Source organism: Comamonas serinivorans (genome assembly GCF_002158865.1).
Lineage (GTDB): Bacteria > Pseudomonadota > Gammaproteobacteria > Burkholderiales > Burkholderiaceae_C > Comamonas_E > Comamonas_E serinivorans.
Genome location: NZ_CP021455.1, coordinates 171785 through 283398 on the forward strand (window position 1 = coordinate 171785; position 111614 = coordinate 283398).

At 67.9% G+C, this 111614-nt stretch carries 106 protein-coding genes (2 of these 106 running past the window's edge); 59 read left to right on the forward strand and 47 right to left on the reverse strand.

Features of this window, described 5'->3' with window-relative positions:
- Positions 1-937 carry the 3' end of a TonB-dependent receptor gene (locus CCO03_RS00695; RefSeq protein ID WP_205690341.1) on the forward strand. It extends 1343 nt beyond the left edge of the window, so the window shows 937 of its 2280 coding nt (coding positions 1344-2280); its start codon lies off the left edge, out of view; it ends in the stop codon at positions 935-937.
- A 219-nt stretch (positions 938-1156) separates the two neighbouring features.
- Here CCO03_RS00695 and CCO03_RS00700 read toward each other — a convergent pair whose 3' ends face one another.
- Genes CCO03_RS00700 through CCO03_RS00720 form a run of 5 tightly spaced genes read right to left on the reverse strand, consistent with a single transcriptional unit; the run spans position 1157 to position 6485 of the window.
- Positions 1157-2137, reverse strand: a complete 981-nt coding sequence (locus tag CCO03_RS00700) for a Bug family tripartite tricarboxylate transporter substrate binding protein (protein WP_087275881.1) — start codon at positions 2135-2137, stop codon at positions 1157-1159.
- A complete protein-coding gene (locus tag CCO03_RS00705; protein ID WP_236903972.1) occupies positions 2116-3279 on the reverse strand; it encodes an acyl-CoA dehydrogenase family protein in 1164 nt (387 codons plus the stop codon). The genes CCO03_RS00700 and CCO03_RS00705 overlap by 22 nt, the downstream gene beginning before the upstream one ends.
- A 13-nt stretch (positions 3280-3292) precedes the next feature.
- The gene (locus CCO03_RS00710) at positions 3293-4519 is read right to left on the reverse strand and encodes an acyl-CoA dehydrogenase family protein (RefSeq protein WP_236903974.1); all 1227 of its coding nucleotides are present in this window, start codon (positions 4517-4519) and stop codon (positions 3293-3295) included.
- Positions 4516-5250, reverse strand: a complete 735-nt coding sequence (locus CCO03_RS00715; protein ID WP_087275887.1) for an enoyl-CoA hydratase/isomerase family protein — start codon at positions 5248-5250, stop codon at positions 4516-4518. Before CCO03_RS00715 ends, CCO03_RS00710 begins: the two co-directional genes overlap by 4 nt.
- Positions 5247-6485: a CaiB/BaiF CoA transferase family protein gene (locus CCO03_RS00720; protein WP_087275890.1), complete on the reverse strand. Its 1239-nt coding sequence runs from the start codon at positions 6483-6485 to the stop codon at positions 5247-5249. The genes CCO03_RS00715 and CCO03_RS00720 overlap by 4 nt, the downstream gene beginning before the upstream one ends.
- A gap of 114 nt (positions 6486-6599) precedes the next feature.
- Between CCO03_RS00720 and CCO03_RS00725 the strand changes: the two genes are divergently transcribed.
- The 5 genes from CCO03_RS00725 (at position 6600) to CCO03_RS00745 (ending at position 11330) form a co-directional block, all read left to right on the forward strand.
- On the forward strand, positions 6600-7523 hold the full coding sequence (locus CCO03_RS00725; RefSeq protein ID WP_087275893.1) for a LysR substrate-binding domain-containing protein: 924 nt from the start codon (positions 6600-6602) through the stop codon (positions 7521-7523).
- Positions 7524-7594: 71 nt separating this feature from the next.
- Entirely contained in the window at positions 7595-8446 is an 852-nt protein-coding gene (gene pyrF / locus CCO03_RS00730; protein ID WP_087275896.1) for an orotidine-5'-phosphate decarboxylase, read from the forward strand.
- Positions 8447-8987: 541 nt separating this feature from the next.
- Complete coding sequence (locus tag CCO03_RS00735) at positions 8988-9890, forward strand: phosphoribosylaminoimidazolesuccinocarboxamide synthase (protein WP_087275899.1); 903 nt, start codon at positions 8988-8990, stop codon at positions 9888-9890.
- A gap of 97 nt (positions 9891-9987) precedes the next feature.
- Positions 9988-10548 (forward strand): NUDIX domain-containing protein, encoded by a 561-nt coding sequence (locus CCO03_RS00740; protein WP_157667426.1) that lies wholly within the window; start codon positions 9988-9990, stop codon positions 10546-10548.
- 203 nt (positions 10549-10751) lie between these two features.
- Positions 10752-11330: a cob(I)yrinic acid a,c-diamide adenosyltransferase gene (locus CCO03_RS00745; protein WP_087275905.1), complete on the forward strand. Its 579-nt coding sequence runs from the start codon at positions 10752-10754 to the stop codon at positions 11328-11330.
- A 411-nt stretch (positions 11331-11741) separates the two neighbouring features.
- Here CCO03_RS00745 and CCO03_RS00750 read toward each other — a convergent pair whose 3' ends face one another.
- Entirely contained in the window at positions 11742-15038 is a 3297-nt protein-coding gene (locus tag CCO03_RS00750; protein WP_087275908.1) for a type I restriction endonuclease subunit R, read from the reverse strand.
- Positions 15039-15104: 66 nt separating this feature from the next.
- On the opposite strand from CCO03_RS00750, the gene CCO03_RS00755 reads away from it, so the two are divergent.
- Positions 15105-15917 carry an IS5 family transposase gene (locus CCO03_RS00755; RefSeq protein ID WP_087275916.1) on the forward strand — a complete coding sequence of 271 codons (813 nt, stop codon included), beginning with the start codon at positions 15105-15107 and terminating at the stop codon, positions 15915-15917.
- 25 nt (positions 15918-15942) lie between these two features.
- On the opposite strand, the gene CCO03_RS00760 is transcribed toward CCO03_RS00755, so the two are convergent.
- From CCO03_RS00760 to CCO03_RS00770, 3 genes are all read right to left on the reverse strand, one after another.
- The gene (locus CCO03_RS00760) at positions 15943-16260 is read right to left on the reverse strand and encodes a restriction endonuclease subunit S (protein WP_157667427.1); all 318 of its coding nucleotides are present in this window, start codon (positions 16258-16260) and stop codon (positions 15943-15945) included.
- A gap of 697 nt (positions 16261-16957) precedes the next feature.
- Positions 16958-17584, reverse strand: coding sequence for an isochorismate family cysteine hydrolase YcaC (gene ycaC / locus CCO03_RS00765; protein WP_087275922.1), 627 nt, complete (start codon positions 17582-17584; stop codon positions 16958-16960).
- A gap of 123 nt (positions 17585-17707) precedes the next feature.
- Positions 17708-18601, reverse strand: a complete 894-nt coding sequence (locus CCO03_RS00770; RefSeq protein ID WP_205690385.1) for a pirin family protein — start codon at positions 18599-18601, stop codon at positions 17708-17710.
- 374 nt (positions 18602-18975) lie between these two features.
- Here CCO03_RS00770 and CCO03_RS00775 point away from each other — a divergent pair, with 374 nt between their 5' ends.
- From CCO03_RS00775 to CCO03_RS00795, 5 genes are all read left to right on the forward strand, one after another.
- Positions 18976-19764: a YoaK family protein gene (locus CCO03_RS00775; RefSeq protein ID WP_087283887.1), complete on the forward strand. Its 789-nt coding sequence runs from the start codon at positions 18976-18978 to the stop codon at positions 19762-19764.
- Positions 19765-19820: 56 nt separating this feature from the next.
- Entirely contained in the window at positions 19821-20738 is a 918-nt protein-coding gene (locus CCO03_RS00780; RefSeq protein ID WP_418236067.1) for a LysR family transcriptional regulator, read from the forward strand.
- A gap of 219 nt (positions 20739-20957) precedes the next feature.
- Entirely contained in the window at positions 20958-21737 is a 780-nt protein-coding gene (locus CCO03_RS00785; RefSeq protein ID WP_087275925.1) for a M48 family metallopeptidase, read from the forward strand.
- 386 nt (positions 21738-22123) lie between these two features.
- Positions 22124-23248, forward strand: coding sequence for a thiolase family protein (locus tag CCO03_RS00790; RefSeq protein ID WP_236903976.1), 1125 nt, complete (start codon positions 22124-22126; stop codon positions 23246-23248).
- 32 nt (positions 23249-23280) lie between these two features.
- A complete protein-coding gene (locus CCO03_RS00795) occupies positions 23281-23706 on the forward strand; it encodes a Zn-ribbon domain-containing OB-fold protein (protein ID WP_157667428.1) in 426 nt (141 codons plus the stop codon).
- Positions 23707-23763: 57 nt separating this feature from the next.
- Here the strand turns inward: CCO03_RS00795 and ureG are convergent, their stop codons facing one another.
- The 4 genes from ureG to ureE are packed head-to-tail and all read right to left on the reverse strand — an operon-like array spanning position 23764 to position 26123.
- The gene (ureG, locus tag CCO03_RS00800) at positions 23764-24429 is read right to left on the reverse strand and encodes an urease accessory protein UreG (protein ID WP_087275935.1); all 666 of its coding nucleotides are present in this window, start codon (positions 24427-24429) and stop codon (positions 23764-23766) included.
- 47 nt (positions 24430-24476) lie between these two features.
- Entirely contained in the window at positions 24477-24809 is a 333-nt protein-coding gene (locus CCO03_RS00805) for an antibiotic biosynthesis monooxygenase family protein (RefSeq protein WP_087275938.1), read from the reverse strand.
- A 10-nt stretch (positions 24810-24819) separates the two neighbouring features.
- The gene (locus tag CCO03_RS00810) at positions 24820-25530 is read right to left on the reverse strand and encodes an urease accessory protein UreF (protein WP_087283894.1); all 711 of its coding nucleotides are present in this window, start codon (positions 25528-25530) and stop codon (positions 24820-24822) included.
- A gap of 8 nt (positions 25531-25538) precedes the next feature.
- On the reverse strand, positions 25539-26123 hold the full coding sequence (ureE, locus tag CCO03_RS00815) for an urease accessory protein UreE (protein ID WP_087275941.1): 585 nt from the start codon (positions 26121-26123) through the stop codon (positions 25539-25541).
- A 117-nt stretch (positions 26124-26240) separates the two neighbouring features.
- Here ureE and CCO03_RS00820 point away from each other — a divergent pair, with 117 nt between their 5' ends.
- A complete protein-coding gene (locus CCO03_RS00820) occupies positions 26241-26783 on the forward strand; it encodes a gamma-glutamylcyclotransferase family protein (RefSeq protein WP_087275944.1) in 543 nt (180 codons plus the stop codon).
- Here the strand turns inward: CCO03_RS00820 and ureC are convergent.
- The 4 genes from ureC to CCO03_RS00840 form a co-directional block, all read right to left on the reverse strand.
- Entirely contained in the window at positions 26768-28540 is a 1773-nt protein-coding gene (ureC, locus tag CCO03_RS00825) for an urease subunit alpha (protein ID WP_087275946.1), read from the reverse strand. The two genes, CCO03_RS00820 and ureC, sit on opposite strands and share 16 nt — an antisense overlap.
- A 1-nt stretch (position 28541) precedes the next feature.
- Positions 28542-28847, reverse strand: a complete 306-nt coding sequence (locus tag CCO03_RS00830) for an urease subunit beta (protein WP_087275949.1) — start codon at positions 28845-28847, stop codon at positions 28542-28544.
- Between the two features lie 22 nt (positions 28848-28869).
- A complete protein-coding gene (locus CCO03_RS00835) occupies positions 28870-29484 on the reverse strand; it encodes a HupE/UreJ family protein (RefSeq protein WP_087275953.1) in 615 nt (204 codons plus the stop codon).
- A gap of 183 nt (positions 29485-29667) precedes the next feature.
- The gene (locus tag CCO03_RS00840; RefSeq protein WP_087275956.1) at positions 29668-29970 is read right to left on the reverse strand and encodes an urease subunit gamma; all 303 of its coding nucleotides are present in this window, start codon (positions 29968-29970) and stop codon (positions 29668-29670) included.
- Positions 29971-30161: 191 nt separating this feature from the next.
- On the opposite strand from CCO03_RS00840, the gene CCO03_RS00845 reads away from it, so the two are divergent.
- From CCO03_RS00845 to CCO03_RS00855, 3 genes are all read left to right on the forward strand, one after another.
- Positions 30162-32192: a TonB-dependent receptor gene (locus CCO03_RS00845; RefSeq protein WP_087275959.1), complete on the forward strand. Its 2031-nt coding sequence runs from the start codon at positions 30162-30164 to the stop codon at positions 32190-32192.
- A 20-nt stretch (positions 32193-32212) separates the two neighbouring features.
- A complete protein-coding gene (locus CCO03_RS00850) occupies positions 32213-32956 on the forward strand; it encodes a DUF4198 domain-containing protein (protein ID WP_087275963.1) in 744 nt (247 codons plus the stop codon).
- A gap of 129 nt (positions 32957-33085) precedes the next feature.
- Entirely contained in the window at positions 33086-33934 is an 849-nt protein-coding gene (locus CCO03_RS00855) for an urease accessory protein UreD (RefSeq protein ID WP_087275966.1), read from the forward strand.
- A gap of 69 nt (positions 33935-34003) precedes the next feature.
- Here the strand turns inward: CCO03_RS00855 and CCO03_RS00860 are convergent, their stop codons facing one another.
- The 4 genes from CCO03_RS00860 to CCO03_RS00875 form a co-directional block, all read right to left on the reverse strand.
- On the reverse strand, positions 34004-34681 hold the full coding sequence (locus tag CCO03_RS00860) for a nitroreductase (RefSeq protein ID WP_087275969.1): 678 nt from the start codon (positions 34679-34681) through the stop codon (positions 34004-34006).
- Between the two features lie 307 nt (positions 34682-34988).
- Positions 34989-35399 carry a YgiW/YdeI family stress tolerance OB fold protein gene (locus CCO03_RS00865; protein ID WP_087275972.1) on the reverse strand — a complete coding sequence of 137 codons (411 nt, stop codon included), beginning with the start codon at positions 35397-35399 and terminating at the stop codon, positions 34989-34991.
- 657 nt (positions 35400-36056) lie between these two features.
- Positions 36057-37520 carry an ATP-binding protein gene (locus tag CCO03_RS00870; protein ID WP_169717437.1) on the reverse strand — a complete coding sequence of 488 codons (1464 nt, stop codon included), beginning with the start codon at positions 37518-37520 and terminating at the stop codon, positions 36057-36059.
- Positions 37517-38185, reverse strand: a complete 669-nt coding sequence (locus CCO03_RS00875) for a response regulator transcription factor (protein ID WP_087275975.1) — start codon at positions 38183-38185, stop codon at positions 37517-37519. Before CCO03_RS00875 ends, CCO03_RS00870 begins: the two co-directional genes overlap by 4 nt.
- 318 nt (positions 38186-38503) lie before the next feature.
- Here CCO03_RS00875 and CCO03_RS00885 point away from each other — a divergent pair, with 318 nt between their 5' ends.
- Positions 38504-39355: an SPFH domain-containing protein gene (locus tag CCO03_RS00885; protein ID WP_087275982.1), complete on the forward strand. Its 852-nt coding sequence runs from the start codon at positions 38504-38506 to the stop codon at positions 39353-39355.
- 85 nt (positions 39356-39440) lie between these two features.
- Complete coding sequence (locus CCO03_RS00890) at positions 39441-40409, forward strand: glycosyltransferase family 2 protein (protein ID WP_087275985.1); 969 nt, start codon at positions 39441-39443, stop codon at positions 40407-40409.
- 233 nt (positions 40410-40642) lie between these two features.
- Here CCO03_RS00890 and CCO03_RS00895 read toward each other — a convergent pair whose 3' ends face one another.
- Together CCO03_RS00895 and CCO03_RS00900 are read right to left on the reverse strand one after the other, a co-directional pair.
- Positions 40643-41224 (reverse strand): superoxide dismutase family protein, encoded by a 582-nt coding sequence (locus CCO03_RS00895; RefSeq protein WP_157667429.1) that lies wholly within the window; start codon positions 41222-41224, stop codon positions 40643-40645.
- A gap of 250 nt (positions 41225-41474) precedes the next feature.
- A complete protein-coding gene (locus tag CCO03_RS00900) occupies positions 41475-42761 on the reverse strand; it encodes a solute carrier family 23 protein (RefSeq protein WP_087275991.1) in 1287 nt (428 codons plus the stop codon).
- A 634-nt stretch (positions 42762-43395) separates the two neighbouring features.
- Between CCO03_RS00900 and CCO03_RS00905 the strand changes: the two genes are divergently transcribed.
- The gene (locus CCO03_RS00905; protein ID WP_087275994.1) at positions 43396-43596 is read left to right on the forward strand and encodes a hypothetical protein; all 201 of its coding nucleotides are present in this window, start codon (positions 43396-43398) and stop codon (positions 43594-43596) included.
- A 58-nt stretch (positions 43597-43654) separates the two neighbouring features.
- On the opposite strand, the gene CCO03_RS00910 is transcribed toward CCO03_RS00905, so the two are convergent.
- The 4 genes from CCO03_RS00910 to CCO03_RS00930 all read right to left on the reverse strand — a co-directional run bounded on the left by CCO03_RS00910 (position 43655) and on the right by CCO03_RS00930 (position 47219).
- Complete coding sequence (locus CCO03_RS00910; RefSeq protein WP_205690343.1) at positions 43655-44152, reverse strand: flavin reductase family protein; 498 nt, start codon at positions 44150-44152, stop codon at positions 43655-43657.
- Positions 44153-44798: 646 nt separating this feature from the next.
- Positions 44799-45764, reverse strand: a complete 966-nt coding sequence (locus CCO03_RS00920; RefSeq protein ID WP_087283899.1) for a LysR family transcriptional regulator — start codon at positions 45762-45764, stop codon at positions 44799-44801.
- 286 nt (positions 45765-46050) lie between these two features.
- The gene (locus CCO03_RS00925; protein WP_087276004.1) at positions 46051-46413 is read right to left on the reverse strand and encodes a hypothetical protein; all 363 of its coding nucleotides are present in this window, start codon (positions 46411-46413) and stop codon (positions 46051-46053) included.
- Positions 46414-46490: 77 nt separating this feature from the next.
- A complete protein-coding gene (locus CCO03_RS00930) occupies positions 46491-47219 on the reverse strand; it encodes a hypothetical protein (protein ID WP_087276007.1) in 729 nt (242 codons plus the stop codon).
- Between the two features lie 163 nt (positions 47220-47382).
- Here CCO03_RS00930 and CCO03_RS00935 point away from each other — a divergent pair, with 163 nt between their 5' ends.
- Together CCO03_RS00935 and CCO03_RS00940 are read left to right on the forward strand one after the other, a co-directional pair.
- Complete coding sequence (locus CCO03_RS00935) at positions 47383-47799, forward strand: hypothetical protein (RefSeq protein ID WP_087276010.1); 417 nt, start codon at positions 47383-47385, stop codon at positions 47797-47799.
- A gap of 285 nt (positions 47800-48084) precedes the next feature.
- On the forward strand, positions 48085-49620 hold the full coding sequence (locus tag CCO03_RS00940) for a CoA-acylating methylmalonate-semialdehyde dehydrogenase (RefSeq protein WP_087283902.1): 1536 nt from the start codon (positions 48085-48087) through the stop codon (positions 49618-49620).
- 562 nt (positions 49621-50182) lie between these two features.
- On the opposite strand, the gene CCO03_RS00945 is transcribed toward CCO03_RS00940, so the two are convergent.
- The 4 genes from CCO03_RS00945 to fabA form a co-directional block, all read right to left on the reverse strand.
- A complete protein-coding gene (locus CCO03_RS00945) occupies positions 50183-50578 on the reverse strand; it encodes a hypothetical protein (RefSeq protein ID WP_157667431.1) in 396 nt (131 codons plus the stop codon).
- A gap of 463 nt (positions 50579-51041) precedes the next feature.
- Positions 51042-52070 carry an AraC family transcriptional regulator gene (locus CCO03_RS00955; protein WP_087276017.1) on the reverse strand — a complete coding sequence of 343 codons (1029 nt, stop codon included), beginning with the start codon at positions 52068-52070 and terminating at the stop codon, positions 51042-51044.
- Positions 52071-52149: 79 nt separating this feature from the next.
- Entirely contained in the window at positions 52150-53364 is a 1215-nt protein-coding gene (gene fabB / locus CCO03_RS00960; protein ID WP_087283905.1) for a beta-ketoacyl-ACP synthase I, read from the reverse strand.
- A gap of 4 nt (positions 53365-53368) precedes the next feature.
- A complete protein-coding gene (gene fabA, locus CCO03_RS00965) occupies positions 53369-53887 on the reverse strand; it encodes a 3-hydroxyacyl-[acyl-carrier-protein] dehydratase FabA (RefSeq protein ID WP_087276020.1) in 519 nt (172 codons plus the stop codon).
- Between the two features lie 221 nt (positions 53888-54108).
- On the opposite strand from fabA, the gene pyk reads away from it, so the two are divergent.
- Entirely contained in the window at positions 54109-55548 is a 1440-nt protein-coding gene (gene pyk, locus CCO03_RS00970; RefSeq protein ID WP_087276025.1) for a pyruvate kinase, read from the forward strand.
- A 195-nt stretch (positions 55549-55743) separates the two neighbouring features.
- Positions 55744-56634: a fructose bisphosphate aldolase gene (locus tag CCO03_RS00975; protein ID WP_087276028.1), complete on the forward strand. Its 891-nt coding sequence runs from the start codon at positions 55744-55746 to the stop codon at positions 56632-56634.
- Positions 56635-56984: 350 nt separating this feature from the next.
- Here the strand turns inward: CCO03_RS00975 and CCO03_RS00980 are convergent, their stop codons facing one another.
- From CCO03_RS00980 to CCO03_RS00990, 3 genes are all read right to left on the reverse strand, one after another.
- Entirely contained in the window at positions 56985-58301 is a 1317-nt protein-coding gene (locus CCO03_RS00980; RefSeq protein WP_087276031.1) for an ATP dependent DNA ligase, read from the reverse strand.
- A 99-nt stretch (positions 58302-58400) separates the two neighbouring features.
- Positions 58401-59108, reverse strand: a complete 708-nt coding sequence (locus CCO03_RS00985; RefSeq protein WP_087276034.1) for a hypothetical protein — start codon at positions 59106-59108, stop codon at positions 58401-58403.
- A gap of 14 nt (positions 59109-59122) precedes the next feature.
- The gene (locus CCO03_RS00990; RefSeq protein ID WP_087276037.1) at positions 59123-59734 is read right to left on the reverse strand and encodes a hypothetical protein; all 612 of its coding nucleotides are present in this window, start codon (positions 59732-59734) and stop codon (positions 59123-59125) included.
- Positions 59735-60029: 295 nt separating this feature from the next.
- On the opposite strand from CCO03_RS00990, the gene rpsL reads away from it, so the two are divergent.
- The 16 genes from rpsL (at position 60030) to CCO03_RS01070 (ending at position 70973) form a co-directional block, all read left to right on the forward strand.
- Positions 60030-60407, forward strand: a complete 378-nt coding sequence (gene rpsL / locus CCO03_RS00995; protein WP_087276041.1) for a 30S ribosomal protein S12 — start codon at positions 60030-60032, stop codon at positions 60405-60407.
- Between the two features lie 157 nt (positions 60408-60564).
- Complete coding sequence (rpsG, locus tag CCO03_RS01000; protein ID WP_087276045.1) at positions 60565-61035, forward strand: 30S ribosomal protein S7; 471 nt, start codon at positions 60565-60567, stop codon at positions 61033-61035.
- A gap of 171 nt (positions 61036-61206) precedes the next feature.
- Positions 61207-63315: an elongation factor G gene (fusA, locus tag CCO03_RS01005; RefSeq protein ID WP_087276049.1), complete on the forward strand. Its 2109-nt coding sequence runs from the start codon at positions 61207-61209 to the stop codon at positions 63313-63315.
- A gap of 285 nt (positions 63316-63600) precedes the next feature.
- Positions 63601-64791: an elongation factor Tu gene (gene tuf / locus CCO03_RS01010; protein WP_087276052.1), complete on the forward strand. Its 1191-nt coding sequence runs from the start codon at positions 63601-63603 to the stop codon at positions 64789-64791.
- A gap of 20 nt (positions 64792-64811) precedes the next feature.
- Entirely contained in the window at positions 64812-65123 is a 312-nt protein-coding gene (rpsJ, locus tag CCO03_RS01015) for a 30S ribosomal protein S10 (protein ID WP_054257904.1), read from the forward strand.
- A gap of 267 nt (positions 65124-65390) precedes the next feature.
- Positions 65391-66065 carry a 50S ribosomal protein L3 gene (gene rplC, locus CCO03_RS01020; protein ID WP_087276055.1) on the forward strand — a complete coding sequence of 225 codons (675 nt, stop codon included), beginning with the start codon at positions 65391-65393 and terminating at the stop codon, positions 66063-66065.
- Positions 66065-66685, forward strand: coding sequence for a 50S ribosomal protein L4 (gene rplD / locus CCO03_RS01025; RefSeq protein WP_087276058.1), 621 nt, complete (start codon positions 66065-66067; stop codon positions 66683-66685). The genes rplC and rplD overlap by 1 nt, the downstream gene beginning before the upstream one ends.
- On the forward strand, positions 66682-67017 hold the full coding sequence (rplW, locus tag CCO03_RS01030; RefSeq protein WP_087276061.1) for a 50S ribosomal protein L23: 336 nt from the start codon (positions 66682-66684) through the stop codon (positions 67015-67017). Before rplD ends, rplW begins: the two co-directional genes overlap by 4 nt.
- A gap of 3 nt (positions 67018-67020) precedes the next feature.
- Positions 67021-67845, forward strand: coding sequence for a 50S ribosomal protein L2 (gene rplB, locus CCO03_RS01035; protein ID WP_087276064.1), 825 nt, complete (start codon positions 67021-67023; stop codon positions 67843-67845).
- Positions 67846-67855: 10 nt separating this feature from the next.
- Positions 67856-68131, forward strand: a complete 276-nt coding sequence (gene rpsS / locus CCO03_RS01040) for a 30S ribosomal protein S19 (protein ID WP_087276067.1) — start codon at positions 67856-67858, stop codon at positions 68129-68131.
- A 9-nt stretch (positions 68132-68140) separates the two neighbouring features.
- Positions 68141-68470: a 50S ribosomal protein L22 gene (rplV, locus tag CCO03_RS01045; RefSeq protein ID WP_087276070.1), complete on the forward strand. Its 330-nt coding sequence runs from the start codon at positions 68141-68143 to the stop codon at positions 68468-68470.
- Positions 68471-68487: 17 nt separating this feature from the next.
- A complete protein-coding gene (gene rpsC, locus CCO03_RS01050; RefSeq protein WP_087276073.1) occupies positions 68488-69354 on the forward strand; it encodes a 30S ribosomal protein S3 in 867 nt (288 codons plus the stop codon).
- Between the two features lie 2 nt (positions 69355-69356).
- Complete coding sequence (rplP, locus tag CCO03_RS01055; RefSeq protein ID WP_087276077.1) at positions 69357-69773, forward strand: 50S ribosomal protein L16; 417 nt, start codon at positions 69357-69359, stop codon at positions 69771-69773.
- Positions 69774-69785: 12 nt separating this feature from the next.
- Positions 69786-69983, forward strand: a complete 198-nt coding sequence (gene rpmC / locus CCO03_RS01060; protein ID WP_087276080.1) for a 50S ribosomal protein L29 — start codon at positions 69786-69788, stop codon at positions 69981-69983.
- 9 nt (positions 69984-69992) lie between these two features.
- Positions 69993-70262, forward strand: coding sequence for a 30S ribosomal protein S17 (gene rpsQ, locus CCO03_RS01065; RefSeq protein ID WP_087283908.1), 270 nt, complete (start codon positions 69993-69995; stop codon positions 70260-70262).
- Between the two features lie 210 nt (positions 70263-70472).
- The gene (locus CCO03_RS01070) at positions 70473-70973 is read left to right on the forward strand and encodes a peroxiredoxin (RefSeq protein ID WP_087276083.1); all 501 of its coding nucleotides are present in this window, start codon (positions 70473-70475) and stop codon (positions 70971-70973) included.
- A gap of 103 nt (positions 70974-71076) precedes the next feature.
- On the opposite strand, the gene CCO03_RS01075 is transcribed toward CCO03_RS01070, so the two are convergent.
- Positions 71077-71571, reverse strand: a complete 495-nt coding sequence (locus CCO03_RS01075) for a GNAT family N-acetyltransferase (RefSeq protein ID WP_087276086.1) — start codon at positions 71569-71571, stop codon at positions 71077-71079.
- A gap of 5 nt (positions 71572-71576) precedes the next feature.
- A complete protein-coding gene (locus tag CCO03_RS01080; protein ID WP_087276087.1) occupies positions 71577-72068 on the reverse strand; it encodes a TlpA family protein disulfide reductase in 492 nt (163 codons plus the stop codon).
- A gap of 131 nt (positions 72069-72199) precedes the next feature.
- Between CCO03_RS01080 and CCO03_RS01085 the strand changes: the two genes are divergently transcribed.
- From CCO03_RS01085 to CCO03_RS01095, 3 genes are all read left to right on the forward strand, one after another.
- A complete protein-coding gene (locus CCO03_RS01085) occupies positions 72200-72646 on the forward strand; it encodes a PTS sugar transporter subunit IIA (RefSeq protein WP_087276089.1) in 447 nt (148 codons plus the stop codon).
- Positions 72615-72884 carry an HPr family phosphocarrier protein gene (locus CCO03_RS01090; protein ID WP_087276091.1) on the forward strand — a complete coding sequence of 90 codons (270 nt, stop codon included), beginning with the start codon at positions 72615-72617 and terminating at the stop codon, positions 72882-72884. Before CCO03_RS01085 ends, CCO03_RS01090 begins: the two co-directional genes overlap by 32 nt.
- 576 nt (positions 72885-73460) lie before the next feature.
- A complete protein-coding gene (locus tag CCO03_RS01095; RefSeq protein ID WP_087276094.1) occupies positions 73461-74852 on the forward strand; it encodes an aminopeptidase P N-terminal domain-containing protein in 1392 nt (463 codons plus the stop codon).
- Positions 74853-75066: 214 nt separating this feature from the next.
- On the opposite strand, the gene purE is transcribed toward CCO03_RS01095, so the two are convergent.
- Positions 75067-75579, reverse strand: a complete 513-nt coding sequence (gene purE / locus CCO03_RS01100; RefSeq protein ID WP_418236035.1) for a 5-(carboxyamino)imidazole ribonucleotide mutase — start codon at positions 75577-75579, stop codon at positions 75067-75069.
- Positions 75580-75637: 58 nt separating this feature from the next.
- Between purE and trxA the strand changes: the two genes are divergently transcribed.
- From trxA to CCO03_RS19365, 7 genes are all read left to right on the forward strand, one after another.
- Complete coding sequence (gene trxA, locus CCO03_RS01105; RefSeq protein ID WP_087276099.1) at positions 75638-76591, forward strand: thioredoxin; 954 nt, start codon at positions 75638-75640, stop codon at positions 76589-76591.
- Positions 76592-76702: 111 nt separating this feature from the next.
- Positions 76703-77515, forward strand: coding sequence for an META domain-containing protein (locus CCO03_RS01110; protein ID WP_169717438.1), 813 nt, complete (start codon positions 76703-76705; stop codon positions 77513-77515).
- A 335-nt stretch (positions 77516-77850) separates the two neighbouring features.
- Positions 77851-78588 (forward strand): tRNA (adenosine(37)-N6)-threonylcarbamoyltransferase complex dimerization subunit type 1 TsaB, encoded by a 738-nt coding sequence (tsaB, locus tag CCO03_RS01115; protein ID WP_087276105.1) that lies wholly within the window; start codon positions 77851-77853, stop codon positions 78586-78588.
- A gap of 218 nt (positions 78589-78806) precedes the next feature.
- Complete coding sequence (gene rimI / locus CCO03_RS01120) at positions 78807-79256, forward strand: ribosomal protein S18-alanine N-acetyltransferase (protein WP_087283913.1); 450 nt, start codon at positions 78807-78809, stop codon at positions 79254-79256.
- A complete protein-coding gene (locus CCO03_RS01125; RefSeq protein ID WP_087276109.1) occupies positions 79253-80269 on the forward strand; it encodes a uracil-DNA glycosylase in 1017 nt (338 codons plus the stop codon). The genes rimI and CCO03_RS01125 overlap by 4 nt, the downstream gene beginning before the upstream one ends.
- A 50-nt stretch (positions 80270-80319) precedes the next feature.
- Positions 80320-81210, forward strand: coding sequence for a DMT family transporter (locus CCO03_RS01130; protein ID WP_087276112.1), 891 nt, complete (start codon positions 80320-80322; stop codon positions 81208-81210).
- 525 nt (positions 81211-81735) lie between these two features.
- Positions 81736-81906, forward strand: a complete 171-nt coding sequence (locus tag CCO03_RS19365) for a hypothetical protein (protein ID WP_157667432.1) — start codon at positions 81736-81738, stop codon at positions 81904-81906.
- 828 nt (positions 81907-82734) lie between these two features.
- On the opposite strand, the gene CCO03_RS01135 is transcribed toward CCO03_RS19365, so the two are convergent.
- The 3 genes from CCO03_RS01135 to CCO03_RS01145 form a co-directional block, all read right to left on the reverse strand.
- Positions 82735-83166 (reverse strand): barstar family protein, encoded by a 432-nt coding sequence (locus tag CCO03_RS01135; protein WP_157667812.1) that lies wholly within the window; start codon positions 83164-83166, stop codon positions 82735-82737.
- 37 nt (positions 83167-83203) lie between these two features.
- Positions 83204-83629, reverse strand: coding sequence for a guanyl-specific ribonuclease (locus tag CCO03_RS01140; RefSeq protein WP_087276115.1), 426 nt, complete (start codon positions 83627-83629; stop codon positions 83204-83206).
- A gap of 554 nt (positions 83630-84183) precedes the next feature.
- Positions 84184-86490 (reverse strand): NADP-dependent malic enzyme, encoded by a 2307-nt coding sequence (locus CCO03_RS01145; RefSeq protein ID WP_087276118.1) that lies wholly within the window; start codon positions 86488-86490, stop codon positions 84184-84186.
- 314 nt (positions 86491-86804) lie between these two features.
- Here CCO03_RS01145 and CCO03_RS01150 point away from each other — a divergent pair, with 314 nt between their 5' ends.
- Both CCO03_RS01150 and CCO03_RS01155 read left to right on the forward strand, forming a co-directional pair.
- Positions 86805-87194, forward strand: a complete 390-nt coding sequence (locus tag CCO03_RS01150; protein ID WP_087276121.1) for a hypothetical protein — start codon at positions 86805-86807, stop codon at positions 87192-87194.
- A gap of 67 nt (positions 87195-87261) precedes the next feature.
- Positions 87262-87708 (forward strand): acyl-CoA thioesterase, encoded by a 447-nt coding sequence (locus CCO03_RS01155; RefSeq protein ID WP_087276123.1) that lies wholly within the window; start codon positions 87262-87264, stop codon positions 87706-87708.
- A 275-nt stretch (positions 87709-87983) separates the two neighbouring features.
- On the opposite strand, the gene CCO03_RS01160 is transcribed toward CCO03_RS01155, so the two are convergent.
- Positions 87984-90131, reverse strand: a complete 2148-nt coding sequence (locus tag CCO03_RS01160) for a TonB-dependent receptor family protein (protein ID WP_169717439.1) — start codon at positions 90129-90131, stop codon at positions 87984-87986.
- 738 nt (positions 90132-90869) lie between these two features.
- Between CCO03_RS01160 and CCO03_RS01165 the strand changes: the two genes are divergently transcribed.
- Positions 90870-91817, forward strand: coding sequence for a ParB/RepB/Spo0J family partition protein (locus CCO03_RS01165; protein ID WP_087276129.1), 948 nt, complete (start codon positions 90870-90872; stop codon positions 91815-91817).
- A gap of 81 nt (positions 91818-91898) precedes the next feature.
- On the forward strand, positions 91899-92096 hold the full coding sequence (locus CCO03_RS01170; RefSeq protein WP_087283917.1) for a CopG family transcriptional regulator: 198 nt from the start codon (positions 91899-91901) through the stop codon (positions 92094-92096).
- Between the two features lie 93 nt (positions 92097-92189).
- Here CCO03_RS01170 and CCO03_RS01175 read toward each other — a convergent pair whose 3' ends face one another.
- Positions 92190-92549: a hypothetical protein gene (locus CCO03_RS01175; protein ID WP_087276132.1), complete on the reverse strand. Its 360-nt coding sequence runs from the start codon at positions 92547-92549 to the stop codon at positions 92190-92192.
- Positions 92550-92769: 220 nt separating this feature from the next.
- Between CCO03_RS01175 and CCO03_RS01180 the strand changes: the two genes are divergently transcribed.
- Complete coding sequence (locus tag CCO03_RS01180) at positions 92770-93702, forward strand: MBL fold metallo-hydrolase (protein WP_087276135.1); 933 nt, start codon at positions 92770-92772, stop codon at positions 93700-93702.
- 305 nt (positions 93703-94007) lie between these two features.
- Here the strand turns inward: CCO03_RS01180 and CCO03_RS01185 are convergent, their stop codons facing one another.
- A complete protein-coding gene (locus tag CCO03_RS01185) occupies positions 94008-94805 on the reverse strand; it encodes an SDR family NAD(P)-dependent oxidoreductase (RefSeq protein WP_087276138.1) in 798 nt (265 codons plus the stop codon).
- A gap of 781 nt (positions 94806-95586) precedes the next feature.
- On the opposite strand from CCO03_RS01185, the gene CCO03_RS01190 reads away from it, so the two are divergent.
- Positions 95587-97803, forward strand: coding sequence for a malate synthase G (locus tag CCO03_RS01190; RefSeq protein ID WP_087276141.1), 2217 nt, complete (start codon positions 95587-95589; stop codon positions 97801-97803).
- Positions 97804-98316: 513 nt separating this feature from the next.
- Here the strand turns inward: CCO03_RS01190 and CCO03_RS01195 are convergent.
- Positions 98317-99780, reverse strand: coding sequence for an Ig-like domain-containing protein (locus CCO03_RS01195; protein WP_087276143.1), 1464 nt, complete (start codon positions 99778-99780; stop codon positions 98317-98319).
- Between the two features lie 434 nt (positions 99781-100214).
- Between CCO03_RS01195 and radA the strand changes: the two genes are divergently transcribed.
- Both radA and CCO03_RS01205 read left to right on the forward strand, forming a co-directional pair.
- Entirely contained in the window at positions 100215-101657 is a 1443-nt protein-coding gene (gene radA, locus CCO03_RS01200) for a DNA repair protein RadA (protein WP_087276146.1), read from the forward strand.
- A 167-nt stretch (positions 101658-101824) separates the two neighbouring features.
- Positions 101825-103921: a transketolase family protein gene (locus CCO03_RS01205; RefSeq protein ID WP_087276150.1), complete on the forward strand. Its 2097-nt coding sequence runs from the start codon at positions 101825-101827 to the stop codon at positions 103919-103921.
- Positions 103922-104351: 430 nt separating this feature from the next.
- Here the strand turns inward: CCO03_RS01205 and CCO03_RS01210 are convergent, their stop codons facing one another.
- Both CCO03_RS01210 and CCO03_RS01220 read right to left on the reverse strand, forming a co-directional pair.
- Positions 104352-105302 (reverse strand): DUF2145 domain-containing protein, encoded by a 951-nt coding sequence (locus tag CCO03_RS01210; protein ID WP_087283919.1) that lies wholly within the window; start codon positions 105300-105302, stop codon positions 104352-104354.
- Positions 105303-105731: 429 nt separating this feature from the next.
- Entirely contained in the window at positions 105732-106205 is a 474-nt protein-coding gene (locus CCO03_RS01220; protein ID WP_087276156.1) for a hypothetical protein, read from the reverse strand.
- A 375-nt stretch (positions 106206-106580) separates the two neighbouring features.
- On the opposite strand from CCO03_RS01220, the gene CCO03_RS01225 reads away from it, so the two are divergent.
- Positions 106581-107492 (forward strand): MBL fold metallo-hydrolase, encoded by a 912-nt coding sequence (locus CCO03_RS01225; RefSeq protein WP_087276160.1) that lies wholly within the window; start codon positions 106581-106583, stop codon positions 107490-107492.
- Between the two features lie 177 nt (positions 107493-107669).
- Here the strand turns inward: CCO03_RS01225 and CCO03_RS01230 are convergent, their stop codons facing one another.
- The gene (locus CCO03_RS01230; protein WP_087276163.1) at positions 107670-109538 is read right to left on the reverse strand and encodes a phosphoenolpyruvate carboxykinase (GTP); all 1869 of its coding nucleotides are present in this window, start codon (positions 109536-109538) and stop codon (positions 107670-107672) included.
- 486 nt (positions 109539-110024) lie between these two features.
- On the opposite strand from CCO03_RS01230, the gene CCO03_RS01235 reads away from it, so the two are divergent.
- A protein-coding gene (locus tag CCO03_RS01235; protein ID WP_087276166.1) for an MFS transporter crosses the window boundary here: on the forward strand, positions 110025-111614 show its 5' portion. 45 nt of this gene lie beyond the right edge of the window; only the first 1590 of its 1635 coding nucleotides appear in the window; it begins with the start codon at positions 110025-110027; the stop codon falls past the right edge of the window.

Here is a 111614-nt window from a genome sequence, read left to right on the forward strand (position 1 = left end):
CGTCACCCGGACCGACCCGGCCAACGACGTGCGCGTGAAGACCAAGACCCAGTCGCTCTATGCGATGGACACGCTGACCATCACGCCGCAGTGGCTGATCAACGGCGGCCTGCGCTACGACCACTACGACACCCAGCTGCACAACCCCACGGCCGCCGGCACCCCGGCCGCGCCCAAGGACCTGCAGAACAAGAACGGCTTCTGGAACTACCAGGCCGGGGTGATCTACAAGCCCGTGCCCGAAGGCAGCATCTACCTGAGCTACGGCACCTCGTCCACGCCGCCCGGCATGGATGCCGGCGACGGCGCCGATGGCCTGAGCGTGGCCGTGCAGAACCTCAAGCCGCAGACCGCGCGCAACGTCGAGCTGGGCACCAAGTGGGAGTTGCTCGATCGCCAGCTGGCCGTCACCGCGGCCATCTTCAAGACCGACATGAACAACGCCCGCGTGACCGCCGAAGACGGCACCACGCAAAACATCGGCAAGAAGTCGGTCAAGGGGTTTGAGGTGGGCGTGGCCGGCAACGTGACGCGCCAGGTGCAGCTGTTTGGCGGCTACACCTACCTCGACGCCAAGCTCAAGAACCAGGGCTTTTCGAGTGGCGTGCCCTCGGCCGACAACGGCAACGTGTTCCCCAACACGGCCAAGCACAGCGCCAACCTCTGGGCCAACTACCAGCCCATCGCGGGCCTGAGCCTGGGCCTGGGCGCCACCTACGTGGGCAAGCAGTACGGCAACACCGCCAACACCAAGTGGATCCCGTCGTACGTGCGCTGGGACGCCATGGTCAGCTACGCGCTCAACAAGAACGTGACGCTGCAGCTCAACGTGCAGAACCTGACCGACAAGCTCTACTTCACCAAGGCGTACGCCTCGCACTACGCCGCCATTGCCCCGGCGCGCACCGCCACGCTGACGGCGAACTTCAAGTTCTGATGCCAGGCATGCCGCGCTCTGCGGCATGCAGTGATCAGCAGTATGGCCTGCTTCCCGTTTCAACATGAACGGGAGACAGGCCATACTGCTTTGACGGCTTGAAGCCTCTTCTCTGATTGCTCTTCCTCTCCGTGACAGCAGCGCGTCGCCTGACGGGCCGCGGGCTGGGGTGCCGCCGGTTTCACGCCGCGCTTGGCTGCTGCCCTGGCGCTCAGGCCCTCACTCCGCCACGACACCCGCCGTCTTGGCGATCTCGCCCCAGGCGGCCAGGTCGCGCTTGACCAGCTCGCCCAGGTCGTCCGGCGTGGACGGCGTGCCCAGGCGCACGTTCAGCGACTCGAACCGCTGCCGGTCCGCAGGCGAGGCCAGGATGGCGTTCACCTCGGCATTCAGGCGCGTCACCACCGGTGCGGGCAGGCCTTTGGGGCCGAACAAGGCCGTCCAGCTCGATTGCTCGAACGCCACGCCTTGCTCCACCAGCGTGGGCGCGTCGGCCGGCGGCAAGGGGCGCTGCTTTCCCACGGAGGCAATCGCGCGGATGCGGCCCGAGCGGATGTGCGGCAGCACCGACACCGAATCGGAAAACGCGATCGTCGTGTGTCCGGCAGCCACGTCGTTGGTGCACTGCACCGCCGTCTTGTAGGGGATGTGCCGCAGCTTCATGCCGGTCTTGGCGTTCAGGTAGGCCATGCTCAGGTGCCCGCCGGAGCCGATGCCCCACGAGCAGTACGACAGTTCGTCCTGGCTGGCGGCCACGTAGGCCTGCAGCTCTTTGACGTTGCGTGCCGGCACCGAGCTGGACACGATCAGCACGTTGCCGCTTTGCGCGCTGGGCCGCGCGATGGGCGTGAAATCCTGCAGGGGGTCGAACGGCAGCTTGGTGTGGGTCCAGGGGTTGATGGTGAACACCGCCGAGTAGGCGTACAGCAGGGTGTAGCCGTCCGGCGCGGCGCGTGCCACGGCCTCCGCGGCGATGATGCCGTTGGCGCCAGGCCGGTTGTCCACCACCACGGATTGCTTGAGGGATGCGCTCAGGCGCTCGGCGATGAGGCGCGCCATCTGGTCGGTCACGCTGCCCGCGCCGGAGGGCACCACCAGGCGGATGGCGCGGTTGGGGTAGGGCGTTTGCGCCCCGGCGCTGCCCATGCAAGCCAGGGCAAGGCACAGGCCGGTCAGGCTCACGGTGTGGTGGCGTCGCATGCGGGCGTCTCCGGTTGGTGGGTGGAATCCAGCGGGTCGAGTTGCTCCAGACGCGCCAGGTGCCAGGCGGCGTCGCCCAGCAGGTTGGCCTGCGCGGCCAGGGCCTTGTAGGCATGGCCGACTTCGGTCTCGTCCGTCATGCCGATGGCGCCGTGCATCTGCACGGCCTCTTCGCCCAGCTTGCGGCCGGCCTGTGCCACAAAGGCCTTGGCCAGCGAGGCGGCGCGCATGCGCCGGGGCGCGTCGTGGGTCAGTGCCGCGGCAGCGGCCTCGGTCAGGGCACGCGCCTGCGCCACGCTGACGAACAGGTCCACCAGGCGATGGCGGATCACCTGGTGCGCGCTCAACGGCCGGCCGAACTGCGTGCGCGTCACGGCGTAGGCCTGGGTCAGCTCGAAGGCTTTGTCCATGGTGCCCACGCTCATGGCGCACTGCATCACGGTCGCGGTGTCGAGGGCCGCTTCGACCTGGGGCCAGGCGCCGTGGAGCGGGCCCAGCAGCGCGCCTGGGTCGGCGGTGACCGCGTTCAGGCGCACGCTCGCCGTGCGCTGGCCGTCGTAGGTGGGCAGCGCGGCGATGTGCACGCCAGGCGCATCGGCCGCGATGCGGAACAGGCTCAGGCCCTCGGTGTCGCGCTGCCGGCCCCGGGTGCGGGCCAGCACCAGCAGCGTGTGGGCCGTGTCGGCGCCCAGCACCAGGGTCTTGCGGCCCGTCAGCACCCAGTGCCCGTCCTGCAGGCCGGCCTGGGTCTGCACGTCGAAGGCATCGTGGCGGCCTTGGATTTCCCAGGCGGCCAGGGCAAAGCGCGTTTGTCCGCTGGCCAGCTCGGCGGCCAGGTCGGGCGCCCAGGCGTTCAGCACGGGCGCACACAAGGCCGTGTTGGCCAGCCAGGGCTCGGGGACCAGGGCGCGGCCCAGCTCCTGCGCCAGCGCGGCCTGGTCCCCGTGCGAGCCCAGGCCACCCACCGCTTCGGGCAGGCCCAGCGCCAGCCAGCCCATCTCGGCGAAGGCGGGCCAGAGCGAGTCCGGGGCCGAGGCGCCGGGGGCGGCATTCAGGCTGGCCTGGCGCTGCTCAAAGCTGCAGCTGCGGTCCAGGTAGCGGCGCGCGCTGTCGAGCAGCATGCTGCGTTCATCGTTCGTCATGCGGCATACCTCCTCAAAGGCCCAGGACCTGTTTGGCCAGCATCTCGTGCTGGATCTCGCTCGACCCGCCGGCGATGGTGTAGCCGCGGGTGACGAAGCGGCGCGCCGACGCGGCGGGCGCGTAGGGCGAGCGGCCGGGCGCCAGCTCGGGCAGCTCGACGTGGGCGGCGCGGTCGCAGGCCAGGCTGTCGGGGCCGATGGCATCCACCGCCAGGTTCTCGATGTCCTGGATCAGCGTGCTGCCGATCAACTTGAGCATGCCGGTCTCGGGCCCCAGGCTGGCGCCGTCCTGCGCCTGCTGGCGAAAGCGCAGCACGGTGGCAGCCAGCGCTTCGAGCCGCACCTCCAGCTCGCGGTAGCGCTGCTGGAACCAGGGCCGCCGCGCCAGGGGCACGCCGGCCTCGTGCAGCTGCAGGCCGATCTGCCGCACCTTGGCCAGGCGCCGGCGGTTTTCGGCCACGCGGGCCAGGTTCAGGCGTTCGTGCTCGAGCAGCGACTTGGCGATGGTCCAGCCGGCGTTCTCTTCGCCCACGCGGTGTGCCACCGGCACCTCGACCTCGTCGAAGAACACCTGGTTGAACAGGCTCCAGCCGTGGATGCCGCGGATGGGCCGCACGCTGACGCCCGGCGTCTGCATGTCGATCAGCAGGCAGCTGATGCCCTCCTGCGGGCGCCCGCCGGTGTCGGTGCGCACCAGGCAGAAGATCCAGTTGGCGTGGTGCGCGCCCGAGGTCCAGATCTTGCTGCCGTTGACCACGTACACCTCCTCGCCGTTGGCATTGACGCGGCGCTCGGCCCGGGTCTTGAGCGAGGCCAGGTCCGAGCCCGCGTTGGGCTCGGAGTAGCCCTGGCACCACCAGTGCTCCTGGTTCACGATGCGCGGCAGAAAGTGCTGCTGTTGCGCCGGCGTGCCGTAGCGGATCAGGATGGGGCCCACCATGGCGATGGAGATGCCGCCGGATTCGGGCGCGTCGGCCAGCACCAGCTCGTCGTGAAAGACGGCGCGCTGCTCCTCGCTCCAGCCCGGCCCGCCCCAGGCCGTGGGCCAGTTCGGCACCAGCCAGCCCTGCTGGGCCAGGCGGGCCTGCCAGGCCTGCACCTCGGCCTTGCCGGGCTCCAGGCCCAGCCGCACCTTGTCGCGCACGGCCTGGGGCAGGGCGGCGGCGACGAAGGCGCGCACCTCGGCGCGAAATGCATGCAGATCGGTGTCGTTTGCGGTGTCGCGTGCGGTCATGCTCATGGTTGGGCCTCCATTGGCGTGCAGGCGTCGAACCACTCGCCCGGCGCGCGGCGGGTGTGGGCCGCGCGCAGGCCGCGCTTGACGGCGGCGATGCCTGGCGCCGGGTAGGCGGACACGGTCTGCGCCAGCTCGCGCGCCCGCGCCACCACGGCGTCGTCGGGCCGCACCTCGGTGGCGATGCCCAGGCGCAGCAGCTCGGCCGCGCCCACGCGGTCGCCCAGCAGGCACAGGCGCGCGGCCACGGCTTCCGAATGGCGCAGGGCCAGCCAGGCCACGTTGCGCGGCGCCGCCATGCCCAGCTTGATCTCGGCGATTTGCAAGAAGGCCGACTCGCCGCACACCAGCCAGTCGCCCGCTATCGCCAGCGCGGCGGCGCCGTTGATGGCGTGGCGCTCCAGGGCCACGATCCAGACCTTGCCGCTGGTCATCAGGCCCTGGTGCACGCGCAGCCACAGCTCGGCAAAGCTGACGCCGGCCGGGTCGGGGTGGGCCTGAATCGCCTTCAGGTCCAGGCCCGACGAGAACGCCCCTGCGGCGCCGCGCAGCACCACGACTTGCACGCCGTCATCGGCTTCGAGGCTGGCGATGGCATCGCCCAGTGCGCGCGCCATCGCCAGGTCGATGGCGTTGCGCTGCGCGGGCCGGTTCAGCGTCAGCTCGGCCCAGCCGGTGTGGCGGTCGATCTGCACGGGGGCGTCAAGGGTCGGGGTGAAGGTCGGTTCGGGGTTCATGCCAGAGCCTCTGTGCGAAGGGGTGAGGGGTGGATGCCGATGGCGCCGTCCTGGTGCATCTGCGCGATGTCGGCCGCGGCATAGCCCAGCTCGGCCAGCACGGCGGTCGTGTGTTCACCCAGCTGGGGTATGCGGCCAGGAGTTTTATGGGGCAAACGGGATTGCGTGATGCTGTCCATCGCGAAGGGCAGGTCGGGCACGCGGATCGTGCGCTCGCCCACGTCCACGGGCGCGAAGATGCCGCTGGCCTGCACGTCCGGGCTGTCCAGCACCTGCTGGTAGTTGCGCACCACGCCCACCACCACGTTGTGGCGCTCGAGCTGCTCGCGCGCGTCTTCGGCGCGCAGGGGACCCAGCGCGGCGCCCAGCGCGGCCAGCAGGGCAGGGCGGTTGGCCACGCGGCTGGCGTTGCAGGCAAAGCGTGGGTCGTCGGCCAGCTGGGGCTGGCCGATGGCGGTGCACAGCCGCAGCCAGTGGGCGTCGGTGGTGGCCGAGATCACCAGGTGGCCATCGGCCACGGCGACCACGTCGGCCGCGGGCGCAACCTTGGGCTGGCAGTTGCCCACGCGCTGCGGCAGCTGCCCGGAGCACTGGTACTCGGCCCACAGCTGCGCCTGCACCTGCACGGCCACGGCCAGCAGCGAAACCTCGATGGTGTCGCCCTCGCCCTGCATGGCGCGGCGGAACAAGGCCGCCAGGATGGCATTGGCCGTGGCCGACGCCGTGGCCACGTCGACCACGGTGAAGCCCGCCTTCAGCGGGCCGCCTTCGCGCTCGCCGGTGATGGACATCATCCCGCTCTCGGCCTGGGCCGCGATGTCCAGCCCCGGCCGGCTGCGCGAGGGCCCGCTGCGCCCGAAGCCCGTGATCGACGCGTGGATGAGGCCGGGCTTGCGGGCGCGCAGGCTGGGCGCGTCCAGCTGCACGCGCTCCATCACGCCCACGCGCGTGTTGTGCAACACCACGTCGGCGCTCAGGGCCAGGCGCCGGGCGGCCTCGGCGCCGGCCGTGCTGCGCAGGTCCAGCGCCACGCTGCGCTTGTGGCGGTTGTAGGCCACAAACATGGGCGCGTGGCCGGCGGCGTCGGGATTGCGCGCGCTGTCGCCGCTCAGCCCCTCCACCTTGATCACTTCAGCCCCCAGGTCGGCCAGCAGCATCGCGGCGCCCGGCGCCGCGATGTACTGCCCGAACTCCACCACGCGCACGCCGGCCAGCGGCAGCCTCGACGATGTCATCGCTTGCTCCTCGTTGTTCAGATGCCGCGATGGTGGTGACAAACCCCGGGGCGCAACAGCCGTCAAACTCGGGCCTGCGTTAACCACCAGTTTTCGGGTGAAACCCTCGTTGTCATGCGACTCAGCCAGATCCAGGACTTCATCGCCGTTGCCGAGCACGGCAGCGTGCGCGCCGGCGCCAAAGCCCGGCAGCTGTCGCCACCGGCCCTGACCAAAAGCCTGCGCGCGCTGGAGGAGGAGCTGCACGTGCCGCTGTTCACGCGCACGGGCCGCGGCGTCGTCATCACCCGCTTTGGCGAGGCTTTTCTGCACCGCGCCCAGCTCATCGCCAACGAGGCGCGCAAGGCCAGCGAGGAAATGGCCCAGATGCTGGGCGGCCGTGGCAGCAGCCTGCACATCGGCGCTTCGGTGGGGCCGGCCTACACGCTGCTGCCCGGGGTGCTGCGGCGCTTTCGGGCGCAGCACCCCGGGGTGCAGGTCAACCTCGAGAGCGGCATCTACGGCTCGCGCGCGTCCCAGCTGCGCTCGGGCAGCATGGACATGGCCATCTCGCCCGTGCCCGACGAGGGCGTGGGCCCCGGCCTGACGAGCGAGCCGCTCTACCGCAACGACTCGGTGGTGATGGCCCATCCCCTGCACCCGCTGCGCGCGGCACGCCACCTGGACGAGCTGGCCGATGCCGACTGGCTGCTCACCGGCCCCGGCATGAAAGGCCCGGGCTCGGCGATCCTCGAAGCCTTCGAGGCCGAGGGCCTGGCCCCGCCACGCGTGGCCCTGCGCTGCGACAACATCGGCATGGCGCAGATGCTGCTGCTGGCCAACCCCAACCTGCTGTGCCTGCTGCCGCGCAAGCTGCTCAGCGTGCCGCCGCTGGACCGCTTCCTCATCGCGCTGCCCATCGCGCAGCGCCTGCCCAGCCACTGGGTCAGCCTGATCTACCCCAGCGACCTGCCCATGACGCCCGTGGCCGCGGACTTCGCCACGCTGCTGCGCCGCGAGGCCCATTACCTGATCCGCGAGGCCGGCCGGGCGCCCTGAACGGCGCCGGCGGCAGCGGGCGCCCCGGTTGGCTCAGCAGCGGGCGCGGCGCCTTTCTAAAATCTCGCCCCATGACATTCCTCGACAAGCTGCGCGCCGCCGAGCGCGCCAATGCCTCGCTGCTGTGCGTGGGCCTGGACCCCGACCCCGCGCGCTTTCCGGCCGGCGTGACGCGCGACGCCCAGGGCATTTACGACTTTTGTGCCCGCATCGTCGAAGCCACCGCCGACCTCGCGATCGCCTTCAAGCCGCAGATCGCCTATTTCGCCGCCCACGGCGCCGAGCCGCAGCTGGAGCGCCTGATGGAGCACATGCGGGCCGTGGCGCCCAAGGTCCCCGTCATCCTGGACGCCAAGCGCGGCGACATCGGCTCGACCGCCGAGCAGTACGCCAAGGAAGCCTTTGTGCGCTACCGCGCCGACGCCGTCACCCTGTCGCCCTTCATGGGCTTCGATTCGGTGCAGCCCTACCTCAAGTACGAGGGCAAGGGCGCCTTCCTGCTCTGCCGCACGTCCAACGCCGGCGGCAGCGACCTGCAGGCCCGCCACCTGGCCGACGTGCCCGGCCAGCCCCTGGTGTACGAGCACATCGCGCACCTGGCGCAGACGACCTGGAACAGCAACGGCCAGCTCGGCCTGGTGGTGGGCGCCACCTACCCGAACGAGATCGAGCGGGTGCGCGCGCTGGCGCCCGATGTGCCGCTGCTGATCCCCGGCGTCGGCGCCCAGGGTGGCGATGCGGTGGCCACGGTGAAGGCCGGCTGGCGCGGCGATGCCAGCCACACGCGTGCGCCCATCATCGTCAACTCCTCGCGCGCCATCCTCTACGCCAGCGCGGGCGCCGACTACGCCGAAGCCGCGCGCCAGGAAGCCCTGCGCACGCGCGAGCTGCTGGCCCAAGCCCAGCGCCAGGCCCTGGCCTGAGCCGCCGCGCAGCCAGGCCGCTCGGGCAGTCCCGAGGCTGTGGTGAGGTGATCTGAGGCAGTATGCATGGCCTTTCGTTTTCTGAATATCGAGAGTGGCTGCATACACCTTCAGGCTTGGCATCCACTGGGTGTCCGTAAGGCACGAAGCCCAAGCCTGCCAAGCCGGCGCACCCCGGTCACGGCCGCCGTGGCCCACGCTGACCGGTGCACCCGCGCGGCGCTCACCCATCCAGATGCTTCGCCTGGCGCGGTGTTCGTCCCCTGCAGCGGCCAGATGATTCAGGCCCGTGCCGTCTGCCCGATGTCCGGGCGGGTTCGCGTCACACCGCCCGGCCACGACCAGCCGGTCGTCTGGGCCGGTGACGGCTGGGGTCACGCCTGCCACGCTGCGGGCGCCGCCCCGGGGCCGGCTCGAAAAGCGGGACAATCGGGGCTTGCTTCAGCCGGGTCGCCAACCGGATGCGCCTGCGCCTCGCAGCGCCAGGCCCCTGCCCATGGCGACCGGCTGCGCCGATTCCTTTGCCCCTTCGCGTTTCCCCATGACCACTCCAGCAGCGCTGCACACCTCCCGCATCACGTCCCTGCCCTTGCTCGCGCGCGGCAAGGTGCGCGACAACTACGCCGTGGGCGATGACCGCATCCTCATGGTGGCCAGCGACCGCATCTCCGCCTTCGACGTGATCATGACCGAGCCGATTCCCGGCAAGGGCGCACTGCTCACGCGCATGGCGCTGTACTGGTTCGACCAGCTCGGCGCCATCTGCCCCAACCACCTGACGGGCGACGCCCCCGAATCGGTGGTGACCGAGGCCGAAAAGCCCCAGGTCACGGGCCGTGCCATGCTCGTCAAACGCCTCACGCCCGTGCCCATCGAGGCCGTGGTGCGCGGCTACCTGGCCGGCAGCGGCTGGGCCGAATACCAGCAGGGCCAGGCGGTTTGCGGCGTGCCGCTGCCGGCCGGCCTGCAGAACGCCAGCAAGCTGCCCCAGCCCATCTACACGCCGGCCGCCAAGGCCGAGGTGGGCGAGCACGACGAGAACATCACCTACGAGAAGACCGTGGAGATGGTGGGCCCCGAGCTGGCCGCGCAGATCCGCGACACCGCCATCGCGCTGTACAGCGCCGCCGCGGACATCGCCCTGACCAAGGGCATCATCATTGCCGACACCAAGTTCGAGTTCGGCCTGGATGCGAATGGCACGCTGGTGCTGATGGACGAGGTGCTGACGCCCGACTCCTCGCGCTACTGGCCGGCTGACCAGTACGTGGAAGGCAGCAACCCGCCCAGCTTCGACAAGCAGTTCCTGCGCGACTGGCTGGAGTCCACGCTGGTCGACGGCAAGGCCTGGCGCAAGGCGCCGCCGCCGCCCACGCTGCCCCAGGCAGTGATCGACCAGACCGCCGCCAAATACCGCGAGGCCATGGACCGCCTGCTGGGCTGAACACGCCCCGTCCCGCTTGGGGATTGGTGAAACACGGGGTATGCCCCGGTTCTCGTCAAAACACCAACGACCAGGCGGTGATACTGCCTCACACACCATGCTTCAACACCGCATCGGCGCCGGCGCCATCGTCGAACACCAGGGGCGCGTGCTCCTGGTGAACTACCAGCCACCGGGCGGCACCGACTTCTGGGTGGCCCCCGGCGGCGGCGTGAACGCCGACGAAACCCTGGAAGCCGCCGCCGCGCGCGAGGTGTGGGAAGAAACCGGCCTGCGCGTGCGCATCGGGCCGCTGCTGTGCATCGAAGACCTGTTCGACGACCGCCTGCGCATCGTCAAGTTCTGGTTCCACGCCCAGCCCCTGGATGCCGAGGCCGCGCTGGCCGGCGGCGCCCTCAGCGTCGCGCACCCCGAGGCCCAGGCCGAGCGCATCGTGCAGGCGGCCTGGCTGAGCGCCGAGGAGCGCACCGGCCGCACCGTGTTCCCGCCCCCGCTGGCCCACGCCGACTGGCGCGCCGCGCTGGCCGGGGCTGGTGCACCGTCGAGCGAACCGCCGGGTGTGGCCCAGGCCAGCGGTGCGCCGCCGCGTGTCGGTGACGCCCCCGATCAACCGCCCCGCGCCGTGCCCCGCCTGCCGCTGCGGCGCATGAACGGCTAGCCGAACGGCTGAGCCGGACGGCCGGGCCTCCGGATGGCTAAGCTGAGCGGCCGTGCGCGAATGACCGTGCCGAGCGAGGGGCGCGAACGGCGCGACGCCCTGCTGGCCGTCCAGCCCGCCCCGGCGGTGGCCCGACCACCGACCACCGACACCCGATTCACCCGGCGGCCTTCGCAAGGCTGCGCTCACCCCAAAGGATCACCATGGGAAACCGACTCACGCAAATTGCCACCCGCACGGGCGACGACGGCACCACCGGCCTGGGCAACAACACGCGCGTGCCCAAGAACCATGCGCGCATGCAGGCCATGGGCGACGTGGACGAGCTCAACAGCCACATCGGCCTGCTGCTGTGCGAAGACATGCCCGATGCCGTGCGCCAGCTGCTGGTCGACATCCAGCACCAGCTGTTCAACCTCGGCGGCGAGCTGTCGATCCCGGGCTTTGAGCTGCTCAAGGACGATGGCCTGCTGCAGCTGGACCAGGCGCTGGCCACGCACAACGCCACGCTGCCACGCCTGCAGGAGTTCATCCTGCCCGCCGGCACGCGTGCCGCAGCCCAGGCCCACGTGTGCCGGACCGTGGCGCGCCGCGCCGAGCGCGCCGTGGTCGCACTGGGCCAGCAAGAAGCCCTGCGCCCCGCGCCCCGCCAGTACCTGAACCGCCTGTCCGACCTGATGTTCGTGCTGGCGCGCGTGCTCAACCGCCATGGCCGCAGCGGCGCCGCGGCCGACGACGTGTACTGGAAGAGCGAGCGCCTGCAGCAAAGCCAGGCCGATTGAGGCGCCGAAGCCAGGCGCCGGGCCGCGGCGTGCGCAGTTCACCTGGGATGAGCACCCATTCCGGGGTTTCAGTGTCCAAGTGCTCAGTTGTCGATAACACGCACTTGTCGCTAGTTTGGTACTTTGCTGCAGGTAGTAAAGCCGGACTGAGTGTGGCTTTTGTAAGCACCAGCCTGCTTGAGATCAAGCGGATTTACCAACGTGTGCAGTACGAATGCCCGATGCGCGACTCCTGGAACTGCTGGGCACCCGCTTGGCGCTACTGCAAGGTATGGCTGATGGCAGCGTGACCAATGTCGTTGCCATGCAGCGGGCGTGCTAGATCAATGTGAAAACACATCATGATTGCCCCAACATAACCTTGGGCGGCACTACCCAAAATCAGCGATTGGACCTGCACGCGTAACCGCTCTACTTCTCGTAACGGTGGAAATTTTGGGGATTACCCTGCACCAGCAGATCAAACACAATCCGCGCAAAATTTGCGGCCTTGCTCGGGTCGGCCAGTAACTGCATCATCTGATTCTGATGGGCTTCACTGCTATCCATGATGGCATCGTCTATCGCCTTGGAGAAGTCGCCTAGCATGGCCTGTTCGGGCGAGTTGTTCTCGATCTGCTTCATCACCTTGATGTTCTCGCCCACCTTGTCGCGGATGGTGTAGGCGTAGTTCACCATGTCCTTGTCGGTGAGCTGGTCGGTCACAAACACCTCGTTCAGGCGGTGAATGATCTGAGACAGAAACTCTTCCTTCTTGTCCTGCGGCTTGGCCGTGCCCAGGCCTTCGCCGGGCACCAGCTTGTAGTCCGCGCTGTTCTCTTTCAGCACCAGATTCTGCTGCCGAATCTTGGCCACGCGGTAGTGGCTGAGCACCACGTTGCCCAGGTCAATATCGTCTTCGTCGAGCAAGGTTTCGCGCAGCATGGGCCGCAGGCTGCGCGCGTACAGGCTCAGCTTTTCCAAGTCGGTGTCGTCGTAATCCACGATCTGCGACATGAACTCGTAAAAGCGCACAAACGTGCCCAAATCCTTCTTGAAAATTTCGAGCGCGTCTTTTTCCTTCTGGCATTCCTTCAGGCTTTTCTCGGCGTTGGCAATCAGCACGGCATCGCCCGTCTTCTGGGTGCGCTCAAACATGTCCTTGGCAATCTTGAACGCCTCCACCGCTGATTTGTAGCGCAGCTGCCAGCGTTGCACCGCCGGCTTGCAAATGTTGGCAATGGCCGCGTTGCTCTTGTTCTTCACATAAAACGCCGCGCAGAACTGCTCCACCTCCTGCCACGTAAAAATGCCCCCTGCCCGCAGCTTGTCCTGCAGCGCAAAGATCAGGTTCGGGTCCGACACATCCAGCAGCTCCGCCGTTTGGTAGTAGGGCTGAAACGCCGCAAGGATTTCATCCGGCTCGTTGAAGAAGTCGAGCACATAGGTGCCCGTCTCGGCCTTGTTGGGGTAGGTGCGGTTCAGGCGCGACAGCGTCTGCACGCACTCCACCCCGACCAGCTTCTTGTCCACATACATGGCGCACAGCTTGGGCTGGTCAAAGCCGGTCTGGAACTTGTTGGCGACGATCATCACCTGGTAGTCGTCCGAATCGAAAGCCTTGCGCATGTCGCGGCCCTTGAGGTTCGGGTTCATATTCGTCTCGGTGAACTTCTCGCCGATCTGGCCCGCAGCAGCCGGGTCTTTGTCGGTGAACTCCACCTCACCCGAAAACGCCACCATGGCGTGAATCTTCTGGTAGCCAGGCTTTTCACGGTTGTCCGATATGTACTTATCGAAACACTGCATGTAGCGCACCGCCTCCTTGCGCGAGCTGGTCACCACCATGGCCTTGGCCTGCCCGCCCAGCAAGCCCATCACGTTGTCCTTGAAGTGCTCCACGATCACCATCACCTTCTGCGCAATGTTGTGATCATGCAGGCGCACCCATTGGTTCAGCTTGACCTTGGCGCGCTTGCTTTCCACCTCTGCATCGGCGTCCTGCACCTTCAGGGCCAGCTTGTAAGCCACCTTGTAGTTGGTGTAGTTCTTCAGCACGTCGAGGATGAAGCCCTCCTCAATCGCTTGGCGCATGCTGTACACGTGGAACGCTGCGGGCTTGTTGGTGGCGGAAGGCACCTCGTTCGGGCGCGGCACGCGGCCAAACAGCTCCAGCGTCTTGGCCTTGGGCGTGGCGGTAAAAGCAAAGTAGCTCAGGTTGCCCGATGCGCGGCGCGACGCCACCGTGGCGGCAATGATGTCGTCGCTGTCCAGTTCGGCAGCCTCATCTCCCGCTTCACCGGCTTCCTTCATCAGCACCTCTTTGAGCTGCCGCGCCGTGGAGCCGCTTTGCGACGAATGCGCCTCGTCCGCAATGATGGCGTAGCAGCGCTGTTTCAGGCTCACGCTGTTTTCAATCGCCTTCAACACAAACGGAAAGGTCTGGATGGTGACGATGATGATGGGCTGGGCCGACTCCAAAGCCGCGGCTAGCTTTTCAGACTTGGAACCATCGCCCTCTTTGTTGTTGATGCGCCCCACCACACCATCGGTGTGCTCAAACTGGTAGATCGTGTCTTGCAGCTGCGCATCCAGTACCGTGCGGTCGGTCACCACAATCACCGAGTCAAACTGCTTTTTGCCGTCAGCCTTGTACAGCGCCGAAAGCTGGTGCGCCACCCAGGCAATGGAGTTGGACTTGCCCGAACCCGCGCTGTGCTGAATCAGGTATTTCTGCCCCGGCCCCTCGGTGCGCGCCGCTGCGAGCAGCTTCCCCACCACGTCCCACTGGTGGTAGCGCGGGAAGATCAGGCTTTCCTTCTTGTACTTGCGGCCTTCCCAGTCTTCCTTGTCCTCAATCTGCAGGTGCACAAAGCGGGCCAGGATGTTGAGCAGGTTGTGCGGCAGCAGCACCTCGTTCCACAGGTAATCGGTGGCGTAGCGGTTGATGTCGTCAGGCACATCGTTGCCCGCACCGCCGTCCGCCGTGCCTTTGTTGAAGGGCAGAAAGTACGTGCCCTCCCCCTCCAGCTTGGTGGCCATGTGCACCTCGTACTGGCTCACCGCAAAATGCACCAGCGCCCCGCGCTTGAAGGTCAGCAGCGGCTCCGGCTTCTTGGCCACCGGGTCCACCGGCAGGCGCGTGGTTTTGTACTGCCGCACTGCCCGGTCCACCGCCTGCTTGAACTCGCTTTTCAGCTCCAGCGTGGCCACCGGCACGCCGTTGACGAACAGCACCAGGTCAATGCGCCACGCCTTGGCCTTGGCTCCTGTCTCCGCTAAACAGGCATCGGTACACCATGGGCTGTACACCAGCTCCGGCACCACACGCAGGCGGTTTTTGGCGTAGCGGGCCAGCGTGTCCGGGTTCAGGTTGTGCTCGGGCTTGAACTGGCACAGCGACAAGCGCGCATTGCGGTCGCGCAGTTCGTGGCGCAGCACCCCCAACGTGCCAAAGGTGCGGCTGTCTTTGTGCGTGGCGTTCGGGTCGGCCTTGCCCAGTTGCGCCGCAATCAGTTGCAAAAACTTCTGCTCCGCATCCTTGGGGTGGTTGGCGCAAAACCTTTGCCACTGCGCGTCTTGCGTCTCTTGCACAAAGCCCAGCGCATCCTCCGGGTACAGGGCCAGTTCACGGTGGTAATTGTCTGGCGAGCCCAGCAACCAGCCATTAGCGAGCAGCTGGCGAATGATGTCGTCTTGAAAGATGCGTTCGGTGGCTGGGTCGCTCATGGCTGGGGGCTAGAGCGTGTTATGAACTTTGATCGATGAAGAAATTGCCGCAGGTAGAGTGCGGCGATGCCCCGCAAGCCCTACCCGACGGACATCAGCGATGAAGAATGGAGCTTCGCTGCACCGTATCTGACGTTGATGGACCAACACGCCCCACAGCGTGAACACGACCTGCGCGAAGTCTTCAACGCGCTACGCTGGCTGGTCCGGGCAGGTGCTCCGTGGCGCATGCTGCCCAATGACCTGCCGCCGTGGGAGGCTGTGTATCAACAAAGCCGCCGGTGGCTGGACGCCGGCTGTTTCGAGGCGATGGTGTCGGACCTGCGGTCCATCATTCGAGTAGCCCAAGGCCGCCAGGGCCAGCCGAGCGCAGCGGTGATGGACGGACGCACCTTGCAGTCGAGCTGCGAGAGCGGCCCGCGCGCAGGCTACGACGGCTACAAGCGCAAGCGAGGCAGCAAAGTCCACATGGCAGTGGACACCCTGGGCCATCTCCTGGCAGTCCATGTCACCCCGGCCGATGAGCAGGAGCGAGTGCAGGTGAACAGGCTGTGTGAAGCGGTGCAGCAAGCAACTGGCCATACGGTGGAGACTGCGTGGGCAGACCAGGGTTACACAGGAGCAAATGCACGTCAGGCAGCCAAGGACAACGGCATCGACTTGCAGATCGTGAAGTTGTCCGAGGCGAAGAAAGGCTTCGTGCTGCTGCCCCGGCGCTGGGTGGTCGAGCGCAGCTTCGGCTGGCTGGCGAGATTCCGCCGGCTTTCGCGGGACTACGAGCGGCTATCCGAAGTCCTCAGCGGTCTGCATTTCCTGGTCTTCGCGGTGCTCATGCTCCCTGCTGCTGCTCGGGTGCTGGCTGCTACTGGAAGTTCATAACACGCTCTATGTGGGTTAAGAGGTGTCAGGCGGCGGCTTGCCAATCGCGCACGTCGATCTTGCCGGTGACAGCGGCGGAGATTAGGGCGGTGCGGCGTTCTTGCATTAACTCAATTGCAGAGACGGCTTTACCTATCAGTCCGTCAAATTTGCACTTTCGCTCAGCAACGTAGTTAACGATCTGGGCTTGCTCTTCGAGCGGAGGAAGGATCACCGGAAACGCACTAATCTCTGAACAGGTTATTGCCCCTTTTGTAGAGCCAGCACCTTCAGATTCATAGCGAATTCGCTCGTAATTTCCCTCAAGCCACAAATACAAAAATTTATGCTGCAGCAAAAACAAAGCCCGAACTGTTGCCAGATACCGGGCTCAAAAATCTGTGGGAGGAAATCTGCATTGCCATCCGAACCGACCACCCAATGCGGGATCTGTATGAATCGCACCTGGCTGTGCGCAGCGGCAGATAGTTCACCGCTGCCGTTCCGCTACGAATCATCGTCAGCCTGGCAGATTGGCGCCGATGACATGCAACAGCGGCAGGAATACCATGGCGGCGGCTTTAAATGCCGCAATGGGCAGGTTGGACAAGCCGCCCACTGCAGACTTCCGATACGTCAATCTTGATGCTTTAAATTGGACGGCAATTCAACCCGATCTCGGGTTCCTGCGTCAGAGCAAACAAAACTGTAGCGAAAATTCCAGCTGCGGAGCCTCGGCTTTGACTACCGGCTTTGTGGTGCAAAGGTGACGCTCATTACAACGCTGCGACTGGCTGTAATCGCTGCTCAGCAGACATTGCCGATGACAGCTCGAACGACTGCAATAGGCACGATGTGCTGACATCGGTGCTGAGCAGCCGCTCATTCAATTTCAGAGGGGCTGTCCATGTAGCCCGGAATGAGGTGCTCAAGCCGTACCGGAATCTGCACAGCGTGGCCTGCGGAGGTCGTGAGGCAGATTTCACGCCAGTTTCAAAGCAGTATGACTACATGGCCGTTGATGATGTGAGGGGCATGGGGTCATACTCATTGAAGTCGAATCACTGGGCCGTCAGGGCGGCGTGGCTGGTCATCAGGTTGCGGTAGTCGGGGATGTGGTTGGCGAACAGCGTGCCCAGGCCCTCGACGTCGTTGCGCCAGTCGCGGTGCAGCTCGCAGGCCACGCCGAACCAGGTCATGAGCTGTGCGCCCGCCGCTTCCATGCGGCGCCAGGCCGAGTCACGGGTCAGTTCGTTGAAGGTGCCCGAGGCATCGGTCACGACGAAGACCTCGAAGCCTTCGGCGATTGCCGACAGGGCCGGGAAGGCGACGCAGACCTCGGTCACCACGCCGGCGATGATGAGCTGCTTGCGGCCCGTGGCCTTGACGGCCTGCACGAAGTCGTCGTTGTCCCAGGCGTTGATCTGGCCCGGCCGGGCGATGTAGGGCGCGTTGGGATGGGCGGCCTTGAGTTCGGGCACCAGCGGGCCGTTGGGGCCGCTCTCGAAGCTGGTGGTGAGCAGCGTGGGCAGTTTGAAGTAGGTGGCCAGGTCGGACAGCGCCAGCACGTTGTTCTTGAACTTGTCGGGTTCGATGTCGCGCACCAGGGACAGCAGGCCGGTCTGGTGGTCGACCAGCAGCACGGCGGCGTTGTCCTTGTCGAGGCGGGTGTAGGGCGTGTGGCTCATGGCGATCTCCTTCAGGGGTGGGGAAAGCGGGGCACCTCAGGCGGGCAGCGGTTCAGCCGCATGCCCGTCTGCGGGGCGTGGACAGGCGTTGGCCGGCCCGGTTGCCCAGGCCGGCGGGACGGGTTACAGGTCCGCCGTGGCGGGCGCACGGGATGGCGCCAGCTGACCGAACCGGCCGCTGTGGAAGTCGGCCATGGCCTGCTCGATTTCGGCCTCGGTGTTCATGACGAACGGGCCGTGGCCGACCACGGGCTCGGCGATGGGCTCGCCCGACAGCCACAGCAGGCTGGCGTCGTTGTTGGCTTCGAGCTGCACCTCGCCGGACTCGCGGTCGAACTGCAGCCATTGGCCGTCGCGCACCACCTCGCTGCCGTTGACCAGCACCGTGCCGCTCACCACCACCAGCACCAGCGTGTGGCCGGCGTGGGCGGGCAGCGTGACCTCGCGTCCGGCGCGCAGGCGCACGTCCCACACGTCCATGGGCGTGGCGGTGCGGGCCGGGCCGGCAGTGGCGCCGAAGCGGCCGGCGATCACGCGCAGCTGGCCGGCGTCATCGGGCAGGGCCACGCGCGGGATGTCGGCGTTCAGCAGCGTCTGGTAGCCGGGCGCGCCCATCTTGTCGGCGGCGGGCAGGTTCACCCACAGCTGCACCATGTGCAGCTCACCGCCACGCGCGCTGAAATCGGGCGAATGGAACTCCTCGTGCAGGATGCCCGAGGCCGCCGTCATCCACTGCACATCGCCGGGGCCGATGAGGCCGCCCGCGCCGGTGGAGTCGCGGTGGGCAACTTCGCCGTCGTAGACGATGGTCACGGTCTCGAAACCGCGGTGGGGGTGCACGCCGACGCCGCGTGGCTGGCTGCTGGGCGCGAAGCGGGCCGGGCCGGCGTGGTCCAGCAGCAGGAAGGGGCTGAGTGCTTCGCCATGGCCGTGGTAGCTGAAGAGCGAACGCACGGGAAAGCCATCGCCCACCCAGTGCGGGCGCGGGGCGCTGTACACGCCGAGGATCTGCTTCAACATGGTGTCTTCTCCGGGTGAGAACCGCCGAGGTGATTCGAGGAACATGAGGAGCAGTATGCGGATGAAACGATGAAGGTGATAGATGGCAAAAATGCGCTTCATCGTTTCATTGGTGAAACAGATGGGTGGATTCAAGGCCCCGGGTAGGCGGTGGCCCGTGTGAGCGGGGCGGATCGGCGGGAGCGGGTCCGCCTCGGCCCCGCGCCGGGCAGGGTGCGCGCGACGGTTTCCGCAGGTGGGCCCATCGCTGGGCGTGGCGCCCGTGCTGGCATGGCCGCCGGTCAATGGCGCCGACCCCTTGGGGCGTCGGTGCGGGAGGCGCGCCTGGACCGGCCGGCTACCATGCCGGCTCCTCGTGCGGAGTGGTGTGCATGTCCTTGTCCTCCCGGTTGCGGGTCCTCTCGTCGCCCTGGCTGGCCTTGACCAGCCGGCACCGCAGCGCCAGCGCCGACCTGGCGCTGGGCCTGTGGCTGGCGTTCGTGGCCGGGGCCATCAACGCGGGCGGGTTTCGGGTGCTGCACGTCTACACCTCGCACATGAGCGGCTTCGCCTCGCAGCTGCCCTATGCCTGGGTGGTGCAGGACGTGCGGCTGATGCTGTCGGCCGTCGGGGCGCTGGGCGCCTTCGTGCTGGGGGCCATGACGGCCACGGTCCAGATCCAGTGGGCGCGTCGCCTGCACCTGCAGCACATCTATGCGCTGCCGCTGTTCCTGGAAGCCTGGGTGCTGCTGGCCTTTGGCCTGGTGGGTGCGCTCACGCTGCGCCTGCAGACGCCGTTCGGCGTGCCGCTGACCGTGCTGCTGCTGGCCTTTTTGATGGGGCTGCAAAACGCCCTCACCACCAAGGCCTCGCGCAAGCACGTGCGGTCGACCCACATGACCGGCCACCTGACCGACATCGGCATCGAATGGGGCCGGCTGCTGCGCCGCCGCACGCGGGGCCTGCAGGCCGAGCACCGGCGGCTGTTCGCCGAACGCATGAAGCTCTACGGCGGCCTGGTGCTGGCTTTCATCGGCGGTGGCTACGTGGGCGTGCTGGGCTTTGGCCGGCTGGGCTTCGTCAGCGTGCTGCCGCTGGCCTCGGTGCTGGGCTTGATGTCGGTGCCGGCGCTGGCGTTCGACGTGTGGCGTCGGCGCGGCATGGACCCGTGGCATGGGTGACGGCGACCGTCGCTGCGCCCCGCCCCCTTTCCTGTGATCACCTCTGCTGCATGCCCATGTTGCCCACCGTGCCCGACCTCAATGACCTGTATTACTTCGCCCAGGTGGTGGAGCACGGCGGCTTTGCCGCCGCGAGCCGCGCGCTCGGGGTGCCCAAGTCCAAGCTCAGCCGGCGCGTGGCGGCGCTGGAGGCGCGGCTTCACACCCAGCTGCTGCTGCGGTCCACGCGCCACTTTGCGGTGACCGACGCGGGGCGCACCTATGTCGCCCATTGCCGCGCCATGCTGACCGAGGCCGAGGCCGCCGAGGAGTCGATCGCGCTGTCGCATGCCGAGCCGCGCGGGCTGGTGCGCCTGTCCTGCCCGGTGGCGCTGCTGGCCACGCGCGTGGGGCCCATGCTGGCGGGCTTTCTGCAGGCCCACCCGCGCGTCAGCCTGCAGGTGGACGAAACCAACCGACGCGTGGACGTGGTGGCCGAAGGCCTGGACCTGGCCTTGCGCGTGCGGCCACCGCCGCTGGCGGACAGCGAGCTGATCCTGCGGGTGCTGGCCGATCGCGGCCAGTGCCTGCTGGCCAGCCCGGCGCTGCTGGCGCGCCAGGGCATGCCCCAGGGGCCGGCCGACTTGGCGCAGTGGCCCAGCCTGGCCCTGGGCCAGCCGCAGGACGAGCATCGCTGGCATCTGCTGGGGCCCGAGGGTGCACAGGCCCAGGTGCGGCACCACCCGCGCTACGTCACGCTGGGCATGCTGGCGCTCAAGGCGGCGGCGCTGGCGGGCGTGGGTGTGGTGCAGTTGCCGCGCATGTTCGTGCAGGCCGAGTTCGCGCGCGGCGAGCTGGTCAACGTGCTGCCGGGCTGGGAGCCCCGGCGCGAGTTGATCCACGCCGTCTACGCCTCGCGCCGCGGCCAGCTGCCGGCGGTGCGCGCCTTGCTCGATCACCTGGCGGCCGAATTTGCCGCCCTGCACGAAGACTGAGCCGCCGCGCAGCGAGCCGTACGGCGAGCCGTGCGTATTCGGCGCAAATGCAACGGCTGGCGCGCGCGGTCACGCGGTTTGGAGGCGGGCCTCACTACACTGTTCACGTTCCGAGGCACAACACACAAACACCGGGAGGAGAGGTATGGAACGTTGCATGCGCCACAAGCCTGACCCGGAGCTCGGAACGGTCACACCCTGGAACGAAAGGTAAACCGCATGACACGCTTTCCCCTCACCGCGCTGGGCCTTAGCCTGGCCCTGGCCCTGACGGGCTGCAAAACCGCCGAGACCCTGAACACGGACAGCCTGGGCAAGACGGCCGAGACCGTCAGCACCGCGTCCAAGGCCCTGACCCTGTCCGACAGCGACGTGGTCGCCCTGTCGAACGAGTCGTGTGCAGCCATGGACGCGCAGAACAAGGTGGCGCCGGCCAAGAACAAGTACACCCAGCGCCTGAACCGCGTGGTCAAGGCCTTCCCCAAGGCCATCGATGGCAAGCAGACCAACTACAAGGTCTACCTGACCAGCGACGTCAACGCCTGGGCCATGGCCAACGGCTGCATCCGGGTCTACAGCGGGCTGATGGACCTGATGAACGACGACGAGCTGCGCGGCGTCATCGGCCATGAGATCGGCCACGTCGCCCTGGGGCATTCCAAGTCGCGCCTGCAGGCGGCCTACGCCACGTCGGCGGCCCGCCAGATCGCGGCGCAAAGCGGCAACGCGGCGCTCAGCACGCTGTCGCGCACGCAGGCTGGCGAGCTGGCCGAGAAATTCCTCAACGCGCAGTTCTCGCAGTCGCAGGAATCGGCCTCGGACGACTACTCGTTCGACCTGCTGACCCAGCTCAAGCTGCCGCGCAAGGGGCTGGTGACCAGCTTCCAGAAGCTCGCCAAGCTCAGCGAAGGCAGCAAGGACAGCGCGCTGCTCAGCTCGCACCCGCCATCCGACAAGCGCGCCGCCCACATGCAGCAGCGCCTGGGCAACGGCAAGTGAGGGCGGGCGCCTGACGGCGCGTCCCTTGGCGACACAGGCTCCTGGGGGGCCTGTTTTGTTGTGGAGGGTGCGCAGGTGCAGGCGGCCAGGGGCACCGCTGAGCCGGTGCATGCGTGCGCCGTGTCTCGACGTCATGCGGAGAGCGGGAAGGCAGTACGGCGCATTTCCCGTTTTCAATTCAACGGCAATCGGGCCATACCCCGTGAGCACGCAAGCGACCTCGCATGCGCCCCTGGGGGCGGCATCGCGCGCCAGCGCCTTCGTCGCCTGCGCGGCAGACCGCCCCGCGACCGGTCGCCCGCCGGTCCCCCAGGCGCCGCCGGCGCGCCAAAGCCCGCGTGACAATGCCGCCGATGACGCACACCGCATACCTCCGAGGCGTTGGCATGACGCCCTACGGCCGGCTGGACGGCCAGGACACGCTGGACCTGATGGGCCAGGCCGCCACGCTGGCCCTGGCCGATGCCGGCCTGGCGCGCGGCGAGGTGGACGGCCTGCTCGTGGCCTACTCCACCACCCTGCCACACCTGATGCTGGGCACCCTGTTTGCCGAGCACTTCGGCCTGCAGCCCACCTGGTCGCACGGTGTGCAGGTGGGGGGTGCCACCGGCCTCACGCTGGTCGCCCTGGCCAGCCACCTGGTGCGCTCGGGCGCGGTGCGCCGCGTGCTGTGCGTGGCGGGTGAAAACCGGCTCACCGGCCAGTCGCGCGACGACTCGATCAAAACGCTGGCCCAGGTGGGCCATGCGGACTATGAGGTGCCGCTGGGCGCGAGCATTCCGGCCTATTACGCGCTGCTGGCCGCGCGCTACCTGCACGAGACCGGCACCACGCCCGCCGACCTGGCCGAGCTGGCCGTGTTGATGCGCGCCCACGCCGCCACGCACCCGGGCGCCCAGCTGCGCCAGCCCATCGCCGTGGCCGACGTGCTGGCCTCCAAGCTGGTGTCGGCGCCGCTGCGGCTGCTCGACTGCTGCCCCATTTCGGACGGCGCCGCGGCCGTCATCGTCGACGCCGAACCCGGCGCGCGGGCCGACGGCGCGGTGATCCGCATCGCGGGCACCGGCAGCGCCCACACCCACCAGCACGTGTCGGCCGCGCCGGACGATGCGGCCCTGGGCGCACGCCAGGCCGCCGCGGCTGCCTTCGCCCAGGCCGGCCGCGGCGTGGGCGACATGCGCTACGTTGGCATGTACGACAGCTTCACCGTCACGCTGGCCATGCTGCTCGAGGCGACGGGGTTTTGCGCGCCCGGCCAGGCCGGCGCGACGGCGCGCGATGGCCTGTTCGGTCCTGCGGGCCGGCTGCCGCTGAACACGCACGGGGGCTTGCTGTCGTACGGCCACTGCGGTGCCGCCGGGGCGCTGGCGCACGTGGCCGAGGCGGTGGCGCAGATGCGCGGCGGCTGCGGCGCGCGCCAGGTCGCGCACGAGGCGCCGCTGGCCTTTCTGCACTCGGACGGCGGGGTACTGTCCTCGCACACCAGCATGGTTTTGGAGAGAGACGCATGAGCCCCCGCAGTGCCCAGCACGGAGGACCTTCCATGAGCAGCCCGATGGCATCCGCCGCCAGCCCGCAGCCCGCCGGCACGCCTCACATCACCGCGCCCCACGCCGCCCCTGGCGCCAGCGACTGGACGCAGGGCACGCCTGTCCTGCGGGTCGACACCTGCGTGGCCTGCGGCTTTCGCACCGCCTTGCGCCAGCGTCAGTGCGCGCGCTGTGGGGGCGCTGTCGATTCGGCGCCCATCGCGGGCCCGGGCCGGGTCTGGTCGCACACCGTGGTGCACCGGGGCCCCACCAAGGACGAAACGCGCGATGGCCCGTATGCGATCGCGCTCGTCGACCTGGCCGAGGGCGTGCGCGTGATGACGCGCGCCGAGACCGACCTGGCGATTGGCGACCCCGTGCAGGTGACGCTGCGCGAGGTGCAGGGCCGCCTGCTGCCCTACGCAGTTCACGCTTCCTAGGCAGTATGGTCCTGTTACCGTTCTTTGAAAAACGGCAAGGGCCGCATACTGCGGATTTCAGCGCGTTGGCTGCAGCAGCCCCTGCTGCTCGATGAAGGCCACGACCTCGTCCAGGCCGCTCAGCGTTTTCAGGTTGGTCATCACGAACGGCTTGAGCCCCTTGGGCGTGGTGCGCATGCGCACGGTGTCGCTGCGCATGACGTCCAGGTTCGCGCCCACGTGCGGGGCCAGGTCGGTCTTGTTGATGACGAACAGGTCGCTCTTGGTGATGCCGGGGCCGCCCTTGCGCGGGATCTTCTCGCCTGCCGCCACGTCGATCACGTAGATCGTCAGGTCCGACAGCTCGGGGCTGAAGGTGGCGGCCAGGTTGTCGCCGCCCGATTCGATGAAGACGATGTCGGCATCGGGGAACTGGCCCAGCATGCGGTCGATGGCCTCGAGGTTGATCGAGGCGTCCTCGCGGATCGCCGTGTGCGGGCAGCCGCCGGTCTCCACGCCCAGGATGCGCTCGGGCGGCAGCGCGCCGCTCACGGTCAGCAGGCGCTGGTCCTCCTTGGTGTAGATGTCGTTGGTGATGGCGATCAGGTCCCATTGGTCGCGCATCGCCTTGCACAGCATCTCCAGGAGGGTGGTCTTGCCCGAGCCCACGGGCCCGCCAATGCCCACGCGCAGGGGCGGCAAGGTCTTGGTGCGGTGGGGGATGTGGTGCAGTGGTGGGGTCATGGCCGGTCGTGTCGTGAAGTCATCGGGAAATGAGCGGGAAAAGCGGATCAGGCGGGCTTGCGATAGGCGCGCTCGACCTTGGCGATGCGCACCTCAAAGTGCTCGTACCAGGTGGTGTGGCCGGTGGCCTGCGCGATCTGGTGCTCGGCGTGCTGCTTCCAGTGGTGGATGGCGGCTTCGCTCACCCAGTAGGACACGGTGATGCCAAAGCCCTGGGCGTCGCGCGTGCTCTCGGCCCCCAGGTAGCCGGGCTGCTGGCTCGCCAGCTCGGCCATGCGGTCGGCCATGGCGGCATAGCCCTGGTCGCCCGCGTGGCGCTGCGAGGTGAAGATGGCCGCGTAGTAGGGCGGCTCGGGGGTGGTGGCAAACAAGGCGTTCATGGCGGCAAGGTCAGCTGCGGAACAGGCGGGAGTATTGGTGCTCGTGCTGGGCCGAGAGGATGGCCAGCATGGGCGAGAAGGCCTGGCGCTGCGCGTCGGACAGGCCCTGGGCATGCGCCACGGCGGCGGGGATGTCGTGCGCCAGCCGGGCCAGGATGCGCTGGCCCGCGCTCTGGCCCAGCGGCACGGCCTTGATGGCGGCCTGCACCATGTTCTCGGCCCAGCCGAAGGCGTAGGCCAGCAAGGCCTCGCGAGCGGGCGCCTGCGTGAAGGCGGCGGCCAGCGCGAAGGCGAGGGGGTAACTCGGCCGTCGCTCGGAAAGCGCGGCCAGCTGCTCGACCTGGGCGCCGCGGGCCGCATCGTCGCGGTGCTGGTTGCGCAGCCAGTCGGTCATGGATTTGCCCATCTGCTCGGCCTGCAGGCGCAGCTCGCTGGTTTCGCGCGTGGCCAGCACCCAGTCGTTGAGCTGCTGCACGCGGGCGGTGTCGCCGCCCTGCCAGGCCGGCAGGGCCTGGGCGATGGCGGCCATGTCGCCGCGCGACTGGGTGAGGTGCAGCTGCGCCAGCAGCCAATCGCCGGCGTCGTGCTCATCGGTCACCTGCGCGGCGTGGATGGCGGCTTCCAGCCCCTCGGAATACGAGAAGCCCCCAATGGGCAGGGCCGGCGAGGCCAGCCACATCAGCTGCAGAAAACCAGCGGGGTCGAGCGCGGCCGAGGGCATGAGGGGCTTCATCCGCCGTGGTGGCCGTGGTTGCAGTGCGGCCCGTGGACATGGCCGTGTTCGTGGGAATGGTCGTGCTTGTGATCGTGATCGTGGGAATGCCCGTGCCCATGGTGGCTGTGCCCGTCGTGCGTGACGTGGCCGCCATAGGCGCCGCCTTCGGGCTCGAAGGGCAGGTCGGCGGCCACCACCGTCATGTGCATGCTGCGCAGCAGGTCGGCCAGCACGTGGTCGGGCTCGATCTTGAGGTGGTCCGGTTGCAGCTCCAGCGGCACGTGGCGGTTGCCCAGGTGGTAGGCCGCGCGCATCAGGTCGAACGGCGAACCGTGTTCGGCACAGGCCGTGATGCGCAGCACGGCCTGCGGGGCCGCGACGACGCGGATCAGGCTGCCGTCCTCGGCCACCAGCACATCGCCGCCCCGCACGGCCTGGCCGCGCGGCAGGAAGACGGCCAGCGCGCGACCCTGGCTGTCGGTGGCGGCAAAGCGGGACTTCTGGCGCACGTCCCAGTCGAGCTCGACCTGGGCGGCGCGCTTGAGGATCACGGGGGCCAGGCCTTGGCCGCGGGGCAAGAGTTTGTGGATGGTCAGCATGGGTGAAACAGGGCAGTGGCAGGCGGGTGGGCGCACCGGCATGGCGGCATCGCGAAAATTGGCGCGATTCGTGCAAACCCGGGCTGGGTTATCGGTGACCTCAACAGCCTGCCACACATGTCAAGCGTTTTCGACTCCGGCGTCTGCAACAACACGCCTTCTCCTGTGGATGATTCTTCGGCTGGCGCCCGCTGGCAACCCTGCGGGGCGCGCCACGTGGCCGTCTACGGCACGCTGCGGGCCGGCGGCATCAACGACATGGCGCGCCTGCGCACCGGCCTGCGCGGCGTGGGCCGCACCCAGCTGACGGGCAGCCTGTACGACCTGGGCTGGTACCCCGGCTTGCGGCTGGAGGGCACACAGTCCGTGCTGGCCGAGGTGTACGAACTCGACGATGCGCTCGAGCAGCAGCTCGACGGCATCGAAGGCCTGTGGCCCGTCGACCTGGGCGAGTACACCAAGCGCATCCTCACCGTGCCCGTGGCGCTGACCGGCGGCGGCATGCGGGAGATGGCGGTGCTGGTGTACGAGGCCCTGCCGGCCACCGTGGGCCAGGCCCCGCAGATCGAGGCCTGCGATTGGCTGGCCTGGTTCGAGCGCAAGGGCATGCAGCATCCGGACACCGCGTTTCAGCTCAACACCCTTCAGAACAGGAAGTAGCGCTGCGCCATGGGCAGGCTGCTGGCCGGCTCGCAGGTCAGCAGCTCGCCGTTGGCGCGCACCACGTAAGTCTGGGCGTCCACCTCCATGTGGGGGGTGAGGCTGTTGTGCACCATGTGCTGCTTGCGCACGCCGCGAATGCCCTTCACCGCCGAGAGCTGCTTGCGCAGGCCAAAGCGCTCGCCGATGCCCGCGGCCATGCCCGCCTGCGAGACGAAGGTCAGCGAGGTCTTGGCCACTGCGCCGCCCAATGCGCCAAACATGGGCCGGTAGTGCACGGGCTGCGGCGTGGGGATGGAGGCATTGGGATCGCCCATGGCCGCCATGGCGATGAGGCCCCCTTTGAGGATGCAGGTGGGCTTCACGCCGAAGAAGGCGGGTTTCCAGAGCACGATGTCGGCCCATTTGCCCACTTCCAGGCTGCCCACCTCGTGGCTGATGCCGTGCGCGATCGCCGGGTTGATCGTGTACTTGGCCACGTAACGCTTGGCGCGGAAGTTGTCGTTGCGCGCGCTGTGATCCCAAGCGTCCGCACCCGTTCCGGGCTCGGGTGGCAGCCAGCCGCGCTGCAGCTTCATCTTGTGCGCGGTCTGCCAGGTGCGCAGGATGACCTCGCCGACCCGGCCCATGGCCTGGCTGTCCGAGCTCATCATGCTGATCGCGCCCAGGTCGTGCAGCACGTCCTCGGCCGCGATGGTTTCCTTGCGGATGCGCGACTCGGCGAAGGCCAGGTCTTCGGCGATGCCGGCGTCCAGGTGGTGGCAGACCATCAGCATGTCCACGTGCTCGTCCAGCGTGTTCACGGTGTACGGCATGGTGGGGTTGGTCGAGGAGGGCAGGAAGTTGTCCTCGCCGACCACGCGCAGGATGTCGGGTGCGTGGCCTCCCCCCGCACCCTCGGTGTGGAAGGCGCACAAGCCGCGGCCCTGGGTCGCCGCGATGGTGTTCTCGACGAAGCCCGATTCGTTGAGCGTGTCCGAGTGGATGGCCACCTGCGTGTCGGTGGCGTCGGCCACGTCCAGGCAGTTGCTGATCGCCGCCGGCGTCGTGCCCCAGTCCTCGTGCAGCTTCAGGCCGATCACGCCGGCGTCGATCTGCTCGTGCAGCGCGGCGGGCAGGCTGGCGTTGCCCTTGCCCAGAAAGCCCAGGTTCATCGGGAAGGCGTCTGCCGCCTGCAGCATGCGCTCGATATTCCAGGGCCCGCTGGTGCAGGTGGTGGCGAAGGTGCCCGTGGCCGGCCCCGTGCCGCCACCCAGCATGGTGGTGACGCCCGAGGCCAGGGCCTCCTCGATCTGCTGCGGGCAGATGAAGTGGATGTGGCTGTCGATGCCGCCGGCCGTGACGATGTTGCCCTCGGCCGCGATGACCTCGGTGCCCGGGCCGATCACGATGTCCACGCCGGGTTGCACATCGGGGTTGCCGGCCTTGCCGATGGCGGCGATGCGCCCATTCTTGATGCCGATGTCCGCCTTGACGATGCCCCAGTGGTCCAGGATCAGCGCGTTGGTCAGCACGCAGTCGACGGCGCCACCGGCCGTCGGGCCGCTGCCTGTGCCGTCTCGCGTGCGCTGGCTTTGGGCCATGCCGTCGCGGATGGTCTTGCCGCCGCCGAATTTGACCTCTTCGCCATAGCCACCGGCGCGCAGCGTGTAGTCGTCTTCGACCTCGATCAGCAGCTCGGTGTCGGCCAGGCGCACGCGGTCGCCGGTCGTGGGGCCGAAGATCTCCGCGTAGGCGCGGCGCGAAATGGTCGCCATGTCAGAGTTTTCCTTGGATCAGGCCGCGAAAGCCGTACACGGTGCGGTCGCCGGAGAAGTCCACCAGCTCCACGGTGCGCTGCTGGCCGGGCTCGAAGCGCACGGCCGTGCCGGACGCGATGTTGAGCCGCATGCCCCGCGCCGCATCGCGGTCGAAGCCGAGCGCGCCGTTGGTCTCGGCGAAGTGGTAGTGCGAGCCAACCTGAATGGGCCGTGAGCTGGCGTTCACCACCACCAGCGTCAGGGTGCGGCGCCCTGGGTTCAGGGCGTGCACGCCCTCGTCGATCAGCATCTCGCCAGGAATCATGGTCGCTCCAGTGCAGGCCTGCTCAGGCCAGGCGGGTCAGCATGAACACGCCCAGCGCCGCCGTGGCGCCGCCACCCCAACGGGCCAGCCAGGGGCGTTGGTGCAACACGGCATGGCCCAGCATGAGCCCAGCGCCGTGCAGCGCGGCCGAGCCCAGGGCCACACCGGCCAGGGCTGCATACGCGGCGGCGCCCGCGTCACCCGCCAGCTCGTAGCCGTGGGCCGCGCCATGGAAGAACGCAAACGCACCGACCAGACCTGCGGCCAGCACCCAGGGCATGCGCTGGCGAACCGCCACCAGCAAGCCCAGCACCAACACCGAGGCGGCAATCATGGGCTCCACCCCTGGCACCCACAGGCCGCTCAGGCCCACCAGCGCGCCCACCATCAGCAACGCCACGAAGGCGGCCGGCGCGCGCCAGGCGGTCTGCAGCGAGGGAAAGGCCAGCGCGCTCCACACGCCCACGGCCAGCATGGCCGCGAGGTGGTCCAGGCCGGTGAAGGGATGCGCCAGCGCATGCCAAAAGCCGTCAGACGCACCATGGCTGTGCGGCAAGCCGCCGACGTGGGCCAGCGCCGCCAGCGGCAAGGTGGCCAGGGTGATGGCGATGGCGATCAGCAGGTCTTTGGATTTCATGGGCGTGCGAGAAGGGGTCAGGGCCGCCCGCAACCAGGACCAGGCGGTGTGGGTTGCGGCTGGCGCGTTGAAGGATGGGGTATCACCAGGTTGGCGTTTCGTTGAAAGCGTCGATGGGTTCATACTGCCTTGCTCCTGGTGAATGAGGTGAGCTGTGAGGCGGTGGCGTGTCTGGCGCGTCGCTCAGACGATGGGCTCGTGCACGGTCACCAGCTTGGTGCCATCGGGAAAGGTGGCTTCGACCTGGATGTCCGGGATCATCTCGGCGATGCCGTCCATCACGTCGGCGCGCGTGAGCACCGTGCGGCCTTCGCTCATGAGCTGCGCCACGGTCTTGCCGTCGCGGGCGCCCTCCATCACGAAGGCGCTGATCAGGGCCACGGCCTCGGGGTAGTTGAGCTTGAGCCCGCGCGCCAGGCGCCGCTCGGCCAGCAGGGCGGCCGTGAAGATCAGCAGCTTGTCTTTTTCACGCGGTGTGAGTTCCATGCCCTCATCGAAGCAATAGCTGTGCCAGTGGCGGCCGGTGCGGCATCGGCATGGCATGCCCCACAACGATGCAAGAGATCCTTGTTGGGGCATGAGAGGGCGACGAGTGCACCGATTGAGTGCTCAAGGTGGCGCCTTGGTGCGCATGGCATGGAATTTGCGGCGATTCGGCTTTGTCCTTGAGAGGTGAGATGTTGCGAATCCCCCAGTGGGTCGGTCCCGTGAGTTGTTGGGTGCTGGCCTTGGTCAGTTTGCCTGCGTTGGCTGCGGACGAGTCCGTGGCCTTGCCCGGTGTGACCGTCAAGGGACAGGCGCTGGAGGGAGCGAATCAACCGTTCTCCGTCAGCACCTTGCAGGCCGAGGACGTGCGGGAGCAAGGGGTGCAGGAGGTTGAAGCCTTGTGGACCAAGGTGCCTGGCATGCACGTGAGCAACTACCAGATCAACGGCGTGGCCAACAGCGTGGTGCTGCGTGGCTTCTCCGGCGGCGGCCATGGGGGTGACATCGCGGCCACGCTCGACGGCATCCCGCTCAACGAGGCCATGTCGCACGCCGACGGCTACTTCGACCTGAACGTGGTGGTGCCGCTGGAGCTGGAACAGGCCGCCGTGCACCGCGGCCCCACCTCGGTGCTGCAAGGCAACTACAACCGGGCCGGTCTGGTGGAGTTGCGCACCCGGCGCAGTGGCAGCTACAAAGACCTCAGCTTCACGGCCGGCTCACATGGCCTGGTCGACGGCCAGTTCGCGCTGGGGCAGACGCTGGCGTCGGGCGACCAGATCAACCTGGCGGCCCAGCACGTGCGGGGCGATGGCGCTCGGCCGGATGACGACTTCTCGCGCAGCACGCTCAGCGGCTACTGGAACCACCGCATCAACAGCCGCTTCGACATCGCCCTGTCAGGCCGTTGGCACGAGGCCAAGGGCGATTCGCCCGGCTACCTGACCGAGGCCCAGTGGCGCGTCGACCCCCAGGGTCAGGACCCCCATGTGGTGGACGATGGCTCGCGCAAGCACTTCAAGACGCTGCGACTCGACGCCCACCACGACCTGGGCGGCGACACCCACCTGCTGGGCTTTGCCTACGGCACGCGGCAAGATTTCACGCGCTGGTTCACCCGGCCGCGTGGCGGCGGCTGGATGCAGCGCGAGGAAAGCTACGACCGCAGCGTCTTCGGTCTGGGCACTAACCTGAGCGGCAAAGCCACGCTGGCCGGTGGCGCGCTGGACTGGATGCTGGGCGCCGAACGGGTGCGCGAGTCCACCGACTATGGCTACTGGGATGGACTGGTGGCGCGTCAGCACACCGCGCCGGCGCTGAACGACCGCCGCACCCGCCTGACCAACACCGCCGCCTACGGCCAGACCAGCTGGCAGGCCACCGACTGGCTGCAGGCCACGGCCGGCCTGCGCTGGGACCACTTCTCGGGCCAGTGCCGCCTGCTGGGCCCCGAGGCTGGCGACGACCCCTGCGAGCGCATGCAGAACAAGCGCCACCTCAGCCCCAAGCTGGGCGTGCTGGCTCAGGTCAACCCGGCCCTGGCCGTGCGGGCCAACTGGTCGGAAGGCTTTGCCCTGCCCAGTGACTTTGCCAAGTACGCCCTGGGTGCACGTGACCTGGAGGCCAATGTCTTCCGCCAGACCGAGCTGGGCCTGCGCTGGAAGCCCTCGGCGCAGTGGCTGGTGGACGCGGCGCTTTACCGCATCACCTCCAGCCAGGAAATCCGCAACACGGCGCCCGGTGAGTACGAGAACTTTGGCAACACCGTGCGCAAGGGCGCCGAGCTGCAGCTGCACTGGACGCCGCACCGCGACTGGCATGTGGCGTGGGCCTATGGCCGGGCGCGCTCGCGCGTAACGCAGAGCGCCGATCCGGCCCTCGTGGGGCACCCGGTGAGTGGCGTGCCCAGCTTCACCAGCACCTGGCATGCGCGCTGGCGCGCCACGCCCGAACTCACCGTGCAAGCCATGCTGCGCCACGTGGGGCGCAGCCCCCTCAATGCCGACAACACGCAGTGGGCCGGCAGCACCCACTGGGCGGACCTGGGCCTGCAGTACCGCCTGCCCGCCCGCATGGGGGCCAGCGACATGAGCCTGAGCCTGTGGGTGCGCAACGTGGGCAACACGCGTTACGCCAGCACCACCACGCTGATCGGCGGCCAGCGCCTCGTGGCGCCTGGCATGCCACGCACGCTGCAACTCGGCTTGCAGGTTTCGCTATGACCCACACTCCCAGGAATCCCATGACAGACCACCCCACCCTTGAACGCCCATCGACGGCTTGGCTGCGCCAACTGTGCACGGCCGCCGCCGTCGGTTTGGTGCTGTGCGGCGCGGCACAGGCCCACAACGTGTGGCTGGAGGCCGATGCCCAAGGCGGCTACGTGATGCAGTTTGGCGGGCACGACGGCCAGCTCGAAGCCTTCGACCCGGCCAAGCTGCAGCGCGTGCACGCCTACGACCTGCGGGGTCGTTCGGTGCCCACCGAGGTGCAGCGCCTGCCGGACGGCATCCGCGTCAAGCCCGATGCCAAAGCTGCCCTGATCGCCGTGGAACTGGACAACGGCTACTTCAGCGGCAGCGCCGACAAGCATGCCGAGATGAAGCCCCTGCCCATGGACCAGAACCCCGGCGCCGTGCGGGGTGTGCACGCGCGCAAGTTCCACAAGACCGTGGTGCAGTGGGGGGCGCTGCTGCAAAGGCCCCTGGGCCAGATGTTCGAAGTGGTGCCTCAGCAGGGCAAGGCACCGCACGCTGGACAAGCACTGAGACTGCTGGTGTTGCTGAATGGCAAGCCGCAGCCCGGCGTGCGCCTGAGCTGGGGCGAGCACGGCTCACCCGTGTCGACCGATGCGCAAGGCCTGGCCACGGTGGTGCCCACAGCCGGCACCAACACCTTGCAGGCCATCTTGCGTGTGCCCGTGACGGGTGATGCCAAGACCACGGAAAACAGCTACGAGTACCTGCTGCGCTTTGCCGTGCACTGAGGCCATGGCCATGCACACCTGCACCCGTTTGAACCAGGCCCGCCCGCCGTGCACTGCGCGGGGCCAGCCGATCGCCGCATCTGGTCCTGTGCTGCGCCGGATGGGCCCGGTTGGCGCAGGGGGCCGCGCATGAGCTGGCGCGCCCACCTGTCTCTGGCGTACACGTCCCACGCGGCGCTGGCGCCGGGCCGCCGCCGCACGGCCTTGCAGTTCACGCACGATGGCCCGCTGCGCGTGCTCAAAAGCCTCTACCCTGAAGGCGCTGGCATCTGCCACAACGTGCTGGTGCACCCGCCCGGAGGCCTGGTCGGCGGCGACGTGCTCGACATCGCCGTGCAGGTGGGCGAGGGCGCGCATGCGCTGGTCACCACGCCGGGCGCCACGCGCTTTTACAAAAGCAACGGCCGGCCGGCCCTGCAGCGCACCCACCTCAGCCTGGCCGCGGGCGCCCGGCTCGAGTGGCTGCCGCTGGAGGCCCTGGCCTACACCGCGTGCGACGCCACCAACCACCTGACGATGGCGCTGGCCGACGACGCCCAGCTGCTGACCTGGGACGTGACGGCGCTGGGCCTGCCGCTGGCGGGCCAGCCCTTCACCAGCGGCCAGTTCACCCAGCACCTGGAATGGCCGGGGCGCTTTCTGGAGCGCGGCACGCTGGGCGCGCACGATCACCGCTTGCTCGACGGCCCGCTGGGCCTGGCGGGCCGGCGCTGCCTGGCCAGCCTGATCTTCGCGAGCGGCTCGGCGCTGCCGCGGGCGCAGCGCGAGGGCGTGCTCGAGACCACGCAGGCCCTGCTGCAGGCGGCGGGCGGCGAGGTGGTGGCGGGCGTGACGGCCCCCAACGACCACATGCTGGTGCTGCGCGGCCTGGCGCCCGTGGTGGAGCCGGCGATGCACCTGTGGAAAGCGGTGTGGGCGCACTGGCGCGCCGAGCTGTGGGGCCTGCGCGGCAGCCCGCCGCGCATCTGGGCCATGTGATGGGTGATGGCAGTATGGGGTGGTTGCCGTTCAATGGAAAACGGCAATCAGGTCATACTGCCAGGTACATCAATCGTCGAAGCCCAGGAAGGTGGTCGCCTCGTCCACCGTCTTGCGGTGCGACACCACGGCGTTGGCGGGGAAGGTCTCGTCGGGCCAGCCCATGGCGATGCAGGTCTGGATGACCTGGTCGGCGGGAATTTGGGCGTGTTCGCGCACCACGGGCGACTGCATGATGCCCTGGCTGTTGATGACGCAGCCCAGGCCGCGCGACCAGGCGGCGTTGACGATGGCGTTGACCACGCCGCCGCAGTCGAAGGGCGCCACGTCGCTGCCGTGGATGGAGCGGTCGTAGGTCACGATGATGGACACCGGTGCATCGAACTGGCGGAAGCCCCGCAGCACCCAGTCGCGCCGGCCGGCCTGGTCCTCGCGCGCGATGCCCATGGCGGCGAACAGCTGCTTGGCCACGCCGATCTGGCGCGAGCGGTGCACGTCGTCGTAGGCCGGGCCGGTGCGGAACTCGCGCGAATCGGGCACGCCGGCCAGGTTGCGCTCGACGTTGCCCTGGCGGATGCGGTCCAGCACCTCGCCGGACACGACGTGGAAGTTCCACGGCTGGGTGTTGTAGGACGTGGGGGCGCGCATGGCCAGGCCCAGGATCTCGCGGATCAAGGCCTTGGGCACCGGCTTGTCCAGGTAGCCGCGGATGCTGCGGCGCTGCTGCACGACCTCGTCGAACTTCATGGTCTCATTCCTCTTGGGCAGGGTGTCGGTCAAAACGGGGCCGAGGGGCAACATGCCGATCGGCCGGGCCGCCGCCACGCGGGCGGTGCGCCGCGCGACATGATGGCGGCTTGATCCCGTTTCGCGAGTCACCCATGCAAGCGCATAGACCTCGTGGCCGCCATGTTAGGCACCCTGTGGGGCCGGGGCACGGGGCCAGCTCGCAGCCCCGAGGGCGCCCGCGCCGACCTGCTCACGTTGACCATGCGGCCCAGGGACTGTTGCCTCACGCCGGGCGCCGGGTGAGGCTGGGGCCCGGACGTGGCGGTCAGGGCAGCAGGGTGACGCGGTCGACGTCGAACTCGGTCTTGCGCAGGCCTTTGTCGAACTCGCCGAGCAGCTCCACGCGCTGCTGCGCGCTCACGGTCTGGCCCGCGGGAAAGTCCTCGTCGTCGATCTCGACCGGGATGCGGCCCGTGGCGTCTTCGAAGGTGTAGCGGTCACCGCCGTCGTGCGACACGATGCGGCCCTGCAGGCGCGCGTGCTGGTCGTCCCGGCCGGTGTCCAGCAGCTGCTTCACCGTCATCAGCGGCACGCTGCTGGGGCCGGCATAGCTGCCCTGCGCGGCGGTCTGGGGGGCCGTGCTGGGGCCGGTGTAGCCGGATGGCTGGGCGATGGCGGCGGCGGCGCCCAGGCCCAGCAGGGCGGCGATGGCGAGGGCGGTGGTGGCATGACGCATGGGGATGACTCCTTCAAGGGTTGGACAGAACACGCGCGGCTTGCGGTGTGAAGGGATTGGGCGCCCCCAAGATGAAGGCAATCTGATGCCTGGACGGCTTCGTTTCCGCACCCGGCTGCCGACCTGGGGGGCACCGTTTGCCCATGCCGCGGTTCGGCGAAAGCGGGCGGGCAGGCGTGACAGGCGGCCGCACGATGCGGCGTCAGGCGCACGCGGGACGGACGGGTTCTGCACGCCGGCAGTGCCTGCCGCTGACCATGCCAATGAATGGATGAGTATGGGTTCACTCCCGTTTATCAGAAAACGGGAAGGTGTACATACTGTCTGAATTCTGGCTGATTGACGTGATGCATCGTGCATGCATGCGGGCCGCACAGCGTCCGGCTGCCCTGGGGCGAGGATCTGCTGGTCAGGGCGCCGCGCACACGGATCAGATCTCGCTCGCCCGGGGATGCCCTCGGGCCGCGCGGGCTGCATGCGCGGCTTCCGCGCACCCTTGCCGGCGCCGAGGACGTCGGGCTTGTGGACGTCCACGTCCTGGCCTTGGCGGGCACCGCAGGCAGAACGCCTGGCAGCGTGAAACCCACCCCCGAACCGCTTCGCCGCACAGGACGCAGCGGCGCGGCGGCGCAGCGGCGCAACGCCTGCCGAGCCGGCTCAGTGGGGCGGAAAGTCCAGAACCACGCCCAGGCCGCGTCCGTCCAGGCCGTCTTCAAAGCGCAGGGTGGCGCCGTGCAGCGCCGCGATGCGCGCCACGATGGACAGGCCCAGTCCGTTGCCCGGCCGGCCCGTGCCCAGCACGCGGAAAAAGCGCTCACCCAGCCGCGCGCGCTCGGCCGGCGGCACGCCGGGGCCGTCGTCGCGCACGGCCAGGCGCACGCCGCCCCCGGGCAGGGCCTGCGAGGTGACTTGCAGCCGCACGCCAGGCGGTCCGTAGTGCACGGCGTTGTCGATCAGGTTGCGCAGGGCGCTGGCCAGCAGCGCGGGCGCGGCCCGCACGGTGGGCACGGTCAGGGCGCGCTGCAGCTGGGCCTCGGGCGGCAGGGCGGCTTCCAGCGTGTCGAGCAGCGCGTCCAGGTCCACGGCCTCGTGCACCGGGGGCTGGGCCTGCGGCTCCAGCCGGGTGAGGGCCAGCAGGCTCTCGACCAGCGCGGTGCAGCGGTCCACGTCGGCGCGCAGCTGCTGCAGGTGAACGTCGGGCACCTGGCGCTCGCGTTCGATGAGCTGCACACGCATGCGCAGCGCAGCCAGCGGCGTGCGCAACTCGTGCGCGGCATCGGCCGTGAAGCGGCGTTCGCTGTCCAGCGCCAGGCCCAGGCGCCCCAGCAGCGCGTTGAGCGCGTCCACCACGGGCTGCAATTCGCGTGGCAGGCCTTGGGCGTCGACGGCCGTCAGGTCCTGGGGCGACTTGACGGCGATGCGCGTGGCCGTGTCTTCCAGCGGCCGCAGCAGGCGGCGGATCAGCACCCAGCTGAGCACCGTGAGCACGGCCAGCAGCACCAGCGCGGGCCAGGCCAGGTTTTCGGCCATGTCTTCGAGCAGCTCCAGCCGTTCTTCCAGCGGCTGGGCCACCTGCGCGCTGAGGCCGCCCTCGCCATGGCGCAGGTGCACGCGCCACAGTTCGCCGTCGGCGCGCACGGTGGTGTAGCCCTTCTTGCGGATGGTGTGGGGCGGCACGAACGCGGTCTGCGGCGCGTCGTCGCCGCGCAGCAGCACGCGGCCCTCGGCGTCGACCAGCTGGTAGACCAGGCGCAGCTTCAGGGCCTCACCCTGGCTGCCGTGCAGGGCTTGGGGGTCGGCGCCCTGCCCGCTGGCGCTGCGCGGGCCCAGTTGCAGCACCAGCCGCGCGCCTTCTTCCAGCGCCTCGTCAAAGGCCTCGCTGGTGGCGAACCAGGCCACGCCGATCACGATGGCCAGGCTCACCAACCACAGGCTGATGCTCACGCCCATCACCGTCAGCAGCAAGCGGCGGCGCAGCGACCAGCCGCGTTGCCGTGGTTCGACGGCACGCGGTGGTCGTGGCGCCCGCCAGCGCCGCAGCCCGCCCAGCGCCCCGCGCTGCCCCGCTGCGGTGGACTTGCGGGCCCGCGACAGCCCGTGGTGGCGACCCAGGCCCCTCATGCCGGCGCCAACCCGTAGCCCTGGTTGCGCACGGTGCTGATGAAGCGGCTGCCCAGCTTGCGGCGCAGGTTGTAGATGTGCACCTCGATGGCGTTGCTTTCGACCTCTTCGCCCCAGCCGTACAGCGCCTCTTCGAGCTGGGCGCGGCTGAGGATGTGGGTGGGGCGGCGCATCAGGGCTTGCAGCACGGCGAACTCGCGCGCCGTGACGGCCACGGCCTCGCCACGCAGCGTCACGCGTTTGGCGGCCGGGTCCAGCGCCACCTCGCCATGGCGCAGCTCGGGCGTGGCCTGGGCCGCGCCGCGGCGCAGGGCGGCGCGCACGCGGGCCGACAGCTCCTCCAGGTCGAAGGGTTTGACCAGGTAGTCATCGGCGCCGAGATCCAGCCCCTGCACGCGGTCGGCCAGTGTGTCGCGCGCGGTGATCAGGATCACCGGCAGCCGGGCGCCGTCGGCGCCGCGCGCGCGCAGGCGCTGCAGCACCGCGTCGCCGTCCAGCCCGGGCAGGCCGCGGTCGAGCAGCACGCAGTGGTAGTCGTGGGTGTCCAGGGCCGCCGCGGCCTGGTCGCCGCGCTGCAGCCAGTCCACGGCGTAGCCGTCCAGCTGCAGCCAGGATTGCAGGGAGTGGCCCAGCGAGGGGTCGTCTTCGATCAGGAGGATGCGCATGCCGCGACGCTAGGTGCTGAAGATGAAGGGAATCTGAGCCCCAGCCCGCGTGCGGGCCGGGCGGCGGGCGGGCCGGCGGGCCGGTTCAGGGCCGCGCGACCCGCCGGTGCCGATGCAGGTGCGCGCCATTGTCCAGGTGCATGTCACGCACCTTCCTGGCATGGCGGCGGCCGGCGGACCGGTTCATCGCAGACCGCGTGAGCGCGGGGCAGATCGCTTGGGTGCTCAGCCAGGCCAGCGAGCCCAGGCAACCGCTCAAGAAACGGGCTGTGGGCCGCATGACATGATGGCGGCATCACACGCCTTTGCGAGTCTCCCATGCAAGAACGCCTCAAATCCTCCCTGCCGGGCATTCCCATGCTCATCGTCGTCGGTCTGCTGGCGCTGGTGGCCGTGTACATGTTCATCTCCACCATCAGCGAAACGCCGCTGGGCGTGCTGGCGCTGATCGCCATGGGCGTGCTCATCCTGGTCACCGTCAAAGGCCTGTACAGCCTGCAGCCCAACCAGGCCGCGGTGCAGAGCCTGTTCGGCAAGTACGTGGGCACGGTGAAGGACAACGGCCTGCGCTGGAACAACCCCTTCCTGTCGCAGAACAAGGTCAGCCTGCGCGTGCGCAACTTCGAAAGCGGCAAGCTCAAGGTCAACGACCTGGAAGGCAGCCCGATCGAGATCGCGGCCGTGATCGTGTGGCAGGTGGTCGATGCCTCCGAAGCCGTCTACAACGTGGACGACTTCGAGGACTTCGTGCACATCCAGTCCGAGGCGGCCCTGCGGGCCATGGCCACCAGCTACCCCTACGACTCGACCGAGCCGGGCCAGATCGGCCTGCGCAGCCATGCCCACGAGATCGGCGAACACCTGCAGCAGGAGCTGGGCGAGCGCCTGGCGAACGCCGGCGTGCGCGTGGTCGAAGCGCGCATCAGCCACCTGGCCTACGCGCCCGAGATCGCCCAGGCCATGCTGCAGCGCCAACAGGCCACGGCCGTGATCGCCGCGCGCGAGCGCATCGTCGCGGGCGCCGTGGGCATGGTGGAGATGGCGCTGGCCGAGCTGCAGAAAAAAGGCACGGTGCAGCTCGACGAGCGCCAGAAGGCGGCCATGGTCAGCAACCTGCTGGTGGTGCTGTGCAGCGAGCGCGGCACCCAGCCCATCGTGAGTGCAGGTTGACGGGGTATGGTGCCATGGCCGTTCGTCACTGAACGGATATCGATTCATACCCACATGTTTTGTTTCTGAGGCCGTCTCCCCCGCCATGTTTTCGCTCGTCATCCCGGTCTACAAGAATGAGGCCAACGTGCCGCGCCTGCTGGCCGCGCTGGTCGCGCTGGCGCCCACCCTGCCCGAGGCGCTGGAGGTGGTGTTCGTGGTCGACGGCAGCCCCGACCAGTCGCACGCGCTGCTGGCCCGGGCCTTGCCGGACCTGCCGTTTGCGGCCCAGCTGCTCGCGCACTCGCGCAACTTCGGCTCGTTCGCGGCCATCCGCAGCGGGCTGCAGGCGGCGCGGGGCGAGCGTTTCGGCGTCATGGCGGCCGACCTGCAGGAGCCGCCCGAGCTGATGGCGGCCTTCGACCAGGCCTTGCTGCGGGACGAGGCCGATGTGGTCATCGGCACCCGGCGCTCGCGCGCGGACGGTGCGGTGTCGCAGTGGAGCTCGCGCCTGTTCTGGGCCCTGTACCGGCGCTGGGTGGCGGCCGAGATGCCCGAGGGTGGCGTGGACGTGTTCGGCTGCAACCGCGCGTTTCGCGACCAGCTGCTGGCGCTCGAGGAGTCGCGCTCGTCGTTGATCGCGCTGATCTTCTGGCTGGGCTTCAGGCGCCAGCTCGTCGCCTATGACCGGCAGGCCCGGCAGGAGGGCGTTTCGGCCTGGACGCTGCGCAAGAAGATCGATTACATGCTGGACAGCGTGTTCGCCTTCACCGATGCGCCGATCCGCGCCCTGACGCACCTGGGCGTCTGCGGTTGCGGCCTGGCGCTGCTGGTGGGCCTGGCGGTGCTGGTGGCGCGCCTGACGGGGCAGATCGAAGTGCCGGGCTACACGGCCACCATGCTCGCCGTGCTGTTCTTCGGCAGCCTGAACCTGCTGGGCCTGGGCATCGTGGGCACCTACGCCTGGCGCGCCTACGAAAACACCAAAGCCAGGCCGCTGGCCATCGTGGCGCGGCGGCAGGCGAATGGCGCCGCGGCGGCGTCCGCACGCGAGTCGGCTGGCCCGCAAAGCTGAGGGCGGTCCGGGCGTGGGCCCAGCGATGGAGCGGTTGGTGAAACCGTCGCACGGGGGCGGAACCCGCTCGATCACCGCTTCAGTGGCAGCCGAACAGCTACAGCCAAAAGCAGTATGGGGCGGTTGCCGTTGATCCAACAACGGCAACCGCCCCATACTGTGTCTGGTGTGCATGTCCGATCCATCGCCGGATGGACCGGACGGGCCGCGACCCGATGGCGCGCGGGCCTGGCTCAGGTCAGGCGGATGACGCCGCAGGCCAGGCGCTTGCCCGAGTTGCCGGCCGGTTGGGCGGTGGGGTCGTCGGCGCTTTCGTGCACGACGATGGCGCGGCCGATGACGCCGTTCTCGGCGGACTTGTCCAGCGAAATGGCCTGGGTGGTGAAGTTGACGACGGCCTTGCCCGTGGCATCGGCCTTCAGCGGGGGCAGGTCGCCGGCGTGGTGGGCTTCCTTGCCGTCGAAGGCGCCGTGCGGGGCCTTGCCGGGGTTGAAGTGGGGGCCGGCATCGGAGGCGTCCATCTTCATGCACGAGCCTTTTTCATGCACGTGGAAGCCCACAGTCGAATTCGGCTTCAGGCCCTTGATCTCGCCCTTGGCGACCAGCACGCCCTTGTTCTGGCTGAACTCGATCGTGCCTTGGATCTTGGTGCCGGCGACGGGCTGCGGCTCACCGGTCGGGAAGAAGACGGCGCGCGCCGAGTAGTCGGGCAGGCGCTTTTCAAACTTGCTGGCGCAGCCGGTGGCCAGGGTGGCCGCGGCCAGGACGGCGGCGGCCAGGGCCAGGTGGCGGGTGCGCGTTGCGGGGGTCGACATGGGGCAGAACTCCTGAGCTGTGGACATCGCCGGGCATCTTAGCGAAGCGCGGCCCGCACCACGAGGCCCCGGGGATTGGGCCGGCCGCCGAGGCGACGGGACGGCTGCCGGTCGGTGCGTGACGGTGCGGGCCGTGCGGTGGCCCGTGCAAGGTCCGTTCCCCACAGGCCGCGTGGCCTGTTGCGGCGTGCGCCGTGGGCGGCCAGCCCGTGCGTGCGCCGGGACCGAGCCGGCCTGCTTGACCCAGGCCTCAGTGGTTGCGCCGCAGCAGCGCGTGCAGCAGCACGGCGCCGAAGGTGGCGGTGCCGATGCCGGTCAGGGCGAAGTCGCCGAACTTGAGCGTGAAGTCCCCGGTGCCCAGCACCAGCGTGATGGCAGCCGTCAGCAGGTTGGCGTTGTTCGAGAAATCGACCTGGTTGACGACCCAGATGCGCGCGCCGGCCACGGCAATGAGGCCGAACACCACGATGGAGACGCCGCCCATCACCGGCAGCGGGATGGCCTGGATGACGGCGCCGAATTTGGGCGAGAAGCCCAGCGCGATGGCCAGCAGCGCCGCGACGACGAAGATGGCCGTGGAGTAGATGCGCGTGGCGGCCATCACGCCGATGTTCTCGGCATAGGTGGTCACGCCGGTGCCGCCGGCCGCGCCGCTGACCATGGTGGCCACGCCGTCGCCGATGAAGGCCCGGCCCATGTACTGGTCCATGTCGCGCCCGGTCATGGCGGTGACGGCCTTGATGTGGCCCAGGTTTTCGGCCACCAGGATCAGCGTGACCGGCACGATGAGCAGCATGGCGTGCGACGAGAACACCGGCGCCGTGAGCTGCGGCAGGCCCAGCCAATCGGCGCGGGCGATGCCGCTCACGTCGATGGGGGTGCCCAGGCCCAGGCCGTTGGTCAGCACGGCATAGATCACGCTGGCCAGGATCAGGCCAATCAGGATCAGCAGCCGCTGCAGCATGCCGCGCGTGAACACGGCCACCAGCGCCACGCACAGGAAGGTGACCAGCTGCATCCAGGCGTCGAAGTTGCCTTTGGCCATGTTCTTGATCGGGATGGCGGCCAGGTTCAGGCCGATCACGGCCACCACCGCGCCGGTCACCACCGGGGGCATGAGCTTCTCGATCCAGGCCGTGCCCACGACCTGCACGATGAAGCCGATCAGCGTGTACAGCGCCCCGCAGGCGATGATGCCGCCCAGCGCCAGGGCCAGGTTGGCGTTGGGGCCGCCACCGCTGTGGGCCGTGGCCGCCAGCACCACGCCGATGAAGGCGAAGGACGAGCCGAGGTAGCTGGGCACCTTGCCGCCGGTGACGAGGTAGAAGATGAGGGTGCCGATGCCGCTCATCAGCACCGCCATGTTGGGGTCGAAGCCCATGAGGATGGGCGCCAGCACCGTGGAGCCGAACATGGCGATGACGTGCTGCACGCCCATGGCGCCGGTCTGTCCCCAGGGCAGGCGTTCGTCGGGCGCGATGACGCCGCCGTTGTCCAGCGCGCTGGACGGCCGTTCGCGCCATTGAAACAGGGCCATGGTTCTCTCTCCTCGGTGCAGGTGTGTTGGGTTGGTGCGCGCGATGTTAGAGCGAGTTCGGGCCCTTGATCTGACGCGTTGGAACCGCAGCAGCGCCGCCGCGCGCCCGCGTCCAGGCCGCGTCGGCCGCAGTGGCCATCGGCGCACAGGGCGCCGCTCACCCACCCGGGGCGTCACCCCGCCACCCGATGCCGTCATCCAGCCGTGCGCGGTCCAGGCCGCGCCCCATCCGTGGCGGCCGGGCTCGCCCACCCGCGCGCCCGCCGTGGGCGCACCGGTTCAACCAGCCAGTCGGTTCGTGTGGCTCCGGCGTTGCCGGGGTGATGCCGTTGTCCTGCAGGGTGCTCACCCTGTCCCGTGTGGTGGGCATCGTGGTGGGCGAAACCCCTGAAGGTGTCGCCACAGCCGCCGGCAACGGCCCACGTCAGGCCAGGCGCAGGCGGCGAGGCGGTGAGCCCGCACCGGTCATGCCGACATGCCTGGCCCTTGGCTTCGGTGGTGCCGGGCACAGCGCCCGCGCTCAGTGCGGTGCGCGGCAGGCGGGGTGGCTCGGCCTCGGCCGCGGGGTAATCCACATGCGCGCGGCGCCTGGGCGTGGCGACAATCCGGCGCTGCTTTCCCACGATCTGCACCCATGGCCTCGAAACCTTCCGACCTGTTCTTCTGGCGTGGCGCCATCTGCGCCATCCTGGGCGTGTTCATCGTGCTGGGGCCGCGCATCATGAAGTCCCCCTTCTGGGTGGACATGCTGGGCCAGTCCCAGCCCGTGGGCTGGTTTGCGCTGGCGCTGGCGGCGCTGTTCTTCTGGCGGGGCTGGCGTTCGCGCCGTTCTTGATGGGGTATTGCCCAGTTCCCGTTAATGAATCAACGGGAGCATCGGTATACTGCCTGACTCAGAGTGGCGTTTCGGTGTAAAACTGACCACCCTGGTACAGCAGCGGCGTGCCGCTGTGGCGGGTGCAGCGCTGCACCTCGCCGATGAAGACCAGGTGGTCGCCCTCGGTGTGCTGGCTCCGGCGCGCACATTCAAAGACGGCCAGGCTGTCGGCCAGCACGGGGGCGCCGCCCAATCCGGCGAGGTGGGGCACCGTGTCCCAGGTGGCACCGCTTTGCGCGAAATGGCGCGCCAGGTCGACCTGAGCGGCACTCAGCACGTTCACCGCGAAATGGCTGCAGGTCGCAAACGTGGGCAGCCGGCGCGATTGCAGGCCCAGGCTCCACAGCACCAGCGGGGGCGAGAGCGACACCGAATTGAACGAACTCACGGTCACGCCCAGCAGCTGGCCGTCTTCGCCGCGCGTGCTCACCACCGTCACGCCGGTGGCGAACATGCCCAGGGCCAGGCGGAAATCCTGCGAGGAGAACGGGGGCGGGGGGGAGGCGTGGGACATGGACACAGGCGGACTACTCGGGGGCCGCCGGTGCGGCGACCGGGACACGCGCTCGTGACGAGCGCCATCCCCAGGGGGCGCGTGCATCATAGCGGCGCGCAGTGACCCTGACGGTCGCCGGGCCAGCAGGGCGGCCCGAGGCGGCTGGCGCCGCGGGCCAGTGGTGACCGACCAAGGACGCGTTGGCTGCGCACCGCCAGCGTGGTGACGGGCGGGGGCACGGTGACGTTCAGCCACGGGAGGGCTTTCGGCGCCAGTGCCCACGACAGCGCGACCTCGCCGGTCCCCTGTGCGCGTCTGGATGCACGCAAGCACCGCCTGCCAGCGGGGCGGCATGCGTGCAAGCGCGAGGCGGGCTGGCAACACCAGCGACCATCCCCCGGGACAGGGCCCGATCGAGGGGGCCATGACGCTTGCCTGTGCTGCTGCAGGGGGCCCACCGGGTGCGGCAGGGCAGCGGGGCCGAAGCCGGCATCACCGGCGCGCCCGCCGCCCAGGCCGCGTTGCGCGCCGCCACCTGGTGGTCCGCCCTGCGCATGACCTCGGGCAGGCCCACCCAAGTCCGTCCGGCGTCCATCACCCGCCCCGCGCACCGGCAAAGCGGATGGGATCGCGCAAGATGAGCCTGCTCAGGCGTTGGCAGCCGTCATCCCGAGGTCGGCGCCAGCCCGGGTGCAAACCCCGGCGCAAAGGCCTTGCGCAACCACTGCGTGAACACCTGCACGGTGCGCGGCACCTGGGCCGCGTGAGGGCGCACCAGCCAGATGTCCTGCGCGAACGCCCCTTGCACCTGCCACTGTGGCAGCACGGCCAGCAGCGCGCCCTGCTGCAAGGCGGCCTGGGCGCTGAAATCGGGCACCAGCGCAATGCCCAGGCCCGCCAGCGCCGCGTCGCGCAGGGCTTCGCTGTTGTTGGCCGACAGCGGGCCGCGCACGGCCACGGTGACCGGCGGCGTGCGCCGGCCGCGTGCCTTGTCGGCCACGCAGTGCCACACCGCCTGCCGACCCGGGCGCGGGTAGTGCAGGCAGGCGTGCTCGGCCAGGTCCTGGGGCTGCTGTGGCACGCCGCGGCGCTGCAGGTAGGCGCCGCTGGCGACCAGCACCGACCGCGTGCCGCAGAGGCGGTGGGCGACGTGGCTGTCCGGCACGCTGGGGCTGTGGCGAATGGCCAGGTCCAGCCCTTCCATGGCCAGCGTGCGCAGCCGGTCCGACAGGTCCAGCTCGATCTGCACCTGCGGCCAGTCGGCCTGAAACGCCGCCAGCCGCGGCACCAGCTGCTGGCGAGCCAGCGCCACCGGCGCGGTGATGCGGAGCAGGCCGCGCGCTTCGCCGGCCGAGTCCTGCACCAGCGCCACCCGACTGGCGATGTGGGCAAAGGCGGGCTGGGTGTCCGCCACCAGCTGCTGCCCTGCCGGTGTGAGCCGCACGCTGCGCGTGGTGCGCGTGACCAGGGGCAGGCCCAGCTGGCGCTCGAGCTCGCGCACGCGCTCGCTCACCGCCGCCTTGCTCAGCCCCAGGCGATCGGCGGCGGCGGTGAAACTGCCCTGTTCGGCCAGCACCACCAGCGCATGCACGTGGGCCCAGAGGGGGAAAGCGTGGGGCGAGGTCAACATGCCGCGATTGTTGACCACCGCGGCGTTCGGCGGCGGCGGGGTTGCGGCTTGATCCGTCCACCCGGTCATGGTCAAAGTGGCGCCTGCACCGGTCGCTGGCTGCACCTGGGGGCGCAAGCCGTTCAAGACGCCCACCGAACGCGCGGCGGGGCCGAGGGGGGCTGCACGCAGCCGGCGTGCACCTGGGCCTGTTCAACCGTGGTCAATGGCGACGCCCGACGGCGGGCCAAGGCATGAGCGGCGCTGAACCGATGGAACAGCGCCGCGCACGCCGCAGAAGCAGGTGTCAGCGGGCTTGCGGCAGCGCCGGCGCCAGCACCCCGGCATCGTGCGTGAGCCGTTCAAACACCTTGCGGGCACGCTGCTTGCCCGAGAACAGCAGGGTGCCCGCGTCCTGCACCTCGAAGTAGTAGCCGTCCACCGGTGCACCGTCCCGCATCCCGCGTGCGGGAACGCGCACCGCGGTGATCTGGTGGCTGTCGAGCAGCACACGCATGGTGGCGGTGTAACCGGGGTTGGGCAGGTCCACGCGTGAGATGGGCGTGCCCGCAAACTCGCCGGCCATCACCGTGGCCAACAGGCGGTCGGCTTGCTCGCTGCTCAAGGGGTACATCAGCGCCGGCGCCGCGCTGCCGGCGACCGGCGCCATGGTTTGGATGCCGGAGCACCCCGCAAGGGCTGCGAGCAGGCAGGCTGCCACCAGCCCCGCGCGCAGTTGCTGGCCGATCATGAACGCGTGCCGACGGCGGACAGCGAGTACACCGAGTCGCCGCCAGTGTCCTTCAAGGCCGTGGCCAGCAGGCGGGCGCTGGCGCCGCTGCCCAGGGTCACCGCCACGCCTTGCAGGGTCTGGTTGGGCGTGGAGCAGGCGGCACCAAAGGTGACCTGCAGGTTGAAGACGTTCTTGCCGCTGGCATGCGGGGCGACCGTGCCGGTGACGCGGCAAGCGTCTTGACTGCCTTGCAGGGCGCCGCTGGCGTTGATGGTGACGCGCATGCCCGTCGGGGCTTGCCACGTGCCGCTGATGTCGCTCAGCGAGGCCGCGCGGTTGTAGGTGTAGGTGCTGGCGGGAACGGGCGTGTAGGTCTGAGCCCCTGTCGAGCCGGTGCCGGGAATCGTGAGTTCGATGGTGGCACTCGAGCCCGCGACGTAGCTGCCGCTCAGGCTGCCACGGGCAAATTGGTTGCGGGTGTAGTCGACAGACACCACGTTGCTGGCGCTCAGCCGGCCCGCACTGGCTTGCAGCGAGCCGTGGATCTGCGAGACGAGCTGCCCCGAAGCCTGCGTGCCCAGGGCCCACAGCGTGCCGTCGTCCAACACGATGGCGTTTCCGGTCGCACCCCCTGCGATGGTGGTTTGCCACGCGCCACTGACTGGGCTGGTGGTGGGAGCCGGGGGCACGGGGGCCGGGGTGTCGTCGTCATCCCCGCCGCCGCCGCAGGCGGTCGTCAGCAAGGCGAGGGCGGTGAGGGTGGCGAGAGGAAGGAGACGAGCAGGACGCATGTTCAGACGTTCAGAAGATTGAATGAAAAAGTAACCAAATTCATTGCAATCAACATTCAAACAAACAGTGAGTCACATTTCATTCTGCGCAAGCTCGTTCTTCTAGGGTAGGCGGATGGTCAAGGAATCCCACGCCACCGAGACGCAGGCCTTCGCGGCCAGGCTGCGGCGTGCGTTGGAGGACAGCGGCATTCAACCGTCGCCCACGGTGGTGGCGAACGCGTTCAACCTGCGCTATTGGGGGCGCAGCATCACCCCGCACACCGCCCGCAATTGGCTGCTCGGCAACGCCATTCCCACGCAAGACAAGTTGCGGGTGCTGGCCGATTGGCTGCAGGTGCCGCCGGACGTGCTCCGCTTTGGCGACACGCACGCGGCGGGGCAGGTGGCGGAGTCGCGCAGCCCGTATGCGAGCACGCTGGACGGCCAGGACCAGGACATGCTGCGCCGGTTCCTGTCGTTGAGTGCCGAAGATCGCCAACTCGTGCGGCGCATGGTGCAGGCGCTGGCTGGCTTGCGGGACGGGCGCTGACGGTTCACCGGTGCGAGTCCCTGGGCCCAGGACGCCGCCACCCAGGGTGCTTTGCCCCCCATCCATTGTTCGACATGCCGAACAATCATTTCGCGGAATCGGCTTGTTCTGCGGCGGTCGGCTGTCTACAGTCGGCGGCATGGGCCGTGGCGGCAAGGCCGTGTCACGCCCGTGTTCACAACGCCATGCAACACAGGGTATGGGTGCAGTTCCGTTTTCAATGCAACGGCAATGGAGGCATACCTCGTTGAATGGATTGCCGCCGTTTCTTCCGCAGGATTGTTCATGACCGCTTCTCATCCACCCGTGGCCGCTCTGGGGCATTTCATCGCCGGCCGGCCTGCGCCTGGCACCGGCAACACGCAGGCCGTCACCAACCCGGCCACGGGCCAGGTCACGGCGCAGGTGCACTTGGCCAGCGTGCAGGACGTGCATGCCGCCGTGGCGGCGGCGCAGGCGGCCTTTGCCGACTGGGCTGACACGCCCCCGATCCGCCGGGCGCGCGTGCTGTTCAAATTCCTCGAGCTGCTGAACGCGCACAAAGACGAGCTGGCCCACCTCATCACGGCCGAACACGGCAAGGTGTTCACCGATGCCCAGGGCGAGGTGGCGCGCGGCATCGACATCGTCGAGTTCGCCTGCGGCATCCCGCAGCTGCTCAAGGGCGACTTCACCGAACAGGTCTCGGGCGGCCTGGACAACTGGACCCTGCGCCAGCCGCTGGGCGTGGTGGCCGGCATCACGCCGTTCAACTTTCCGGCCATGGTGCCGATGTGGATGTTCCCGGTGGCGCTGGCCTGCGGCAACAGCTTCGTCCTCAAGCCCAGCCCGACCGACCCGAGCGCGTCACTCTGGCTGGCGCAGAAGCTGAAGGAGGCGGGCCTGCCCGATGGCGTGTTCAACGTGCTGCAGGGCGACAAGCTGGCCGTGGACGCGCTCATCGATCATCCCGATGTGAAGGCCATCAGCTTCGTCGGCTCGACGCCGATCGCCAACGCCATCTACGAGCGGGGCGCGCGCCACGGCAAGCGCGTGCAGGCCCTGGGCGGCGCCAAGAACCACATGGTGGTCATGCCCGATGCCGACATCGACCAAGCCGTGGATGCGCTGATTGGCGCCGGCTTCGGCTCGGCCGGCGAACGTTGCATGGCCATCAGCGTGGCGGTGCTGGTGGGCGACGTGGCCGAGCGGCTGCTGCCCCAGTTGGTCGAGCGCACGCGGGCGCTCAAGATTCTGGACGGCGAAAACCTGGCGGCCGAGATGGGCCCCATCGTCACCGAGGCGGCGCGTCAGCGCATCTGCGGCTACATCGACGCCGGTGTGGCCGAAGGGGCGCAGCTGCTGGTCGATGGCCGCGGGTTCGATGGCGCCCAGGCGGGCGCGGGCAGCGCCACCGACACGTCGGGCGGCTTCTGGCTGGGCGGCACGCTGTTCGACCACGTGACGCCGGACATGCGCATCTACCGCGAAGAGATTTTTGGCCCCGTGCTGTCGTGCGTGCGCGTGCCCGATTTCGCCACCGCCGTGCAGCTCATCAACGACCACGAATTCGGCAACGGCGTGAGCTGCTTCACCCGCGATGGCCACGTGGCGCGCGAGTTCGCGCGGCGCATCCAGGTCGGCATGGTGGGCATCAACGTGCCGATCCCCGTGCCCATGGCCTGGCACGGCTTCGGCGGCTGGAAGAAGAGCCTGTTCGGCGACACCCATGCTTATGGCGAAGAGGGCGTGCGCTTTTACACCAAGCAAAAATCCGTCATGCAGCGCTGGCCCGAGCGCATCGGCAAAGGGGCCGAGTTCACCATGCCCACGCACCCTTGATGGGGATGGGGTATCAGCGGTTTCCTTTTACTTGATCAACGGAAACTGCGAATACTCCATGACGCATGAGACGCTGGACCACAGCGCCAGCTGGCGGTGTGCGGGACAGGATGCCGGGTGGCCGCGCCGCTGCCCCAATGGCGCACGCTGAGCCGCGGCCATGCCGCCTTTCAGGCTCGGGCGCGCGGGCCTGCACCTGACCACGACAGGCGCGCCAAGGGTGGTTGTTTCATGGCGGATGGGCATCACCGCCACCTGGGCGCTGCCACGCTTGTCCAGGCGTTGGTGGCGCCCGCTGGTCGGCCCGTTCAGGATGCGGGTGGGTGGCCGCGGGTGTGCTGCCGTCACGCGGCGCCGTGCGGTGAACCGTGACCTTGGCTGCGGGGGCTCGGTGGGCGCCTGGTGTCGGGCACGTTCGAAAGGTGCTCGATCTGGATGATGTTGCCCGCCGCCTTGGAGCCCACCGCCATGTTCCTGGTCCGCTGGCCGCCAGCCGGCCGCGCCCGTGTGGTGCTTGCCGGTGCCGATGTGGCCAGCGAGTACGCCAGCCTACGGCCGCACCTCACTCCACGAAGAGGAATTGCCCGCACTGTGCGCAGCGGCAACGGGGTCGGTTCCAGAGGCCGCGCGAGGTGCTGGCGGGGCGGGCGATGCCCGTGTGGCCGCAGCGCACGCACTGGTGGCGGCCTTTGGCGCTCAGAGCGCCCGGCAGGCTGTTGTAGAAGGCCTGGCTGGGCAGTCGACCCAGGGCCAGCACGAGGCCCACGACCACGCCCGCGGTGCCCCCCAGCGTGAGCGGCCAGCCCACGGGCAGCTGCGTCATCAGCGAGCCGATGACCGAGCAGGCGGCGCCGGCCACCGTCAGCCGAACGCCCCAGGTGAAGGCGTGTTCACGGCGGCGCAGGGCAGCGACGGCGTCGGGGTGTCGAGGGGCGGGCGTCGGGTCAGCAGAGGTCATGCCGGGTCGGTGGAGGAGAAAAGGATGGGGACCGCATTGTCCGGCAGCCCGCGATGGGCCGGACCCGGGCCGGGTTTGCCGGGCGCGGCAGAGGCGGTGAATTGGCATGCGCCTTGGTCCAGGTGAGCCTCCGCATCGGTGCGGTCCAACCCGTTCCTGCGCTGGGCGGAGGGGGCTTGATGGCGCTGAGCGCGTTGCTGGACGGCGTGAGGCCGCGGTGCCGCTCGCTCGCCGTGGCTCAGGCCCTGGGTTCCGCGTTGGCTCAGGCGCACCAGCGTCCATGCGGTTGACCGGCGTGGGCATGCCCAGCGCAGCTCCGCGCTGTACCACGTAGCCGTTCGAGCCCACGGCGTGCGAGGGGGTTGTGAGTGTCCCGCGGGCCGGTGCTCAAGCCAAACCGCCCGTCTCCTGGGGGAGTGACACCGCGGCCGCTCGGTATGCCGGCGTGATCGCCAGCGGGCCATCACAGGTGGGCGTGCCGGTAGACGCCGGGGGTGACGCCCGTCCAGGTCTTGAACGCGCGGTGGAAGGTGCTGGCCTCTGAAAAGCCCAGCCGCAGGCCGATGTCGAGCAGGCTGAGCTCGGGGCGGGCCAGCAGCGCAATGGCCGCGTCGCGGCGCAGTTCGTCCTTCAGCTGCTGAAAGCTGGTGCCTTCCTGGCTGAGGTGGCGGCGCAGCGTGGGCGAGGCCATGCCCAGCAGCCGCGCCGCATCTTTCAGGTCGGGCAGGGTGTGGGCGATGCGGTTGCGCAGCAGGCGGCGCACGCGGTCGGCCAGGCGGCCCTGTTCGCGGTACTTGGTGATCAGGGCGCTGGGCGAGGCGCGCAGGAACTCGTGCAGGCTGCTGGCCGTCTGCACCACGGGCAGGTCCAGCCACTGGGCGTCGAAATCGAAGCCCGAGTAGCTCATGTCCAGCTGCAGGGGGGCGTGGTAGAGCTGTTCGGCGTCCGAGCCGCCGCCGCTGTGGCCGCCGGCGTAGACCACGCGCAGCATGGGCACGCGCCGCGCCACCAGCCAGCAGATGACCCCGTAGCAGAAGTAGCCGAACACCCGCTCGGCATAGTCCAGCGCCTCGTCGCGCGGCCCGCGCGTGACCATGCGCACAGCGGCCACGCCCCCTTGAACGCGCAGGCGGGGTACGAACTGGCCCAGCAACAGGTGGTACTGGGTGAAGGCCTGGCGCATGGCGTCGCCCAGCGTGCGCGCGTGCAGCACGTGGCGGATGACCTGCGCAAAACTGCCCACGGGCAGCGGGGTGGCGCACAGGCCCCACAGCTCGTCGCGGGTGACGCGGCGCAGCAGCGTGAGCAGGCGGGCGTATTGGGCGACGGTGATGCGCGACAGCGGCGAATCGACCAGCAGCGGGGCGATGCCGGCCTGGTGCAGCAGCCAGGCTTCGTTCACGCCGCGCCGCGTGGCACCCTGCATGGCCTGCCGCACCTGGCGGATGGACACCGTGGGCTGCGTGGCTTGCGCAGAGCGGGCCTGGCTCATGGGCAGGGTGGCGGGAAACGATGATGGGGTATCGGCCGATTGGCGTTAAAAATTGAACGCCAATCGGTGGATACTCTGCTTACCCTTCGAAGCGCTGCAGCACCAGGGTGGCGTTGGTGCCGCCAAACCCGAAGCTGTTGGACAGCACGGTGCGCAGCTGGGCGTCGCGCGATTGGGTGACCAGCGGCATGCCCTGCACGGCGGGGTCGGGGTTCTCGACGTTGATGTTGCCGGCGATGAAGCCGTGCTTGAGCATGTAGAGGCAGTAGATGGCTTCCTGCACGCCCGTCGCGCCCTGCGAGTGGCCGGTCAGCGACTTGGTCGACGAGAACGGCGGCACGGCATCGCCAAACACCTCGCGCATGGCGCGCAGCTCCGAGCCATCGCCCACGGGTGTCGAGGTGCCGTGGGTGTTGATGTAGTCGATGGGGGTGTTGACCTGCGCGATGGCCTGGCGCATGCAGGCGATGGCGCCTTCGCCCGAGGGGGCCACCATGTCTTCGCCATCGGACGAGAGGCCGAAGCCCACCACCTCGGCCAGGATGTTGGCGCCGCGGGCCTGGGCGTGTTCCAGGCTTTCGAGCACCACGGCGCCGCCGCCGCCGCCGATGACGAAGCCGTCACGCGCGGCGTCGTAGGGGCGCGAGGCTTTTTCGGGCTGGTCGTTGAAGCCGGCCGACATGGCCCCCATGGCGTCGAACAGCATGGACAGCTGCCACGACAGCTCTTCGCCGCCACCCGCAAACATCACATCCTGCATGCCCCAGGCAATCTGTTGCGCCGACACGCCGATGCAATGCGCCGAGGTGCTGCATGCGGAGGTGATCGAGTAGTTGATGCCCTTGATCTGAAAGGCCGTGGCCAGGTTGGCCGACACCGTGGACCCCATGCAGCGCGTGACCTGGTAGGGGCCGACGCGGCGAATGCCCTTGTTGCGCAGCGTGTCGGCGGCCTCGACCTGGTTGGCCGAGGACGCGCCGCCCGAGCCCATGATGAGGCCGGTGCGCGGGTTGGAGATGGTGGCAGGCGTCAGGCCCGCTTCGGCGATCGCATCGGTCAGCGCCACGTAGGCGTAGGCGGCTGCATCGCCCATGAAGCGGCGCAAGCGGCGGTCAATGCGGGCGTCCAGGTCGATCTCGGGCGCACCGGCCACCTGGCAGCGCAGTCCCATTTCGGCAAACACGGGCATGGCGCGAATGCCCGACTTGCCCTCGCGCAGCGAGGCGACCACAGTGGCTTCGTCGTTGCCAATGCACGAGACGATGCCTGCTCCAGTGATGACGACGCGACGCATGGTGTCAGCCTCCACTTGCCTTGGCATCGCGCTGGAACAGGCCCACGCGCAGGTCCGATGCCACGTAGATTTCCTGGCCATCGGCCAGCAGGCGCGCGTCGCCAATGGCCATGACCAGTTTGCGTTTGATCACGCGTTTGATGTCGATTTCGTAGGTCACGAGTTTCACGTCAGGTCCCACTTCGCCGGTGAATTTGACCTCGCCTGCACCGAGGGCGCGGCCACGGCCCGGCAGGCGCAGCCAGGTCAGGTAAAAGCCGATCAACTGCCACATGGCGTCCAGGCCCAGGCACCCGGGCATGACGGGATCGCCCTGGAAGTGGCACTGGAAGAACCACAAATCGGGTTTCACGTCGAGCTCGGCGCGGATCTTTCCCAGCCCATGGGCGCCGCCATCGTCATCGATGTGCGTGATGCGATCAAACATCAGCATGGGCGGCAGCGGCAGGCGGCCACTGTCGGGTGTGAACAGGCGACCCTCTCCCGAGGCAATCAGCTGTTCATACGAAAAAGACTCACGCATTGTCGACTTTCACTTGCAAGGGTGCCACAGCCGGATGTGCCCGTCATGACACGGGCGGCAGCCGACATCGCGCGCGGGCGCGAAAACGCCCAAGTATGCCAGCGTCTGCAGCAGGGCCTTGCGCGGCGGGGCTTGGGCCTGCCGGGCCGGGGCGGTCATGCAATCTGGGCACAATCGTGTCCGGACGCACGGCTTGCGTCCCCTTGCATTGAGGAGTGTGCATGTCAGCGATTCACCGCGCCACGAAGATCGTGGCCACCCTGGGGCCGGCGTCCAGCGATGAGGCCGTGTTGGAAACCATGCTGCGTGCCGGGGTCAACGTGGTGCGGCTGAACTTCAGCCATGGCGTGGCGCAGGACCACATCGCCCGCGCCGGCCTGGTGCGCGAGATTTCGCAGCGCATGGGGCGCGAGGTGGCCATCATGGCCGACCTGCAGGGCCCCAAGGTGCGCGTGGGCAAGTTCGCCCAGGGCAAGGTCTTGCTCGAGAACGGCAGGCCTTTCGTGCTGGATGCCGCGCGCACCGAGCCCGGCAACGTGGAGGCCGCGGGCCTGGACTACAAGGAGCTGCCGCGCGACGTGAAGCCCGGTGACGTGCTGCTGCTGAACGATGGCCTCATCGTGCTGGACGTGAACCGCGTGCTGGGCGAGCAGATCTTCACCACCGTGCGCGTGGGCGGCGAGCTGTCGAACAACAAGGGCATCAACAAGCAGGGCGGCGGCCTGTCGGCCCCGGCCTTGACGGCCAAGGACATGGAGGACATCAAGGTTGCCATGCAGCTGCAGGCCGACTACGTGGCTGTCAGCTTCCCGAAGACCGCGACCGACATGGAGATGGCGCGTCAGCTGGCCAACGTGGCGGGCGCCGAGTTCCGCCACAAGCCCTTCCTGATCGCCAAGATCGAGCGCGCCGAAGCCATTCCGCGCCTGGAGGAAATCCTGGCCGCGAGCGACGGCATCATGGTGGCGCGCGGCGACCTGGCCGTGGAGGTGGGCAACGCCGCGGTGCCCGCGCTGCAAAAGCGCATGATCCGCATGGCCCGTGCGGCGGACAAGCTGGTCATCACCGCCACGCAGATGATGGAAAGCATGATCACCAACCCCGTGCCCACGCGGGCCGAGGTGAGCGACGTGGCCAACGCCGTGCTCGACGGCACCGATGCCGTGATGCTGAGCGCCGAGACCGCGGCCGGCCGCTACCCCGTCGAAACCGTGCGCGCCATGGACGAGATCTGCCGCGCGGCCGAGGACGCCGACGACGCGCCGCTGGACGACGACTTCGTGGGCCAGGACTTCAAGCGCATCGACCACGGCATCGCCATGGGCGCCATCTTCACCGCCTCGCACCTGGGCGCCAAGGCCATCGTCGCGCTGACCGACTCGGGCTTCACCGCGCTGTGGATGAGCCGGCACTCGGTGCGCATCCCCATCTACGCGCTGACCCCCAAGCTGGCCACGCAGCGCAAGATGGCGCTGTTCCGCAACGTGCGCCCGCTCATCATGGACACCAGCGTGGACCGCGACACCGCGCTGGCCCAGGCCGAAGAGCGGCTGCGAGAGCGCGACATCGTCGGCTCGGGCGACGTCTACGCCATCACCTGCGGCGAGCCCATGGGCTCGCCTGGCGGCACCAACATGCTCAAGATCTGCCGCGTGGTGTGACGGTCTGTGGCCCCGGGACGGACCCGGGGCGGGGCGGCCCCTACAATCTCGGCCGCGTCTTGCGGGTCCCGCGATGACCGGGCCCTGAGTTCATCGCACGTCCGCTGTCAGGACGCCAACACCCCGCAGCTTCCGCACAGACCCCCGCCTTGGCCCGCCGGCGGCGGTGTGCTCCACCTTCAGCCTATTCGCACCATGAACCAGCAACAACTCCAGCAAGTCACCCAGGGCAAGGGTTTCATCGCCGCGCTCGACCAAAGCGGTGGCAGCACGCCCAAGGCGCTCAAGCTCTATGGCATCGAGGAATCGGCCTACTCGGGCGACGCACAGATGTTCGACTTGGTGCACGCCATGCGCAGCCGCATCGTCACCAGCCCGGCCTTCAACGGCCAGCGCGTGATCGGTGCCATCCTGTTCGAGATGACCATGGACCGCCAGTTCGACGGCCAGGACGCCGCCGACTACCTGTGGAAGACCAAGCAGGTCGTGCCCTTTCTGAAGGTGGACAAAGGCCTGGCCGACGAAGCCAACGGCGTGCAGCTGATGAAGCCCATGCCCGAGCTGAATGCGCTGCTGGCACGCGCCGCCGCCAAGGGCATCTTCGGCACCAAGATGCGCTCGGTCATCAACGCCGCGAACGCCCAGGGCATCGACGCCGTGGTGGCGCAGCAGTTTGAAGTGGGCAAGCAGATCCTGGCCGCCGGCCTGATGCCCATCATCGAGCCCGAGGTCAACATCAAGGCCGCCGACAAGGTGGAGATCGAAGCCCTGCTCAAGGCCGCCATCCTCCAGCAGCTGGACGCGCTGACCGGTGACCAGAAGGTCATGCTCAAGCTCACCATCCCGACCGTCGCGGGCTTCTACGGCGAGCTGGTCAAGCACCCGCGCGTGGTGCGCGTGGTCGCGCTGTCGGGTGGCTACAGCCGCGACGACTCCAACGCCCTGCTGGCCAAGAACCCCGGCGTCATCGCCAGCTTCAGCCGCGCGTTGACCGAAGGCCTGACGGCGCAGCAAAGCGATGCCGAGTTCAACGGCGCACTGGACCAGGCCATCGAATCCATCTACCAAGCGTCGATCGCTGGTTGATTCAGGCAGTATTCGGCATTTCCGTTGGTCTAGACAACGGAAACGGCTGATACTTCTTCACATGCCGCTTTCGAGCGGCATTTTTCATGGTCGCTGGACGGTCAGGCGCCTGGCTGGCGCTGTGGGCAGCGTGCAAGCCTGCGTGACCGGCCACGGGCTGAAGCGGGTACTTGGCCGAGGCGGCACGGTGGGCTGGGCTGGGCTGGGCCGCGCGTTCCGTTGCGAGGCCGTCACACCATGCTGACCGGGCGCGATGCGCAGGTGGTGCCCGGCCAAGGCGATGCCGGTCAATGCGGTGCCGGCCCTCCCGCGCCGCGATCGCCCGCGAGCCGGCACACGGTTGCGGGCGCTCAGGGCACCAGCGCCCAGCCCTTTTTGATGTTCTCCGCCTCCAGCACCTCGAGGGCGCCCTGCAGCGCGTCGGCGTCGGCGGCCAGGGTGATGTCGGTCTTCAGCGGCTCTTTGCGGCCGGCGCTGAAGTCGGTGAACAGCACGTAGTAGGCCGGAAACTGGCCGCTGGCCTCGCGGTGGGTCTTCACGCCGACGAACTTGCGCACGGCCACGCCGCCCTTGCCGGCCTTGGTGTAGACCTTGCGGAACAGCACCTGCGGCTGGGTGTCGGGCTCGGCCCCGTCACCGGCTGCCTCGGCGCCGCCGATCTCCACGCGGTCGGTGAGCTGGGTGATGCCGGTGTCCGCCAGGCCCGGCGTCTTGTCCGTGCGCTCGTGCTGGAACACGGGCGAGACCAGGCTCACCCCGGGCGCCTTGCCGTGGCTGTGGTAGCTGCCGTTGTCATAGCTCAGCAGGTCTTTGGTGATGATGCCGTTGGCGTCTTCGGCGATGGGCTCGATGCACTTGATCTGGATGACGATCTCGGGCCGCACCCACTTGTAGGCCAGGCGGTTCTTGGCCACGAGCACGATGTCGCCCTCGGTCACCAGGGGCTCCAGTCGGGCCATCCAGGCCACGCGCGCGGCCTCGTCAAAGCCGCCGCCGACCGAGGCCGCGACCTGCCACTGACCGGCCTCGTTCTGCACGCCGATGAGCAGCGAGCGGATGCCGCTGCCGTCTTCCTTCAGGCAGTAGCCGAGGACAGTGACGTCCAGCTCGACCATGGGCTTGAGCTTGTAGCCCATGCCGTGGGCGGGGATGACGATCAGCCCTTCCTGGCCGGCGCTGATGGCGTCCTGGTAGCGCGCCAGGATGTCCTTGCGCGACTCGCAGCGCTGCCAGGGGGCGTGGTGCACCCGGGCGCCGCCGTGGGGTTTGGGCATGCTGGCCTCGACCAGGGCCACGCGCTCGGGCAGCGGCTGCGCCAGCGCGTGCACGGCATCGAACACGGCGAACGACAGGCCCTGGCCCTGGTTGGCCACGGCCGAGCTGACGAGGAAGGCGCGCGAGCGCTCCTGGGGCACGTACATCTCGCCGGCCCAGATGCCGTCGACGAGTGGCACGTGCGGCGCCAGGTCCCCCAGCTCCAGGGCCACGCCGCTGCGGTTGAAAAAGCGCACGCTGCCGCCGTCCACCACGGCAAAGCCCAGGTGGCCGTCGATCTTCTCGGAGTAGATGAACTGCTCGGATTCGGGCAGCTCCTGCAAGGCCGCTTCGCCTTCCAGCGGCAGAAAGCGCGAGGCGACGCGGCGCTTGTACGTGACCAGATCGTCCATGTTCAGGTCCAGTTCAGATTCGAGTAAGCAGTATGGGTTGGTTACCGTTCATCTTTAAACGGGAATGGGCTCATACTGGGTAATGGGGTGAAGGACGCCTCAGGCGCCTTCAGGCAGGGGCTTGAGTTCCAGGTTGGACAGGTGCATGAGCAGCAGGTACTCCTCGCCGCGCACCCGGCCTTCCAGGAAGGCGCGGTAGGGCCGGCCTTCTTCCTGAAACACCAACGGATCGGTGCCTTTGGGGCCGGCGCCCACCAGCATCAGCGCCTGCTGCTCGTGCAGGTCCTTGGCCATGGCGAACAGGAAGTCGAAGCTCAGGCCGTTGGTGTGCGTGAGCTGGTAGGTGCGGCCGAAGATGAAGCGGTTGTAGGCCTGCGCAATCGGCATCTTCTTGCCGGTCCAGGACACGGGCACCTCGGCCATCACGTTCTGGCTGCGGCTAACCTTGTCCTTTTCGCCCTTCAGCTCGCCATCGGGGCCGAAGATGCGCTCGGTCACCTTCACCTTGTAGACCGGCTGCCGGGCCGCATTCACCAGGATGCGCTGGCTGTTGCGGATGAAGCGGCCGGTCTGGTTCAGGTCCAGCTCGGGGTCGCCGTCCACCAGTGCCTGCGACAGCGCCTCGTCGCTGCCGGCCGCCTGCAGCAGGGTTTCGTACTGCGTGGCCACGCTGGCCTTGAGCACCTTGACGTTGCGCGCCCGTTCACCCGTGGGCAGGGTGTAGACGATGCGCGGCTTGCGGGACAGGCCGCCGTACACGACCTCGGCGTCGCGCTTCTGGGCGTTGGCCAGTTTGATCTTTCGCATGCTGGTCTCCCGCGTCAGAACATGTTGAAGTCCATGGCGTCGGAGGACTCGTCCTCCTCCACCTCGTCGATCAGGTCGCTCTGGATCTGCAGCGACGACCAGGTGAAGGCGCTGATGCGGCCCACGACGAGGAACACGTGCTGATCCTGGCCGATGAGGAAGGCGTCGTCGGGGTCGTAGCCGGCGCGGTAGCAAAAGGGCAGGTACAGCACCTGGTGCTGCGCCAGCAGGGGCTGCACCACGGCGAGCTGGTCGCCCAGCTCCAGCTGGTAGACGCTCTTCACGTCCATGCAGAGGTAGTCGTCCAGCCCTTTGTCGGTCGACAGGCGGTTTTCGGCCTCGAACACCGACGCGTGCTGTTCGGCCTCGCGCCCGTCCTCGGCCCAGTGGGCCACCAGCGAAGACTTGTCGATCTCGTTGCCGTCGGCGTCCAGGCTCTTGAGCGCGATGCCCCCGGTGTCGACCAGGGTGCGGCCGTCGTCCAACAGGGTGACGAAGCTGCAGTCCTCGCCTTGGCCATCGGTGTAGCGGGTCTCGGCCCAGCCGTAGATTTTTTCGCGCTTGAGGGCCGTGAGGCCGGCCTCGAAACGCACGTCGCCCAACGTGAACACAGGCGTCTGTGCCATGGATGCATCCCTTATTCAGCGTGGCCGGATGGCCCGATCGAGCTGCAGTATAGGGGTGGCCCGTGACCGCCCGGGCCCGCCAACGCGGCGCGCAGGCTTGCGCTCAACACAGGGAACGGCTACACTCGCGGGCTTTCCTTGAAAAAGGGAAGGTCTACGCGCGTGCGCCCTGCTGATTTTTGGTTGCGGGGCAGGCGAAGGTGATCGGGCAGCCGCAGGGCTGCCTTTTTGCCGGCTGCTGTGGGTTCAATGGTTGCCCCACGTGCTCACTGGTTATTTCACGTTAGGGGAATCAATGCCAACCATCAACCAACTCGTGCGTCAGGGGCGAGAAGTCGAGGTCATCAACTCGAAGAGCCCTGCGATGCAAAACTGCCCGCAGCGTCGTGGCGTGTGCACCCGTGTGTACACCACGACGCCCAAGAAGCCGAACTCGGCTTTGCGTAAGGTCGCCAAGGTGCGCCTGACCAACGGTTTCGAAGTCATTTCGTACATCGGCGGTGAAGGCCACAACCTGCAAGAGCACAGCGTGGTGCTGGTGCGCGGCGGCCGTGTGAAGGACTTGCCCGGTGTGCGTTACCACATCGTGCGTGGTTCGCTTGACCTGCAAGGCGTCAAGGACCGCAAGCAGTCCCGTTCGAAGTACGGCGCCAAGCGTCCGAAGAAGGCCTAAGCCTTCGGCGAACAACAAAGGTGCTCACAGGTTTTGACGAGCTTGTGCAGCGTAGTGACCCGTGTGATTGGGTCGAGTAAGTGCAAATTCTTGGATGAATTTGCGGGGTGCCTGGATGTCGGGATGTCCATGCATCAACTGAAGCAAGAGGTGAGAAATGCCACGTCGTCGCGAAGTCCCCAAACGTGAAATCCTGCCGGATCCCAAGTTCGGCAATGTCGAGCTGTCCAAGTTCATGAACGTGATCATGGAAGGCGGCAAAAAGGCGGTTGCCGAGCGCATCATCTACGGCGCGCTGGAAACCATGGAGAACAAGACGGGCAAAGACCCGCTGGAACTCTTCATCAACGCCATCAACAACGTCAAGCCCATGGTGGAAGTGAAATCCCGCCGCGTGGGTGGTGCGAACTACCAGGTGCCCGTCGAAGTGCGCCCGGTCCGTCGCCTGGCCTTGTCGATGCGTTGGATCAAGGAAGCTGCTCGCAAGCGTGGCGAGAAGTCCATGGCCCTGCGCCTGGCCAACGAACTGCTGGAGGCCAATGAAGGCCGTGGCGGCGCCATGAAGAAGCGTGACGAAGTGCACCGCATGGCCGACGCCAACAAGGCGTTCAGCCACTTCCGCTTCTAAACGCAAGCGCTGCGTCATCCGCATGCAACAGGCCGCTGGCAGATTCAAATGCCGCGGCCTGATTTGGCTTCATCAGCCTCATTTTTTCAGGGGTATGACTTGATTGCCGTTCGGTTGTGAACGGCAAGCGGCGCATACTTCATAGATCGACCGATCAATCAAGGATCCATCATGGCTCGCAAGACACCCATCGAGCGCTATCGCAACATCGGTATCTCCGCTCACATTGACGCTGGCAAGACCACCACGACCGAACGCATCCTGTTCTACACCGGCGTGACCCACAAGCTGGGCGAAGTGCACGACGGCGCTGCGACCACCGACTGGATGGAACAAGAGCAAGAGCGTGGCATCACCATCACCTCGGCGGCCGTGACCTGCTTCTGGAAGGGCATGGACCTGTCCTACCCCGAGCACCGCTTCAACATCATCGACACCCCCGGGCACGTGGACTTCACGATTGAAGTGGAACGTTCCATGCGCGTGCTGGATGGCGCCTGCATGGTGTACTGCGCCGTGGGCGGCGTGCAGCCCCAGTCGGAAACCGTGTGGCGTCAGGCCAACAAGTACAAGGTGCCCCGTCTGGCCTTCGTGAACAAGATGGACCGTACCGGTGCCAACTTCTACAAGGTCTATGACCAGATGAAGCTGCGCCTGAACGCCAACCCCGTGCCCGTGGTGATCCCGATCGGCGCCGAAGACAACTTCAAGGGCGTGGTCGATCTGGTCAAGATGAAAGCCATCATCTGGGACGAAGCCTCGCAAGGCATGAAGTTCGAGTACCAGGACATCCCGGCCGAGCTGGCCGCCGATGCCAAGAAGTGGCGCGAGAACATGGTCGAGGCGGCAGCCGAGGCCAGCGAAGAGCTGATGAACAAGTACCTGGAAGAGGGTGACCTGTCGGAAGCCGATCTGAAGCTGGGTCTGCGCACGCGCACCCTGGCCACCGAAATCCAGCCCATGCTGTGCGGCACGGCCTTCAAGAACAAGGGTGTGCAGCGCATGCTGGACGCCGTGATCGACTACCTGCCCGCACCGGTGGACATCCCCGACGTGGAAGGCACCGATCCGGACGACGAAGAGAAGAAGCTGTCGCGCAAGGCCGACGACAGCGAGAAGTTCTCGGCGCTGGCGTTCAAGCTGATGACCGACCCCTTCGTGGGCCAGCTGACCTTCGTGCGCGTGTACTCGGGTGTGCTGTCCAAGGGCGACACCGTGCTGAACTCGGTGAAGGGCAAGAAGGAACGCATCGGCCGCATCGTGCAGATGATGGCCAACGAGCGCATCGAAGTGGAAGAAATCCGCGCCGGTGACATCGCTGCCTGCGTGGGCCTGAAGGACGTGACGACCGGCGAAACGCTGTGCGACACCGCCGCCCCCATCGTGCTCGAGCGCATGGTCTTCCCCGAGCCCGTGATTGCACAGGCCGTGGAACCCAAGACCAAGGCTGACCAGGAAAAGATGGGCATCGCCCTGTCGCGCCTGGCCGCTGAAGATCCGTCGTTCCGCGTGCGCACCGACGAAGAGTCGGGTCAGACCATCATCGCCGGCATGGGCGAGCTGCACCTCGAAATCATCGTGGACCGCATGAAGCGCGAATTCGGCGTGGAAGCCAACGTGGGCAAGCCCCAGGTGGCCTACCGCGAAACCGTGCGCAAGTCGGTGGTCGATGTCGAAGGCAAGTTCGTGCGTCAGTCGGGCGGTAAGGGCCAATACGGTCACGTCGTCTTCACGCTGGAGCCGCAAGAGCCGGGCAAGGGCTTCGAGTTCGTCGACGCCATCAAGGGCGGCGTGGTGCCGCGCGAATACATCCCCGCCGTGCAAAAGGGCGTGGAAGAAGCGCTGACCTCGGGCGTGCTGGCCGGCTACCCGGTGGTGGACGTGAAGGTCACGCTGACCTTCGGTTCGTACCACGACGTGGACTCGTCGGAGCAGGCGTTCAAGATGGCCGCCATCTTCGGTTTCAAGGAAGCCGCCCGCAAGGCGACGCCCGTGATCCTCGAGCCCATGATGGCCGTGGAAGTGGAAACGCCGGAAGACTACGCCGGTACCGTGATGGGCGACCTGTCGTCCCGCCGCGGCATGGTGCAGGGCATGGACGACATGGTCGGCGGTGGCAAGGCCATCAAGGCCGAAGTGCCGCTGTCGGAAATGTTCGGCTACGCCACGACCCTGCGTTCGATGACGCAAGGCCGCGCCACCTACACGATGGAATTCAAGCATTACGCTGAAGCGCCGAAGAACGTGGCTGAAGCCATCGTTGCCGCTCGCGCCAAGTGATGCTTTGAAGGGGTATGAGGCGATTGTCGTTGAGCAACCAACGGCGATGGCTGCATACCCCAATTTGTCCAAGGTGATGCCAGAGTGGCTGAACGGGTGCAGCATGGAAAGCGCATAGGCGCTGGAAGACTGCACACCCGCCTCGAGCGGGTCGCAGGTTCGAATCCTGCTCATCTTGGATGCGTGTCTGCGATCTGGTGCCGCCCCGTCTCCCGTGTGGGGCGAATTCGCAATCAGGTGCAGACGTAAAACCAGCACGGGTTGTTCTTTTTCAAGAGATCTGAAATGGCAAAAGAGAAATTTGAGCGTTCCAAGCCGCACGTGAACGTGGGCACGATTGGTCACGTGGACCATGGCAAGACGACGCTGACGGCAGCGATCGCCACGGTGCTGTCCAAGAAGTTTGGCGGCGAAGCCAAGGCCTACGACCAGATCGATGCAGCGCCCGAAGAAAAGGCCCGCGGCATCACCATCAACACCGCCCACGTCGAGTACGAAACGGCCAACCGCCACTACGCCCACGTGGACTGCCCCGGCCACGCCGACTACGTCAAGAACATGATCACCGGTGCCGCCCAGATGGACGGCGCCATCCTGGTGTGCTCGGCCGCTGACGGCCCGATGCCCCAGACCCGCGAACACATCCTGCTGTCGCGTCAGGTGGGCGTGCCCTACATCATCGTCTTCCTGAACAAGGCCGACATGGTGGACGACGCCGAACTGCTGGAACTCGTCGAAATGGAAGTGCGCGAGCTGCTGTCCAAGTACGACTTCCCCGGCGACGACACCCCCATCATCAAGGGCTCGGCCAAGCTGGCCCTCGAAGGCGACACCGGCGAGCTCGGCGAGCAAGCCATTCTGGCCCTGGCCGACGCCCTGGACAGCTACATCCCCACGCCTGAGCGCGCCATCGACGGCACCTTCCTGATGCCCGTCGAAGACGTGTTCTCGATCTCGGGTCGCGGCACCGTGGTGACCGGCCGTATCGAGCGCGGCATCGTCAAGGTCGGCGAAGAAATCGAAATCGTCGGCATCAAGCCCACGCAAAAGACCACCTGCACCGGCGTCGAAATGTTCCGCAAGCTGCTGGACCAAGGCCAGGCAGGCGACAACGTCGGCATCTTGCTGCGCGGCACCAAGCGCGAAGAAGTCGAACGCGGCCAAGTGCTGTGCAAGCCCGGCTCCATCAAGCCCCACACCCACTTCACGGGTGAGGTCTACGTGCTGAGCAAGGACGAAGGCGGCCGTCACACGCCCTTCTTCAACAACTACCGTCCCCAGTTCTATTTCCGCACGACCGACGTGACCGGCTCGATCGAGCTGCCCGAAGGCAAGGAAATGGTGATGCCTGGCGACAACGTGTCGATCACCGTCAAGCTGATCGCCCCCATCGCCATGGAAGAAGGCCTGCGTTTCGCCATCCGTGAAGGTGGCCGCACCGTCGGCGCCGGCGTGGTTGCCAAGATCATCGAGTAATCAACGACTGGAGCCATCTCATGTCCAAGCAAAAGATCCGCATCCGTCTGAAGGCGTTTGATTACAAGCTGATCGACCAATCGGCTGCCGAAATCGTCGACACCGCCAAGCGCACCGGCGCCATCGTCAAGGGCCCCGTGCCCCTGCCGACGCGCATGAAGCGCTTCGACATCCTGCGTTCGCCGCACGTGAACAAGTCGAGCCGCGATCAGTTCGAAATCCGCACGCACCAACGCCTGATGGACATCGTCGACCCGACCGACAAGACCGTTGACGCGCTGATGAAGCTGGACCTGCCGGCCGGCGTGGACGTCGAAATCAAGCTGCAGTAAGGGCCGGCCGTCAGGCCAGCCTCACAGGCGTGCAGCGAAAGCAACACGCCTGACCACGATCCCGTCAAGCGCGCTTGTGCCTTGACGGGTTTCGTTTTATACTCGCGGGCTTACCTCCAATTCGGGGGTAGGTATTCATCAACCTACTTTCACGTGGGCCATGACGTTGGCTCGGTCGCTTAGCTGTACAGACCGGGCGCGGCGGATGACGGTTCGCAAACCCGGCGGCCAATTGCAGCAGCCGGGGTGGAAGATCTGGAGAAAACAATGAGTCAAAGCACCTCCCTGGGGTTGCTGGGGCGCAAGGTGGGCATGATGCGTGTGTTCACCGATGACGGCGAAGCAGTGCCTGTCACGGTGGTCGATGTGTCGGACAACCGTGTGTCGCAAGTCAAGACCCAAGAGAATGACGGCTACGTCGCCCTGCAGGTGACGTACGGCAAGCGTCGCGCCTCGCGCGTCACCAAGCCTGCCGCTGGCCACCTGGCCAAGGCTGGCGTCGAAGCCGGCGAAATCACGCGCGAATTCCACGTCACCGAAGAAACCGCTGGCAAGTACGCCGCGGGTGCCGTGCTGCCCGTGGCCGAGCTGTTTGCCGTGGGCCAGAAGGTCGACGTGCAAGGCACCTCGATCGGTAAAGGCTTCGCCGGCACCATCAAGCGCCACAACTTTGCGTCGCAGCGTGCATCGCACGGTAACAGCCGTTCGCACAATGTCCCCGGTTCGATCTCCATGGCACAAGACCCCGGTCGCGTGTTCCCTGGCAAGAAAATGACCGGTCACATGGGCGATGAGACCGTGACCACGCAAAACCTGGACGTGATCCGCGTTGACGAAGCCCGTCAACTGCTGCTGATCAAGGGTGCCATCCCCGGCTCCAAGGGTGGCTTCGTCACCGTGCGTCCGGCTGTGAAGGCCAAAGCAGCGAAGGGAGCGAACTGATGCAGCTCGAAGTTCTGAACGATCAAGGTCAGTCGACGGCCAAGGTTGACGCCCCCGAGACGCTGTTCAATCGCGAATACAACCAAGACCTCGTGCACCAGCTGGTGGTGGCCTATCAAGCCAACGCCCGTCAAGGCACGCGTGCTCAGAAGGACCGCCAACAGGTCAAGCACACCACCGCCAAGCCCTTCAAGCAAAAGGGCACGGGCCGTGCACGTGCCGGTATGAGCTCGTCGCCGCTGTGGCGTGGGGGTGGTCGCATTTTCCCGAACAGCCCGGAAGAAAACTTCACCCAGAAGCTCAACAAGAAGATGTATCGCGCCGGCATGGCGTCGATCTTCTCGCAGCTGGCCCGCGAAGGCCGCGTGGCTGTGGTTGAGCAGATCAAAGTCGATTCGCCCAAGACCAAGCAACTGGCCGCCAAGTTCAAGAGCATGAAGCTGGACTCGGTGCTGGTGATTGCCGACGAAGTGGACGAGAACCTGTACCTGGCTTCGCGCAACCTGGGCAACGTGCTGGTGGTTGAACCCCGCTACGCCGATCCGGTTTCGCTGGTGCACTACAAGAAGGTTCTGGTGACCCCGGGTGCCATCGACAAGCTCAAGGAGATGTTCGCATGAGCCGCATCAATCCGACTCCCGCACAACGCACTTTCGACGAAGGTCGTCTGATGAACGTGCTGGTTGCTCCGGTGATTTCCGAAAAGGCCACCATGGCTGCGGAAAAGGGCAACTCGGTGACGTTCAAGGTGCTGCAAGATGCCACCAAGCCCGAGATCAAGGCCGCCGTTGAACTGATGTTCAAGGTCGAAGTGCTCGGCGTGTCCGTCGTGAACGTGAAGGGCAAGGCCAAGCGCTTTGGCCAACGCCTGGGTCGCCGCAACAACGTGCGCAAGGCCTACGTCACGCTCAAGGAAGGTCAAGAGCTGAACCTGTCTGGGGAGGCTGCGTAAACCATGGCCATCAAGAAAACCAACCCCACGTCGCCCGGTCGTCGTCACGTCGTTCAGATTTCGCGTGACCACCTGCACAAGGGTGCCGGCTACGCCCCCCTGCTGGAGCCGCAGTTCCAGAAGTCGGGCCGCAACAACAACGGTCACATCACCGTTCGCCACAAGGGCGGTGGCCACAAGCATCACTACCGCGTGGTGGACTTCAAGCGCAACAAGGACGGCATCCCCGCCAAGGTTGAGCGCATTGAATACGACCCCAACCGCAGCGCCCACATCGCCCTGCTGTGCTACGCCGATGGCGAGCGCCGCTACGTGATCGCAGCCCGCGGCGTGGAAGTCGGTGCAACGCTGCTGTCCGGCTCGGAAGCCCCGATCCGCGCCGGCAACACGCTGCCGATCCGCAACATCCCCGTGGGTTCGACGATTCACTGCATCGAGCTGCAACCGGGCGCTGGCGCTCAGGTCGTGCGTTCGGCAGGGACCTCGGCCACGCTGCTGGCCCGTGAAGGCACCTATGCCCAGGTCCGCATGCGGTCGGGCGAAGTGCGCAAGATCCACATCGAGTGCCGCGCCACCATCGGTGAAGTGGCCAACGAAGAGCACAGCCTGCGTCAACTGGGTAAGGCCGGTGTGAAGCGCTGGATGGGTATCCGTCCGACGGTTCGCGGTGTGGTCATGAACCCGGTCGATCACCCGCACGGTGGTGGCGAAGGCAAGACTGGCGAAGGCCGTCATCCGGTTGACCCATGGGGCAACCTGACGAAGGGCTATCGCACCCGCAACAACAAGCGCACACAGACCATGATCGTGTCGCGCCGCAAGAAATAAGGGATAGCAGATGACACGCTCTCTCAAAAAGGGTCCGTTCGTTGACCATCACCTTGTGGCCAAGGCCGAAAAGGCGGTGAGCGGCAAGGACAAGAAGCCGATCAAGACCTGGTCGCGTCGCTCGATGATCCTGCCCGAGTTCATCGGTCTGACCATCGCCGTGCACAACGGTCGCCAACACGTGCCGGTGTACATCACCGACCAGATGGTGGGCCACAAGCTTGGTGAGTTCGCGCTGACCCGTACCTTCAAAGGCCACGCGGCCGACAAGAAGGCCAAGAAATAAGGAATGACCATGGAAACACGTGCAGCCCTGCGAGGCGTTCGCCTCTCTGTGGACAAAGGCCGTCTGGTGGCCGACCTGATTCGTGGCAAGAAGGTGGATCAAGCGCTGAACATCCTTGAATTCACGCAGAAAAAAGCTGCTGTGATCATCAAGAAGGTGCTGGAATCCGCGATCGCCAATGCCGAACACAACGACGGCGCTGACATCGACGAACTGAAGGTCAAGACCATCTACGTCGAACAGGGCACCACCCTGAAGCGCTTCACCGCACGCGCCAAGGGCCGTGGCAACCGCATCAGCAAGCCCACGTGCCATGTGTACGTGACGGTTGGCAACTGATCACAGGAACGGAAGATATGGGACAGAAAATCCATCCGACCGGCTTCCGCCTGGCGGTGAGCCGGAACTGGGCCAGCCGCTGGTACGCCAGCAACCGTGACTTCGCCGGCATGCTGGCCGAAGACATCAAGGTGCGTGAGTACCTGAAGGGCAAGCTCAAGAACGCCGCCGTGTCGCGCGTGCTGATCGAGCGCCCCGCCAAGAGCGCCCGCATCACCATCTACTCGGCACGTCCGGGCGTGGTGATCGGCAAGAAGGGCGAAGACATCGAGAACCTGAAGAAGGAACTCGCGACTCGCCTGGGCGTGCCCGTGGCCGTGAACATCGAAGAAGTGCGCAAGCCCGAAGTGGACGCGCAACTGATCGCTGACTCGATCACGCAGCAGCTCGAAAAGCGCATCATGTTCCGTCGCGCCATGAAGCGCGCGATGCAGAACGCCATGCGTCTGGGCGCCCAAGGCATCAAGATCATGTCGTCGGGCCGTCTGAATGGCATCGAAATCGCGCGCACCGAGTGGTACCGCGAAGGTCGCGTGCCGCTGCACACCCTGCGTGCCGACATCGACTATGGCTTCTCGGAAGCCAAGACGACCTACGGCATCATCGGTGTGAAGGTGTGGGTCTACAAGGGCGACAACCTCGGTCGCACCGATGTGCCTTCGCTGGACAGCACGCCGCGCAACGACGAAGAGCGTCGCCCCCGTGGCCGTCGCGACGGTCGTCCGGGTGGTCGTGACGACCGCCGTGGCGGTCGCCGCGGTGCCGGCAGCAATGCCGCCCCGGCCGATGGCAGCGACAAGCCTGCAGAGGCCACTGGTAAAGCATCCGTTAAGCGCGCTGATACCGCGCCCGCTGCAGCAGCGGACGGTGCCAAAGGAGAATAAGCATGCTGCAACCTGCACGCAGAAAGTACCGCAAGGAACAGAAAGGCCGCAACACAGGTCTTGCCACCCGTGGCAACACCGTGGCCTTCGGCGAATTCGGCCTCAAGTCGACCGATCGTGGTCGCCTGACCGCTCGCCAAATCGAAGCCGCACGTCGTGCCATTTCGCGTCACGTCAAGCGTGGCGGCCGCATCTGGATTCGCGTGTTCCCCGACAAGCCGATCTCGACCAAGCCTGCTGAAGTCCGCATGGGTAACGGCAAGGGCAATCCTGAGTACTACGTGGCTGAAATTCAGCCCGGCAAGGTGCTCTACGAGATCGTCGGTGTGCCCGAAGAGCTGGCGCGCGAAGCGTTCACGCTGGCTGCAGCCAAGCTGCCGCTGCGCACGACCTTCGTCACCCGCCTGTTGGGCCAGTAAGGAGTCAAAGCCATGAATACCTCTGAACTGCGTCAAAAAGACGCTGCTGGCCTGACTGCTGAAATCAAGGACCTGCAGAAGGCCCACTTCAACCTGCGCATGCAGAAGGCCACGCAACAGCTCAACAACACCGCTCAGCTGCGTCAAACGCGCCGTGCCATCGCACGCGCCAAGACCATCCTGAACGAGCAAGCTGCGAAGAAGGCCTAAGGAGTGACCATGACGGAAGCAAAACCATCCCTCAAGCGCACCCTGGTTGGCAAGGTTGTCAGCGACAAGCGCGCCAAGACCGTGACCGTGTTGGTCGAGCGTCGCGTGAAGCACCCGATCTACGGCAAGATCGTGATGCGTTCGAGCAAGTACCACGCTCACGATGAAAACTCCGAGTACAAGCTCGGCGACGTCATCGAGATCACGGAAAGCCGTCCGCTGTCCAAGACCAAGAACTGGGTGGCCAGCCGCCTGGTGCAAAAGGCGGCCGTGGTCTAAGCCACCGCGCCCATGAAAAAACCGGATGCTCGCGCATCCGGTTTTTTTTCGCCCGTGCCAGAGGCTGCAACCCATCGCCTCGATCGGTGACCTCGGCGGTGTCGCCGCCTGCCACGCGACGAGGGGAGCGCGGCGACAAGACCGGCTGGCCGCAGCCCCGATAATCGGGGGCTCGGTGCGCCGCACCGCAACACGCTGAAAGGATTGGCAATGATCAAAGTGGGTGACAGCCTGCCGAATGTGAACCTGACCGAATACGTCCCCTTTGAGGGCGAAGGTTGCTCGGTTGGCCCCAACGTCGTGCGCGTGGCCGAGGCCACCCAGGGCAAGACGGTGGCGATTTTTGCCGTGCCGGGTGCTTTCACCCCGACCTGCTCGGAACGCCACCTGCCGGGTTACCTCGAGCAGCTGCCGGCCTTGAAGGCCAAGGGCGTGGACGAGGTGTGGTGCGTGTCGGTCAACGACGCGTTCGTGATGGGCGCCTGGGCCAAGGCCTCGGGTGCCGAGGGCCACATCCGCTTCATGGGCGACGGCAGCGCCGATTTCGCCAAGGCCACCGGCCTGACGCTGGACCTGACGGCCAAGGGCCTGGGCTTGCGCAGCACGCGCTACAGCATGCTGGTGAAGGACGGCAAAGTGGCCCAGCTGAATGTGGAAGAAGGCGGCGCCTTCAAGGTCAGCGACGCGGGCACCCTGCTGTCGCAGCTGTGAAGCGCGGCTGAAGCGTTGACCTGCCATGGCGCCTTCGAGGCGCCATTTTTCATGGGGTATCAGGTCATTGCCGTCGTTCAAACAACGGCAATGACCTGATACTTCATTTGATATCGGCTTTGAGATAGTGGGCGCCCACCACGGGGTTGTGGTAGTAGGGAGGAATCTCCTCGAACCCCAGGTCGGCATAGAGGGCGCGTGCCACCTCCATGGCGTCCAGCGTGTCGAGCAGCACGCTGTCGTAGCCCAGCTCGCGGGCACGGTCGAGCACCGCTTCGGTCAGGCTGCGGCCCAGGCCAAAGCCCCGGAACATGGGGCGCACGTACAGCCGCTTCATTTCGGCCGCGTTGGCGTAGTCCACATCGTCGATGGCGCGTAGGGCCACGCAACCGGCGTATTCGCCATCCACCAGGGCCAGCTGCAGGCAGCCGCGCGGCGCCGCGTATTCGCCCGGCAGGGTGGCCAGCTCCTGGTCAAAGTCCTGGAACGACAGGTCGATGGCCAAGGCCTGGGCGTATTCCTCGAAGAGCAGGCGCACCGCCTGCCAATCGTCGGCTGATTCTGCGTTGCGCAGGTGAAGCTCTGGCAAGGACCCCATGGCGATCAGGCTTGCTGGGCCAGGAGCTTGTCGATCAGCTGGTGCAGCTCGCCGAAATCGGGTTGGCCCACGTAGCGCTTGACGATCTTGCCCTGGCGGTCGAGCAGGAAGGTGGTCGGCGTCAGGGTGATCTCGCCCCAGGCCTTGGCGACGGCGCCGGTGTTGTCGAGCGCAACCTTGAAGGGCAGTCGCCGGGTTTCGGCGAAGTTGACCACGTAGGCGGGCGGGTCGTACTGCATGGCCACGGCCACGGTCTCGAACCCCCGCGGCGCGAACTTCTCGTAGGTGGCGACGATCTCCGGCATTTCGGCCACACAGGTGGTGCAGCTGGTGGCCCAGAAATTCACCAGCGTGACCTTGCCGTGGAAGTCCTGTGTGCTCTGGCGGCTGCCATCCAGCAGCACGAACTGGCTCTGCGGCGCCGGCGACTGGCTGCAGCCCCACAGCAGGCCGGCCAGCACACAGGCCGCCACAGCACGCGGCAGGCGGGACAACATCACTCGGTTCGATCCTTGCATATGAAGCACAATGGCGGGCTTGTCTGCCCCGGTGGAATGGGGCATTTCAACACATTTGCGATGCCACCCGCCTGTCCGGGCCCATCTCCTGTCACCTTGGGCATGCTGCCATGAAGCGAATCCTCCTCGTTGCCCACGCGCCGCTGGCCCATGCGTTGCGGGAATGCGTGCTGCACGTGTTCCCCGATGCGGCCGCGGTCGTCACCGCGGTGGATGTGCAGGCCAGGCTCAGCCGCGAGGAGTCGCTGGGCAGCCTGCAGATTGCCGTGGACCAGCTCGGCCGCGAGCCGGCGCTGGTGCTGACGGACATTTTTGGCGCCACGCCCTGCAACCTGGCCCGCGAGGTGCTGGCCGGCACGCCGCACGTGCTGCTGGCCGGGGTGAACCTGCCCATGCTGCTGCGGGCCGTCACGTACCGCCATGAGGCCATGGAGGTGTTGATCGACCGCGCCTTGACCGGGGGCAGCCAGGGATTGATGAAGGTGGCGTTGACCGCGCCTCAAAACCAAACGAGAAGAGCCAGGGATGATCAGGAACGACATCACCATCAGCAATAAGCTGGGTTTGCACGCCCGCGCTTCGGCCAAGCTGGCCAAGACCGCGGGCGGTTTTCCATGCGACGTGTGGATCAGCCGGGGGGACCGGCGTGTCAACGCCAAGAGCATCATGGGCGTGATGATGCTGGCCGCCGGCATCGGGACCCTGGTCACGCTGGAAACCGACGGCGAGCAGGAAGCGCAGGCCATGCAGGCCCTGCAGGACCTGATCCACAACAAGTTCGACGAAGGCGAGTGAGCCGGCTGCGTGTGGCGCGGTTCGTGCGTCACCGCTGCGGCGCCATTCGCAGGGCCGGTTGGCATGGGCTGTGGCCGCCTCACTCGCCGTGATCCGCTGCCCCTGAGGCCCATGGCACCCACCGGACACGTCATCCGATGTGGCGTGAGAGTGCGCGTGTCCGGCGCGGTGCCGTCACGTCGATCCGTGACCAGGCGCGGACTGTTGGGGGTGTCTGTGCACGCGCAGGGATGGCTCACGAGACGCGTTGAAGCAGCCTGACGGGCCGCTGCAAGGCCACGGCAACGGCACAGGCTTGTCGGTGCATCGCCTCCTCGCCAGGCCTGCCCGTCGCGGGGCTTGCCCAACAAGCGCTGCATGGCCGGCAAGGCTCAGACTGAAGAGCCCCCCGCGCAAGGGCCATTCCAGGGACGCCTGACCGAGGCGCGTTGCAGCGGCTCAAGGCGCATGGCCAGCACCCGCGAAGGGCGGCTTCCGCACTGAACAAAATCCGAGCAGCGCGCCCGCGGCGCACAGCGCGCGGTGGCGGCGCGCTAGCATTGGGCGCTTGTGTTCCTCGCTCTCCCAAAGGCCCCCATGTCTGACGCTTCGTCCGTTTACGCCAGCCGCCGCGCGCGCGTGGCCCAACAACTCGGCCGCGATGGCGTGGCCATCGTGCCCACCGCGCCCGAGCGGCCTCGCAACCGCGACAGCGATTTCCCGTACCGACACGACAGCTACTTCTACTACCTGACCGGCTTCACCGAGCCGCACGCCTGGCTGGTGCTCACGGGCGATGGGCAGGCCACGCTGTTTTGCCAGCCCAAAGACCTGGAGCGGGAAATCTGGGACGGCTACCGCCTGGGCCCCGAGGCCGCACCGGCCGCCCTGGGGCTGGACCACGCCCATTCGGTGACCGAGCTGGACCAGCGCCTGCCCCGCCTGCTGGAAAACCGTTCGGCGGTCTGGTTCCCGTTCGCCACACACGCCGGGCTGGAAACCCGCGTGGACGGCTGGCTGCAGCAGGTGCGGGCCCGCAGCCGCTTCGGTGCCCTGTGCCCGGCCGAGCAGCACGACCTGTGCGGCGTGCTCGACGAAATGCGCGTCATCAAGGACGCGCACGAGCTGGCCATCATGCGCGAGGCCAGCGCCATCAGCGCGCGGGCCCACGTGCGCGCCATGCAGCTGTCGGCGCGCATGCTGCGCGCGGGGCAGGACTGCCGCGAATACCACCTCGATGCCGAACTGGGGCACGAATTCCGCATGGGGGGCTCGCAGTTTCCTGCGTACACCAGCATCGTCGCCGCGGGCCCCAACGCCTGTGTGTTGCACTATCGTGCCGACGTGGCCCCGGTGCGCCCGGGCGAGCTGGTGCTGATCGATGCCGGCTGCGAGCTCGACAGCTACGCCAGCGACATCACGCGCACCTTCCCGGCCGACGGCCGGTTCACGGGCCCGCAGCGCGCGCTGTACGACCTGGTGCTGGCCAGCCAGGAGGCGGCCATCGCCGAAACGCGCGTCGGCCGGCGCTTCAACGACCCGCACGACGCCACGGTGCGCGTGCTGGCGCAGGGCATGCTGGACCTGGGCCTGTTGAACAAGGACAAGGTGGGCGGCGTGGACGACGTGATCGAGCAGCGCGCCTACTTTCCCTTCTACATGCACCGCACCAGCCACTGGCTGGGCATGGACGTGCACGACGTGGGCAGCTACGTCGAGCTGACGCAGCGGGATGAGGTCAGCGAGCGCCGCGATCCCCTGTCCGGCGAGCTCATCACCAACCGGCCCAGCCGCCTGCTGCAGCCCGGCATGGTGCTGACCCTCGAGCCCGGCATCTACGTGCGTCCCGGCCCCGATGTGCCCGAGGCTTTCCACCACATCGGCATCCGCATCGAAGACGACGCCGTGGTGACCGAGGGCGCCTGCGAACTCATCACCCGCGGCGTGCCGGTGCAGGCGGACGAGATCGAGGCGTTGATGCGGGACTGACGGCTGGTGAGATGGCGCCCAGCGCGCGGATCGGTTGCCCACCGTGGGTTTGCCCGCACAGAGCAGACCTGAGCGGGTGCGAGCCGGTCAGGGCGGGGCGGCAGGCCCGCAGTGGGCCAGAGGTCCGCAGGCCACAATTGATGGGTATGGCCCTGTTGCCGTTTGTTGAAGAACGGCAACAGGGCCATACTGCTTTCTGGGTCAGGGAGTTGACTCAGGGCGCCGGGGGCAGGGTCATGGCGCGTGCCACCTCGGTCTGCTCGGCGCGGAACTGGGCCAGGCGATCGCGCAGGGCCGGGTCTTCGCCGGCCAGCATGGCCACGGCGAACAGGGCGGCGTTGGCCGCGCCGGCGGTGCCAATGGCGAAGGTGGCCACGGGAATGCCCTTGGGCATCTGCACGATGGAGTGCAGCGAATCCACGCCCTGCAGGTGGCGCGACGCCACCGGCACGCCCAGCACCGGCACCAGTGTTTTGGCGGCCAGCATGCCGGGCAGGTGGGCGGCCCCGCCGGCGCCGGCGATGATGGCCTTCAGGCCGCGCTCGGCGGCACTTTCGGCGTAGGCAAACAGGTCGTCGGGCATGCGGTGCGCCGAGACGACCCTGGCCTCATGCGTGATGCCGAACTGTTGGAGAATCGACACCGCGTGTTGCATGGTGTCCCAGTCCGAACTGGACCCCATCACCACACCGACACCCTTGTTGAGGGGCTCCATTCGGGAATTCATTTGTTTCATGCGCTGAAAGGTTGATCAGCCATGATCTTAAGGTTAGAGAAAGCGCCACATGATCGACGTGACCGTACAGAACTTTGAAGCCGAGGTGATCGAGGCCTCCATGACCACGCCGGTGCTGGTGGACTTCTGGGCCGCCTGGTGCGGCCCCTGCCGCAGCCTGGGCCCCGTGCTCGAGAAGCTCGAGGACGACTATGCCGGCCGCTTCAAGCTCGTCAAGATCAACTCGGACGAAGAGCAGCAGCTCGCCTCGGCCTTCGGCATCCGCAGCCTGCCCACCTGCATCCTGATGATGGGCGGCAAGCCCGTCGATGGCTTCATGGGCGCGGTGCCCGAAGGCCAGGTGCGTCAGTTCCTCGACAAGCACGTGCCCAGCGAGGGCGCGCTGCAGGCCGATGCCACGGTCGACGAAGCCGAGGCGCTGATCGAAGCCGGCGACACCCAGGCCGCGCTGGCCAAGCTGGCCGATGCCGTGGCCGCCGACCCGGCCAACGACGACGCCCGCTTCGACTACATCCGCCTGCTGATCGGCACCGGGGCCTACGAAGAGGCCGAAGCCGCCCTCGAAGAGCCGCTGCGCCGCGAGCCCAAGGTGCAGCGCTTCGAGGCCCTGCGCCAGTGGCTGGACGCGCTCAAGTTCGTCGAGCAGGACGACCGCGGCAACTGGTCCATCGCCCAGTTCGACGACCAGATCGCCGCCAACAAGCGCGACTTCGACACCCGCCTGGCCAAGGCCCGCGTGCTGATGGCCGAAGGCGAATGGCCGCAGGCCATGGACGAGTTGCTCGAAATCATCATGCGCGACAAGGCCTGGAACGAGGGCGTGCCGCGCAAGACCTACGTGGCCATCCTGGAGCTGCTGACGCCCAGCCAGCGGGACGAGGCGGGTCAGGCGGGGCAGTCCGCCGGCGGCATTGCGCTCACGGGCAAGGCTGCGCAGCAGGAAGACCCGCAGCAGGCGCTGGTCAACGCCTACCGCCGCAAGCTCAGCATGGCGCTGAACTGAGGCTGCCCTTGGCCGCGATTGCAACAATGGAGTATGAGTGTGTCTGCGTTCAAAATTGAACGGCAGATGTTGGATACTCCATCTTGTCATAACCACACAAGGACAAACCGCATGACCTGGACGACATGGCGCACATGGCTGGCCCTGACTGCAACGGCGGGCATGGTGGCGGGCTGCGCCAGCACCCCCGCGCCGTCGGGCGAGGCGTTCATCACCGGCAGCGCCAGCTACCGCGAACGCCTGGCCTTGCCGGACAACGCCGTCTTCGAAGCCGTGCTGGAGGACGTGTCGCGCGCCGACGCGCGGGCCGTGGTGCTGGGCCAGCAACGCATCGGCCCGGCCGGCAACCCGCCCTACACGCTGCGCATCGCGTACGACCCCCGCAAGATCGAGGCCAGCGGGCGCTACGCCGTGCGCACCAGCATCCGCGTGAACGACCAGCTGTGGTTCGTGCAGGACCAGGCGGCGCCCGTGCTGCAGACGCCCGGTGACAACCGGGTCGAGGTCGTGCTCAAGCGCGTGCAGAGCGCGCCGGCTCAGCCCGGCCAAGCCACGCCCGCACCGCCCCCGGCGGGGACTGACCTGGTGGCTCCGGCGCTGCGCCAGGATTGGCGGGTGACGCACATCGGTGGTCAGGCCGTCCCTGCCAGCGACACGCGCGTGGCGCAGATCCGCTTCGATGGCCAGCAGCCCCGCGTGAGCGGCAACACCAGCTGCAATGGCTTTTCGGCCACCTACAGCGCCAGCGGCAACCGGCTGCAGTTCGGGCCCATCATGAGCACCAAGATGGCCTGCGCCGGCAGCGTGGAGCGCGAATTCGTGCAGGCCCTGCAGGCTGTGCGCACCCAGCGCGTCAACGGCACCCAGCTGCAGCTGCTGGACGCCGCCGGCCGCGTGGTGATGCAGCTGGCCGCGCCACGCTGAGCCGGTGGCCTGGGCCCTGAGCCAACCGCGCGGGCCCAGGCAGCGCGAGGATCAGGAGGCTGTGGGGGCGGGCCGATGCGCCCAGCCCAGCACAGCAAGGCCCGCGTCGGCGTTCACCTCGGCCTCGACGCGAGCGTTGGGCCAAGCCGGCTTTCCGCCCGGCGGGCGCGCGGCCGACCCGCCGTAGGCAACGCTCACGGGTCAGCCCCTCAGCCAACGCGGTATCGGTCCGGTGGGCCCCAGGGATGCGCCAGATGCGACCCGATGCCGGCTTGCTTGTCCGTGGCGCGCAGGCCACCTGGCCAGACGCGCGACAATGGCGGCTTGGATGACCCATGAATCATTTGGTTTTTGACACCAGCACCGAGGTGATGTCGGTGGCCGTGCGGCACGGCGAGCGTGTGCGTGCCTGGCGCGGCGCAGGCGGGGCACAGGCCTCGGACCGCCTGATCCCCTGTGTGCTCGAGCTGCTGGACGAGCTGGGCTTGCGCCTGGCCGACCTGGACGTGATCGCGTTCGGGCAAGGGCCGGGGGCCTTCACCGGCCTGCGCGGCGCCTGTGCCGTGGCTCAGGGCTTGGCCTTTGGCGCCGGCAAGCCGGTGTTGCCCATCGGCAGCCTGCTGGCCGTGGCCGAAGCCGCCCGGCAACAGACCGGCGCCACGCAGGTACTGGCGGTGCTGGATGCGCGCATGAACGAGGTGTATTCGGCGGTCTATGAATACCAGCCATCGGAAACGCCAGGTACTGCGGGAACGTGGCAAGAGGTGTCACCCGTTCGCGTGGGGCCGGCAGGCGCACTCGCCTGGCCGGTGAACGCCGCAGTCAGCGACTGGACCGTGGTCGGCAATGCCTTTGCCGGATATGCAGACCAGATGCCGGCGCCGGTGCAGGCCGCCGCCCGCGTGACCGCGGTGCCCGATGCCGAGTGCATGCTGGCCCTGATCCCGGGCTTGCTGGCGCAAGGGCTGGCCGTGCCGGCCGATCAAGCCATGCCGGTCTATGTGCGCGACAAGGTGGCCGACACCACCGCCGAACGAGCGGCGTTGGCCGCTGCCAAACTGGCGCGGGCGTGAATGGCCAGCAGCGAGAATGTGAGCGTGTGCCCTTCCTGCGACCTGATGTTCGACGAGCCCGACGTCCGCTGGACGGCCGGGCCCCTGGCGTGCGCAGCCCGTGGGGCGCGTGCCGGAGGCCGGCTGTGACGGCGCTGACCACCTGGCCACTGCAAGGCCTGCTGGCGGCAGACGCCTGCGCGGCCGACGCGGTGCCGCCGGCGCTGCGCTGGGCGCCCATGACGCCCGCCGACCTGCCCGCTGTGCTGGCGGTGGAGCAGGCGGCCTACAGCCACCCCTGGACCACGCGCAACCTGCAGGACGCCATGGGCGCGGGCAACCTGGCGCAGCTGCTGTGGGCGGGCGAGGTGCTGGCGGGCTACTTCGTCGCCATGCCGGGCGTGGATGAGGTGCATTTGCTCAACATCACCGTGGCGCCGGCTTTGCAGCGGCGAGGCCTGGCCCAGCTGATGCTGCAGATGCTGGGCTTGTGGGCGCTGCACCTGGACAAGCCCTGGGTGTGGCTGGAGGTGCGCCGCAGCAACGCGCGCGCGATTGCCGTGTACGAGCGGCATGGTTTCAAGCAGGTGGGCGTTCGCAAAGGGTACTACCCGGCGGCATCCGGCCAGCGGGAAGACGCCATCGTCATGACCCTGGCCTTGCCCGCACCCCGTCAGGAGCCTGCATGAGCCTGGACCTGGATGCCCGCCAACGGGCCATGCTGGCTGAAATGGGGGTCACGGTGTGGGCGCCCAAAGCGGCGCCGGCGCCGCCACTGGCCAGGGCGCCTGAGCTGGCGGAGCCCACCCGGCCGGTTGAGGCCGCGCAGCCGGCTGGCGCTGCGGCGCTGTCGCCCCCCGCGTTGTCCGAGTCGCCGCCGACGTTCGCTGCTGCCGCGCCCTCGGAGGCTGCGCCGCAGGCCGAGTCCCAGCCGCCGGTCGCGCGCGATCTGGCCCCCGCGCAGGTGCAGGAAGATTTGGCTGATGACGCAGTATCAAACCAAATCGTTCACATCACAAACGACAATCCACGTATACCCCATTCACAGGTGCCGCAGACCACCCATGTGGCGGCCTTGGCCGCCCAGCAGGTGGCCGAGCTGACCGCGGTCAACCCGGCCGGGGTCGCCGAGATGGACTGGGCCCGCCTGCAGGCCACGGTGGCCGATTGCCGCGCCTGCCGCCTGTGCGAGCGCCGCACCCAGGCGGTGTTCGGCGTCGGGGCCACGCGTGCCGACTGGATGGTGGTGGGCGAGGCGCCCGGCGAGCAGGAGGACCGGCGCGGCGAGCCCTTCGTCGGGCCCGCAGGCCAGTTGCTCGACGCCATGCTGCAGGCCGTGGGGGTCAACCGCCAGGCGCCGGCCGGCGATCAGGCGGTCTACATCGCCAACGTGCTCAAGTGCCGCCCGCCCGGCAACCGCAACCCGCAACCGGACGAAGTGGCCCAATGCGAGGCCTACCTGCGCCGCCAGGTCGCGCTGGTGCAGCCCAAGCTCATCCTGGCGCTGGGCCGGTTCGCCGTGCAATCGCTGCTGAACACCACCGAGCCCATCGGCCGCCTGCGGCAGCAAGTGCACCACTACCAGGGGGTGCCAGTGATCGTCAGCTACCACCCCGCCTACCTGTTGCGCAACCTGCCCGACAAGGCCAAGGCCTGGGCTGACTTGGTGTTGGCCATGCGCGTGGCCGGTCGCCTGGGCTGAGTGGCCGCCACGCGACCCCGCGCACCCGCGGGGCGCGCTAGCATCGCCGCATGCAACGTCTCACGCGCCAGCAAATGCTGGTCCTCATCGCCTTGACCGTGATCTGGGGCTTCAACTGGCCCATCATGAAGCTGGGCGTCACGGGCTTTCCACCCCTCACTTTTCGGGCCGTGTGCTTTGCGATCGCGCTGCCGGCCATGTGGCTGGGCCTGCGCCTGATGAAGGTGCCTCTGGCCCTGCCGCGCCAGGATTGGGGCCAGATGGTGCGGCTGTCGCTGGTCAACTGCCTGGCCTGGCACGCCTGCATCGTGCTGGCCGTGGGGCAGCTGTCCAGCGGCCGCGCGGCGGTGCTGGGCTACACCATGCCGATTTTCTCGGCCGTCATGGGCGCGCTGATGTTCGGCGAGCGCCTCACCGGGCGGGCCATGGCCGCGGTGGCGGCCACGGGGCTGGGCGTGCTCTTGCTGCTGTGGAACGAGGCCAGCCACATGGCGGGCAAGCCCGCAGGGGTGTTGCTGGCCCTGGTGGCCGCCGCCTTCTGGGCGCTGGGCACGCAGATCTGGCGACGCCACACCATCGCCGCGCCCACCTTGGCGCTGACCTTCTGGATGCTGGCGCTCACCGGGCCCATCCTGGCCGTGCTGGCGACGCTGTTTGAACACGACCGTTGGGTGGCGCCCAGCCCCTCAGTCTGGTTTGCGCTGCTGTACAACGGCTTGCTCGTGATCGCCGTGGCGCAGAGCGCCTGGCAGTTCCTGTCGCGCGTGCTGCCGCCGGTTGCTTCCAGCATCAGCGTCATGATGATCCCCATCCTCGGCGTGTTCAGCGGGGCCTGGCTGCTGAACGAAACGCTGCTGTGGCAGGACTGGAGCGCGGTCGCCCTCATCGTGCTGTCGGTGCTGCTGGTGTTGGTGCCCAGCAAGCCCGAGCCTCAGGCCTGAACATGTCGGCGCGGAAGGGCGGCCTCGAGTCGGTCGTCGGTGGATGGGGCCTCTTGAACCGCTGGCTGCCGGCTTCTTGGGCATCGGACCCCAGAAGCTGCTCCGGGACATGGCCAACCGCATTCGCCGGGGCAAGTTCAGCCGTTGAGGCTTCGCGCCATGCCGTTCTGCGTCTGGCGATGATCGACACCGGCCCGCCCGAGGCGCGGGTCAGGTGGCTTTCAAAGGGCTGCAAATCGGCCTCACGCGCAGCAGGCTCGACCACATGCTGCCGCTGCCGCACGGCTACTCGGGCCACCCCATGGTCGGTGCGGCTGGCCTGGCAAGCCAATTTGGATGATTGCGCAATGCGAAACGACTTATCAAGTTGTAGAACAGCAACGGAATCCAAGGGCGAGGACGACTTTGTGCGATCTGTTGCAGGAAACCTAGGGATTACCCTGGTCATTCCGCCTTGAACGGCCTACCATGAGGACTTCAGCAGGGCAGCCACAAGCCGGCCTTGCATCCTGGAGCACCCACATCATGTTCTCGTTCTTGCGTCAAGTCATTCGTCCCGTTGCTGGCTCTCAAGCCACGCCCACCACCGTTCCGGCCCAGTTGCTGGAGCAGGCCAACGCCCTGGCAGGCCACGACGCCCATTCGGCGGCGCAGCTGCGGGTGGCGGCTTTGGCCGCCCTCGGCGTGGTGCGCTGAGCGGCGTCCGCGGTGGCTGCGGCACCTGCGGGTGCTGTGATGAATGAGGTATGGGTCGTTTGCCGTTGCAATGTGAGCGGTAATCGGCCCATACTGCTTTGTGCTGGTTGAATGGGTGAACGTGGCCGTGCGTCGCCCGGCATCGCCCATGCCCTGACACCGCGAGGAGGGGAGGGCCGCGGTCGAAGGCCAAGACCGGCACGACGGCGCCCACGGCATCGACGAATCCTGTGTCATTTGCCGCTTGTCCCGTCCGTGCGATGAAGCCGAACCGTGCGGGGATGTTCAGGCACAAGGGGCGCCCTGCCGCGATCACAAGGCGTCGCCGGCGCAGAGACACTTCGCGTCGTCTGGCCTGTGCTCGTGTCCCGGCACCACGCCGGCGATGAACCCTTGCTATGGACGCGCCACGTGGTCCACGTGCATGGCCTCTCCAGGATCTGCCGTCATCCCGCCGTGAGCCATGCCTGGCCACGAACGCCTACCTTGCAGCAGCCGGAGCCCTGATCAATTTGCGGGAGGTCACGATCATGTGGCCTCGGCGGCAAGTGTTCTGAACCCCTCACAAGGCCCCGCAGGCCGGTTGCACCAGACAGCAGACGCAAAAAAGCCCACCGCAGGGTGGGCTTGGGGGGATGCGGTTGGGGTCCTGAGGTCAGGCCGCCAGCCAGTAGCCCGCGTTGAAGGGGCTGCTCATGCGCAGCGCCAACGGGCTCACGTCGACGATCTTGTCGGTCGGCATCTTTTCAACGGGTTCGACTTCTTCTGCAGCCACTTCGCTGCTTGCCTGATTCGCCCGTTCTGCTTGGCAGATTTGCGCAGAACGGGCTACAGAAAAGAATAGAAACACCGGAAGGGGATTTTCCGATCCGACCAATAATCGGCCGTCTCGCGGAAAATATCCAGCAGCTGTTCGCGAATTTCCTTGTCGAATTTGCTGGTCGTGGGAATATGTTCCAACACCACCACAAAACCCAACTGCGGCCCTGATTTGTAAACCGGGTCTGTCAGGCAATCGTACAAGGCATCAAAGTTCTTGCCGAAATGCGCAGGCAGGTAAAACTGCTGGCCGATCAAATCCAGCACGTCTTGCTTGTTTTGCGCAGCCGACAGGTTGGCATACAAGAAGTGCTGGCCGAGCGACGAGGCGGCTGCCTCGAGTTCTTCCACATGAAACGCGCGAATGGCCTGAACGATGTTGGGGCGGATGCGCTTGAGCGGCACATCCGTCTCGGGGGCCGATGCCACCAATCCACTCATGGGATCGGGGCCGATGTTGCGCGGCATAGCTGCCGCATCACTGAGCCTGTCCATTTGTTTTCTCAACAATTTTCCTGAAACTGGCGTAGTGGTCGTGCGTGTAATAGCAGGCGTCTGGTGATGCAGGAGTCCAACCTCCGCAGACAATGCGTTTGGCGCCACGACCTGAGCGACCCGGTGTCCTGACGGTGTATTCGCGGTAATAGCCGCGCTGCATGCGCGGTAGAATCCGCTCGAAATTTCCAAACACGGTACCGTCCTTGTCAAAAGCAAACGGTCCGCCTTTGAAAATCAATGCATGGGTGATTTGCCCGTTTTTGGGCAACTCGGCCAGCGCAATCGTCTGCGTGTCGACGACCGCATGGCTGCGAGCGTGTGACACCGAAAGCGTTGCAGTCAGAGCCAGAACCAGGCTTCCTACGACTGCACCACGAACGCTCCGCGTCAACGGCCTTCCCTGCATTGCCACCTCTCAGAACTCCGGGTTTACCCGAAAATTCCAAGGCGCTAGTGTGACCGATCGGCCTCATTTTTGCAAGGCCAGTTCACAATCCGGTATGCGGCTGAGGTAAATTTGCGAACTTTGCGCGTCGTCTGGACAGGGGCGCGCGAGCGTGGCAGCGCAGGTGCTTGGAGGGCTGTGCGCCGTTGCTGTGTCGCTGAAAAGGCTGGTCCGCCGCGCGACCGACTGGCGTCAGCACCCGGAGGCCATCCAGCGACCCATGTCGCTGAGCGCTTGAGGTTGGATGGGCTCACCGACGCCAAGTCGGTGGGGCATGGCATCAACAGACCTTCCCGCCTCGGGCCTGCTCGGAAGCAAGTTGGCAAGCTGCGTGAATCACACGAAACGCGTTGGGGAGCGTTTCGACCGCGCCTGCAACCGTGCCGATGCCCACTCTCCTGCGGAGACGGGTACGCGTCAAAGCTGCCGTGCGCATCACGGCCGCCGCAGCATGCGCGCCGCCCACCACGCTTCACGAAGGTGACGGACCCACCAAGGCAAGCCCTGGCCCCCTCTCACTCCATGTTGGCGTCAACCACGGCCAGCGCGGTCATGTTGACCAGCCGGCGCACGGTGGCGCTGGGGGTCAGGATGTGCACGGGCTTGGCAGCGCCCAGCAGCACCGGGCCCACGGCGATGCCGCCACCCGACGTGACCTTGAGCAGGTTGTAGGCGATGTTGGCGGCGTCGATGTTGGGCATGACCAGCAAGTTGGCATCGCCCAGCAAGGTGCTGTCCGGCATGTAGGTGCGGCGGGCTGCCGAGTCCAGCGCCAGGTCGCCGTGCATTTCCCCATCGACCTCCAGCCACGGCGAACGCGTCTGCAGGATCTCCAGCACCTCGCGCATCTTCTGGGCGCTGGGCTGGTTCGAGGTGCCGAAGCTGGAGTGCGACAGCAGTGCGGCGCGCGGCTTGATGCCGAAGCGCATCATCTCCTGGGCGGCCATCTCGGTGATCTCGGCCAGTTGCTCGGCCGAGGGGTCGTAGTTGACGTGGGTGTCCACCAGGAACACCTGACGGCCCGGCAGGATCAGGCCGTTCATGCAGGCGTAGGTGTTGCAGCCGGGCTTCTTGCCGATCACCTGGTCGATGTAGTTCAGGTGCATGGGCGTGGTGCCCCAGGTGCCGCAGATCAGGCCGTCCACATCGCCGCGGTCCAGCAGCATGGCGCCGATCAGCGCCAGGCGGCGGCGCATCTCGATCTTGGCGATGGCCGGGGTGATGCCCTTGCGCTTGGTCTTCTCGTAATAGCGCTGCCACAGCTCGCGGTAGCGATCGTCCATCTCGACGTTGACCACGTCGTAATCACGTCCGGCTTCCAGGCGCAGGCCGAACTTCTGGATGCGCTGGGCGATGATGGCCGGGCGGCCGATCAGCGTGGGTCGGGCGATGCCGTCGTCGGCCACCACCTGGGCCGCCCGCAGCACGCGCTCGTCTTCGCCTTCCGCGTAGGCCACGCGCTTGCACTTCGCCACCTTGGCCGCCGAAATGATGGGCTTCATGATGGTGCCCGAGGCGTAGACGAAGGTCTGCAGCTTCTCGACGTAGGCCTGCATGTCGGCGATCGGCCTCAGCGCGACGCCATCTTCCACCGCAGCTTGCGCCACGGCCGGCGCGATCTTCATCATCAGGCGCGGGTCAAACGGCTTGGGGATCAGGTATTCGGGCCCGAACGACAGCGTGTGGCCCACATAGGCGCGGGCCACTTCTTCGGACTGTTCGGCCTGCGCCAGCTCGGCAATCGCGCGCACGGCGGCCACCTGCATGCCGTCGGTGATGGTGGTGGCCCCGCTGTCCAGCGCGCCGCGGAAGATGTAGGGGAAGCACAGGACGTTGTTGACCTGGTTGGGGTAGTCCGTGCGGCCGGTGGCGATGATCGCGTCGCTGCGGACGGACTGCACCTCTTCGGGCGTGATCTCCGGGTTGGGGTTGGCCAGCGCCATGATGATGGGGCGGGCGCCCATCTTGGCCGCCATCTCGGGCTTGAGCACGCCGCCGGCCGACAGGCCCAGGAACACGTCGGCGCCTTCGATCACCTCGGCCAGCGTGCGCTGCGCGGTGGGCTGCGCAAACACGGCCTTGACCGGGTCCATCAGCTCGGTGCGGCCCTCGTAGACCACGCCGGCCAGGTCGGTCACCCAGATGTTCTGACGCGGAATGCCGAGCTTGACCAGCAGGTTCAGGCAGGCCAGGGCGGCCGCGCCGGCCCCCGAGGTCACCAGCTTGACCTGCGCCGGGTCCTTGCCCACCACCTTCAGGCCGTTCAGGATGGCCGCGCCCACCACGATGGCGGTGCCGTGCTGGTCGTCGTGGAAGACGGGGATGCTCAGGCGCTCACGCAGCTTGCGCTCGACGATGAAGCAATCGGGCGCCTTGATGTCCTCGAGGTTGATGCCGCCGAAGGTGGGCTCCAGCGAGGCAATGATGTCGACCAGCTTGTCGGGGTCCTTCTCGTTGATCTCGATGTCGAACACGTCGATGCCCGAGAACTTCTTGAACAGGACGCCCTTGCCCTCCATCACCGGCTTGCCGGCCAGCGGGCCGATGTCGCCCAGACCCAGCACGGCCGTGCCGTTGGTCACCACGCCCACCAGGTTGCCGCGTGCCGTGTAGCGGAAGGCGGCCGACGGGTCCTTGACGATCTCCTCGCAGGGCACGGCCACGCCCGGCGAATAGGCCAGGGACAGGTCGTACTGGTTGGTGACCTGCTTGGTCGGCGTGACGGCAATCTTGCCGGGGGTGGGGAACTCGTGGTACTCCAGCGCGGCTTGGCGCAGCCGTGCGCGTTTGTCATCCGGGTGGGTGGAGGGGGCGTCGCTCATGTTGAATGTCTCTCACGTTCTGACCCGCCGCGCGGTGCGCCTGGGTTTCGCGGGCAATTCTAGAGCGTCACCCCCGCGACAAGCCGCGGACGCCCATGCAAAGCTGGTCGGCTGCGGCGCATTGATGCCGCTTGTGCGCCCGTGGCGCGCGTCGCGGACCTGCCGATCCAGGATGTGGGCGCGGCGACGGGCTGCCAACGCGAGGTGCGCTGGCGACCCACGCCAGGGTACCGGCTCACCGGCCGCGCTGAGCACGTCCAGGCTGCCGCAGCGGCGCGGACGAGCGAGAGGTACCCGCTTGCCATGCGCCGGTAGTGGCCGCGGTTGCCAAGACCAACGCCAAATCGAAGTCGGCCGAGCTGTCCATCCAGATCGCCCGGGCCATGACCGACCAGTTCCAGGCCCAGCTCGAGGCCTGGCGCGCGAAGCTCTCGGTGGACCAGGCCCAGATCGAGACCTCGCAGGCTGAGCTGCAGACGCGCCACGCCGACATGCAGCCGGCAAACCAGGGTCGGGCCGGGTGGTTGGTGCAAGACCGGGCGCTCGTTGGCGTGGCCGAGCACGCCGAGCTTCAGCCCAACGGGTGGCGCTCAGCGGCGGCCAGGTGGCCCTCGATAGAATCCTGGCCTTTTCCTCCAGCGCAGCGGTGCGTCAGTCCGCTTTTAAACGACTGGGAGTATTCGTCTGTTGCCGTTTTCATGTGAAAGGGTGATGCGGGATACTCCTTGATCGGGTTCAAAAAACCACCGCGCTGTCACGCCCCACACCACCATGCCCCGCCTCGTCCTCGATCTGCCCAAAGCCTTTGCCTTTTCCACCGACGTGCAGATCTACCTCTCGCATGTGAACCAGGGCGGGCACCTGGACAACGCCCAGCTGCTGGCGCTGGTGTCGGAAGCGCGTGTGCGGTTTTTCAACTGGCTGGGCTACCGCGAGTTCGACGTGGGCGACCTCAACATCGTCGTCGCGGACATGATGGCGCAGTACAAGTCCGAAGGCTTCCACGGCGAGGTCATGCGCATCGAGATGGTGCCCCAGGACCTGAACCGCTACGGCTTTGACCTCTGGTTCCACATGACCGAAGCCGAGCAGGGGCGCGAGGTGTCGCGCGGCAAGTCGGGCATCGTGTTCGTCAGCCGCAGCACGGGCAAGCCCACGGCCATGCCCGAGCCGGTGCGCGCACGCTTCGCCGAGGTGGCGGCCGTCTCGCAGGACTGAGTCTGCGCTGCGTCGGCGCAGCGCTGTTCGTCCTTGTTCATGAGATCTGGATGAGTATCAGTTGGTCGCCGACGAGGCATCATCGGCCAGGGCTGCATACTGCTTGCAAGCATTGACATTCGGTCGTTGACGAGCGCCGGGTGATGCTTGCCCAGGGCGGGCTGACGTCGAAGTCCCGGGGACCGACCAGGATGAGTGCGGCACGCCGATCAGGGCGGCATGGGTTGGAAGGGCTCACCGCTTAGAGCGTCACGCCGATCAGAACGGCATGCTGATCAGAACGGCACGCGCGCCTGCAGGCCCAGCTGCCAGCCTCGCGGCAAGCCGGGTTCCAGATACTGGCCGGCGGCCTGGTTGACGATGACCGAGCCGACGTAGCGCTTGTTCAGCAGGTTGTCGATGGCGGCGTGGGCCACCAGCTCGGTGCGGCCCACGCTGAAGCCGTGCTGCAGCCGGGCATGGACCAGGCCGTAGCCGGCCACGCGCGCCCGGTTGGCGTCGTCGGCCCACAAGGCGGCGCGGCCCAGCCAGTCCAGCTGCAGCTCGGTCCCGCGCAGTGCCGCGCTGGAGCGGGTCTGGGGGTGTTGGCGCCAGCGCAGCTGCAGGCTGGCCTGCCGGCGCGGGATGCCGGGCAGCGCCGTGCCGCTGGGGCCGGTGTCGGCGCTGCCGTAGCGCGCACGCATCAGCGTCAGGGCCAGGGCGGCGTCCCAGTGGGGCGACAGGCGGTGGCGTGCGGCCAGCTCCAGCCCCTGGCGCTGCGTCTGGCCGGCGTTCACGTAGGCGGTGCGACCGCCGGCCGAGCGTGCCGCCACGAGTTCGTCGCGCGTGGCGATGTGGAACAGCGCCAGGTTCACGCGCGTGTCGCGGTCGGGGTGCCACTTGGCGCCCAGCTCCCACTGGCGGCTGCGCGCGGCGCCCAGGTCGGTGTTGAACGCGGGCGAGACCTGGGTCCCGTCCAGTCGGTAGGCCACCTCGGCCAGCGTGGGCGTCTCCAGCCCCCGGCCCCAGCTCAGGTAGAGGTTGAGGTCGGCCCGTGCCAGCCAGGCCAGGCCCAGCACCGGGTTGGTGGCGCGAAAGCGGATGCGGCCCGAGCCGTCGCCATCGGCGGGCCAGTGGTCGCGGCTCGCCAGCCGCACCGTGCTGTGGCGGGCGCCGGTCAGCAGCTGCCAGCGTTCCGCCAGCTGCCAGTGGGCCTGCACGAAGGCGTCGGTGTTCGCGGCCACGTTGCGCTCGTGGCGGGTCAGCGGGCCACTGGCATCGCCCGCCAACGTGGCGCCAGCCTGGCGCCGCTCGGACGAACGGTCCCAGGCCAGGCCCACGGTCCAGTCCACCGGCCAGCCGGCCGCATGCGACTGCTCGCCGGTCAGCTGCAGGCCCAAGCCGCCAAAGCCGCGCTGCAGGCCCACCCAGCTGCTGGCGGCCTGGTGCTGCAGGTTGCGGCGCTGGCCGCCGTAGGCCCGCGCTTCCAGCGTGAGGCCGTCGCCCAGGCCCTGGGTCAGCACCGCGCCCAGGGTCTCCTGGCTGACGCGCTTGCGGGCGTTGCGGGCCACGGTCTGGCTACCCGCCTGGCGCGGATCGGCCGCCCACTGCGCGGCCGTCAACCCGGCCGGGTCTTGCGCCAGCGGGGCGTCCAGCGCGTTGGCGATCAGGCGCAGCCGGGTCTGGTCGTGCACGTCCCAGGTCAGCACGGTGTTGAACTGGCGCCGCCGAGCGGCCGAATGCGCGCGCCAGCCCTCGGTTTCGAAGGTGGCGAGGTCGGCCACCAGGCCCACGGACTGCGTCGCCCCGAAGCGGCGGGCCAGCTGCCAGTCGGTGCGGCGCAAGCCGTCGCGGCCCAGGCCGATGCCGGCGCGCAACTCGGGGGTGGCAGCGGCTTCGCGCGTGAAGGTCTGGATCACGCCGCCCGCTGCATTCCCATGCAGCTGCGCCAGCGGACCGGTCAACACCTCGAGGCGTTCGGCCGAGCTCAGCGCCAGGCTGGTGACCTGACCCTGGCCATCGGGCGTGGTGAGCGGGATGCCATCGGCCAACAGCCGGATGCCGCGCACGCCAAAGGCCGCGCGGGCGCCAAAGCCGCGCATCGACAACTGCAGGTCCTGCGCGTGGTTGTTGCGGTTCAAGGCCACGACCCCGGGCACGTCGGCCAGGGCGTCGGCCACGTCGCCGCCCGGCACGCGTGCCAGCGTGGCCGCGTCCACCCGCTGCAGGGCGGCGGGCACGCGCAGCTCGCGCTGCGGCAGCTGCCCGGCCTGCACGGTGATGGCGGGCAGGTCGGCGATCGCCTCGACCGGCGCGGGGGCTTCAGCGGCGGACTCGGCCGCGCATGCGGCGCAGGCGACGAGCCACAGGCCTGCGCCGAGGCCGACGCGGCCCAGGGGCGCGGACCAGTCGGGCGATGGGGCGGCGGGGGGGTCCAGGGACATGGCAGCGGTCGCAACGGGCAAGGGCGCCATTGTCCTCAAGGCGGTGGGGCCGCCGGTTGGCCGGCCGCAAGGCCCGCTGCCGGCAAGCCTTCGCAAGCCGTCGGTACGCCAGCCGCGGCATCGCTTGGGAAGCGCGATGAACCGGCCGGGTCTGTCGGCCCAAGGTGCGAGTGGCGGCGATGAGCGGGCCAGTGGATGAGGCCGGGTCATGGCGCCCACCGTCAGGATGGCGCTGGCTCCGATACTGACCGCAGCCCAACGGCCCTTAGGGAACCTCTGCATAAATCAAGGACGATCTGTTACGAGCGATTCAGCATCAGTGTCGCGGATGGCCCTTCTCATGTAAGCCATTGATTTTTGGTGCCAGCGGCGGATGGCCGGTTGGATAGCCGGTGGGCTGCCACGTCAGAAGTCGATTTATGCAGAGGTTCCTTAGCGCTGCAGCATCGTCACGGCATCGGGGTCCGGTGGCACGGGGACTACACGGGCAAGGGTATCCAGGCACATGCGATACCCGAACAACGGAGCTTGCTTCATACTCTTCAGTTCCGGGTTTGCTGCGCCGCATGGCGCCCTCCGGACCGAGAAACAGCGGGCCGGTGCGACCCGCCGCGCGTTTCCGGCGGGATGGCCTGAACGGTCCGGCCGAGCGAGGGTCTCGCCCCCTGTTTTCTAAAATGCAGGCTTTCCGCCCGGGCACGGCCAGGGGCGGCGGATTTGAGAAAGGTTTGAACTGGCATGGCCACGAAGAAAAGCAAAGGCCTGGGGCGTGGCCTGGAGGCCTTGCTGGGGCCCAAGATCGAGGCCGCGGCCGATGAGTCTCCGGACGGGGAGGCGGTCAAGGCCCGCGTGCCCAGCCAGCTGGCGCTGACCGTTCTGCTGCCTGGCCAGTATCAGCCGCGCACGCGCATGGACGAGGGCGCGCTCTACGAGCTGGCCGAGTCCATCAAGGCGCAGGGCATCATGCAGCCCATCCTGGTGCGCCCGCTGGCGGGCGAGCAGGCGGGCAGGTACGAAATCATCGCGGGTGAGCGGCGCTTTCGCGCGGCTAAGCTCGCCGGGCTGGACGAGGTGCCGGTGCTGGTGCGCGACGTGCCCGATGAAGCGGCCGCCGCCATGGCGCTCATCGAGAACATCCAGCGCGAAGACCTGAACCCGCTGGAAGAGGCGCAGGGCCTGCAGCGCCTGGTGGGCGAATTCGGTCTGACGCACGAGATGGCGGCCAAGGCCGTGGGCCGCAGCCGCAGCGCGGCCAGCAACCTGCTGCGCCTGCTCAACCTGGCGCAGCCGGTGCAGACCATGCTGATGGCGGGCGACGTGGACATGGGCCACGCGCGCGCGCTGCTGGCGCTCGACGGCGCCACGCAGATCACGGCGGCCAACCAGATCGTGGCCAAAAAAATGTCCGTGCGCGAGGCCGAGGCGTTGGTCAAGAAGTACAGTGCCGAGTTTGACTTGGTGCCCCAGAAGGCCAGGCGGGAGAAATCGGGTGACCTGCGTCGCCTGGAGGAAGACCTGTCGGACCTCTTGACTGCCCAGGTCGAGGTGCGCATCAAGAAACGCGTGAAGCGACAGGGGCGGGTGCAGGAGCTGGGCGAAGTGGCGATTCAATTCGGGTCCATGGACGAGTTGAATGGCCTCATCGAGCGCTTGCGTGGCGACGGCCACAACGGCCCCCATTCCTGATGCGGTGATTACCCTGCCGGCACAGGGTGTGGATTGGTGTATCCCGCCAGTTACAATGCGACCCCTACATCCATGGCGAAAATTGAGCAAAAAACGGCCCGTTTGACGGTGCTGATCGACCCCGGCAAAAAGCGTGCCTTTGAAGCCCTGTGCGCTTCGCAGGACGTCACGCCCTCGCAGGTGGTGCGCAAACTCATCCGCGAGCACCTGCAAAAGCATGGCGTGCAGTGGACGCCCGGCCCCGGTGCCGCGGCAGAGCGCGACCTCGACGCCGACTGATTTTCAGCCGCCCCGCAACGACAAAGCCCCGCATGGCGGGGCTTTTTCATGGGCGCTTGCGCCTGGCCCGGACTGGCCAGGCGGCATGAGCAATCAGAAGTTCAGTTCCTTGTCCACGTCCTGCACCTTGCGGCGGGCCATGGCCAGGTTGGCGCGGGCCTTGTCGAGCACGAAGTAGATGAACACGCCATCCTTGCGCGACGAGGGCCGGATGATGTGGTACTGCTTGCCCAGGGTGATCAGCATGTCGTCGATCACGTCGTTCAGGCCCAGCGCGCGCATGGTTTTCACCTTGGCGCGCATGACCTCGGTGTTGCCCGCCGCGGCCACTTCCATGTCCACGCCGGTGCCGACCGAGCCCAGCATCATGCCGCTGGACGAGTCCACGATGGCCGCGCACAGGGCCCCATCGCTGTTCATGAGTTCATCGAGAGATTGTTTGACAGTTGCCATGGTGTGTAGTGAGTCAATGAGCTGTGAAGGCCACCCAGCGCCGCCGCACACGGCCGCGATGGATGTAACTCATATGTTAATGTAAGTCTCATTGAATGCAAGATGTATGCAGCCCTATCCGAGTCGCGCTCGGGGACTTGTGCCGCCGCCGCGTCGGCCCCGTGGGCGGCAGGTTCATGGGCGATGCGGGCGGGGCCGGCGTTTTCGCTACAGTGGCGCGATGTACGCCCCTTCTTTGCTGCCGCCCGGTGTGGTGGTGTTCGAGCGCGGTTGGTTGTCGGCCAACAACATCCTGCTGACCGATGACCAGGGCAGCTGGCTGGTCGACACCGGTTACGTCTGCCACACCGCACAGACGGTGGCCCTGGTGGCGCACCAGCTCGGCGAGCGGACGCTGGACCACATCGTCAACACCCACCTGCACAGCGACCACTGCGGCGGCAACGCCGGCCTGCAGGCGCGCTGGCCCGGCGTGCAGACCTGGGTGCCGCAAGCCAGCTGGGCCGCCGTGCAGGCCTGGGACGAGCGGCTGCTGAGCCATGGCGACACGGGCCAGGACTGTGATCGCTTTCGCGCCGAGGCGGTGCTGACCCCGGGGCAGGTGCTGCGCATGGCGGGGCGGGACTGGCAGGTGATCGCGGCACCGGGCCACGATGACGACGCCGTGGTGCTGTTTGAGCCCGAGGGGCGCGTGTTGCTTGCCGGCGACGCGATCTGGGGGCAGGGGCTGTCGGTGGTGTTTCCCGAGCTGTGGGGCCAGGGAGCCGGCCAGGCGTTTGAGCGCGTGGCCGCCACGCTGGACCGCATCGAGCAGCTGGCGCCGCGCGTTGTCGTGCCCGGCCACGGCGCGCCGTTCACCGACGTGGCGGGCGCGCTCGCCCAGTCCCGCAGCCGGCTGGCGCACTTTCGCGCCCACCCCGAGGCCCACGCGCAGTACGCGGCCAAGGTGCTGCTCAAGTTCCACCTGCTGGCCGTGCAGCAATGCACACCCGACCAGCTGTGGGCCTGGGCCACGGCCGTGCCCTACCTGCGCGGCCTGCACCAGCGCCTGGCGCCCGACCAGCCTCCGGTCGAGTGGCTGAATGGCCTGTTGCAAGCCCTGGTGAAGGCCGGCGCCGCCAGCGTGGAACCGGGTCAGGTGCACAACCGCTGAGCTGGCTGCGCTGCGGGTGGCCGCGCCGTCCGGTCGGACGCAGCGCCTTCATGCCGCGTGAGGCCGTCGGCCTGCTGAAGGCGTGGTGGCCACGGTCCGGCCTGCGCCAAGCTCACCTGAGCCAGTATGGCCTGTGGCTGCTCACGCCGGCCAGAAGTAGCAATGAAGACAGTATGGCCATCTTACCGTTCAAAGGTAAACGGCAAGGTAGCCATACTGCCTGGTATCAAAGGAATGCGAATGACCGGCTGCGCCGAGCGGTGCAGGACGCGTGTTGCCGGTCAAGTCTTCGCCGGAGGCGTGGCTCAGTCGTCGAAGGCCGACAGGGGCACGCCGGCGGTCACGCCGCCGTCGATGACCATGGTCTGGCCGGTCATGAAGCCGCTGGCGGGTGCGGCCAGGAACACGGCGGCACCGGCAATCTCGTCCGGCTCGCCAATGCGCAGCAGCGGGCTGTCCTTGCAGCGCTTTTTCAGCAGCACGGGGTCGTCCCACAGCGCCTTGGCCATGTCGGTCTTGATGAGGCCGGGGGCGATGCAGTTGGCGCGGACCTTGGCCGGACCGTGCTCGGTGGCCAGCGTGCGGGCCAGCTGCATGTCGGCGGCTTTCGAGATGCCGTAAACGCCCAGCGTGGCCGAGCCGCGCAGGCCGCCGATCGACGACACGATGACGATGGACGCGTCGCCCGTCTCACCGGCGGCCTTCTTCAGGTGCGGCAGCGCCATGTTCACCAGCCACAGGTTGCTGCGAACGTTGGAATTCATGATGCGGTCGTAGGCGTCGTCGGGGATCTGCTCCGACGGGCCGAAGTAGGGGTTCACGGCCGCGTTGCAGACCAGCACGTCCAGGCGACCGTACTGGGCCACCGTGCCGTCGACCAGGGCCTGCAGGTCTTCCTTCTTGCCGATGTTGGCGGGGATCACGTGGGCGTCGCCGCCCGAGGCGCGGATTTCCTGGGCCGCGGCTTCGCAGGCATCGGCCTTGCGGCTGGAAATCACCACTTTGGCACCGTGGTCAGCCATGCGCTGGGCGATGGCCTTGCCGATGCCTTTGCTGGAGCCGGTGATGGCGACGACTTTGCCGTGGAGGTCGAACAAGGACATGGGGTGGTTCTCCGGTTGAGGGTGGGGCCATCCGGCGGGCCCGGCGCGCGGTGCACGGGGGCGGACCGCCTGTGTGACGGGCCGGGATGACGGGCCCGCAGCATAGGCCGAGCCCAGGGAATTGGCCTGCCCTGTGGGCGACGCGGGTTTTCCCGCAAGGGATCGAAGGCCGTGTTCACCCGCATCCAGCCAGGCCGTGCCGTCAAATCGACGCAAGTCTGCGGCAATCCGGTGGCGCAGAGGCGGAATGTGCGCGAAAATGGCGGCTGCGGGCGAGACCCATTCATGGAGCTTGGGGCTGCCATGGCCTCCATTCAGTGGCAGCCAGGACCCGCTCTCGCGGACCAACGTACGCTGCAGGTGCGCCGCGATCCTGCCCCGATCGGGCGAGTGACCGATCGGGGCAACCTTTTTTCGCCATCGCCGCACCTCAACGGGGTATGCCCGCAGTGGTGATGATCATTCAACGGCAACAGGCCGATACTCTTCCCGCATTAAGGCCCCGTGCCTCGCCGTCAAGGCCGTCTGCCGTGCGCCGGGGCACCGCGCGAGCGCCCGTGTGCGTGGCGCCGTGGCCGCGCGTCGGGGTTTTCGATCACGCGCATCGGAGCGCCTGTCGGCCGCCCCATGCCTCCGCCATCCTGAACGCGTGTCTTTGCAAAAAAGTCACTTCTGTTTGATTTTGGGTTATCTTTTTAACCTTCAAAGCATGGAATAAAGTGCAGGCCAACGCTGGCCAAGCGTCCGTTTGGCCGATTCCCTGTTTGGATTTGGAGTGCCCATGAACGCCCGCACCACGGTCAACGACCTGCACGTTGACAACCGCCTGTACGACTTCGTGAACGCCGAGGTCCTGCCCGACCTGAAGCTGGACCCGGCGCAGTTCTGGGCCGGTTTTTCGCAGATCGTGAGCGACCTGGCGCCCAAGAACCTGGCGCTGCTGGCCGAGCGTGATCGCCTGCAGACCGAGCTGGACACCTGGCACCAGGCGCACCCAGGCCCCATCCTCGACATGCAGGGCTACCGCGCCTTCCTCGAGAGCATCGGCTACATCGTGCCCTCCGACCCCAATGCCCAGGCGCGCACGCAGAACGTCGACGCCGAACTGGCCACGCAGGCCGGCCCGCAGTTGGTGGTGCCCATCCTCAACGCGCGTTACGCGCTGAACGCCGCCAACGCTCGCTGGGGTTCGCTGTACGACGCCCTCTACGGCACCGACGTCATCCCCGAGACCGAGGGCGCCGACAAGGGCCCGGGTTTCAACCCGGTGCGCGGTGACAAGGTGGTGGCGTTTGCCCGCCAGTTCCTCGACCAGGCCGCGCCGCTGGCCCAGGGCTCGCACGCCGATGCCACGGGCTACGCCGTGGAGGGCGGCCAGCTGGTGGTGCGCACCCGCGCCGGGGCCACGGGCCTGAAGGACGCCGCGCAGTTCATCGGCCACCAGGGCGATGCGGCCGCGCCGTCGTCGGTGCTGCTCAAGCACCACGGCAACCACATCGACATCCGCATCGACCGCCAGCACACCATCGGCGCGACCGATGCGGCCGGCGTGGCCGACGTGGTGCTCGAAGCCGCGCTCTCGACCATCCTGGACCTGGAGGACTCGGTGGCCGCCGTGGACGCCGAAGACAAGGTGGTGGGCTACCGCAACTGGCTGGGCATCCTGCGCGGCACGCTGACCGAGTCCTTCGACAAAGGCGGGCGCACGCTGACGCGCGGCCTGAACGCCGACCGCGAATACACCGGCGCCAACGGCCAGCCGGTCCGGCTGCATGGCCGCTCGCTGCTGTTCGTGCGCAACGTGGGCCACCTGATGACCAACCCGGCCATCCTCTACACGGCCAACGGCGCGGCGCGCGAAATCCCGGAGGGCATCCTGGACGCGGTCATCACCACGACGATTGCGCTGTACGACCTGCGCGGCATGGGCGTGAACGGCATCCGCAACTCGCGCACGGGCAGCGTCTACATCGTCAAGCCCAAGATGCACGGCCCGGCCGAAGCGGCGTTCGCCAACGAGCTGTTCGGCCGTGTGGAGCAGCTGCTGGGCCTGGCGGCCCACACCGTCAAGCTGGGCATCATGGACGAGGAGCGTCGCACCAGCGTCAACCTGCGCGGCTGCATCGCCGCCGCGGCCGATCGCGTGGCCTTCATCAACACCGGCTTCCTGGATCGCACGGGCGACGAAATCCACAGCTGCATGCAGGCCGGCCCGGTGTACCGCAAGGGCGACATCAAGAACAGCGCCTGGATCGCCGCCTACGAGAAGTCCAACGTGCTGGTCGGCCTGCAGATGGGCCTGTCGGGCCGGGCGCAGATCGGCAAGGGCATGTGGGCCATGCCCGACCTGATGGCCGAGATGCTCAAGGCCAAGATCGGCCACCCCAAGAGCGGCGCCAACACCGCCTGGGTGCCGTCGCCCACCGCCGCCACGCTGCACGCGCTGCACTACCACCAGGTCGATGTGTTCGGCGTGCAGCAGGCGCTCAAAGACAGCCTGGTCGGCAAGCCGGCCCCGGCGCTGCGCGACGAGGTGCTGGCCGACCTGCTGCAGATCCCCGTGGTGTCGGCCGACAAGTGGACGGCCGACGAAAAGCAGCAGGAGCTGGACAACAACTGCCAGGGCATCCTGGGCTATGTGGTGCGCTGGGTCGATGCCGGCGTGGGCTGCTCCAAGGTGCCCGACATCCACGACGTCGGCCTGATGGAAGACCGTGCCACGCTGCGCATCAGCAGCCAGCACATCGCCAACTGGCTGCTGCACGGCGTGGTGACGCAGGAGCAGGTGGGCGCCACGCTGCAGCGCATGGCCAAGGTCGTGGATGCGCAGAACGCCGGCGACCCCGACTACCAGCCCATGGCGGGCCGGTTCGACCAGTCGGCGGCTTACCAGGCCGCGTGTGACCTCATCTTCAAGGGCGTGGCCCAGCCCAGCGGCTACACCGAGCCCCTGCTGCACGCCTGGCGCCTGAAGGTGAAGGCCGGTCAACCAGGGTGAAGCCCCCAGGCACCTGACAGGTGTTTGGCGGGGCGGGTGTCAGGACGCCAACTGCGGTGGCCTGGTGCGCGGGCAGCGCGTCGACACCGCCGTGTGGCAGGTTGACCAGGCTGTTGCGTTCGGATGCGAGGGTATCTGCCCAGGCTCGTTTCTTAAACAACGAAAACAAGGGCGTACTGCCTGATTGTCTGGGGGATTCGCCCGCCTGAGCCCGGCGGCCTGGCGTGCGTCGGCATGGCGCGGTTGGGCCGCGAGATGCCCCTCGGCACGCGAGCCGCGCGGCCTCATGACCAAGCGCTGCGTCCTCCGAGACGCGGGGCGGGCGGTCAACCCGGGGCGATCAGGGGCTCGTTCCCGTGGCGTTGGGCATCCGCCTGGACGCGGCGGGAGCAGGGCCTGCGGATGGCCCAACAATGGCCCAACACCGCCTTCACCCGCAGCGGCTTCGGTGAGATCCCACTGGGAGGCCCTGGGCGCCGCCAGGGGGCACCGGTCAAGGCCCGTCGCCTGCGCTTACCGGCCGGGCCGTCTGCGCCACAGGCCCACCAGGCTCATGAGCGCACCCAGCAGCGCCATGCCCAGAGTCGACACCCCGGGCACGGGCTGCACGGTGGCGGCAGCGGGCGCGGCCAGCCATTCCACCTGCAGGGCGGGCGCCGTCAGGCTGCCGCTCAGGGCGGTGGCGGTCAGGATATCGATGCCGGGCGTGGCGCTTCCCGTGTAGCTCCACAGCGCCTGACCCTGGGCATCGGTCAGCACCGTGGCGCTGTAGCCCGCGTTGGGACCGGCACTGACGGTGAACGTGACGGCGGTGTTGGTCACGGGAAAGCCGTCGGCATCCGTCACGGTGGCCTGGGCTTGGTGCAAGCTGCCCACCGGGTGCGTCGGGCTGGTCTGGGTGAAGCTCAGCGTCACGGGTGGACCCGCGGTGACCACCACTTCGACGCGGGCCTGCTCGCAGTTGCCGGGCCGTGCCACCTCGCACAGGCTGTAGTGCAGCTCGTAGGTGCCCGGCGGCGTGCCGGCGGGGACGGTCACCGCGCCGGTGGCGCCATCGAGCACCATGCGGTGGCCCGCGGGCGAGGTGTTGGAGCCCGGCACCTCGGTCAGGGTCAGGTTCGTGCGATCGCCGGTGGCGGGGGTGGCGCGCGTCAGGTTGATGAAGTCGTTGGCCAGCACATCGGCCACGGCGACGCCCCCACTGGCGCCGGTCACCGTGCCGGTGTCGTCGTTGGCCTGCAGCGGCGCCTCGCAGTCGCGTGGCGCCAGCAGAAAGGCCTGCACGTTGTGCAGCAGCAGACCCACGGGGCTTTGCGGTGACTGGCTGCCCAGGTTGCCGGTGTCGCCAAAGTGGGACACGCGGCCCTGGCCGCTTTGCATGCTGCCGTCGTCGAAGGCGGACATCAGCGTCAGGGGGCCGGCAGACAGCACGCGGTGATTGGCCGGCACGTTGGCCAGGGCGCGGCCATTGTCGAAGCTCAGGGACCCGGGCGAGACGGCCCGCGGCGTTTGCGTGAGGCTGGAGCTGGTCTGCACGGACCAGGGGCCGTACGAGTTGCTGAACGACAGGCTGGACAGGCCCACGCTGGCCTGGAGCACATTGGGCAGCACGCCTTGCATCAAGGCCTCCATGGCGTCGTAGTTGCTGACGTCTCCGGCAAAGTGCACGGCATGGCCCTGTTGCAGGTAGGTGGTGAACGAGGGCGCCATCAGCGCCGGGTCCGCGCTGCCCAGGCCGTACTGGAACCACACGGCATCGAAGGCGTTCAGGTGGCTGAGGCTGTGGTTGGCCGGCGAGACGAAGTAGTCGAGTGTGCTGGTGGTGGTGACATCGACGCCAGCGTTCATCAGGATGGTGTAGGCCAGGCCCGATGTGTTGCCATGGAACAGCACCTGGCAGGCGGGGGCAGCCTGGGCCCCGCCCACGGATGCCACCAGCAGGGAGGTCAGGGTGCCTGCGCGAAGCCAAAGGTGCATGACGAATCTCCAACGGAAGCCAAAAATTCTAAAGGGGCTTGGGGGCGGGGCATGGAAGGATGCAGGCCACCGTGGGCCCAGACCACCGCCAGGCGAACGCCAGCTCACGCATCCCGCCGGCCCCGTGCCCGCATGGGTAGCGGGTGCGGGGTGCCGAGACCCGGAGTTGAAGTCCAGGCGCAGGACGCCGGGCCGGCCTTGGACAGCGGGTGCCGACTGGCTCTGCGCGGATCGCCTGGCCTGCGTGTCACGCGGTGGGTGCAACGGCCCGGCGCGCTGGGCGACCCGTATAGTGCGGGCCTGTGTGACGCCCACACCGTGGACCGTGGGGAGCGACGCCAGCTGTGTCGACAACCCGGGGGCCTGCGGATGGCCGTCCTGTGCAGATGGGCCGCGAGGCACGGCACCCGTTTTTCCCGCGAATGAGGGCCGCCATGGCCAAAGACAAATCCACCTACACCTGCAACGAATGCGGGGCCACCACGCCCCGCTGGCTGGGCAAGTGCCCCAGCTGCGGCGCCTGGAACACCTTGATCGAAACGGCCGCCCCGGCGGGCGGCGCTGCGGGCAAGAACCGCTTTGGGTCGGCGCATGCGTCGCTGGCGCCCACGGCCGACGTGATGGCCTTGTCCGCCATCGAGGCCACCGACGTGGCGCGCACCCCCACGGGCCACGATGAGCTGGACCGCGTGCTGGGCGGTGGTGTGGTCAGCGGCGGGGTGGTGCTGATCGGGGGCGACCCCGGCATCGGCAAGTCCACGCTGCTGCTGCAGGCGCTGGACAGCCTGCAGCGCCAAGGCCTGCCTGCGCCGGGTACGGCTGGTTCGTCCCCCGATGCGGGTGGCCAGCGTGGGGGCACCCTGTACGTCACGGGCGAGGAAAGCGGCGCCCAGGTGGCCTTGCGCGCCCGCCGGTTGGGCATCACCGGCTCGGCGGTCGATGTGCTGGCCGAGATTCAGCTCGAAACCATCCTGGCCACGCTGGCGGCGCGCGCGCCCGCGGTGGTGGTCATCGATTCCATCCAGACGCTGTACTCGGACCAGCTGACCTCGGCGCCCGGCTCGGTGGCCCAGGTGCGTGAATGCGCGGCCCACCTCACGCGCGTGGCCAAGTCCAGCGGCACCACCATCATCCTGGTGGGCCACGTGACCAAGGACGGCCAGCTGGCCGGGCCGCGTGTGCTGGAGCACATGGTGGACACGGTGCTGTACTTCGAGGGCGACACGCATTCCAGCTTCCGCCTCATCCGCGCCATCAAGAACCGCTTTGGCGCCGTGAACGAGATCGGCGTGTTCGCGATGACGGAGAAGGGCTTGAAGGGCGTGTCCAACCCCAGCGCCATCTTCCTGAGCCAGCACGAACAGCCGGTGCCGGGCTCGTGCGTGCTGGTGACGCTGGAGGGCACGCGCCCGCTGCTGGTTGAAATCCAGGCCCTGGTCGACACCGGCGGGCCCAGCCCGCGCCGGCTGTCGGTGGGCCTGGAGCGTGACCGCCTGGCCATGCTGCTGGCCGTGCTGCACCGGCACGCCGGCATCGCCTGCGCCGATCAGGACGTGTTCGTCAACGCCGTGGGCGGCGTGCGCATCTCCGAGCCGGCGGCGGACCTGGCCGTCATGCTGGCCATCACCAGCAGCCTGCGCGGCAAAGCCTTGCCCAAGGGCTTTCTCGCGTTTGGCGAGGTGGGCCTGGCGGGCGAAGTGCGGCCGGCCCCGCGCGGCCAGGAGCGGCTGAAGGAGGCGGCCAAGCTGGGTTTCTCGGTCGCCGTGGTGCCCAAGGCCAACGCCCCCAAGAAGCTGGGCAAGGAGTTCGAGGGGCTGACCATCCACGCCGTGGACCGCATCGACGAAGCCATGGACCTGGTCCGTGGCCTGGACTGAAGGGCGTGCCCAGCCGGCCCCGGCCCCGCCCGAGGGGCACCGCCTGGAGATCGCCTCGCCCAGGCGCATCGGTAGAATTCGAGGGTTTGCTCAAGACAAGCCGCCCTGCGGCCGGCCGCGCGCCCGCGCAGGCCTGATCCCCCAACACCCAGCTTTCGGAGCCTTTCATGGCAAATTCGCAACGCATGGCCAACGCGATTCGCGCGCTCGCCATGGACGCCGTTCAACAAGCCAAATCCGGCCACCCCGGCGCGCCCATGGGCATGGCCGACATGGCCGTCGCCCTGTGGGGCCGCCACCTGCAGCACAACCCCACCAACCCGCAGTGGGCCAACCGCGACCGCTTCGTGCTGTCCAACGGCCACGGCTCCATGCTGATCTATGCGCTGCTGCACCTGACCGGCTATGACCTGCCCATGCAGGAGCTCAAGAACTTCCGCCAGCTGCACAGCAAGACCGCCGGCCACCCCGAGCACGGCATCACCCCCGGCGTCGAAACCACCACCGGCCCGCTGGGCCAGGGCCTGGCCAATGCCGTGGGCATGGCGCTGGCCGAAAAGCTGCTGGCGGCCGAGTTCAACCAGGGCAAGCACCGCATCGTCGACCACCACACCTACGTGTTCCTGGGCGACGGCTGCCTGATGGAAGGCATCAGCCATGAGGCCTGCGCCCTGGCCGGCGCCTGGAAGCTGAACAAGCTGGTTGCGCTGTACGACGACAACGGCATCTCCATCGACGGCAAGGTGCAGCCCTGGTACGTGGACGACGTGGCCAAGCGCTTCGAGGCCTACCAGTGGAACGTGATCGGCCCCATCGACGGCCACGACACCGACGCCGTGGACCAGGCCATCGCCCAGGCCAAGCAGAGCGCGACCCGGCCCACGCTGGTCATCTGCCGCACCCACATCGGCAAGGGCAGCCCCAACCGCCAGGACACGGCCAAGGCCCACGGCGAGCCGCTGGGCGCCGAAGAAATCGCGCTGACGCGCCAGGCCCTGGGCTGGGAGCATGGCCCGTTCGAGGTACCCGCCGACGTGTACGGCGACTGGGACGCCAAGGCCGCGGGCCAACGCGCCGAAGCCGCCTGGAACACCGCATTTGCCGCCTACAAAAAGCAGTATCCTGCCCTGGCCGATGAGTTTGAGCGCCGTGTGACGGGTACCCTGCCCAAGCACTTCGACCAGGTGGCTGTGGATGCCGCCGTGGCCGCGCACCAGAAGGCCGAAACCGTGGCCAGCCGCAAGGCCAGCCAGCTGGCGCTCGAGGCCTTCACCGCCGCCTTGCCCGAACTGCTGGGCGGCTCGGCCGACCTGACGGGTTCAAACCTGACCAACACCGCCTGCACGCCGGCCTTCCGCGTGGCCGACGACGGTGCCGTGGTCCTGGGCGCCGCGCCCGACCGCAAGGCCGGTGCCGAAGACGAAAAGAGCGCTGCCGCGCCCACCCCGGCCGGCGGCATCATCGGTCGCCACATCAACTACGGCGTGCGCGAATTCGGCATGGCCGCCGTGATGAACGGCGTGGCGCTGCATGGTGGCTACATCCCCTACGGCGGCACCTTCCTGACCTTCAGCGACTACAGCCGCAACGCCATCCGCATGGCCGCGCTGATGAAGCAGCGCGTGGTGCACGTGTTCACGCACGACTCCATCGGCCTGGGCGAAGACGGCCCCACGCACCAATCCATCGAGCATGCGGCCAGCCTGCGCCTGATCCCGAACCTGGACGTGTGGCGTCCGGCCGACACGGCCGAAACCACCATCGCCTGGGCCGTGGCCCTGCGCAACCAGGCCCGGCCGACGGCGCTGCTGCTGTCGCGGCAGAACCTGCCCTACGCCCCCAAGCGCGACCTGGCCGACATCGCCAAGGGCGCCTACGTGCTGGCCGAGCCGGCCCGCGTCGGCATCAGGGGCAAGGCCCAGGCCGTCATCATCGCCACGGGCTCGGAAGTGCAGCTGGCGCTGGCGGCCCAGCAGCTGCTGGCCGACAAGAAGATCGGCGTGCGCGTGGTGTCCATGCCCAGCACCACGACCTTCGACCGTCAGGACGAGAAGTACAAAAAGGCCGTGCTGCCCGCCGGCACGCCGCGCGTGGCCGTTGAAATGGGCGTCACCGACGGCTGGTGGAAGTACGGCTGTGCCGCCGTCGTTGGCATCGACGTGTATGGCGAATCCGCTCCCGCCCCCGTGCTGTTCGAGCATTTCGGGTTCACCCCCGAGAACGTGGCCGCCACCGTGCTGGCCGCGCTCAAGCGCAAGCGCTGAGCCGCGCGACGCGCCGCTTGCGGCGCGCGCACACGCCAGATCGCCGGGCTCGCCCGGCTTTTTTGTGGGCGTTGGATGCGCGGAGGGCGCGAGGCGGGCGGGTGTGGGCCGCGCTGTGCACGCCGCCGGCGGGCAAGCCAGGGCCCCTGCCCGCAATGCGCGAGCTTTGCCGATGGGGTTGTGTGTTTCTGATGGAGTATGGATGAACTGTCGATGTGCTTGCATCGGAAAATTTGGCATACTGCTGGACGAAAAGCAGAACGTCACACGCCGCAGACAGCAGGGCTGAAGCCTGCAGGGACACCGGGGGAAGGTCCCCTGCGCCCGCTCGCAGGTGCTGCCTGCCCTCGCGATGGTGCGCGGCAGGGGCGGACGCGCACCCGACCGGATTCGCCGAGGGCATTGCTGAACGGGCCGCTGCCCGGCCCCGTCACAGCGCGATCACGCGATCACCGGGAGCCGGCTTGCACGACGCCATGGCCTGCCAGCCCTCGCGCACGACGATGCGGGTGGCGTCGTGGCAGAACTCGATGCGCCGTGCCGTGGGCGCCAGGTCGCGGGCATAGGCCTCGATGGCCTCGGGCAGGCTGACCTGGAAGCGCATGCCCAGCTGCAACTCGCTCGGGTGGTCGTCCAGGTGCAGCAGCGGCATGAAGCCGGCCACGAACTTGGTGAGGTGCGAATCGATGGCCACGTCCGTGGGCGCATAGCCGGTCTGTTGCAGCCAGGTTTGCGCGCGCTCGCGCAGCTGCGGGCCGTCGGCCAGCGGGGCCCAGGCCGTGGCCAACAGCTCGGCCACCCATTGGTTGCAGTTCTGGTAGCGCGTGCTGAACGGGTAGGCGTTGGCGCTGTAGTCGGACGCCAGCAGGCGCGACACGCGCGCCGGGTCGAGCGCGACCGCGCGCAGGCGGTCGGCCTGGGCGCGCGGCAGCAGCACCACCGAGACGAAGCCGCGGTCCGGCGCCTCGGCGCTCATGAGGAAGCCGGCCAGGCCCTGGTCGAACAGGCGCGGACGGCTGTGCTCGCAGTCGTAGTAGAGCTGGCGCACCGACCAGGGCACCTCGGCCCCGTCGGCGCCGCGCAGCAGCACCCCGGCATGGGAGTAGCGCAGGCCAAAGCGGCTCAGGTCCAGCCCGCTGCGCGCGATCAGCGCCACCTCGTCGTCACCGGCCTGCAGCGTGTCGCGGATGGTGGCGGCAAAGCGCAGCACGCGGTCCTGCTGCGCTGCCGTCTGCGGCTTGCCGGCGGCGCAGAACTGCGTGGACAGGCTGCTGCCCTGGCCGGTGGCGCTGGCCACGGCCGGCGGCGCCCAGGCCAGGGCGCAGGCGGCCGCGCACAGGGCGCCGACATGCCGGACGTGAGCCGAGATCGTGAAATGCATGGGCATGGGGTATGCGGTCATCGCCGATGCGATGTGAACGACGATGGCTGGATACTGTGAATGAGCATGGGCGAATCAAGAGTGTCTGCGGCCGCTTGGATGTCGCCGGAGCCGAACGGGTGGGGCTGGCCGAGGCGATCGCGCACGACCTGCAGCGGCTGGGCGACCTACGCACCGTGGTCCGCATGCCCGGGCAGCCGTGCTGCGGTGCACAGGTGAACCTGCCATCGCTCGGCCGATGCAGTGCGCGCCACCTTGTGCGGGTTCTTCGGGATGTTGCCCGGGCTGATGACGCCGTGCCGCGGCAGCCGGTGCCTGTCGCAGGGTTGCAGGGGCAGCTGGCCGACGGGTGATCGATGCTGCCGGGCGAGGTCTCGTCAGCACGTACACAGGCACGCTCCGCATGCCCGAGGGATGATCCGCGCGGCCTCAGGGCGTGATGGGGCGCGAATCGAGTTCGGCGGTCCAGGCCTCGGCCAGCACGAGGAAAAACGGCTGCTCGGCGCGCGCAAACTGCACGCCATAGGCGCGGTGCTGGGCCTGCACCAGCTCGCCGACCACGGGTGCCTGGGCGCCAAAGGCCTGGGCCGGCAGCTTGAGCACGAAGGGCTGGGCACCGGCCTGGTCCTGCGGCTCCAGCGTCAGCCGCAGCGTGCCGGCGTCATGGCCCGGTGCGATGGCGGCGACCCGGTACGTGCCATCTTTCACCAGCGCGGTCTTGTCGCCGGTGCTGGAGGTGCTCGACCCTTCGATGGAGTTGGACGATCCGTTGAGCGAGGCGGAGCCGGCGCTGCTGGCCGACGAGCCCACCGACGAGCCGGCCGCGGCAATGCTCTCGGCGCTGGCGGGCAGGGACAGGGCGAGCACGGCGGCGGCGAGGCCGGAGAGGAAGGAAGCGTTCATGGGGCGGGTTTCTCTGGAAAGCCAAACGGCACAGCATACCGCCTGCCCGGAACCGCTGGCCTGCTGCGCGCGCCAGATGGCCTCTGCAGCCACGGGCACGCCAGGGCGGCAGGTCCGCGTGGCGATGGCCGCCGCGCCGTCACACTGCGGCGCTCCAACTGCCCAGGACCGCCCGCCGGTCTGTCGTGTTCATGCCTCCGTTGGCGACGGGCACCGGGCGACCCGCCTGCGGCGGGGCTCGGGCCTGGGCTGGCGGTGCGAGTCCATGGACCCGGCTGAACACCGTGCCGGCTGCTGCGCAGGTGCTTGCGGTCCGCGGGCGGGCCGGGCATGGTCGCTGGGCATTTCTCACCCACGCAAGCGAAAGATCCTTCCATGACCCTCGTGGCTTCTCCCCTGCAGCGTTTCGACCTGGGCCGGGTGTCGGTGCTGTTTGGCGCGAAAAACGGCAAGTACCCCGACGGCAACCAGGTGCTGGTGCGCGGCAGCGACACGCGCACCGCGTTCGACACGCCGGTGGTCGCCAACCACATCGGCCCCGAGTTCGACGCCACCGAGCTGGTCCTCATGGGGCATGTGCACGAAGACCACATGGCCGGCCTGCACCGCCTGCCCCGCGCCACGGTGTACGCCCACGAGGCCGACCTGCCAGCCCTGCAGAGCTGGGACGGCATGGTGGCCGCCTTCGGCATGCACGATCCCCAGCGCCAGGCCGACACACTGGCGCGCTTTCAGCGCGATTTCTTCTACGCGCCCCGGCCCGATGCCCAGCCCTACGCCGACGGCCGGCAGTGGTCGCTGGGCCAGTGCACGGTGCGCGCCATCCACATGCCGGGCCACACGGCGGGGCACTCGGTGCTGCTGGTCGAGCCCGAGGGCGTGGCCTTCATCGGCGACATCGACCTGAGCGGCTTCGGCCCCTACTATGGCGACGCCTGCTCCAACCTGGCCGACTTCCGCCGCAGCCTGGCGCGCTTGACCGAGCTGCCGGCCCGGGTGTGGGTGACCTCGCACCACCGCGGCGTCTACACCGACCGCGCGCTGTTCCTGCGCGACCTGGCGGCCTTCACGGCCAAGCTCGACGAGCGCGCGCAGCGCATCCTGGGCTGGCTGGCCGAGGCGCCGCAGACGCTGGACGAGCTGGTGGCGCGCCGCCTGCTGTACCCCGTGGGCTACGAAGGCGCCTGGGTGGTCGATGCCGAGACCCGCACCATCGGCCAGCACCTGGACGAGCTGATGGCCGAAGGCCAGGTGCGCTGCGATCAAGGCGTGTACAGCCGGGCCTGAATAGCTGAAGCGTGCCGCGCCTGGCAGGCGTACCAGGGGCAGGCTTGGCGTGGTTGAGCAGCGCCGCCGGCGCGTGATCTTTAAACGCAGTATGGGCTGGTTGCCGTTGATTCATCAACGGCAACCAGCCCATACTGGTGCATCACGATGGCGCGTCGCCGGGACGCGCGCAGGACGTCAGACCTCGGCCAGGCGCTTGGCCAGCGCAGCCTTGGTGTCCGTCAGGGCTTGCGGCATGCCCTGCGCGAGCTGCGCAAACAGTTCGTCGTGCAGCTTGAGCTCTTCCTGCCAGGCGGCCTTGTCGATGCTGGTGACGGTCTTGAACTGCTCGGCCGTGAAGGGCAGGCCGGTCCAGTTGATTTCGCCATAGCCGGGGCTGATGCCGAACAGCGTGGCTTCGCCGCTGGCCTGGCCTTCGATGCGGTCGATCATCCACTTCAGCACGCGCATGTTTTCGCCATAGCCGGGCCAGACGAACTTGCCAGCCTCGTCCTTGCGGAACCAGTTCACGCAGTAGATCGGGGGCACGGCCGCGCCGCTGGCGGCGATCTGGGCACCCAGGTTCAGCCAGTGGGCGAAGTAGTCGCTCATGTTGTAGCCGGCGAAGGGCAGCATGGCGAAGGGGTCGCGGCGCACCACACCCTGGGCGCCGAACGCCGCGGCCGTGGTTTCCGAACCCATGGTGGCGGCCATGTAGACGCCTTCCACCCAGTTGCGGGCCTCGGTCACCAGCGGCACCGTGGTCGAGCGACGGCCACCGAAGATGAAGGCGTCGATCTTCACACCCTTGGGGTCGTCCCAGGCTTCGTCCAGGGCCGGGTTGTTGATGGCGGCCACGGTGAAGCGGGCGTTGGGGTGGGCGGCCTTGGCGCCGGTCTCGGCGGCGATGGCCGGGGTCCAGTCGTTGCCCTTCCAGTCGATCAGATGATCGGGCAGCTTGCCCTGGTCCTTTTCCATGCCTTCCCACCACACGTCGCCGTCGTCCGTCAGCGCCACGTTGGTGAAGATCACGTCCTTGTCCAGGCTCTGCATGCAGTTCGGGTTGGTCAGCATGTTGGTGCCCGGCGCCACGCCGAAGTAGCCCGCCTCGGGGTTGATGGCGCGCAGCGTGCCGTCGGCCTGCGGCTTGATCCAGGCGATGTCGTCGCCGATGGTGGTGACCTTCCAGCCTTCAAAGCCCGTGGGCGGCACCAGCATGGAGAAGTTCGTCTTGCCGCAGGCCGACGGGAAGGCGGCTGCCACGTGGTACTTCTTGCCCTGGGGGTTGCTCACGCCCAGGATCAGCATGTGTTCGGCCAGCCAGCCCTGGTCGCGGCCCATGTTCGAGGCGATGCGCAGCGCGAAGCACTTCTTGCCCAGCAGGGCGTTGCCGCCATAGCCCGAACCGTAGGACCAGATTTCGCGCGTTTCCGGGTAGTGCACGATGTACTTGGTCGTGGGGTTGCAGGGCCAGCTCGTGGCGTCCTGCTCGCCGTCGGCCAGCGGGGCGCCCACGGTGTGCACGCAGGGCACGAAGTCGCCTTCGGTGCCCAGCACCTCGATGGCGCCGCGGCCCATGCGCGTCATGGTGCGCATGTTCACGGCGACATAGGCGCTGTCCGACAGCTCGACGCCGATGTGGGCGATGGGCGAGCCCAGCGGGCCCATGCTGAAGGGCACCACGTACATGGTGCGGCCCTTCATGCAGCCGTCGAACAGCGGCTGCAGCGTGGCGCGCATCTCGCTCGGGTCCATCCAGTTGTTGGTGGGGCCGGCGCTTTCTTTGCGGGCCGAGCAGATGAAGGTGCGGTCTTCCACGCGCGCCACGTCCGAGGCGTCGGAGCGGGCCAGGAAGGAGTTGGCGCGCTTGGCGGGGTTCAGGCGGATGAAGGTGCCGGCGTCAACCAGCTGCTGGCACAGGCGGTCGTACTCGGCCTGCGAACCATCGCACCAGTAGACCTGGTCGGGTTTGCACAGGGCGGCCATGTCGCTGACCCAGGCGATCAGTTTGGCGTTTTTCACGTAATCCGGTGTGTTGAGCTGCACCGGTTGAATGGCGGCATTCATGGTTCAAGTCCTTCAAGTTTCAAATCGTTGGGTGACAGGACTCGAGGTGAGCAAACCCTCTCATCGAACGACTTGGATGCCTTGCGGGGCTGGGGCGGAACCGCAACCGGATCCCTGTCCCACATGGGCTGCGTGCGTTGCGAGCCCCAGGCCATGCGCCTAAAAAAATCGCACACCTATCGTGTGCGGGGTGACGATTTTATGAAAATCCCCCTGGTCTGGCAAAGCCGGGGAAGCCCTGGCTGACGCCCGTGTGCAACCAGGTGCATCGGCGCGGGGCGGGCTGCACGGGCCGGCCGCTTGCCGGGCGGCCGGCCTGCGATGGCGTGACAGGTGGCCCGTGCCGGCCGGGGCCAGGTGCTTGCCCGCGGCCGCCAGCGTCCTCACAATGGGGCTGCGCCCAGCAGCGCATGCGGTGTGATCCCTCGTGCGTTCAATGTGTAAAGCTACAATTTCCAGAGCATAACGCCGACCCACGCCTTAGCCATGCCCGATACGCAAGCCCCAACGCCACGGCCCGCGCCGGTGGCGCCCACGGAAGACAAGCGCGCCTGGGGACCCATCCGCATCCCCATGTTCCGCATGCTGTGGACGACCTGGCTGGTCGCCAACATCTGCATGTGGATGAACGACGTGGCCGCGGCCTGGCTGATGACCAGCCTGACGAGCAAGCCGATCTGGGTGGCGCTGGTGCAGACCGCCTCCACGCTGCCCATGTTCCTGCTCGGCTTGCCCAGCGGGGCGCTGGCCGACATGCTCAACCGCAAGCACTACTTCCTGTTCACGCAGGTCTGGGTGGCCGTGGTGGGCGTGTGCCTGGCCGTGGTCGTGGGGGTGGGCTGGGCCAGTCCCATGGTCCTGCTGATGCTCACCTTCGCCAACGGCATCGGGCTGGCCATGCGCTGGCCGGTGTTCTCGGCCGTGGTGCCCGAGTTGGTGCCGCGCACGTCGTTGCCGGCGGCCATGGCGCTCAACGGCGTGGCGACCAACGCCTCCCGCATCGTGGGCCCCTTGCTGGCAGGGGCGCTGATCGCCAGCCTGGGCAGCGAATGGGTGTTTGCGCTGAACGCCGTGCTGTCCATTGCGGCCGCCGTCGTGCTGCTGCGCTGGCCCTATGTGTACACGCCCAGCCCCCTGGGGCGCGAGCCGCTGGTCGGGGCCATGCGCGTGGGCCTGCAGTACGTGTCGCAAAGCCGCCACCTCAAGGGCGTCTTGCTGCGCACGGCGAGCTTTTTCTTCTGCTCGACCGGCCTGCTGGCGCTGCTGCCCCTGGTGGCCAAGGGGCTGCATGGCGGCAACGCCAACACCTTCACCATCTTGCTGGCGGCCATGGGCGCGGGCGCCATCTTCATCACGCTGTACCTGCCCCGCATCCGCCAGCGCCTGAGCGGCGACCGCCTGCTGCTGGCCGGCACCGCCGTGCTGGCGGTGGCCATGCTGACCGTGGCCGCTGCGCGCAACGTCTGGCTGGCCACGCCGGCCATGCTGCTGGCGGGTGCGGCCTGGATCGCCACGGCCAACGCCATGGCGGTGCAGATGCAGATCGGTCTGCCGGACTGGGTGCGCGCCCGCGGCATGTCCATGTTCCAGATGGCCATCATGGGGGCCAGCGCCCTGGGCGCTGCCGTGTGGGGCCAGGTGGCGACCTGGAGCGACGTGCCCACCAGCGTAGCCGTGGCGGCCATCGCGGTCATCGTCACCCTGTTCTGCGCCACGCGCGTGGCGCCTGAGCAGGGCATGCTGGACGACCTGACGCCCGCTGCGCACTACCCCACGGCCGACTCGGTGGTCGAGCCGCCGACCCGCGGCCACGTCATCGCCATGGTCGACTTCCAGATCGACCCGGCCCATGCGGCCGAGTTTCTGCGGCTGATGGAGGAAAGCCGCGCCAGCCGGTTGCGCCACGGCGCCGTGTCGTGGCGGCTGATGCACGACGTGACCAACCCCGGCCGTTTCGTCGAGGTGATCGAGGACGCCTCGTGGGCCGACCACCTGCGGCGGGGCACCCGCGTCACCGCCAGCGATGTGGCCTTGCGCAACAAGAAGCTGGCGTTCCACATCCTGCCCGAGCCGCCG

Coding starts and splice junctions, on each gene's coding strand:
- CCO03_RS00700 (WP_087275881.1), bottom strand. CDS start 2,137: ATGCGACGCCACCACACCGTGAGCCTGACCGGCCTGTGCCTTGCCCTG.
- CCO03_RS00705 (WP_236903972.1), bottom strand. CDS start 3,279: ATGACGAACGATGAACGCAGCATGCTGCTCGACAGCGCGCGCCGCTAC.
- CCO03_RS00710 (WP_236903974.1), bottom strand. CDS start 4,519: ATGAGCATGACCGCACGCGACACCGCAAACGACACCGATCTGCATGCA.
- CCO03_RS00715 (WP_087275887.1), bottom strand. CDS start 5,250: ATGAACCCCGAACCGACCTTCACCCCGACCCTTGACGCCCCCGTGCAG.
- CCO03_RS00720 (WP_087275890.1), bottom strand. CDS start 6,485: ATGACATCGTCGAGGCTGCCGCTGGCCGGCGTGCGCGTGGTGGAGTTC.
- CCO03_RS00725 (WP_087275893.1), top strand. CDS start 6,600: ATGCGACTCAGCCAGATCCAGGACTTCATCGCCGTTGCCGAGCACGGC.
- pyrF (WP_087275896.1), top strand. CDS start 7,595: ATGACATTCCTCGACAAGCTGCGCGCCGCCGAGCGCGCCAATGCCTCG.
- CCO03_RS00735 (WP_087275899.1), top strand. CDS start 8,988: ATGACCACTCCAGCAGCGCTGCACACCTCCCGCATCACGTCCCTGCCC.
- CCO03_RS00740 (WP_157667426.1), top strand. CDS start 9,988: ATGCTTCAACACCGCATCGGCGCCGGCGCCATCGTCGAACACCAGGGG.
- CCO03_RS00745 (WP_087275905.1), top strand. CDS start 10,752: ATGGGAAACCGACTCACGCAAATTGCCACCCGCACGGGCGACGACGGC.
- CCO03_RS00750 (WP_087275908.1), bottom strand. CDS start 15,038: ATGAGCGACCCAGCCACCGAACGCATCTTTCAAGACGACATCATTCGC.
- CCO03_RS00755 (WP_087275916.1), top strand. CDS start 15,105: ATGCCCCGCAAGCCCTACCCGACGGACATCAGCGATGAAGAATGGAGC.
- ycaC (WP_087275922.1), bottom strand. CDS start 17,584: ATGAGCCACACGCCCTACACCCGCCTCGACAAGGACAACGCCGCCGTG.
- CCO03_RS00775 (WP_087283887.1), top strand. CDS start 18,976: ATGTCCTTGTCCTCCCGGTTGCGGGTCCTCTCGTCGCCCTGGCTGGCC.
- CCO03_RS00780 (WP_418236067.1), top strand. CDS start 19,821: ATGTTGCCCACCGTGCCCGACCTCAATGACCTGTATTACTTCGCCCAG.
- CCO03_RS00785 (WP_087275925.1), top strand. CDS start 20,958: ATGACACGCTTTCCCCTCACCGCGCTGGGCCTTAGCCTGGCCCTGGCC.
- CCO03_RS00790 (WP_236903976.1), top strand. CDS start 22,124: ATGACGCCCTACGGCCGGCTGGACGGCCAGGACACGCTGGACCTGATG.
- CCO03_RS00795 (WP_157667428.1), top strand. CDS start 23,281: ATGAGCAGCCCGATGGCATCCGCCGCCAGCCCGCAGCCCGCCGGCACG.
- ureG (WP_087275935.1), bottom strand. CDS start 24,429: ATGACCCCACCACTGCACCACATCCCCCACCGCACCAAGACCTTGCCG.
- CCO03_RS00805 (WP_087275938.1), bottom strand. CDS start 24,809: ATGAACGCCTTGTTTGCCACCACCCCCGAGCCGCCCTACTACGCGGCC.
- CCO03_RS00810 (WP_087283894.1), bottom strand. CDS start 25,530: ATGCCCTCGGCCGCGCTCGACCCCGCTGGTTTTCTGCAGCTGATGTGG.
- ureE (WP_087275941.1), bottom strand. CDS start 26,123: ATGCTGACCATCCACAAACTCTTGCCCCGCGGCCAAGGCCTGGCCCCC.
- CCO03_RS00820 (WP_087275944.1), top strand. CDS start 26,241: ATGTCAAGCGTTTTCGACTCCGGCGTCTGCAACAACACGCCTTCTCCT.
- ureC (WP_087275946.1), bottom strand. CDS start 28,540: ATGGCGACCATTTCGCGCCGCGCCTACGCGGAGATCTTCGGCCCCACG.
- CCO03_RS00830 (WP_087275949.1), bottom strand. CDS start 28,847: ATGATTCCTGGCGAGATGCTGATCGACGAGGGCGTGCACGCCCTGAAC.
- CCO03_RS00835 (WP_087275953.1), bottom strand. CDS start 29,484: ATGAAATCCAAAGACCTGCTGATCGCCATCGCCATCACCCTGGCCACC.
- CCO03_RS00840 (WP_087275956.1), bottom strand. CDS start 29,970: ATGGAACTCACACCGCGTGAAAAAGACAAGCTGCTGATCTTCACGGCC.
- CCO03_RS00845 (WP_087275959.1), top strand. CDS start 30,162: ATGTTGCGAATCCCCCAGTGGGTCGGTCCCGTGAGTTGTTGGGTGCTG.
- CCO03_RS00850 (WP_087275963.1), top strand. CDS start 32,213: ATGACAGACCACCCCACCCTTGAACGCCCATCGACGGCTTGGCTGCGC.
- CCO03_RS00855 (WP_087275966.1), top strand. CDS start 33,086: ATGAGCTGGCGCGCCCACCTGTCTCTGGCGTACACGTCCCACGCGGCG.
- CCO03_RS00860 (WP_087275969.1), bottom strand. CDS start 34,681: ATGAAGTTCGACGAGGTCGTGCAGCAGCGCCGCAGCATCCGCGGCTAC.
- CCO03_RS00865 (WP_087275972.1), bottom strand. CDS start 35,399: ATGCGTCATGCCACCACCGCCCTCGCCATCGCCGCCCTGCTGGGCCTG.
- CCO03_RS00870 (WP_169717437.1), bottom strand. CDS start 37,520: ATGAGGGGCCTGGGTCGCCACCACGGGCTGTCGCGGGCCCGCAAGTCC.
- CCO03_RS00875 (WP_087275975.1), bottom strand. CDS start 38,185: ATGCGCATCCTCCTGATCGAAGACGACCCCTCGCTGGGCCACTCCCTG.
- CCO03_RS00885 (WP_087275982.1), top strand. CDS start 38,504: ATGCAAGAACGCCTCAAATCCTCCCTGCCGGGCATTCCCATGCTCATC.
- CCO03_RS00890 (WP_087275985.1), top strand. CDS start 39,441: ATGTTTTCGCTCGTCATCCCGGTCTACAAGAATGAGGCCAACGTGCCG.
- CCO03_RS00895 (WP_157667429.1), bottom strand. CDS start 41,224: ATGTCGACCCCCGCAACGCGCACCCGCCACCTGGCCCTGGCCGCCGCC.
- CCO03_RS00900 (WP_087275991.1), bottom strand. CDS start 42,761: ATGGCCCTGTTTCAATGGCGCGAACGGCCGTCCAGCGCGCTGGACAAC.
- CCO03_RS00905 (WP_087275994.1), top strand. CDS start 43,396: ATGGCCTCGAAACCTTCCGACCTGTTCTTCTGGCGTGGCGCCATCTGC.
- CCO03_RS00910 (WP_205690343.1), bottom strand. CDS start 44,152: ATGTCCCACGCCTCCCCCCCGCCCCCGTTCTCCTCGCAGGATTTCCGC.
- CCO03_RS00920 (WP_087283899.1), bottom strand. CDS start 45,764: ATGTTGACCTCGCCCCACGCTTTCCCCCTCTGGGCCCACGTGCATGCG.
- CCO03_RS00925 (WP_087276004.1), bottom strand. CDS start 46,413: ATGGCGCCGGTCGCCGGCAGCGCGGCGCCGGCGCTGATGTACCCCTTG.
- CCO03_RS00935 (WP_087276010.1), top strand. CDS start 47,383: ATGGTCAAGGAATCCCACGCCACCGAGACGCAGGCCTTCGCGGCCAGG.
- CCO03_RS00940 (WP_087283902.1), top strand. CDS start 48,085: ATGACCGCTTCTCATCCACCCGTGGCCGCTCTGGGGCATTTCATCGCC.
- CCO03_RS00945 (WP_157667431.1), bottom strand. CDS start 50,578: ATGACCTCTGCTGACCCGACGCCCGCCCCTCGACACCCCGACGCCGTC.
- CCO03_RS00955 (WP_087276017.1), bottom strand. CDS start 52,070: ATGAGCCAGGCCCGCTCTGCGCAAGCCACGCAGCCCACGGTGTCCATC.
- fabB (WP_087283905.1), bottom strand. CDS start 53,364: ATGCGTCGCGTCGTCATCACTGGAGCAGGCATCGTCTCGTGCATTGGC.
- fabA (WP_087276020.1), bottom strand. CDS start 53,887: ATGCGTGAGTCTTTTTCGTATGAACAGCTGATTGCCTCGGGAGAGGGT.
- pyk (WP_087276025.1), top strand. CDS start 54,109: ATGTCAGCGATTCACCGCGCCACGAAGATCGTGGCCACCCTGGGGCCG.
- CCO03_RS00975 (WP_087276028.1), top strand. CDS start 55,744: ATGAACCAGCAACAACTCCAGCAAGTCACCCAGGGCAAGGGTTTCATC.
- CCO03_RS00980 (WP_087276031.1), bottom strand. CDS start 58,301: ATGGACGATCTGGTCACGTACAAGCGCCGCGTCGCCTCGCGCTTTCTG.
- CCO03_RS00985 (WP_087276034.1), bottom strand. CDS start 59,108: ATGCGAAAGATCAAACTGGCCAACGCCCAGAAGCGCGACGCCGAGGTC.
- CCO03_RS00990 (WP_087276037.1), bottom strand. CDS start 59,734: ATGGCACAGACGCCTGTGTTCACGTTGGGCGACGTGCGTTTCGAGGCC.
- rpsL (WP_087276041.1), top strand. CDS start 60,030: ATGCCAACCATCAACCAACTCGTGCGTCAGGGGCGAGAAGTCGAGGTC.
- rpsG (WP_087276045.1), top strand. CDS start 60,565: ATGCCACGTCGTCGCGAAGTCCCCAAACGTGAAATCCTGCCGGATCCC.
- fusA (WP_087276049.1), top strand. CDS start 61,207: ATGGCTCGCAAGACACCCATCGAGCGCTATCGCAACATCGGTATCTCC.
- tuf (WP_087276052.1), top strand. CDS start 63,601: ATGGCAAAAGAGAAATTTGAGCGTTCCAAGCCGCACGTGAACGTGGGC.
- rpsJ (WP_054257904.1), top strand. CDS start 64,812: ATGTCCAAGCAAAAGATCCGCATCCGTCTGAAGGCGTTTGATTACAAG.
- rplC (WP_087276055.1), top strand. CDS start 65,391: ATGAGTCAAAGCACCTCCCTGGGGTTGCTGGGGCGCAAGGTGGGCATG.
- rplD (WP_087276058.1), top strand. CDS start 66,065: ATGCAGCTCGAAGTTCTGAACGATCAAGGTCAGTCGACGGCCAAGGTT.
- rplW (WP_087276061.1), top strand. CDS start 66,682: ATGAGCCGCATCAATCCGACTCCCGCACAACGCACTTTCGACGAAGGT.
- rplB (WP_087276064.1), top strand. CDS start 67,021: ATGGCCATCAAGAAAACCAACCCCACGTCGCCCGGTCGTCGTCACGTC.
- rpsS (WP_087276067.1), top strand. CDS start 67,856: ATGACACGCTCTCTCAAAAAGGGTCCGTTCGTTGACCATCACCTTGTG.
- rplV (WP_087276070.1), top strand. CDS start 68,141: ATGGAAACACGTGCAGCCCTGCGAGGCGTTCGCCTCTCTGTGGACAAA.
- rpsC (WP_087276073.1), top strand. CDS start 68,488: ATGGGACAGAAAATCCATCCGACCGGCTTCCGCCTGGCGGTGAGCCGG.
- rplP (WP_087276077.1), top strand. CDS start 69,357: ATGCTGCAACCTGCACGCAGAAAGTACCGCAAGGAACAGAAAGGCCGC.
- rpmC (WP_087276080.1), top strand. CDS start 69,786: ATGAATACCTCTGAACTGCGTCAAAAAGACGCTGCTGGCCTGACTGCT.
- rpsQ (WP_087283908.1), top strand. CDS start 69,993: ATGACGGAAGCAAAACCATCCCTCAAGCGCACCCTGGTTGGCAAGGTT.
- CCO03_RS01070 (WP_087276083.1), top strand. CDS start 70,473: ATGATCAAAGTGGGTGACAGCCTGCCGAATGTGAACCTGACCGAATAC.
- CCO03_RS01075 (WP_087276086.1), bottom strand. CDS start 71,571: ATGGGGTCCTTGCCAGAGCTTCACCTGCGCAACGCAGAATCAGCCGAC.
- CCO03_RS01080 (WP_087276087.1), bottom strand. CDS start 72,068: ATGTTGTCCCGCCTGCCGCGTGCTGTGGCGGCCTGTGTGCTGGCCGGC.
- CCO03_RS01085 (WP_087276089.1), top strand. CDS start 72,200: ATGAAGCGAATCCTCCTCGTTGCCCACGCGCCGCTGGCCCATGCGTTG.
- CCO03_RS01090 (WP_087276091.1), top strand. CDS start 72,615: ATGATCAGGAACGACATCACCATCAGCAATAAGCTGGGTTTGCACGCC.
- CCO03_RS01095 (WP_087276094.1), top strand. CDS start 73,461: ATGTCTGACGCTTCGTCCGTTTACGCCAGCCGCCGCGCGCGCGTGGCC.
- purE (WP_418236035.1), bottom strand. CDS start 75,579: ATGAATTCCCGAATGGAGCCCCTCAACAAGGGTGTCGGTGTGGTGATG.
- trxA (WP_087276099.1), top strand. CDS start 75,638: ATGATCGACGTGACCGTACAGAACTTTGAAGCCGAGGTGATCGAGGCC.
- CCO03_RS01110 (WP_169717438.1), top strand. CDS start 76,703: ATGACCTGGACGACATGGCGCACATGGCTGGCCCTGACTGCAACGGCG.
- tsaB (WP_087276105.1), top strand. CDS start 77,851: ATGAATCATTTGGTTTTTGACACCAGCACCGAGGTGATGTCGGTGGCC.
- rimI (WP_087283913.1), top strand. CDS start 78,807: ATGACGCCCGCCGACCTGCCCGCTGTGCTGGCGGTGGAGCAGGCGGCC.
- CCO03_RS01125 (WP_087276109.1), top strand. CDS start 79,253: ATGAGCCTGGACCTGGATGCCCGCCAACGGGCCATGCTGGCTGAAATG.
- CCO03_RS01130 (WP_087276112.1), top strand. CDS start 80,320: ATGCAACGTCTCACGCGCCAGCAAATGCTGGTCCTCATCGCCTTGACC.
- CCO03_RS19365 (WP_157667432.1), top strand. CDS start 81,736: ATGTTCTCGTTCTTGCGTCAAGTCATTCGTCCCGTTGCTGGCTCTCAA.
- CCO03_RS01135 (WP_157667812.1), bottom strand. CDS start 83,166: ATGAGTGGATTGGTGGCATCGGCCCCCGAGACGGATGTGCCGCTCAAG.
- CCO03_RS01140 (WP_087276115.1), bottom strand. CDS start 83,629: ATGCAGGGAAGGCCGTTGACGCGGAGCGTTCGTGGTGCAGTCGTAGGA.
- CCO03_RS01145 (WP_087276118.1), bottom strand. CDS start 86,490: ATGAGCGACGCCCCCTCCACCCACCCGGATGACAAACGCGCACGGCTG.
- CCO03_RS01155 (WP_087276123.1), top strand. CDS start 87,262: ATGCCCCGCCTCGTCCTCGATCTGCCCAAAGCCTTTGCCTTTTCCACC.
- CCO03_RS01160 (WP_169717439.1), bottom strand. CDS start 90,131: ATGTCCCTGGACCCCCCCGCCGCCCCATCGCCCGACTGGTCCGCGCCC.
- CCO03_RS01165 (WP_087276129.1), top strand. CDS start 90,870: ATGGCCACGAAGAAAAGCAAAGGCCTGGGGCGTGGCCTGGAGGCCTTG.
- CCO03_RS01175 (WP_087276132.1), bottom strand. CDS start 92,549: ATGGCAACTGTCAAACAATCTCTCGATGAACTCATGAACAGCGATGGG.
- CCO03_RS01180 (WP_087276135.1), top strand. CDS start 92,770: ATGTACGCCCCTTCTTTGCTGCCGCCCGGTGTGGTGGTGTTCGAGCGC.
- CCO03_RS01185 (WP_087276138.1), bottom strand. CDS start 94,805: ATGTCCTTGTTCGACCTCCACGGCAAAGTCGTCGCCATCACCGGCTCC.
- CCO03_RS01190 (WP_087276141.1), top strand. CDS start 95,587: ATGAACGCCCGCACCACGGTCAACGACCTGCACGTTGACAACCGCCTG.
- CCO03_RS01195 (WP_087276143.1), bottom strand. CDS start 99,780: ATGCACCTTTGGCTTCGCGCAGGCACCCTGACCTCCCTGCTGGTGGCA.
- radA (WP_087276146.1), top strand. CDS start 100,215: ATGGCCAAAGACAAATCCACCTACACCTGCAACGAATGCGGGGCCACC.
- CCO03_RS01205 (WP_087276150.1), top strand. CDS start 101,825: ATGGCAAATTCGCAACGCATGGCCAACGCGATTCGCGCGCTCGCCATG.
- CCO03_RS01210 (WP_087283919.1), bottom strand. CDS start 105,302: ATGCATTTCACGATCTCGGCTCACGTCCGGCATGTCGGCGCCCTGTGC.
- CCO03_RS01220 (WP_087276156.1), bottom strand. CDS start 106,205: ATGAACGCTTCCTTCCTCTCCGGCCTCGCCGCCGCCGTGCTCGCCCTG.
- CCO03_RS01225 (WP_087276160.1), top strand. CDS start 106,581: ATGACCCTCGTGGCTTCTCCCCTGCAGCGTTTCGACCTGGGCCGGGTG.
- CCO03_RS01230 (WP_087276163.1), bottom strand. CDS start 109,538: ATGAATGCCGCCATTCAACCGGTGCAGCTCAACACACCGGATTACGTG.